The following is a 111,389-nucleotide window of genomic DNA, read 5'->3' on the forward strand; positions in this document are numbered from 1 at the left end:
GGCTTCCGCCTCGGCATCTCCACCGACCACAAGTCGCGGTGGTACGCCGACAAGCTGTACAAGGCCTACGTCGGCGAGGACGTCGCGATCCGCAAGCTGCTCTCCAAGGGCATGGACCGCGCCGGCATCGCCAAGGTCGAGATCGAGCGGACCCGTGACCGGGTGCGCGTCGACATCCACACCGCCCGCCCCGGCATCGTCATCGGTCGCCGCGGCGCCGAGGCCGACCGCATCCGCGGCGAGCTCGAGAAGCTCACCGGCAAGCAGGTGCAGCTGAACATCCTCGAGGTCAAGAACCCCGAGGTCGAGGCCCAGCTCGTCGCGCAGGGCGTCGCCGAGCAGCTCGCCGGTCGCGTGCAGTTCCGTCGTGCGATGCGCAAGGCGATGCAGACCGCGATGCGCTCGGGTGCCCAGGGCATCCGCGTGCAGTGCTCGGGCCGCCTGAACGGCGCCGAGATGTCGCGCACCGAGTTCTACCGCGAGGGTCGCGTCCCGCTGCACACGCTGCGCGCCGACATCGACTACGGCTTCTACGAGGCCCGGACGACCTTCGGTCGCATCGGTGTGAAGGTCTGGATCTACAAGGGCGAGGTCGCCGGCTCCCGTGCCGAGCGCCAGGCGCAGGCCGCTGCCCGCGCCGGTGTCCCCGGTCGCGGCGGAGCCCGCGGCGGTGCCGCCGGTCGTGGCGGCGAGCGCCCCACGCGCAGCACGCGCGCCGACCGTCCGGCCCGTTCGGACCGCACCGACGCGCCCGCCCCCGCCACCGAGCCGGCTCCCGCCACCGCGGGTGCCCCGGCCGCCGAGACCCCTGCAACGGAGGCCTGAGCCATGTTGATGCCTCGTCGTGTCAAGCACCGCAAGCAGCACCACCCCAAGCGGACCGGTGCGGCCAAGGGCGGGACCAAGCTCGCGTTCGGTGACTTCGGCATCCAGGCCGTCGAGGGTCACTACGTGACCAACCGCCAGATCGAGTCGGCGCGTATCTCGATGACCCGCCACATCAAGCGCGGCGGGAAGGTGTGGATCAACATCTACCCCGACCGCCCGCTGACCAAGAAGCCCGCCGAGACCCGCATGGGTTCGGGCAAGGGCTCGCCGGAGTGGTGGATCGCCAACGTCAAGCCCGGCCGGGTCATGTTCGAGCTGTCCGGCGTCCCCGAGGACGTCGCCCGCGAGGCCATGCGCCGTGCCATGCACAAGCTGCCCATGAAGTGCCGTTTCATCACGCGAGAGGCTGGTGAGTTCTGATGGCTCAGCAGACCCAGGCCCACGAGCTCGACGAGCTCAACGCCGTCGACCTCGAGGCCAAGCTGCGCGAGGCCAAGGAGGAGCTGTTCAACCTCCGCTTCCAGGCGGCCACCGGCCAGCTGGAGAGCCACGGCCGGCTGCGCACCGTCAAGAAGGACATCGCCCGTATCTACACCGTGGTGCGCGAGCGCGAGCTCGGCATCCGGACCGCCCCGGGCACGGACGAGGAAGAGGCCAGCGCATGAGCGACCAGACCACCGAGCAGGCCACGGCCCAGCGCAGCACCCGCAAGGTGCGCGTCGGTCTCGTCGTGTCCGACAAGATGGACAAGACCGTCGTCGTCGCCGTCGAGGACCGCGTCAAGCACGCGCTCTACGGCAAGGTGCTGCGGCAGACCTCGCGCCTGAAGGCGCACGACGAGACCAACGAGTGCCAGGTCGGTGACCGGGTCCAGATCATGGAGACCCGCCCGCTGTCGGCCACCAAGCGTTGGCGCGTCGTGTCCGTCGTCGAGCGCGCCAAGTAAGCATCCATCCGTTCGGCCAGGCTCGTAGCCCCGTGAGGGTGCCGAGAACCGGTCCGACAACCAGGAGAAATTGATGATCCAGCAGGAGTCGCGGCTCAAGGTCGCCGACAACACGGGTGCCAAGGAGATCCTCTGCATCCGCGTGCTCGGCGGCTCCGGGCGCCGCTACGCCGGAATCGGCGACACCATCGTCGCCACGGTCAAGGACGCCATCCCCGGTGGCAACGTGAAGAAGGGCGACGTCGTCAAGGCCGTCATCGTGCGCACCGTCAAGGAGCGCCGCCGGTCCGACGGGTCCTACATCCGATTCGACGAGAACGCCGCGGTGATCTTGAAGGCTGACGGCGAGCCGCGAGGCACCCGCATCTTCGGTCCCGTCGGCCGCGAGCTGCGCGAGAAGCGCTTCATGCGCATCGTCTCCCTCGCGCCGGAGGTGCTCTGAGCATGACGAAGAAGTTGAAGATCAAGAAGGGCGACACCGTCAAGGTGATCGCGGGCAAGGACAAGGGCGCCGAGGGCAAGGTCATCTCCGTCCTGCGTGAGCAGGACCGGGTGATCGTCGAGGGCGTCAACCGGATCAAGAAGCACACCAAGGTCGTCAACGCCGGCGGTCGCGCCGGCACCACCGGCGGGATCATCACCGCCGAGGCGCCCATCCACGTCTCGAACGTGATGCTCGTCGAGGGTGACGGCGTTACCCGCGTCGGCTACCGCCGCGACGAGGTCACCAAGCGCCGTCCCGACGGCTCCACCTACACCGGCCACCGCAGCGTGCGCATCTCGCGCAAGACGGGGGAGGAGATCTGATGTCCACGACCGAGACCGAGTCCGCACCGGAGATCTCCGCGAAGGTCCCGCCGCGTCTGCGTACCCGCTACCGCGAGGAGATCCTCCCCGCGCTGCAGACCGAGTTCGACATCAAGAACGTCATGCAGGTGCCCGGCCTGACCAAGATCGTGGTCAACATGGGTGTCGGCGAGGCCGCTCGCGACTCGAAGCTGATCGAGGGCGCCGTGCGCGACCTCACCGCGATCACCGGCCAGAAGCCGTCGGTCACCAAGGCCCGCAAGTCGATCGCGCAGTTCAAGCTGCGTGAGGGCATGCCGATCGGTACCCACGTGACGCTGCGTGGCGACCGGATGTGGGAGTTCCTGGACCGGCTGCTCTCGCTGGCCCTGCCCCGCATCCGCGACTTTCGCGGCCTCTCGCCGCGCCAGTTCGACGGCCGCGGCAACTACACCTTCGGTCTGACCGAGCAGGTCATGTTCCACGAGATCGACCAGGACAAGATCGACCGGTCCCGGGGCATGGACATCACCGTGGTGACCACCGCGACCAACGACGACCAGGGACGCTCGCTGCTCAAGCAGCTCGGCTTCCCCTTCGCCGAGCGCTGAGCTAGGAGACTGACATGGCAAAGACAGCACTGAGGGTCAAGGCGGCCCGCAAGCCCAAGTTCGCGGTCCGTGGCTACACCCGCTGCCAGCGCTGCGGCCGCCCCAAGGCCGTCTACCGCAAGTTCGGCCTGTGCCGGATCTGCCTGCGCGAGATGGCCCACCGCGGCGAGCTCCCCGGCGTCACCAAGTCCTCCTGGTGACCGGACACACCCAGACCTACCACCGCTGAAGGTCGGGACGGAGTCCTCTCCGCCCCGAAACCACACCGAGAAAGGGCCTCCCCGGCCATGACGATGACTGACCCGATCGCAGACATGCTCACGCGTCTGCGCAACGCCAACCAGGCTTTCCACGACGAGGTCGTGATGCCGTACAGCAAGCTCAAGCAGGGGGTCGCCGAGATCCTGCTGCAGGAGGGCTACATCGCCTCCTTCGACGTCGCGGACCCGGCCGAGGGCGAGGTCGGCAAGACGCTGACCGTCACCCTCAAGTACGGCCGCAACCGCGAGCGGGCGCTGTCCAACCTCCGCCGGATCAGCAAGCCGGGTCTGCGGGTGTACGCCAAGTCCACCGGCCTGCCCAAGGTCCTCGGCGGCCTGGGGGTGGCGATCATCTCCACCAGCCAGGGCCTGCTCACCGACCGCCAGGCGAACAAGAAGGGCGTGGGCGGAGAAGTCCTCGCCTACGTCTGGTAACCCGGACCCACGAGACGAAGGAGAACACACAGCTATGTCGCGCATCGGCAAGCTCCCCGTCACGGTCCCGTCCGGCGTGGATGTCAACATCGACGACCGCCTGGTGACGGTCAAGGGCCCCAAGGGCACCTTGTCGCACCGGGTGGCCGCCCCGATCACCGTCGAGCAGGGTGAGGGCGTCCTGGACGTCAAGCGCCCCGACGACGAGCGTGAGTCACGGTCGCTCCACGGCCTGACCCGCACCCTGGTCAACAACATGGTCGTCGGTGTCACCGACGGCTACGAGAAGAAGCTCGAGATCGTGGGCGTCGGCTACCGCGTCCTGCCCAAGGGCCCGACCCAGCTGGAGTTCCAGCTCGGGTACTCCCACTCGATCGTCTTCGACGCCCCCGAGGGCATCACCTTCACCGTCGACGGCCCGACCCGCCTCGGGGTCTCCGGCATCGACAAGCAGCTCGTCGGCGAGACCGCCGCGAAGATCCGCAAGCTGCGCAAGCCCGAGCCCTACAAGGGCAAGGGCGTCCGTTACGCCGGCGAGCAGATCCGCCGCAAGGTCGGAAAGGCTGGTAAGTGACATGGCCATCTCGCTGAAGCAGAGCAAGCACGGCGCGGCGCGGACCAAGTCCCGCCTGCGTCGCCAGGTGCGCGGTCGCAAGAAGATCTCCGGCACCTCGGAGCGCCCGCGCCTGGTCGTGACGCGCTCCTCCAAGCACATCACCGTCCAGGTCGTCGACGACCTCGTGGGCCGCACGCTGGTCTCGGCCTCCACCATGGAGACCGACCTGCGTGGCTTCGAGGGCGACAAGACCGCCAAGGCCAAGCGCGTCGGCGAGCTCGTCGCCGAGCGCGCGAAAACCGAGGGGGTCGAGACGGTCGTCTTCGACCGCGCCGGCAACAAGTACCACGGTCGAGTCGCGGCGCTGGCCGACGGCGCACGCGAGGGTGGGCTGTCGTTCTGATGGCCACCAACCAGGCAACCTGCACGTACGTAGGCAAGGAAGAGGAAATCTCATGAGCGGACCCCAGCGCGGACAGCGCGCCGGCGGTGATCGCGGCGGCCGAGGTCGCGACGGCGGTCGTGGCCAGGGCGCGGAGAAGAGCCAGTACATCGAGCGCGTCGTGGCGATCAACCGCGTCGCGAAGGTCGTCAAGGGTGGTCGTCGCTTCAGCTTCACCGCCCTGGTGATCGTCGGTGACGGCGACGGCATGGTCGGCGTCGGCTACGGCAAGGCCAAGGAGGTGCCCGCCGCGATCGCGAAGGGCGTCGAGGAGGCCAAGAAGAGCTTCTTCCGCGTCCCCCGCATCCAGGGCACCATCCCGCACCCCGTCCAGGGCGAGAAGGCCGCAGGCGTCGTCCTGCTGCGTCCCGCCGCTCCCGGTACCGGTGTGATCGCCGGTGGCCCGGTGCGTGCGGTGCTCGAGTGCGCCGGCATCCACGACGTGCTCAGCAAGTCGCTCGGCTCGTCGAACCAGATCAACATCGTGCACGCCACCGTCACGGCGCTGCGCATGCTGGAGATGCCCGAGACGGTCGCGGCCCGCCGCGGCATGCGCGTCGAGGACGTCGCCCCGGCGGCGCTGCTGCGCGCCGAGCACGAGGTGCCCGCGGGCGTCTCCGAGGAGGTGTCCTCCTGATGGGACAGCTGCGCGTTCGTCAGGACCGCTCGTCCATCGGCTGCCAGGCCAACCAGCGCAACACGTTGCGCTCGCTGGGCCTGAAGCGGATCGGTGACGTGGTCGTCAAGGAGGACCGTCCGGAGTTCCGGGGCATGGTGAGGACCGTGCGCCACCTCGTGACGGTCGAGGAGATCGAGGGAGGCGAGTGAGATGACGCTGAAGCTTCACCACCTGCGCCCCGCGCCCGGCGCGAAGAAGGCCAAGACCCGCGTCGGTCGAGGCGAGGCATCCAAGGGCAAGACCGCCGGACGAGGCACCAAGGGCACCAAGGCCCGCGGCCAGGTCCCGGTCGCGTTCGAGGGTGGGCAGATGCCCATCCACATGCGCCTGCCCAAGCTGAAGGGGTTCAAGAACCCGTTCAAGGTCGAGTTCCAGGTCGTGAACCTGGACCGCATCGGGCTGCTGTTCCCCGAGGGGGGCGACGTCACCGTCGACCAGCTCGTGGCGCGCGGCGCCGTGCGCAAGAACCAGCCCGTGAAGGTCCTCGGTGAGGGCTCGATCAGCATCCCGGTCTCCGTCTCCGCCCACGCCTTCTCGGCGTCGGCGAAGGAGAAGATCGCTGCTGCCGGCGGCTCGACCACCACGGTCTGAGACCACCACACGCACGTCACGCGACGGGCCCGTCCAGCAGACCTGGGCGGGCCCGTCGGCGTTCGCCGGTCCACGCTGTCGGCCGACCCCGGGCTGTTAGGCTCGCCGCGGGTCGCCGACGGTCGTGCCGGCCCCCTGTCTGCCTGGTAGAGAAGAGGACCTCGTGCTCAGCGCGTTCGTGAACGCCTTCAAGACACCGGACCTGCGGCGCAAGCTGCTGTTCGTCCTCATGATCGTGGTCGTCTTCCGCGCCGGTTCCCAGATCCCCGCCCCCGGCGTGGACGTGGCCAACGTGCAGGCCTGCCTCGGCGACCCGACGAACAGTCAGGGCGTCTACAACCTGATCAACCTGTTCTCCGGCGGAGCGCTGCTCCAGCTGACGATCTTCGCGCTCGGGATCATGCCGTACATCACCGCGAGCATCATCCTGCAGCTGCTGGTCGTGGTGATCCCGCGCCTGGAGGCCCTCAAGAAGGAGGGCCAGGCCGGCCAGACCAAGATCACCCAGTACACCCGTTACCTCACACTCGGCCTCGCCCTGCTGCAGGCCACCGGCATCGTGGCGCTGGCCCGCTCGGGCAACCTGATCAACTGCGACCGGCCGCTGCTGCACGACGACGGCACCCAGACCTTCCTGGTCATGGTGATCACGATGACCGCGGGCACCGCGGTGATCATGTGGTTCGGCGAGCTGATCACCGACCGCGGCGTCGGCAACGGCATGTCCATCCTGATCTTCTGCCAGGTCGTCGCGACCTTCCCCTCCGCGCTCTGGCAGGTCCGGATCAGCCAGGGCTGGTGGGTCTTCGCCCTCGTCATCGCCGTCGGGCTGCTGGTGGTCGCCGCCGTGATCTTCGTCGAGCAGGCCCAGCGCCGGATCCCGGTGCAGTACGCACGCCGGATGGTCGGGCGCAAGATGTTCGGCGGGTCCTCGACCTACATCCCGCTCAAGGTGAACCAGGCCGGCATCATCCCGGTCATCTTCGCCAGCTCGCTGCTCTACCTGCCGGCCATGGCCGTGCAGTTCAACCAGACCAGCGACGCCGCGTGGGTCAGCATCCTGTCCCGCTACTTCGAGACCGGCGCGCACCCGATCTACATGATCACCTTCTTCGCGCTCATCGTCTTCTTCACCTACTTCTACGTGTCGATCACCTTCAACCCCACCGAGGTTGCCGACAACATGAAGAAGTACGGCGGCTTCATCCCCGGGATCCGGGCGGGCAAGCCGACCGAGGACTACCTGTCCTACGTCCTGTCCCGCATCACGCTGCCGGGCGCGCTCTACCTCGGCTTCATCGCCCTGATCCCGCTGATCGCGCTCGTGCTCATCGGGGCCAACCAGAACTTCCCCTTCGGCGGCACCTCGATCCTGATCATGGTCGGCGTCGCCCTGGACACGGTGAAGCAGATCGAGAGCCAGCTGCAGCAGCGCAACTACGAAGGATTCCTGCGTTCATGAGGCTAGTTCTGATGGGTCCCCCGGGAGCGGGGAAGGGCACCCAGGCCGCGCGCCTGGCCGACCGGCTCGGCGTGCCCGCCGTGTCGACCGGCGACATCTTCCGCCGCAACGTGTCGGAGGGCACCGAGCTCGGCCGTGAGGCCCAGCGCTACATGGACGCCGGCGACTACGTCCCCGACGAGGTCACCAACTCCATGGTGCGGGCCCGCCTGGCCGAGGACGACGCGTCCCCGGGCTTCCTGCTCGACGGCTACCCGCGCACGGTGGCGCAGGTGACCGAGCTGGACGGCATGCTCACCGACCTGGGCCACGAGCTCGACGCCGTGGTGGTGCTCGCGGTGGACACCGAGGAGCTCGTCGCCCGCCTGGTCAAGCGCGCCGAGACCGAGGGCCGCAGCGACGACACCGAGGACGTCGTCCGCCGCCGCCAGGAGGTCTACGGCGAGCAGACCGCCCCGCTGATCGACGTCTACCGCGACCGCGGGCTGCTCGTCGAGGTCGACGGCATGGGTGACGTCGACGTGGTCACCAAGCGTCTCGGCGACGCGCTCGCCGACCTGCAGGGCTGAGCGCCGTGGGCCTCTTCGGTCGGGGCCTGGAGATCAAGACCCCGGACCAGGTCGACGTGATGCGTCGCGCCGGCCTGGTCGTGGGGGAGACCCTCGCACTGCTGCGTGAGCACGCCCGCCCGTCGATGACGACCGGCGAGCTCGACGCGATCGCCGAGGACGCGATCCGCTCGCGCGGTGCGACACCGTCGTTCCAGGGCTACCAGGGGTTCCCGGCCTCGATCTGCGTGTCGGTCAACGAGGAGGTGGTCCACGGCATCCCGGGCTCGCGGGTGCTCGCCGAGGGCGACCTCGTCTCCATCGACTGCGGCGCCATCGTCGACGGCTGGCACGGCGACGCGGCCACCAGCGTCGCCCTCGGCGCGGTGCCCGAGGACGTGGCCCGTCTGATGACGGTCACCGAGGAGGCGATGTGGCGCGGCATCGCCGCGGCCACCCCCCAGGGCCGTGTCTCCGACATCTCGCACGCCGTGGAGTCCCACGTGCGTGCGCAGGGGACGTACGGGATCGTCCCGGACTACACCGGGCACGGCATCGGCTCGGCCATGCACCTGCCGCCGGACGTCCCCAACCTGGGCCGTCCCGGGCGGGGCCCGCGCCTCGTGGAGGGCCTGGCGCTGGCCGTGGAGCCGATGGTGACCCTCGGCAGCGACGCGACCGACGTGCTCGACGACGACTGGACCGTGGTCACGGCCGACGGCTCGTGGGCCGCGCACTACGAGCACACCTTCGTGCTCACCGAGCGCGGTGCGTGGGTGCTGACCGCGCTCGACGGGGGAGAGGCCGCGCTGTCCGCGCTCGGCGTCGCCTTCGGCGGGCGCTAGCCTTGCCGGGGCCCGTCAGCGGACGCGGCCCTACCCGCGCCCTAGGCGCCATCTCGGAGGAGCAGTAGTGGACATCCATCCCTGGGTCTGGGTGGTGACGGTCGTCGTCACGTCGGCCGTCCTGCTCTTCGACGTGGTCGTGGTCGGTCGTCGGCCGCACGAGCCCAGCATGCGCGAGTGCGCCCGGGCGCTGGCGCTCTTCGTGGGCGCCGCGATCCTGTTCGGCATCGCCATCACCACGATCAGCGGCGTCGACTACGGCGCGCAGTTCTTCGCCGGCTGGTTGACCGAGTACTCGCTGTCGGTCGACAACCTGTTCGTCTTCATCATCATCATGGCCAAGCTGGACGTGCCGCGGCAGTACCAGCAGACCGCCCTGCTGGTCGGCATCGTGCTCGCGCTGCTGATGCGCGGCATCTTCATCGCGGTCGGCGCCGCGGCCATCAGCGCCTTCAGCTGGGTCTTCTACCTCTTCGGGATCTTCCTCATCTACACCGCCGTCAAGCTCGTGCTGAGCCACGACGACGAGGACGAGGCGTACCAGGAGCCCAAGATCGTCGCGTTCGCCTCCAAGCACCTCCCGCTGACGCGTGAGTGGAACGGCGTGAAGCTGACCAGCCGCGAGGGCGGCAAGCGGATGCTGACCCCGATGTTCGTGGTGATCCTGACCCTCGGGCTGACCGACCTGCTGTTCGCGCTCGACTCGATCCCCGCGATCTTCGGGCTGACCAACGAGCCGTTCATCGTCTTCACCGCCAACGTGTTCGCCCTGATGGGCCTGCGCCAGCTCTACTTCCTGATCGGCGACCTGCTCAAGCGGCTGGTCTACCTCTCGATCGGCCTGTCGGTGCTGCTCGCGTTCATCGGCGTCAAGCTGGTCCTCGAGGCGCTGCACACCAACGAGCTGCCGTTCATCAACGGCGGCGAGCACGTCGGGTGGGCCCCCGAGGTCCCGATCTGGGCCTCGCTGGTCGCGATCGTCGGCATCCTGACCGTCACCACGCTGGCCAGCCTGGCCAAGGACCGCAAGGACAAGCGGGCCGTCGAGCGGGTCTGAGCCGGCACCCGCCGCGCGGTCGCGGCGGCCGGGAATCCACCGGCCGCCGCGGTGGTTGTGCCTGACGATGACCTCCACCGCGCAGCCCACCCTGTCCGTGCTCGACCTCGTGCCGGTGCGCACCGACCAGTCCACCGGTGACGCGCTGTCGTCCTCGCGCGACCTGGCCCGGGTGGCCGACGCGGCCGGCTACCACCGCTACTGGGTGGCCGAGCACCACAACATGCCGTCGGTGGCCGCGACCAACCCGCCGCTGCTGATCGCGATGCTCGCCGCCGCCACCGAGCGGATCCGGGTCGGTTCGGGCGGCGTGATGCTGCCCAACCACGCCCCGCTCGTGGTGGCCGAGCAGTTCGCGCTCCTCGAGGCGGCGCACCCCGGCCGGATCGACCTCGGCATCGGTCGTGCCCCCGGCACCGACCCGGTGACGGCCTACGCCCTGCGCCACGGCGCCGGTGGCGTCACCGACGAGGCCGTCTCGCGCTTCCCGCAGTACGTCGACGACGTGCGGGCGATGATGGCGCCCGAGGGCGTCGGCGTCTCGGTCGGCGGGCGGTCCTCGAGCCTGCGCGCCACGCCGCAGGCGCGCACCGTCCCGCAGCTGTGGCTGCTGGGCTCCTCGGACTACTCCGCCCGGCTCGCGGCCGAGCGCGGGCTCCCGTACGTCTTCGCGCACCACTTCGCCGGCCAGGGGACCACCGAGGCGCTCGAGCTCTACCGCGAGGGCTTCCGTGCCGATCCCGACGCCTCGCCCGAGCACCAGGTGCCGCGCACCTTCCTGACCGTCAACGTGTGCGTGGCCCCCGACCAGGACGAGGCCGAGCTGCTCGCCCTGCCCCAGCTGCTGGCGATGCTGGCCCTGCGCACCGGGGGCACGCTGCGCCCGCAGCTGCTGGTCGAGGAGGCCGAGAAGGAGGTCGCCACGCTGCCGCCCGCGCACGCCGACCTGCTGGCCGGGATGCGGAAGCGCTGGGTCGTCGGCACGCCGGACCGGGTCCGCGACGGCCTGGCCGAGCTCGCCGTGGCCCACGGCGTCGACGAGGTGATGGTCCACCCGGTGACCGGCGAGCACGTCGGCACCGACCCCGCCACGTCACCGCGCCGCGAGGACACCCTCCGCCTCCTCGGCTGACCGGGCCGGCACGGTAGGTTGTGACCAGTCGGCCGGCCGCTCAGGTGGATTCGTGTTTCCCCGCGGTTTCGGCCTAGACTGGCGTGTCGGCCCAACGTGGGTCTGCGTCGTGGCGCCAAGCGGCTGCTCGCGATCGTCGTCGTCCAGCTCTTCGGGGCTGTCCGCCGTCGTGCGCGGGTCGTGGTGCCCGTCCGGCCCGACGAGGTCCACCGGTCCTGCTGGCGCCATCGCCAGAACCACAGGACCGGGTGGTTCCCGGGCGCGACGGTAGACGCGAACCGACGAGCAGATTGTGAGGACATGCCGAAGAAAGAAGGCGTGATCGAGATCGAGGGCACCGTCTCCGAGGCTCTGCCGAACGCCATGTTCCGCGTGGAGCTCAGCAACGGGCACAAGGTCCTCGCCCACATCAGCGGCAAGATGCGACAGCACTACATCCGGATCCTCCCCGAGGACCGTGTGGTGGTGGAGCTGTCCCCGTACGACCTCACCCGAGGTCGGATCGTCTACCGGTACAAGTAACCCGCCGCACACGAGAAAGGGCCGCCATGAAGGTCCAGCCCAGCGTCAAGCGCATCTGTGACAAGTGCCAGGTGGTCCGCCGCCACGGCCGAGTCATGGTCATCTGCGAGAACCCCCGCCACAAGCAGCGCCAGGGCTGACCCACCCGGGTCAGCACGACAGCACCACCACAACGTGACCGCTAGGTCGCCCGCCCCCCGGGGAGAGCGACCGACCACCTCCGGAGCAACGGCCGGAGCCCGGACACCCGCCCGGGACGCGCCACGACCGACACCGTCGCGAACAACCGAAGGGAACGCCACCTGATGGCACGCCTCGTCGGAGTCGACCTCCCGCGCGACAAGCGCATCGAGATCGCTCTCACCTACATCTACGGCATCGGCCGTACCTCCGCCCAGCAGCTCCTCGCCGTGACCGGCGTCAGCCCGGACACGCGCGTGCACGAGCTCGGGGACGACGAGCTGGTCCAGCTCCGCGACGCGATCGAGGCCAACTTCAAGACCGAGGGTGACCTCCGTCGCGAGGTCCAGGCCGACATCCGCCGCAAGATCGAGATCGGCAGCTACCAGGGCCGCCGCCACCGCCAGGGCCTGCCCGTGCGCGGCCAGCGGACCAAGACCAACGCGCGTACCCGCAAGGGCCCCAAGCGCACGGTCGCCGGCAAGAAGAAGGCCCGCTGACCCCCGGGTCGGCGACGCCGAGCTCGATCACCCAGACCAGCTAGTTCCAGGAGAGAAGGCACATGCCCCCCAAGGCACGCGCTGCGGGCGCCAAGAAGGTGCGCCGCAAGGAGAAGAAGAACGTCGCTCAGGGCGAGGCCCACATCAAGAGCACGTTCAACAACACGATCGTCACGATCACCGACCCCGCCGGGGCGGTCATCTCGTGGGCCTCGGCCGGCACCGTCGGCTTCAAGGGCTCGCGCAAGTCGACGCCGTACGCCGCGCAGATGGCTGCGGAGGCCGCCGGCCGCCGCGCCCAGGAGCACGGCATGAAGAAGATCGACGTCTTCGTCAAGGGTCCGGGTTCGGGTCGCGAGACCGCGATCCGCTCGCTGGGTGCCATCGGCCTCGAGGTCGGCACCATCCAGGACGTCACGCCCACGCCCCACAACGGTTGCCGCCCGCCCAAGCGCCGGCGCGTCTGACCCCGAGACCGACAGGAGACTGAGGAACCATGGCTCGTTACACCGGCCCCATGACCAGGAAGTCGCGCCGTCTCGGTGTCGACCTCGTCGGAGGCGACGCCGCCTTCGAGAAGCGCCCCTACCCGCCCGGCATGCACGGCCGCGCGCGGATCAAGGAGAGCGAGTACCGCACGCAGCTGCAGGAGAAGCAGAAGGCCCGCTTCACCTACGGCGTGATGGAGAAGCAGTTCGTCAACTACTACGACGAGGCGTCGCGCCGCCAGGGCAAGACCGGCGACAACCTGCTCCAGATGCTCGAGTGCCGCCTCGACAACGTGGTCTACCGCGCCGGGTTCGCCCGCACGCGTCGCCACGCGCGTCAGCTCGTGGTGCACGGTCACTTCCTCGTGAACGGCCACAAGGTCGACATCCCGTCGTACCAGGTGACCGAGCACGACATCGTCGACGTCCGCGAGAAGTCGCTGGAGACCACGCCGTTCATCGTGGCGCGTGAGACCCACGGCGAGCGCGTCGTCCCGGCGTGGCTCGAGGTCATCCCGACCCGCATGCGCGTCCTCGTGCACCAGCGCCCGGTCCGGGCCCAGATCGACATCCCGGTCCAGGAGCAGCTCATCGTGGAGTTCTACTCCAAGAAGTAAACGGTCGGGGGCTCCGCCCCCGACTGCCCCCTCGGGGTCCGGGTCCGCCGTGCGGGCCCGGGCCCCGGGACCGGTTCACGCCACCGTTGCCACCTTCTTGAACATCTGGGCCCTTCATATAGCGGTCGGACCCGGAAAGGACTGATTCAGTGCTCATCGCACAGCGCCCCACCCTGTCGGAAGAGACCGTCGACGAGTTCCGTTCGCGGTTCGTCATCGAGCCGCTCGAGCCCGGCTTCGGCTACACCCTCGGCAACAGCCTCCGTCGCACCCTGCTCTCCTCGATCCCCGGCGCCTCGATCACCAGCATCAAGATCGACAGCGTGCTGCACGAGTTCTCGACCATCGAGGGGGTCAAGGAGGACGTCACCGAGATGATCCTGAACCTCAAGGGCCTCGTGGTCTCCTCCGAGCACGACGAGCCGGTCACCATGTACCTGCGCAAGTCGGGCTCCGGCGACGTCACCGCCGCCGACATCGCGCCGCCGGCCGGCGTCGAGGTCCACAACCCCGACCTGAAGATCGCCACGCTGTCCGACAAGGGCAAGCTGGAGATGGAGCTGGTCGTCGAGCGCGGCCGCGGCTACGTCTCGGCGGTCCAGAACAAGGGCGGCGACAACGAGATCGGCCGGATGCCGGTCGACTCGATCTACAGCCCCGTCATGAAGGTGACCTACAAGGTCGAGGCCACCCGAGTCGAGCAGCGCACCGACTTCGACAAGCTGGTCATCGACGTCGAGACCAAGCCCTCGATCCTGCCCCGCGACGCCATCGCGTCGGCCGGCAAGACGCTGGTGGAGCTCTTCGGCCTGGCCCGTGAGCTCAACGTCGAGGCCGAGGGCATCGACATCGGCCCGTCGCCGGTCGACGAGCAGCTCGCGGCCGACCTCGCCCTGCCGGTCGAGGACCTGCAGCTGACGGTCCGGTCCTACAACTGCCTCAAGCGCGAGGGCATCCACACCGTGGGTGAGCTCATCAGCCGCTCGGAGCAGGACCTGCTCGACATCCGCAACTTCGGTGCGAAGTCGATCGACGAGGTCAAGGCCAAGCTCGTCGAGATGGGCCTCTCGCTCAAGGACAGCGCGCCCGGTTTCGACCCGGCCACCGCGCTGGCGGCCTACGACGACGATGACGACGCCTTCGTCGAGGACGAGCAGTACTGATCACCCCGGGGGCGTCCGTCCCCGACCCGCACACCCCACTACCCGGGTACCTGACACGGCCCGGGAGGATCGAGAAGAACGATGCCCAAGCCCAAGAAGGGCGCCCGCTTCGGCGGCAGCCCGGCGCACCAGCGCCTGATCATGGCCAACCTGTCGACCGCGCTCTTCGAGCACGGCCGGATCACCACCACCGAGGCCAAGGCGCGCCACCTGCGCCCGATCGCGGAGAAGCTGATCACCAAGGCCAAGAAGGCGCACCTCGGCGAGAACCCGCTGCACCAGCGTCGTGAGGTCCTGCGGACCATCCACGACAAGGGTGTCGTGCACCTGCTCTTCACCGAGATCGCGCCGACCTTCGCCGAGCGTCCGGGTGGCTACACCCGGATCACCAAGATCGGCCCCCGCAAGGGCGACAACGCCCCCATGGCGGTCATCGAGCTGGTGACCGAGGCGTACAGCGCCACCCCGCGCGCGGCTACCTCGCGCCCGGCCGCCGCCGCCGCGCCCGCCGCGACGGAGTCCGAGGACACGACCGAGGCCCCGGCCGAGGACGCGCCCACGGCGATGACCGAGGAGACCACGCCCGACAGCACGGTCGCCGAGTCCGAGGAGCCGGCCGGCGACGGCCCGGCGGCTGAGGACTCCACCGCGGACTCCACCGAGGACGACGCTGCGGACAGCACCGAGGGCGACACCAAGGCCTGAGCCTGGTCGTCACCCGCCGAGGGCCCCGTCACCGAGAGGTGGCGGGGCCCTCGTCGTCCGTCACGAGGGCGTCGAGCACGGCCGCGGCGTCGACGCTCCGGGGCCGGCCCCCGGAGACCGCGAGCTGCCGGGTGAGGGCCTGGACGGCCGCGTTGACCGGGGTGGGGACGCCGTTCAGCCGCCCCAGCAGGACGATCTCGCCGGCGAGGTAGTCGATCTCGCTGGCCGTGCCGCGGGTCAGGCTCTGCCAGGTGGAGCCCCCGTCGCCGTCGCCGCCGACGTCGTCGCGGCGGCGGAGGTGGTCCCCCCGCCGCAGCCGGTCCTCCTCGGCGCTGACGCAGGGCAGGCCGAGCGCGTCGAAGAGTGTCTCGCCCTCCGCCTGCGCGCGACGTACGAGCTCCTCGGCGTCGTCACCGGGCACGACGGCCGCGTCGACACCGTTGCCGAGGTTCATCAGGAGCTTGCGCCGCTTCCACGCCACCACCTCGGCGCGCTCCTCGGACTCGAACCCGGCCCGGCGGAGATCGGCGGAGACCGCGGCGGTCACGCCGTCGGTGCCGTGCGGCACCCGACCGACGTCGAGCACCCCGGGGGCGGCCGCCGACTTCTCGACCACCAGCCCCGGCTCGAGGTGGGTGCAGGGGAGCATCACGCAGACGGCGTAGGTGCGGGGGAAGCGCCGCAGCACCTCGGGCTCGTTGGCCAGGCCGTTCTGCACGCACACGACGGGCGTCGCGGGCGGTGCGTGCGCGACCAGGTCCTCGAGCGCCGCAAGCGTCTGGTGGCTCTTCACGGCCAGCAGGACCACGGTGTCGTCGGTCCAGACGACGTCGGCGACCGCGCCGACGGCGGGCACGGCCACCGTACGGACGCCCCCGGCCGGTCCACCCGCAGCCCGTCCCGCTGGATCGCTTCCAAGTGCTCGCCCCGCGCCACCAGCGTGACGGCCCTCCCGGCGTCGTGAAGACGCGCGCCGACGACACCCCGACCGCCCCGGCCCCCAGCACCACGTACCTCACGCGCTCGAGGGTAGGCGGCCCTCCACCCGTCCGCGGGTCGTGGTCGAGGAGCGAGCGGCGAGGGCGGTGCTCGAGGAGCGAGCGCCGCGAGTGTCTCGAGACCTGGGCCGGTGGTCGACGTGTGCTCTGCACGCACCTGGTGCGTGCAGATCACCCATCGACGGGGCTGGGGTGGGCGTGCCGGTACCGCCGGTGGGCGTGCCCGGTCCGGCGGTACGGCTGCTGCTGGGGTGTCAGCGGTGGGTGGGTCAGAAGGGTGGGGTGTCGTTGCGGGGTGGAGGCTCGGCGGCGCCGTCCGGGTCGTCCGGTACCGGGGGCGGTGCCTGGTACGGGGTGGTGTCGGGTTGCTCGGGGAGCGGGTCGGGCGGTGGCCCGGGTGGGAGCACGTCGAGGGGGTGGGTCCCGGCGTGGGAACGCAGGTACCGCTGCCCGTCGGGGCTGGTCCACAGGTAGAGGCCGGGTCCGAGGACGTCGTAGTGCCATCCCATGTGGGTCTTCGCGCGGTGGTGCTGGCGGCAGGCGGGGGCGACGTTCCCTGTCTCGGTGAGCCCTTCGGGGTAGGGGATCACGTGGTCCATGTCGGAGTAGACCGCGGGGTTGGTGCACCAGGGGAACACGCACGTGGTGTCACGCAGCTGGGTCTGTTCGCGGAGCCGGTCGGAGCACTCGTAGGAGTCGCAATGGATGGACTCGGCCAGATCGATGACGGGCCGGATCGTGATCGAGGCGGCGGTGTGGGCCCACTGCCGGACCTGGGCGGTCGTGATCGGACCTGGGGCGGGGTGGCGGTTGTCCAGGCGGGAGAGCTGGGCCCCGCTGGTGGGGCTGGTGGTGCAGAACAGGGGGTTGAAGACGGCGCCGGGGATGTGGGCGTACAGCACCAGGTGCTTGCCGGTCGCCGGTGTCGCCCCCCCGGCGCTGGTCCCGGTGTCGGCGTTGTCGTCGGACAGGATCTGTTCGCCGAGGGCGAGGGAGCCGAGGGCTTGGGAGCGGCGGACGTCCAAGGAGTCGGTGGATCCGTCGGCGGCGAGGGTCTTCGCCCGGTCGCTGACGGCTGTTTCGAGGGCGATCGCGTCGGCGAGGTCGAGGCCGGCGTCGAGCTGCACGGTGCCATCGACGTGCTCACTCAGCCCGATGCGGCAGTACCTGCCGTCAGCGGCTGCGCGGCGTTTCTCCTCGGCCGCTTCGGGGTCCCACCGCATCAGGGCTTCGTCGGTGATCCGGGTCAGCTGGGCGTAGGAGAGGGAGTGGGCGAAGGGGGCGACGAGTCGGTCGACCTCGGCGGCGCCGTCCTCGCACAGGCTCATGGTCTTCTCCGCGACCTGGCGTGCCCGCCACACCGGACACGCCCCGGAGAGGACGCGTTCCCACAACCTGGGCAGCCGGTAGCGCAGCTCCAACGTCACAGCGACCTGGTTGGCACCGGACCGGGTGGAGACACCGAGGACGGCGGACAGCTCGATGACGGCGGACTCGCGGACCAGCGGGCACCCGACCCCGCCCAGGGCGAGGCCGTGGTCGCCGTACCCGGCGATCCACATCGCCTCATCATCGGTGAGTGCCTCGTTGATGACGCACCACTCCACGATCGACTGCAGGACCGCGACGTCGGCTGCGGCCTGCACGGCCTTGGCGTTCTTGACCACCGCGAGTGCCTCGACCCGGGTGGTCTCGCGTTGGGTGTCGAGTGCGTGGACCCATTCCCAGAACGAGGGGTCGGGTGACATCACGGCCTCCACCTGCACGTCAACGTCGAGCGTCGGGTCGGGCCCGGTGCTGTCGTCGTCGGCGGTGGTGGTCATGCATCTAGTATAGTCGAACACGCGTTCGAACGCTAGCTGGATCTGGGGGTTGTGGAGGGGGTCTCGAGACGGTCGCTGGCGCTCCCTCCTCGACCACCGGCCAGGGCGGCGCCTACGCCGGGGGAGGGGGCGGCGGGTGCCGCCCAGGCGCGTGCCGCCGAGGTCGGCCCGCTGTCCGGCGGCGAAGCCCTGGCCGGCGCCGCCGCCGGAGAGCTGGCGGGAGCGGGCGGTGCGAGCGTGCGGGTAGGCCTGGCCGGCGGCGTCCAGCACCTCGAGGGTGCGGTCCGCCAGGACGAGGGCGGTCGACCCGCCGGCGGCCCCGCGCTGCTCGGCGGAGGCCTGCGCCGCCTCCTCGGCCTGGAGGAGCCGGCGGGACACGGCGGCGGTGAACCCCGCCAACCAGCTGCGGCGGAAGGCGGCCGGGTGGTCCCACGACGGCACCGGGGTGGCCAGCATCCGGGTCGAGGCCTGCAGCAGCAGGCTGGTGAAGAGCACCTCGGCCCGCTCGAGGTCGCTGCGGTGCCCGAAGACGTGGAGGGTCCAGCCGGAGCCGTCCGCGTCCCGGCTGCGGAGCCGGACGACCTGGCAGCGCAACCGCATCGCCACCGTGCCGAGCAGGTCGGCCTTGTCGGCGGCGTAGGGCGCGTCCAGCGGGATGCGACGGTCCTCGACCGGGTCGGTGCCGGGGTCGGCGACGGCGAGCAGGGCGGCGTCGATGCCGTAGGACGCCACCAGCGCCGCGGCCTTCGCCGTGTACGTCTCGGCCTCGGCCTCGGTGGCCGCCGGGTCCTCGGCCTTCGCCAGCAGCTTGCGGACCTTCGCCAGCATCGCGGCGTGCGCCGCGCCCGTCCCGCTCATCGGTTCTCCTGACCTCGCCGGTGGTGCCCTCGATCCCGCGAGCGCCAGCATGCGGCATCGGGCCGACACCCCGCGGGCCCCCTCCACAGGCGACCCGGCGCGCACCGGCGTGCGGGCCTCACCAGGCGTCGTCGAGCAGGCGGCCGGCCTCGGACCGGCTCAGCCCGGCGCGGCGGGCCGCGGCGGCGTACCGCGCGGCCTCGGCGCCCACGTCGGCGACGGCCGAGCCGGACGGCGAGGCCACGAAGGTGCCGCGCCGGCCCTCGGTCACCACCACCCCGTCGGCCTCCAGCTCGCGGTAGACCCGCGCCACGGTGTTCACCGCGAGTCCCACGTCGGCGGCCAGCGCGCGCACCGTGGGCAGCTTCTCGCCGGCCTCCAGCCGTCCCGACGCGGCCCGGGACGCGATCGCGGCCCGGAGCTGCGCGAAGGGCGGCTCCGACGAGGTGGGGTCGATGCTCAGCGGTTCCACGACGACCAGCCTGGCACGTCCCGCGCGGCCCGCCCGAGGTGGTAGACCCTCCCCATGGCCACCGACCAGCCGGCAGACCAGTCGCCAGAGCAGCTCCCGGGAGACCCCGCCACGGACCCGCCCGTCCTCGTGGTGGGCGAGGCCCTCGTCGACGTCGTCCTCGACCCGGACGGGGGCCGCCGCGAGATGCCCGGCGGCAGCGCCGCGAACGTCGCGGTCGCCCTGGCCCGGCTGGGCCGACCGGTGCGGTTCGCCACGTCGTACGCCCGTGACCGCCTCGGCGGCCTCGTCGCCGACCACCTCGCCGCCTCCGGGGTCGAGCACGCCGGGGACCCCCGCGTGCTCGCGCGCACCTCCACCGCGGAGGCCACGCTGGCGCCGGACGGCTCCGCCTCCTACGTCTTCGACCTCGAGTGGCGCCTCGGACCGATGCCCGACCTCACCCCGCGCGCGGTCCACGTCTGCTCCATCGGCGCGGTGCTCGACCCCGGCTGCCGCGACGTCCTCGCGGCCCTGGAGCGGTTCGGGGACGCGGCGCTGGTGACCTACGACGTCAACGTGCGTCCGTCGATCACCGGGACCGGGCCGGAGGTCGTCGCGCGCGTCGAGCGGGTCGCCGCCCTGGCCGACGTCGTCAAGGCCAGCGACGAGGACCTCGAGGCGCTCTGGCCCGGGCTCGGCGAGGCCGGCACGGCGCAGCACCTGCTCGGGCTCGGCGCGAGCGGGGTCGTCGTGACCCGCGGCGCGTCCGGCGCCGCGTGGTACGACGGTCGCGGCGTCACCGAGGTCGGGGCGGTCCTGCTCGGCGTGGCCGACACCATCGGGGCCGGCGACACGTTCTCCGCGGGCATCCTGGACGCGCTGTGGGACGACCCCGACCGGGACCGCGCGGAGGTGCTCGCCCACGCCGCCCGGCTCGCCGCCGTCACGGTCTCGCGTCCCGGCGCCGACCCGCCGTGGCGCCACGAGGTGACCGGCTAGGGGCGGTCCGGGGTGTCGAGACGCTCGCTGGCGCTCGCTCCTGGACCTCCGGTCACCGGACCCGCCAGCCAGGCGTGGACCAGCGGCACCACCGAGGCGCCCTCGCCGGTCGCGGCGGCGACCCGCTTCATCGACCCCGCGCGGACGTCCCCGGCGGCGAAGACACCGGGCACCGTGGTCGCCAGCTCCGGCGGTGGCAGCCCGTCGACCCAGCGCTCGCGCGGGACCTCGCGCCCGGTCAGCACGAACCCGCGCTCGTCCCGGCCGACCTCCGGCGGCAGCCACTCGCAGTGCGGCTCGGCTCCCAGCAGCAGGAACAGCCCGCCGGCGGCCACGGTCTCGAGGGTGCCGTCGCGGACGTCCTCCAGGACCAGGTGCTGCAGCCGCGCCTCCCCGCCACCGTCCACGACCCGGGTGTGCGGCCGCACGGAGATCCGCGGGTTGTAGTCGATCTCGTTCACCAGGTAGGACGACATCGTCGAGGCCAGTCCGTCGCGGCGGACCAGCACCGTGACCGAGCGCGCGAACCGCGCCAGGTGCACCGCGGCCTGGCCCGCGGAGTTGCCGCCGCCGACGACGAAGACGTCCTGGTCGGTCATCTCCCGCGCGGCCGTCATCGCCGCGCCGTAGTTGACCCCGGCGCCGACCAGCGCCTCGAGCGGCTCGACGCGGAGCTTGCGGTAGGCCACCCCGCTGGCGACCAGCACCGCGCGGGCGCGGACCTCGCCCTGGTCGGTGCAGAGCACGTGCGGCTCGTCACCCTTCCCGACCCGCACCTGGTCGACCTGCCACCCGGTCAGGAAGCGGGTGCCGAAGCGCAGCGCCTGGTTGCGGGCGCGCTGGGCCAGCCGCATGCCCGACACGCCACGCGGGAAGCCGAGGTAGTTGCGGATCATCGACGAGGTGCCCGCCTGGCCCCCGACCGCCTCGGCCTCCAGCACCACCGTCGACAGCCCCTCGGAGGCGGCGTAGACCGCGGCGGCGAGCCCGGCCGGCCCGGCCCCCACCACCGCGAGGTCGACGACCTGCTCGAGGTCCTCGGCGCTCGCCCGGCCGTAGACCGCCAGCGCGACGTCGCGCACCGACCGCGGTGCCAGCGGCACCCCGGTCATCGGCACGACCCAGGGGTACGGCGCGTCGGCCGGCAGGCCCTCCCGGGCGAGGCGGGCGACGTCGCCGTCCGGGGCGTGCACCCGGTGCGGCAGCCCCATCCGGTCCAGGAAGTCCCGGATCTGCAGCGTCAGACCGTCGACCTGCGGCGTCACGATGCGCACCGACTCCACCTCGGGCGCGGCCACGGTGGAGCCCCAGTCGGAGAGCAGCTCGCTCACGGCGTGGTGGAACTCCTCGTCGCGCGGGCCCTGCGGCATCAGCAGGTAGGCGTCGTACTTGCCGGTGGCCATCCCGCCCCGCAGGCGCGGTGCGTCCTCCAGGAACCAGTCGACGTGGGCCGCGATCATCCGTCGCGCCGTGGGCACGACCGTGCGCCAGGCGTGGAACGCGGTGAGCACCGCGCTGTCCGGCAGCCGGGAGTCGCTGACGAACAGCGCCACCTGGCCGCCGGACGCGCGTACCCGCTCGGCGACGTCGAGCGCCTCGGCGCACGAGGTCGCGGTGAGCACCTCGTAGTCCTGCTCGTAGCGGGCCAGGCCGGCGCGCAGCTGGTCGAGGTGCTCGCCGGAGACGAGGACGAGGGACGGGGTGGCCACCCCACGACTCTAGGACCACTCCCTCCTAGGGTGGGGCCCGTGCGCCTCCGGATCGACCTCGCCTACGACGGCGGCGACTTCCACGGGTGGGCCGTCCAGCCGGGGCTGCGCACGGTCCAGGCCGAGCTGGCGGCGGCCCTCGCGACGGCGCTGCGGATCCCGCCCGACGACCCCGCGGAGCGGGTCGAGGTGGTGGTCGCGGGGCGTACCGACGCCGGCGTGCACGCGCGCGGCCAGGTCTGCCACGTCGACGTCGACGACGCCCGGATGGCCCGCTCGGCCGCGGACGGCCCCGCCCGGCTCGTGCGCCGGCTGAACGGGCTGCTGCCGCCCGACGTGCGGGTACGCACGGTGGCCGAGGCCGCCCCCGGGTTCGACGCCCGCTACTCCGCGCTGTGGCGGCGCTACGCCTACCGCGTCTCCGACCGGCCCACCACGTCCGACCCGCTGCGGCGAGGGTGGGTGCTGAGCTGGCCGCGCGAGCTCGACACCGAGCTCATGCACCAGACCGCGCAGACCCTGGTCGGCCGGCACGACTTCGCGTCGTTCTGCAAGCGGCGGGTCGGTGCGACGACCATCCGCACGCTGCTGGACCTCGACGTCACGCGTGACGCGGAGGGCCTGCTGGAGGTGGGGGTGCGCGCCGACGCGTTCTGCCACTCCATGGTCCGCTCGCTCGTCGGGTGCCTGATCGCGGTCGGGGAGGGCCGCCAGGTCGCGTCGTGGGCGACCGGCCAGCTGGCCACCCGCCGCCGGGACCCGGCGCTCACCGTCGCCCGGGCGCGCGGCCTGACGCTGGAGGAGGTCGCCTACCCCGCGGACGCCGACCTGGCGCAGCGGGCATCGGTCACCCGGGCCACCCGTCAGGAGCACGAGGCGACGGGGGAGAGGGTGGAGCCGTGAGCGAGGACCACTACTTCACCGCGGACCCGTCGGTGCCCTTCACCCGGGCGCCGGTGCGTGCCTCGGTCTGGGGCCACGACCTGGCGCTGACCTCCGGCTCCGGCGTCTTCGCCCGCGGCCGCGTCGACGTCGGCACCGCGGTGCTGCTGCGCGAGACCGAGCCGCCCGTCGGCGTGCGGCGCCTGCTCGACCTCGGCTGCGGGTACGGCGTGCTCGCCGTCGCCCTCGCGGTGGCCCTCCCGGAGGCACGGGTGAGGGCCGTCGACGTCAACGAGCGCGCCCTCGCCCTGACCCGGGAGAACGCGACCGCCCTGGGCGTCGGCGACCGGGTCGCCGCGTCGACACCGGAGGCGGCGCTGGCCGACGACGAGGCCTACGACGAGATCTGGTCCAACCCGCCGATCCGGATCGGCAAGGAGGCGCTGCACGCCCTGCTGCTGACCTGGCTGCCGCGGCTGGCTCCGGGAGGGCGCGCGGTGCTCGTGGTCGGCAAGAACCTGGGCGCCGACTCGCTGCAGCGCTGGCTCGGGGAGCAGGGCTGGCCGACGACGCGGCTGGCCAGCGCCAAGGGCTTCCGGGTGCTCGAGGTGCGGCGGGCCTAGGGGACCAGGGGCCGGGCGAGCAGGTCGTCGAGCACCGTCGGGTCGCCCTCGACGTGGAGCCGTTCGTCGTCGACGCCCAGGCGGCGCCACAGCACGAGGAGCAGCGCGTCGGCCGGACCGTGCAGCACCACGTCCGCCGCGACGGCGGCGTCCCGCGCTCCCTCGGTGCCGTCGCCGCGCAGGAGCCACCCGGGGCCGTCGTCGTCGGTCGGCTGCAGCCGGACCGCGGCCGCGAGCGGCGCGCAGCGTCCCCGCCGGACCTGGCGGGGGAAGAGCACCCCGGCCACCTCGTCGATGCCGTCCAGCGCCAGCACCGGGTCGTCCGAGACCGTCCACGGGGCGCCGGAGCGCTGGGCGGCGCGGACGTCCCAGGTGTGCAGGGTCGTCTCGTGCACCATCCGTCGCCACCAGAAGGCCGACGTGCGCGGCGGCGGGCCGAAGCCCCAGGCCGGACGGTCGGGCCCGGCCTCGTCGAGCGCGGCCAGGACGTCGTCGGCCTGGCGCGTGCTCCAGGCCAGCAGGGCCTGGCGCTCCCGGGCGTCGGTCGGGGCCGGGTCGGGCCCCGCTCCGGGCGCCGGGTCCGGCGGGCCGGCGGCGGGATCGGCCGTCCTGAGGGCGGCCGCGGCCCACCGGTGCACCTCGCCGAGGTGACCGGCCAGGTCGACGACCCGCCAGCCGGGGCAGCCGGCGACCGGGGCGCCGAGGTCGGCGGAGTCCAGCGCCGCGACGACGTCTCCGAGCACGGCGGGCAGCAGCCGCTCGAGCGAGGCCTGGGGCAGGGGGGCGCCGGTGGTCACGCTCACCCCGCCCCGACGATCAGCAGCGTGCCGCCGAACACGATGCCGGTCAGGACCAGCACGACCGAGGTGTAGCCGAGGATGTCGCGCACCCGCAGCCCGGCGACGGCCAGCAGCGGGACCGCCCAGAACGGCTGGATCATGTTGGTCCACTGGTCGCCGTAGGCGATGGCCATGATGACGACCGGCTGCGCGACGCCGAGCTGCTCCGCGGCACCCGCGAAGATCGGCGCCTGGAGCGCGAACTGGCCCCCGCCGGACGGGACGAACACGTTCAGCAGCCCGGCGGCCAGGAACGCGAACAGCCCCAGCGTGCCCGGGGTGGCGGCGCCGACGATGGCGTCGCTGATCATCTCGGCCAGCCCGCTGGCGCCCATCATGGCCGCGATCCCGGCGTAGAGCGGGTACTGCAGCAGGACCTCGACGACCGTGCGACCGCCGCGGGCGACCGTCGCGGCGAGCTGGCGGGCGTTGCCGACCAGCAGCAGGACCAGGCACAGGAACGACCAGTTGACGATGTCCAGGGTCAGCGCGAAGCCGTTCGCCTCGAAGTAGAACACCAGGTAGAGCCCCAGCAGCACGCCCATCGTCAGGGTGACCACCCGGGAGGTCTCCATCCGGTCCGCGGGCGAGTCCTTCTCCTGCGCCGCCGCGTCCGCCTGGTCGTCGGTGACCGCGAGGGCGGCCTCGGGGGCCTCGCGGACCTCGTCGTCCGGGCCCGGCGCCATCAGCGGCATCGCCACGGCGAGGACGACCAGGGTGACCACGATCGCGGCCAGGTTCCACGGCGCGAAGGTGGTCTCGGAGACCGGCACCACGTCCATGCCCAGCGTGGTGGCGTAGACGCCGGACTCGGTCGCGGCGTTCAGCGGCCCCGAGCCGGAGTAGCCCATGTGCCAGATCACGAAGCCGGCGTAGGCGGAGGCGACGAGCAGCGGGTAGTGCAGCGGGGTGCCGCGGTCGCGGAACCGGCGGGCCACCTCGACCGCGACGACGCCGCCGACGATCAGGCCGAGCCCGAAGCTGAGCAGCGAGGCCAGCCCGGCCACCACGGTGACGAACGCGTACGCCGCCCGGGGCGTGCGGGGCAGACCGGCGACGCGGGCCAGCAGCCGACGTACCGGCGGGAGGTTGGCCAGGGTGTAGCCGAGCAGCAGGACCAGCGCGACCTGGGTCATGAAGGCCAGCAGGCCGATCAGGCCGTCGCCCCACGCCAGGGTCAGCTCGCGCGGCCCGGTGTCGGTCAGCAGCAGCGCGAGCGCGGCCACCACCACGGTGAGTGCCACGGCGAAGACGAACGCGCCGGGGAGCCAGCGCTCCACGGCTCGGCTGGCGGGGGTCGCGATCTTCCTCAGCATCGGCACACCTCATCGGTCGGCGGGATCGGGCGGGGACGGCGACGGCCGGGGACCTGGTCGGGTCCCCGGCCGTCGCGGGGTGGTGCGGTGGAGCGTGCCACAGGTGGCGCACGGTGGGGGAGAGGGTCAGCCCTCCTCGGGGATGCCGCTCTCGGGCGGGGCGTCGTCGGCGGAGCCCGAGGACTCCTCCTCGATCGGGGCGTCCCCGATGTCGGTGACCAGCACCGGCGTCAGCTCCTCGGTCTCGTTGCCCTGGAGCTCGACGATCCGGACGCCGGAGATGCCCATGTGGCTGTCCGCGCTGAAGCGGAACGGGGCCAGCGGGGGACCGCCCAGGTCGGCGCCGATCTCCTCGACGGTCTCCACGAGGCCGTCGCGGGTCAGGTCGGGGCCGGTGGCCATCAGGGCCTGGACGAAGGCGTAGGCCTGGCTCATCCCGTAGATGCGGTAGTTGGTCAGCTCGCCCTCCTCGCCGCTGGCGTCCCAGACCTCCTGCCACAGCTGGACCCACGGGTCGTCGGGCTGGTCGGTGCCGGGGATGTACTCGGAGGTCATCACGCCGTCGAGCGCGCCGCCACCGTCGACCGCGCCCTCAGAGAACCGCTCGAGCAGGGAGCCCACGAGCGCCGGGTCCGACCCGACGTTGGAGTAGTACCAGTCGGCGTCGTAGCCCAGCTGCTGCGCGGTGAGCTGGCTCAGCGCGGTGTAGGAGGGCACGTTGAAGCCGAGGACCAGGTCGGCGCCGGAGGCCTGCAGCGCGGAGATCTGCGGGCCGACGTCGGTGTTGCCGGAGGTGTAGCGCACGGACTCGACGATCTGGTCGTCGATGTACTGGCGCACGCCCGCCTCGCCGTCGTCGCCGAAGTCGTCGTCCTGCAGGAAGAGGCCGACCTTGGCGTCGGGCATGTTCTCGGCGATGTACTGGCCGATGATCTTGCCCTCGATCTCGTAGTCGGGCTGCCACGAGAAGGTGTAGGGGTTCTCCTCCGGGTCCTCGCCCCAGGCCAGGGCGCCCGAGGAGACGAACATGTCGGGGACCTGCTCGGCGTTGAGGAAGTCGATCACCGCGGAGTGCGTGGGCGTGCCGAGGCCGCCGACCATCGCGAAGATCTCGTCCTCGAGCACCAGCTGGTCGGTGACCCGGCTGGTGTTGGAGGGGTTGTAGGCGTCGTCCTCGACGAGGTACTCGATCTGGCGGTCGTAGACGCCGCCGTTCTCGTTGACGTAGTCGAAGTAGGCCTTCGCCCCGGTCGGGATCTCGCTGTAGCCCGGTGCGGCGACCCCCGTGAGCGGGAAGTGCGCGCCGATCTTGATCGAGTCCTCGGTGACACCGGTCTCCGTGGCGCCGCCGCCGTCCTCGGAGGAGGACTCGCGGTCGGACCCGGCGCCGCAGGCGGCCAGGCCGAGGGTCAGGGCGGTGGCGGCCGCGGTGAGGCTGCCCAGGCGTACCGCCCGGGCCCCCGCCGTCGCCGTGGGTCGAGGCTGGTCATGGCTGATCTCCCTTCGTGGTGGTGACGAGGCGCTCCTGGTCGGAGGGACCGTCGGTGTCGTGCGGGTCGGAGGACCGGGTGCCGCTCGGCGGGGTGCCGCGGTCGGCGCGCGTGGCGGCGCGGGCGGCGCGCCAGCGCAGGAGGGAGCCGACCAGCCCCGCGGGGGCCAGCAGGATGACCAGGATCATCACCGTGCCGTAGACCAGCGGGGCCAGCTCGGCGGCGGCGATGCTGTCCAGGCCCTGGGCGATCCCGACGTCGGTGGCGATCCGGGCCGTGTAGACCAGGACGACCGCCCCGATGATCGCGCCGGACAGCGTGCCGAGCCCGCCGAGGACCACCGCGGTGAGCAGGGTCAGGGACAGCGTCAGCTCGAAGGCCGTGGGGGCCGCGAGACGGATCTGGATGGCCATCAGGCCGCCGGCGAGACCGGCGACGGCGGCGCTCACGGTGAAGGCCGAGACCCGGGCGCGGCCCAGGTTGATCCCCGAGAGCTCGGCGGCGACCTCGTCGTCGCGCACCGCGGCCCAGCGTCGCCCGACGCGGCCCTTGACCAGGTTGGCCAGCAGGAAGAAGACCAGCACCAGCAGGGTCCACCCGAGGATGGCGTAGTACTGGCTGTTGGAGGGCTCGGTCCCGGTGAGGAAGAACAGCGTGTCCAGGAACCAGGTCGGGGGCTCCGGGCTGGTCACGCGCAGTCCCTGCTCCCCGCCCAGGGTGGTGGAGAAGTAGCGCGCGATGCCGGGCACCGCGATGGCCAGGGTCAGCGTGGCGCCGGCGAGGTACGGGCCGTGCAGGCGGGCGGCCGCGGCCCCCACCACCACGCCGACGACCAGCGCGACCAGCAGCGCCGCCAGCAGGATGAACGGCAGGGGCAGGGCGGAGTCGGGCTCCTGCAGCAGCAGCGCGGTGGTGTAGGCGCCGATCGCCATGAAGGCGCCGTGGCCCAGCGAGATCTGGCCGTTGATGCCGGTCAGCAGGGTCAGTCCACCGGCGGCCAGCGCGATGTAGGCCAGCTCGGTGAGCTGGCGGTTGCGGAAGTCGTCGAGCGACATCAGCACGACGACGGCGACCAGCAGGCCGAGGACGGCGAGGGTGGCGTGACGGACCAGGGTGTGGCGCCAGGCGCGGGAGAGCATCTGCACGGTGTCCTCCTCAGACCCGTCGGGCCTGGGCCTGCGAGAACAGGCCGCCCGGTTTGAGAGTCAGGATCAGCATCAGGATGGCCAGCGCCGCGAGCGGCACCAGCTGGGAGCCGACGTACCCCGACACCAGGGCCAGGGACAGGCCCAGGAGCAGGCCCCCGACGACGGCGCCGACCGGGCTGTCGAGCCCGCCCAGGACGGCCGCGACGAAGCCGTAGACGACCACCGGGTCCATGTAGCCGGGGTGGACCAGGCCGCCGCCGGCGATGAGCAGTCCCGAGAGCGAGCCGACCACCGCGGCCAGGGCCCAGCCCAGGGTCAGCATCGAGCCGACCCGCACGCCGAGCAGCTTGGCGACCTCCTGGTTGAAGGCCGAGGCACGCATCTTCAGGCCCAGGTCGGTGAAGCGGAACAGCAGCAGCAGCAGGACCATCGTGACCGCGACCGCGGCGATGGTGAACAGGTTGGCCGGGCCGATGCCGATGGTGGTGCCGCCGACCTCGATCCCGCGGATGCTGAACGGGGCCGGGAACGAGCGGAACTGGCTGGAGAAGATGATCGCGGCCGCGGCGTGCAGGACCACGAACAGGCCCAGGGTCAGGATCACCGGGTTGATGTGGGAGGTCTGGTCGACCCGGCGCACCAGCAGGAACTCCACGGCGGCGCCGAGGACGAGCCCGGCGAGGAGGGCCACCGCGCCGGCCACCCAGTAGGAGTAGCCGGCGTCGATCAGGTCCAGCGCGAGCAGGGTGGTCACCATGGCCATCGGGGCCTGGGCGAAGTTCACGATCCGCGTGGAGCGCCAGATGAGCACGAGCGCCAGGGCGAAGGCGGCGTACACCGCACCGGTCGTCAGACCGCTCAGCAGGGTGTTGAGGAGCTGCATCGATCGGTCCTCCTAGAATCCGAGGTAGGCGTGTCGGAGCGTGTCGTCGGCCGCGAGGCTCGCGGCGTCCTGGTCGGCCACGACGGCGCCCAGGTTGAGCACGACGCCGTGGTCGGCGATCGACAGCGCGCTGCGGGCGTTCTGCTCGACGAGCAGCACCGCGAGCCCCTCGCGGGCCACCAGGTCGCGCAGCAGGGAGAAGATCTGCGCCACGACCCGCGGCGCCAGCCCGAGCGACGGCTCGTCGAGCAGCAGCATCCTCGGGCGGGCCATCAGGGCCCGGCCGACCACCAGCATCTGGCGCTCGCCGCCGGACAGCACGTGGGCGACCGCCGTACGGCGCTCCCCGAGCACGGGGAACAGGTCGAAGACGCGCTGCAGGTCGTCGCCGCGGACCTTGCCGCCCCGGCCGAGCCCACCCAGGCGGAGGTTCTCCTCCACGGTGAGCTCGGTGATCACGCCCCGGCCCTCGGGCACGTGGGACAGCCCCAGCCGGGGCATCTTCTCCGGCGCGGTGCCGACCAGGTCGGTGCCGGCGAAGGTGGCCGTCCCCGAGGTCGGGCGCAGCAGGCCGGAGATCGTGCGGAGCAGCGTGGTCTTGCCGGCGCCGTTGGCGCCGAGGACGGCGGTGATCGCGCCCTCCTTCGCGGTGAAGGACACCCCGCGCAGGGCCTTGACGGGCCCGTAGCTGGTGGACAGCTCGTGCAGCTCGAGCACGTCAGGCCTCCGTCGGGGTCGCGGGGTCGGGGGACTCGTCGAGGTCGGCGACGTCGTCGCCGAGGTACGCCGCGACCACCGCGGGGTCCTGCTGGACCTCCGCCGGGCTGCCGTCGGCGATGACCCGGCCGAAGTCGAGCACGGTGATCCGGTCGCAGACCTTCATCACCAGGTCCATGTGGTGCTCGACGAGCATCACGGCCATGTCGCCGGAGAGGCCGCCGATCAGGGTGGCGAGCTCGTCCATCTCCTCGCTGGACAGGCCGCTGGCGGGCTCGTCGAGGAGCAGGAGCGTCGGCTCGGCGACGAGCGCCCGGGCCAGGGCGACCCGCTTGCGCAGGGCGTACGGCAGGCTCGACGGGTAGCGGCGGGCGTGCTCGGCGATGCGGAGCCGCTCCAGGGCGACCATCGCCCGCTGCCGCAGCCGGTCCTCGTCGCGGGTGGCGCCGGGCAGGGCGAGCATCGTGCCCAGGAACCCCGAGCGGCTGTGCCGGTCCGCGCCGACCATGACGTTGTCGAGCACGCTCATCCGGTCGAAGAGCCCGAGGCCCTGCAGCGTGCGGGCCATGCCGTGCGAGGCCAGGCGGTGCGGCCGGAGGCGTGGGAGCACCTCGCCGCGTCGCACGACCTCGCCCTCGTCGGGGCGCAGGAAGCCGCAGGCCACGTTGAACAGGGTCGTCTTGCCCGCCCCGTTCGGGCCGATCACGCCGTGGACCGTGTGCTCGGCGACCTGCAGGCCGGCACCGCTCAGCGCCGTCACCCCGCCGAAGCGCACGGTGACGTCGCGCAGCTCGAGGGCGGACGTGGCGGTCGTCGGGTCGGGGCTCGCGTGGGCGACCTTCTCGGATGCCGGCATCCGCGTCCTCCGCTCGGTCGGGGGTGGGCAGGGGTGGTCGGGCCCGTCAGGGCGGTCTTGTGACGGGGACCACTCTGGTGAAGTGTCGGGCGCAGCGCATTGGGCGCAGCGCCTAGAATTGCCTGTCCGAGGCGGCGAAAGTGCCCCCGACTCTGGTCAGGGTTGTGCGCGGAGTGGGAACGTGCGTTCGTGCGCCCCGACCAGACCGCCCCGCCGCCCGACCCACGGGTGCGGGTGGAGAACGCCTGGGCGCTGCTGGCCGACCAGGCCGACGCGATCGCCGACGACATCACGCTGACGCTGTTCGAGCGCGACACCGAGATCTACGAGCGCTTCGGTCCCGAGCTGCGCGTCGACGTGCGGCAGAGCACCCGCGCGCACATCCGGCGCGGGCTGGGCGTGCTCAGCGGGGACCGGTCGCAGCTGGGCTCGGCCCGGGAGACCTGGCGCGAGACGGGCCGGCGGCGCGCACGCCAGGGCGTCCCCCTGGAGCTGGTCATCAACGCCTACATCACCGGCGCCCGCAAGCTGTGGGAGGCCCTGGTCGAGCGCTCGCGCACCGACCTGGTGGACGTGATCGACGCCGACATGCTGATCCGGGCCGGCAAGGCGGTGTGGACCAACCTGGACGTGCAGAACGGTGTCCTGATCGAGGCCTACCACCGCGAGTCCGCCCGGCTGCAGCGGCAGGACCTCCACCGCCAGCAGGCCGTGATCGACGGGCTGCTCGAGGGGCGCGGCGCCGATCCCGACTTCGCCCGGGAGGCCCACCAGGCCCTCGGGGTCGGCCCGGACGACCCCGTCGCCTGCGTCGTGGTGCTCTCCGACGACTCGCCCGCCGACGCGCTCGCGCCGGCCGAGGACCGCCTCGACCGGGCCGGCGTGCACGCCTTCTGGCACCTGCGTGGCGGGGTCTACCTCGGGCTGCTCGCCGGACCCTTGCCGACCGAGGAGGACCTGGTCGAGATCTTCGCCGCCGCCGGCGCGGGACGGGTCGGGCTGGGGCGGTGCGCCGGGGGTGTCGCCGGGTTCGCGACCGCCTTCCAGCTCGCGACCCGGGCGGCCGAGACCCTGCCGCGCCAGGCCCGCGGCGTGGTCCCGGTCAGCGGGGCCCTGCCCGAGGTCCTGCTGGCCGGCAGCCCGCAGATGGTGCCGCTTCTGCTCGCCGAGGCGCTCGGCCCGCTGCTGGCCCAGCCCGACCCGCAGGGCAGGACCCTGCTCGACACCCTCGCCGCGCTGCTGCGCCACGACGGCTCCCCGACGCACGCCGCCGAGGAGCTCTACTGCCACCGCAACACCGTGATCTACCGGTTGCGCCAGATCGAGGACCTCACCGGCCGCACCCTCGCCGACCCCCGCGACAAGCTGCTGCTGACGCTGGCGATGATCGCCCGCGGCGCGGGGGAGTAGCGGGGCCGGTGCCGGCGCAGGTCAGACGAACGCGCTGATGCCCGTCTCGGCCCGCCCGATCAGCAGCTTCTGGATCTGGCTGGTGCCTTCGTAGAGCGTCATGACGCGCGCGTCGCGCAGGTACTTCGACGGGGGGTACTCGTCGACGTAGCCGGCGCCGCCGTGCACCTGGATGGCCAGGTTGGCGGCCCGGACGGCGGCCTCGGAGGCGTACAGCTTGGCCTTGGAGGCGGCCACACCGAAGGGCTCGCCGCGGTCGATCAGGTCGGCGCAGCGCCAGACCAGCAGGCGCGCGGCGTCGGCGTCCAGCGAGATGTCGGCGATCATGTCCTGCACCATCTGGAAGCCGGCGATCTTGCGGCCGAACTGGGTGCGGGTGGTGGCGTACTCGACCGCGGACTCCAGGCAGCCCTGCACGATCCCGACGCAGCCGGAGGCGACGGCGAGACGGCCCTTGTCCAGGGTGCTCATCGCGATCTTGAAGCCCTGGCCCTCCTCGCCGAGCATCGCCGAGTGCGGCACGCGCACGTCGGCGAGGAACAGCTCGGCGGTGGCCTGGCCGCGCAGGCCGAGCTTGCCCTTGATCTCGCGGGCCTCGAAGCCCGGGGTGTCGGTCGGGACCAGGAAGGCGGTGACCCCCTTCGGTCCGTCGCCGCCGGTGCGCGCGAAGACCAGCGCGACGTCGGCCCAGGTGCCGTTGGTGATGTAGAGCTTCTGGCCGTTGATGACCCAGTCGTCGCCGTCCCGCTTCGCCCGCGAGGTCAGGTTGCCGGCGTCCGAGCCGGTGTCGGGCTCGGTGAGGCCGAAGCAGCCGAGCTTCGAGGCGGTCGCCAGCTGCGGCAGCCACTCCTGCTTCTGCTCCTCGGTGCCGTGGAAGAGGATCGACTTGCCGACCAGGCCGGAGGAGACCGAGACGATGCCGCGCAGGGCGGAGTCGGCGCGGCCGAGCTCCTCCATCCCGATCGCGTACGTCACGTAGTCGCCGCCGAGGCCGCCGTACTCCTCGGGGATGGTCAGGCCGAAGAAGCCGATCTCGGCCATCTTGGGCACGATGTCGAGGTCGACCGCCTCGCGGCGGTCCCACTCGATGCGGTGCGGGACGGCTTCCTTGTCGAGGAACTCGCGGGCGAGGTCTCGGAAGCTCTGCTGCTCGTCGCTGAGGCTCAGGTCCATGAGGGGGATCCTCCCTGGTCGGGGTGGGGTGGCGGTAGGTCCACGAGGGTTGCCAGGTCGTCGCGGTGGGCGGCGGGGGAGCCGAGCACGAGCGCCCCGGCCCGGGCCCGCTTGAGGTGCAGGTGGCAGGGGTGCTCCCAGGTCATCCCGAGGCCGCCGTGGAGCTGCACGGCCTCCTCGGTCGCGTGCACCGCGACCTCGGAGCACCAGGACTGCGCGACGGCGGTGGCCACCGCCAGGTCCGGGTCGTCGGCGGCGAGGGCCGCGGCGGCGTACCGCGCGGTGGCGGTGGCCTGCTCGACCTCGGCGTAGAGGTCGGCCAGGCGGTGCTTGAGCGCCTGGTAGCCGCCCACCACGCGCCCGAACTGCCGGCGCTGCTGGAGGTAGGCCACCGTGGTGGTCAGCGCCCAGGTCGCGGTGCCGGCCAGGGCGGAGGCGCCGAGCGCGGCGCCCGCGGCCAGCCCGGCGGACACGGCCGCGCGCGCGTCGCCGGGCAGCTCGGTGGCCGGTGCACGGTCGAGCCGTACGTCGGCCAGCGGGGCGGTCATGTCGAGCGAGACGACCGGGGCCACGTCGACGCCGGGGTCGCCCGGTCGGACCGCGACCAGCGCAGCCCCGTCCGCCCCGTCCGCCCCGTCCGCCCCGTCGGGCCCGGCGACCGGCACCAGCAGCACCCCGGCCGGCACGCCGCCGGCGACTCCGGTCACGGAGCGGACGGACCCGCTGACGGTGCCGTCGTCGTGGCGCACGAGGGGGACCACGTCGTCGGCGCGGTGGAGGGTGGCGGGGACGAGGAGCGCCGCGGTCCCGCCCGCGGCCAGGTCGCCGAGCAGCCCGCCCGCGCCCAGGGCGGTCAGGGTGGTGGCGGCGACCACGGCCGAGGAGAGGTAGGGCACGGGGGCGGCGTGCCGGGCCAGCACGTCGAGCACCGCGGCGGCCTCCCGGGCTCCGGCCCCGGCGCCGCCGTGCTCCTCGGGGACGAGCAGCGCGGGCAGGCCGAGGTCGACCAGGGCGGTCCACAGCTCCCCGGCCAGCGACTCGTCGCCGTCGTAGGCGGCCGCGACCCGCGCGGGGGTGCAGCGCGCCGCGAGCGCCCGGTCCAGGCTGGCGCGGAGGTCCTCCTCGACGTCGTCGGGCAGCAGGACGAGGTCGGCGCCGGCGCCCGTGGTGGCGCTCATCGGGGCAGGTCCTTCCACGCGACGTCCTTGTCGACCCGGTGCTCCGACGGCAGGCCGAGGACCCGCTCGGCGATGATGTTGCGCAGCACCTCCGAGGTGCCTCCCTCGATCGAGTTGCCCTTGGCCCGCAGGTAGCGGTAGCCGGTGTCGCGTCCGGTCATGTCGACCTGGTCGGGCCGGCGCAGGGTCCAGTCGTCGTAGCGCAGCCCGTCGTCGCCACGCAGCTCGACCTCCAGCGAGGACAGCTGCTGGGCCAGCCGGGCGAAGCCCAGCTTCATCGCCGAGCCCTCCGGCCCGGGCGCGCCCGCAGCCAGCTTCTGGGCCAGCCGCATGCCGGTCGTGCGCAGCGCCTCGGACTCGACCCAGAGGCGCAGCAGCCGCTGGTGGGCGTCGGCGGTGCGGTGCCCGGACGGGGCGGTGCGCCAGGCGTCGGCGACGACGCCGAGCATGCCGGCCTCGCGCGCAGCGCCGCTGCCGATGGCCACGCGCTCGCTCATCAGCGTCGCGTTGGCGACCTGCCACCCGGCCCCGACGTCGCCGAGCCGGTCGGCGTCGTCGACGACGGCGTCGGTCAGGAACACCTCGTTGAACTCCGCCTCGCCGGTGAGCTGGCGCAGCGGTCGGACCTCGACACCGGGCTGGCGCATGTCGAGGGCGAAGTAGGTCAGCCCGCGGTGCTTGGGGGCGTCCGGGTCGGTACGGGCCAGCAGCAGCGCCCGGTCGGCCAGGTGGGCCGAGGAGGTCCACACCTTCTGCCCGGTCACCCGCCAGCGGTCGCCATCAGGGATGGCCCGGGTGGCCACCGCAGCCAGGTCGGAGCCGGCGCCGGGCTCGGAGAACAGCTGGCACCAGATCTCCCGACCGGTCCACAGCGGACGCAGGAGACGCTCCTGCTGCGCGGGGGTGCCGAACGCCAGGATCGTCGGCGCGGCCATGCCGAGGCCGATCCCGTTGCGGCGGGGGTCGTTGTCGGGCGCCCCGGCCGCGCCGAGGCGGTCGTCGACGACCGGCTGCAGCGCCCGCGGCAGGCCGAGCCCGCCGTGCCCCTCGGGCACGTGCACCCACGCCAGCCCGGCGTCGTAGCGGGCGTCGAGGAAGGCCTGCCGCTCGGTGGTCGCGGGGTCGTGCGCGGCCAGGAGGGCGTCGACCCGCGCCTCGAGGTCGGCCCGGTGGCCCGCGGCGGGACCGGCGGTGGTCACGACAGCTTCGCCACCTGGCGCGCGATCTCGGCCTTGGCCAGCGAGTTTCGGTGCACCTCGTCGGGCCCGTCGGCGAAGCGGAGCGTGCGGATCCCGGCCATCTGCTCGGCGAGCGGGAAGTCCTGGGAGAGCCCGCCGGCGCCGTGCGCCTGGATGGCCTTGTCCAGGATCCACTCCACGGTGGCGGGGGTCGCGATCTTGATGGCCTGGATCTCGGAGTGCGCCCCGCGGTTGCCGACGGTGTCCATCAGCCACGCGGTCTTGAGCACCAGCAGGCGCAGCTGCTCCAGGCGGACGCGCGACTCGGCGATCCACTCGCGGATCACGCCCTGCTGGGACAGGGTCCGCCCGAAGGCGACCCGGCTGTCGACGCGCTGGCACATCAGGGTGATCGCCCGCTCGGCGACGCCGATCGAGCGCATGCAGTGGTGGATCCGGCCGGGGCCGAGGCGGGCCTGCGCGATCGCGAAGCCCTCGCCCTCGCCGCCGATCAGGTTCGACACCGGGACCCGGACGTCCTCGAAGCGCAGCTCGGCGTGCCCGCCGTGCTCGTGGTCGTCGTAGCCGAGGACGTGCATCGGGCGGACCACGGTCAGCCCCGGGGTGTCGCGGGGGACCAGGACCTGGCTCTGCTGGCGGTGCCGCTCGGCCCCGGGGTCGGTCTTGCCCATCACGATCATGATCTCGGCGTCCGGGTTCATCGCCCCGGTGATCCACCACTTGCGGCCGTTGATGACGTACTCGTCGCCGTCGCGCACGATCGAGGTCGAGATGTTGGTGGCGTCCGAGGACGCCACGTCCGGCTCGGTCATCGCGAACGACGACCGGATCTCGCCGTCGAGCAGCGGGCGCAGCCAGCGCTCCTGCTGCTCGGGGGTGCCGAACATCGCCAGCACCTCCATGTTGCCGGTGTCCGGCGCCGCGCAGTTCAGCGCGGCGGGCGCGAGGAGGCCGTGGTGGCCGGTGATCTCGGCCAGCGGGGCGTACTGCAGGTTCGTCAGGCCGGCGCCGAGGTCGCCGTGCTCCTGGGGCAGGAACAGGTTCCACAGACCCCGCGAGCGGGCCTCGGCGCGCAGCTCGGCGAGGACCGGGGCGCGGGACCACGCCCAGCGCTCCTCGCCGGTGCCGAGCTGCTCGTGGAAGACCGGCTCGGCGGGGACCACGTGGTTGTCCACGAAGTCCCAGAGCCGCTCCTGCAGGTCCTGGGTGGTGGCGTCGAGCTCGAAGTCCATGGGGCTCCCTCGTCGGAGTGGGGTGAGGTGGGTGCGGGCGGGTCAGGCCAGCGAGCGGGTGGCGTCGAGGCCGGCCGCGAGCAGGGTCGGGACGGCCTCGCCGACCCCGTCGAAGCCGGCGCCGACCGTCTGGCCCTGCTGGTGGCGGAAGTGGATCCCCTCGAGGATCGCGGCGAGCTTGAAGTAGGCCAGGCCGAGGTGGAAGTCGAGGGTGTCCAGCGCGAGGCCGCCGCCGGCGGCGTACCGCTCCAGGATCGCGTCCGGCCCGGGGTAGCCCGGCGCGCGGGAGGCGTCGGCCACCGCGGCGCCGCCGGTGATGGAGGAGAGCCGGTCGTAGACCAGCAGCAGGGCGACGTCGGTCAGGGGGTCGCCGAGGGTGGCCATCTCCCAGTCGACGACGGCCAGCACCTCCTGGCCCACGCGGTCGGGGTCGGCCAGCAGGTTGTCGAGGCGGTAGTCGCCGTGCACGATCCCGGCGCGGACGGCCTCGGCGTCGCCGGCGGGGACGTTCTCGCGCAGCCGCGTCACGAGGGTGTCGGCGTCGGGCAGCTCGCGGCTCGAGGAGCCCTCGAGCTGACGCGCCCAGCGGCGCACCTGGCGCTCGAGGAACCCCTGCGGGCGGCCGAGCTCCTCGAGGCCGACGGCAGCCGGGTCGACCTGGTGCAGCGCGGCGAGCACGTCGACCATCGCGCCGGCCAGGCGCCCGGTGGCCTCGGGGCCGATCTGCGCCAGCTGGTCCGCCGTGCGGTACGGGGTGCCCCGCACCAGCTCCATGACGTAGAACTCCGCGCCGAGCACGTCGGTGTCGCGGCACATCGCGTAGGTCTGCGGGACCGGGACGGCGGTGCCGGCCAGGGCGCTCATCACGGTGTGCTCGCGCCCCATGTCGTGCGCGGTGGCCTGGACGTGGCCGAGCGGCGGGCGGCGCACGACGCGGGTGGTCGTGCCGTCGGTGACCTCGTAGGTCAGGTTGGACTTGCCGCCGGCCAGGAAGCGTCCGCGCAGGTCGGGGTCGAGGTCGCCGGGGCGCTCGCCGTCGTACCAGCGGTGGAAGGCCGCGAGGTCGAGCCCGCGGAGGTCGGTGGTGAGCTGGTCGGTCGTGTCGTCGGTCATCGTTCTCCCAGGGCGCGGGCCTGCAGGCGGCGCATGCCCGCCAGCCAGCGGTCGGTGTCGGTGGCGCGGGCGAGGTAGTAGTCGGCCACCTGCGGGTGGGGCAGGACCAGGAAGCGGTCGTCGGCCAGGGAGTCGACCCAGGCCTGCGCGACGTCGTCGGGCTGGAGCGCGGCGTCGCGCGACAGCAGGGCCTGCAGCGGCCCGGACTCCTCGAGCATCCGGGTGGCCACGCCCTGCGGGCAGATCGCCTGGACGGCCACGCCGCGGTCGCCGTAGGTGATCGAGAGCCACTCGGCGAAGGCGACGGCCGCGTGCTTGGTCACCGAGTAGGGCGCGCTGCCGATCATCGAGAGCAGCCCGGCGGCGGAGGCGGTGACCACCAGCCGACCGCCGGCCCCGTCGCCGGTGCCCTCGACCCAGCGGGGCACCAGGGCACGGGCGGTGCGGACGTGGGCCATCACGTTGACGTCGTGGACCTGCGCCCAGACCTCCTCGCTGGTGTCCAGGCTGGTCCCGGAGCCGGCGGCGGCACCGAGCGCGCCGTCGATGCCGGCGTTGGCGAACCAGACGTCGACCCGGCCGAGCTCGGCCGTGGCCGCCTCGACCAGCGCGTCGACGCCGTCGGCGGAGGCGCAGTCGCCGGGCAGCGCGGTGGCGCCCAGCGCCTCGGCGGTCTCGCGGCAGGCGTCGGCGTCGAGGTCGTTGACCACGACACGGGCGCCCTCGCGCACGGCCCGGGCGGCCAGGGCGCGCCCGATCCCGCGGCCGGCGCCGGTGACGACGACGCCGCGGCCCTCCAGGACCTCGGGTGCGGTGGCCATCAGACGCCGCCGGTCTGGCTGACGCCGCCGTCGAGGGTCAGGCACTGGCCGGTCACCCAGGAGGCCTCCTCGGAGAGCAGGAACGCCACGGCGCTGGCCACGTCGGTGGTCTCGCCGAGCCGCTTCAGCGGGTACGCCGCCGAGACCTGCTCCTCGCGGCCCTCGTAGAGCGCCTCGGCGAACCGGGTCTTCACGACCGCGGGCGCGACCGCGTTGACCCGGATGCCCGGCCCGAGCTCGACGGCGAGGTCGCGGGTCAGGTGGATGAGCAGCGCCTTCGTCGCGCCGTACCAGGAGATGCCCGGGGCCGGCTTGACGCCGGCCAGGGACGCGACGTTGACCACGGCCCCGCCGTGCTCGCCCATCCACGCCCGGTGGCACTCCTGGACCCAGGCCAGCGCGGCGACGCCGTTGACGTCGACGGTCTTGCGGGCGGCGTCGAGGTCGAGGTCCATCAGCGGGCCGTAGGTCGGGTTGATGCCGGTGTTGTTGACCAGCAGGTCGACGCTGCCGAACGCCTCGAGGGTCGCGGCCACGGCCTCGCGGCGGTGGTCGGCGTCGCCGGCGTTGCCGGCCACGGCGATCGCGCGTCCCGCGCCGTGCTCGGCGGTGATCTCCGCGACCGCGACGTCCAGCGCCTCGGGCTTGCGGGCGGTCAGCGTCACGCGGGAGCCCTCGGCGACCAGGCGCTGCGCGATGGCCAGCCCGATCCCGCGGCTGGCCCCGGTCACGATCGCTGCGGTGCCGTCCAGGCCCTGCATGGGCGCCTCCAGGTGGTGGTGGGTCGTTGCCGAATGACTAAGCGCTTGCTTACTCTGGATCGCGTGACCGCGTCCCGTCAACCCGCCCCGGTGACCTCGTCGCGCGCCGCGGACGCGCGGGCGCGGCTGCTCGACGCCGCCGTGACGGCGTTCGCCGAGCGCGGCTTCCACGGCACCACCACGCGCGACATCGCCGCGGCCGCCGGCATGTCGCCGGCGGCGCTCTACGTGCACCACCGCTCCAAGGAGGAGCTGCTGTACGAGATCTCGCGCGCCGGCCACCAGCGCACCCTGGACCTGGTGACCCGGGCCGCCGAGGGCACCGACGACCACCGCGAGCGGCTCGGCCGCGTGGCCGCCGACTTCGTGCGCCACCACGCCCGCGCCCACACGACCGCGCGCATCCTCAACTACGAGCTGGAGGCGCTCGGGCCCGAGCACCGCGCCGAGGTCGAGGGCCTGCGCCGGGCGATCAGCGCCCGGGTCGTCGCGGTGATCGAGGACGGGGCGCGGGCGGGCGTCTTCGCGCCCGGCGACCCGCGGATGACCGCCGCCGCCCTGCTCTCGCTGGGCATCGACCTGGCCCGGTGGTTCGACGACGCCCGCGGCTGGGACCCCGACGCGCTCGCCGCCCACTACCGCGAGCTCGCGCTGCGGATGGTCGGGTCGGCCCCGGGCTGAGCGTCCGTGCGCCGACGCTCACCGGGGGAGGGTGTTCCCGGACCTGGGATGCTGTGGTGTGGCCGCCTTCCCGCTCAACCCCGTCGACTCGATCTGGTGGCGCACCGACCGCCCCGAGAACCTCATGGTGATCGAGTGCCTGGTCCGGCTCGAGGGCGACCTCGACCGTGAGCGCCTGGCCCGGGTCCTGCAGGAGCGGGTGGTGGACCGGTTCCCGGTGTTCCGCCGCCGCCCGGCCCGCTCGCGCGTCCCCGGGGGCCTGCCGCGCTGGACCGCGATCGACGACTTCCGCCTCGACGACCACCTCGTCGAGGTCCGGCTGCCCGCGGGCGCCGGCGACGAGGAGGTGCAGGAGCACGTCGGCCGCCACCTCGGGCAGCCGCTCGACCCGGGCCGCTCGCCGTGGGAGGTGCAGGTCCTCGAGGGGCACCCGGACGGCACGATCCTCTACGCCCGCCTGCACCACGTGCTGGCCGACGGGATCGCGCTGACCCGCGTCCTGCTCTCGCTGACCGACGCCGGCCCCGACGCCCCCGTGGACCCCGGCGCCGCCGCGACCGCGGTGGCCGCCGCCCCCCGCCCCCGGCAGTCCGCGCCCGGGCGGTCGGCGAGGGCCCGCGCCGTCGCCTCGGCCACCGTCCGCACCCCGGCCGTGCTGGCCAAGCTGCTGCTGAGCCGCACCCCGCCGACCCGGCTCACCGGGCAGGTCACCCCGGGCAAGGCCGTGGTGTGGTGCGCGCCGGTGCCGCTGGACCGGGTCAAGGACCTCGCGCGGAGCACCGGCGCGACCGTCAACGACGTGCTGGCCGCGGCGCTCGCCGGGGCCCTGCACGACTACCAGGCCCAGCACCACGGGGTGCCCAGGGACGTCACCACGATGATCCCGGTCAACCTCCGCCCGCTGGACAAGCCGCTGCCCCGACGCCTGGGCAACCGGTTCGCCCTGGTGCTGCTGCGGCTGCCGTCGGCGACCCCGGAGGCCGGCGTGCGGCTGCAGGAGGTGCAGCGGCGGATGGGGGCGATCAAGAAGTCGCCGGAGCCGGTGCTGACCTTCGCCCTGCTCCACCTGATCGGGCTCCTGGGCGAGACCGTGGGACGGGGGCTGGTCCGGTTCTTCGCGGCCAAGGCCGTCGGCGTGACCACCAACGTGCCCGGCCCTCCGGAGCACCGCTACCTCGCGGGCACCCGGATCGGCGGGCTGCTGGGGTGGGTCCCGGGGTCGGGCGAGCAGGCCGTGGGCACCTGCATCTTCACGTACGCAGGATCCGTCCACGTCGGCTTCAAGACCGACACCGCGGTCGTGCCCGACCCGCGGCGGCTGCTCGGCTGCTTCGAGGCCGAGCTGGCGGCGATGCTCGCGCCGGCCGCCTCGACGGCGCCCAGCGACGCGACGGCCGCCGTCCTCGTCTGACCCGGCGCGCGGCTGTAACGCTGTGTTACTTCCACTGGTGCGGCGTCGTGACGCCGCACCAGATCGAGTAACACAGCGTTACAGGGGGCGGTCAGCGCAGGGGGTCGACGCCCTCGTGGTCACCGATCCGGCTCACGAGCCCGCCCAGGTGGTGCGTGCCGTCGCCGAGCAGGTGGTCCAGCGCGGTGAGCCGGGCGACGTGGTTGCCCACGGCGTACTCGGCGGTGACGCCGATCCCGCCGTGCAGCTGGATGGCCTCCTGGCCGACGTGGCGCGCGGCCCGCGAGACCTGCAGGGCGGTACGCCGGGCGGCGTCGGAGGCCGCCTCCGCGTCCCCGCTCATCAGCACCATCGTCGCCCACTGCACCATCGAGCTGGCCAGCTCGAGCGAGACGTACATGTCCGCGGCGCGGAAGGTGAGCGCCTGGAAGGTGTTCAGCGTGACGCCGAACTGCTTGCGGCTCTTGAGGTAGTCGGTGGTGAGCCGCAGCGCGGTCTCCATCGAGCCCAGCGCCTCGTTGGCGGCGGTGATGCGGCCGACGTCGAGGATGGTGGCCACCGTGGCCTCGCGGTCGGCGACCTCGCCCAGCGGCGTGGCGGCGGTGCCGGAGAAGGTGACCTTGGCCGCGCGGCCGCCGTCGTAGGTGCGGTAGGAGTCCCGCCGCAGGTCGGCGGCGTCGCCGTCGACCAGGAACAGGCCGGTGCCGCCGTCGGGCAGCGCCGCGGTCACCACGAGGGTGTCCGCGCGGGCACCCTGCACGACCGGCTCCTTGACGCCCTCGAGCGTCCAGGTCCCGCCCTGCTCGGCGGCCGTGACCGCCGAGGCGGTCGAGACCCAGCCGCGGCCGGGCTCGTCGTGGGCCAGGGCCAGCACGCGCTCGCCCTCGGCGACCGCGCCGAGGATCTCCTCGCGCTGCTCGGCCGACCCGGCCGCGGAGACCAGGCCCCCGGCCAGGACCACGCAGGTCAGGAACGGCTCGGGCGCGATCACGCGACCCATCTCCTGGGCCACGATGCCGATCTCGACCGGGCCGGCGCCGACGCCGCCGTCGGCCTCGGCGAAGGGCAGCCCGAGGATGCCCATCTCGGCCATCCGGGCCCACTGCTTCTCGTCGAAGCCCGGCTCGTCGTTGACGGTCTGGCGGCGGTGCTCGTGGTCGGAGTAGGTCTTGCCGACCAGGCCGCGCACCGCGTCGCGCAGGGCGACCTGCTCGTCGTCGTAGGTGAAGTCCATGTCTGTCCCGTCCCCCTCAGAGCCCGAGGATCGTCTTGCTGATGATCTGACGCTGGACCTCGTTGGAGCCGCCGTAGATGGAGGCCTTGCGCAGGTTCAGGTAGGTCGGCGTCGCCCGGCGGGCGAAGCCGGGCAGCGCGGACCCGTCGTCCGCGCCGGAGGCCAGGGAGGCCGGGCCGGCGAGGTCGACCGCGAGCTCGCTGACGGCCTGCTGCAGCTCGGTGCCCTTGAGCTTCAGCACCGAGCTGGCCGGGTGCGGCTCACCGCCCTCGGAGTGGGCGACCACGCGCAGCGCGGTCAGCTCCAGGGCGAGCAGCTCGTTCTCCAGCTCCGCGACCCGGGCCGCGAGCAGCGGGTCGGCGGCGACGCGCTCGGCGTACCGGTCCTTGGCCAGGGCCAGGTTGCGCTTCGTCGCGGCCACCGGGGCCACGCCGACGCGCTCGTTGCCGAGCAGGAACTTCGCGATCGTCCAGCCGCCGTCGACCTCGCCGACGAGGTTGGCGCCGGGGACGCGGACGTCGGAGAACCAGACCTCGTTGACCTCGTGGCCGCCGTCGATCAGCTCGATCGGGCGGACCTCGAGGCCCGGCGAGGTCATGTCGATGAGCAGCATCGAGATGCCGGCCTGCTTCTTCACGTCCGGGTTGGTGCGCACGAGGGTGAAGATCCAGTCGCCGTACTGGCCGAGCGTGGTCCAGGTCTTCTGGCCGTTGACGATCCAGTCGTCGCCGTCCCGGACCGCGGTGGTGCGCAGGCTGGCCAGGTCGGAGCCGGCGTCGGGCTCGGAGAAGCCCTGGCTCCACCAGACGTCGAGGTTGGCGGTGGGCGCCATGAAGCGCTCCTTGAGCTCCTCGCTGCCGAACTGCGCGAGCACCGGGCCGATCATCGAGGTGTTGAACGCCAGCGGCGCCGGCACGAACGCGCGCTGCATCTCCTCGTTCCACAGGTGGCGGCGCAGGTCGGACCAGCCGCGGCCGCCGTACTGCTCGGGCCAGTGGGGCACGGCGAGGCCGGCGGCGTTGAGCGCCTGCTGGCTCGCGACGATCTGCTCCTTGGAGAGCTCCTGCCCGTCCTTGACCGCGTCGCGGATCTCCTCGGGCACCTTGGTGGTGAAGAAGTCGCGCATCTCCTCGCGGAACGCGCGGTCCTCCTCGGACAGCTCGAGCTGCATCGCTCGCCTCCTGATGGCGTCGGTGTGCGGCCGCTGCGGCCGCGGGTCGGGCGGCACCGCCCGACGTACGAGTCCATCATGACGCGCGGACCTACGCGTCGGTAACCCCGCCCAGTCCTCCTCGGGCGCAGCGCCCTCCCGGCCGGGTCAGAGCACCCCGCTGACGGCGTCGTAGACCTGGGTCGCGGCCAGCCAGGCGAAGACGACGGTGCACACCACCAGCGCGACGTTGGAGGGCGGCTTGTTGCGCCACTCGCGCGGCACCCGGTCGGTGTTCAGCAGCCACAGCAGCGTCACCGACAGGAACGGCATGAAGAACGCCCCCAGCACGCCGTAGGCCAGGATCAGGTAGACCGGCTCGCCGAGGAACAGCATCGGCACCGGCGGCAGCGTCAGCCACAGGACGTACGCGGTGTACCAGCGCCCGCCGAGGCGGTAGCGCGGCTCGTCGGGGTCGCCGCCCGAGACGTGGCCGACGAAGTCGGCGAACATCAGGCTGACGCCGTTCCAGACCCCGACCAGCGACGACATCGCCGCGGCCCAGAAGCCGACCAGGAACACCGTGCCGGCCGCGCTGCCGTACCGGTCGGCCAGCACGTCGGACAGGTCGAGCAGGCCCTGGTCGCCGGAGCTGACCGCGATCCCGGCGGAGTAGAGCAGCTCGGCGCCGACGATCAGGGTGGAGACCACGAAGACGCCGGTGATCGCGTACGCCATGGCGTTGTCGATGCGCATGACCCGCATGTGGCGCGGGCTGTCCCAGCCCTTCTCGCGCAGCCAGTAGCCGTAGGCGGCCAGGGTGATGGTGCCGCCCACGCCCCCGGCCACCCCCAGGACGTAGACCAGGCCGCCGTCGGGCACCACCGGCACGAGCCCGCCGGCCATGTCGGGCAGGTTCGGCACCGTCAGCGCGGCGGCGCCGACCATCGAGACGAACATCAGCAGCACCAGGACGCTGCAGACCTTCTCGAAGACCGAGTAGCGCCCGAGCAGGACCAGGCCGGCGCCGAGCAGGCCCGACACCACGCCCCACCAGGCCACCGAGAGCCCGCCGAGCAGGGAGTAGAGCGCCAGGCCGGTGCCGGCCATCGCCGCGGCGCCGTAGACGAAGCCCCACACCACGATGTAGGGCCCGAAGTACCAGTGGGTCCAGCGGCCCAGGCTGGACCACCCCTCGTAGATGGTGCTGCGGGTGGCCAGCGACCAGCGGCCGGCGCCCTCGACGAGCACCACCTTGAGCACGCAGCCGAGGACCGCGGTCCAGAGCAGGGCGTAGCCGTACCGGCTGCCGGCCAGCAGCGTGGCCACGAGGTCGGCGCCGCCGACCCCGGTCGCGGCGACGACCAGCCCGGGCCCGACGAGGTGCCAGCGCGGCGCGGCGCGGTCGTCGGCGGTGGTGGAGCCGGAGGAGCCGGACGAGGTGGGGTCGGACGGTGAGGACGGCACGGGGCCTCCCGAGGGCCTGGGGCGTGTCTGTCGGTCGTAGCCGCGCACCCTACCGAAGGCCGCGCGCGGCGCCGGGGCGGAAACCGGCCTGCGCCGGAGGTCGGTGGCAGGGGAGGATGGGGTCGTGGGACATGTCGAGGTCAGTGGAGTGCGCTACGAGCTGCCCGACGGGAGGGTGCTGCTCGACGACGTCTCGTTCCGGGTCGGCGACGGGGCGAAGGTGGCCCTGGTCGGCGCCAACGGGGCCGGGAAGACGACGCTGCTGCGGATCGTCACCGGCGAGCTCGAGGCGCACGGCGGGGCCGTGACCCGGACCGGCGGTCTCGGCGTGATGCGGCAGATGGTGGCGGCCGGGCTGGGTCGTCCGGGCACGCCCGACGGGGAGCCGACCGTGGCCGACCTGCTGCTGTCGGTGGCCCCGCCGCGGGTGCGCGTGGCCGCGGCGGCCGTCGACGCCTGCGAGCTGGCCCTGATGGAGACCGACGACGAGCCCACGCAGCTGCGCTACGCCGCGGCGCTGGGCGACTACGCCGACGCCGGTGGCTACGACGTGGAGGTCACCTGGGACGTCTGCACCGTGCGCGCCCTGGGGGTGCCCTACGACCGGGTGCGCCACCGCGAGCTGCGGACGCTGTCGGGCGGCGAGCAGAAGCGGCTGGTGCTGGAGTACCTCCTGGCCGGGCCCGACGAGGTCCTGCTGCTCGACGAGCCCGACAACTTCCTCGACGTGCCCGGCAAGACCTGGCTCGAGGGGCGCATCCGCGACTCGGCCAAGACGATCCTGTTCGTCAGCCACGACCGGGAGCTGCTGGCCAACACCGCCACCCGGGTGGTCACCGTCGAGCTGGGGGCCGCGGGCAACACCGTGTGGACCCACCCCGGTGGCTTCGGGTCGTACCACGACGCGCGGCGCGACCGGTTCGCCCGCTTCGAGGAGCTGCGCCGGCGCTGGGACGAGGAGCACGCCAAGCTGGTCGCGCTGGTCCTGCGCTACCGGGTGAAGTCGGAGTTCAACGACGGCCTGGCCGCGCAGTACAAGGCCGCGCAGACCCGGCTGCGCAAGTTCGAGGAGGCCGGCCCGCCGACCGAGCAGCCGCGCGAGCAGCAGGTCACCATGCGGCTGACCGGCGGGCGTACGGGCAAGCGGGCGGTCGTCTGCGAGCAGCTCGGGCTGACCGGGCTGATGAAGCCCTTCGACCTCGAGGTCTGGTACGGCGAGCGGGTCGCCGTGCTGGGCTCGAACGGCTCCGGCAAGTCCCACTTCCTGCGGCTGCTCGCGGCCGGGGGGAGCGACCCCGACGTGGAGCACCGCCCGGTCGAGGAGAAGCCGGTCGAGCCGGTCCCGCACACCGGTCGCGCGCGGCTCGGCGCGCGGGTGCGCCCCGGCTGGTTCGTGCAGACCCACGAGCACCCCGAGCTGCGGGGGCGGACGCTGCTGGAGGTGCTGCACCGCGGCGAGCGCGGGCCCGACGGCGGCGGACGGGCCGGGATGGGTCGCGAGCAGGCCGCCCGCGTGCTCGACCGCTACGAGCTCGCCCACGCGGGGGAGCAGCGCTTCGAGCAGCTCTCGGGCGGCCAGCAGGCCCGGTTCCAGATCCTGCTGCTCGAGCTGTCCGGCGCGACGCTCCTGCTGCTCGACGAGCCGACCGACAACCTCGACGTCCAGTCGGCCGAGGCGCTGGAGACCGGCCTGCGGGCCTTCGAGGGCACGGTGCTGGCCGTCACCCACGACCGCTGGTTCGCCCGCGGCTTCGACCGGTTCCTGGTCTACGGCTCGGACGGCGAGGTGTACGAGCCCGACGGTCCGGTGTGGGACGAGGCGCGGGTGGTCCGGGCGCGCTGACCCGCCCGCGCCCGGCCCGCGGAGGAGCCTGGGATCAGCCCGCGGACGTCTCGCCGTCGGAGCCGAGGGTCAGCATGGTGGTCTCCTCGTCGCCGCCGCGGACGTAGGTCACCTCGACCTCGTCGCCGGGGCGGTAGCTGCGCACGGTGGTGATCAGCGAGTCAGGGTCGGAGATCCGGATGTCGTCGATGCCGATGACGACGTCCTGCGCCTCGAGGCCGGCCTCCTGGGCCGCCGAGCCGTCCGTGACGTCGGCGACCTGGGCGCCCGCGGCGACGGGGGCACCACCGTCGGTCGTGGACTGCACCGGCTGCACCGAGATCCCGAGGAGCGCGTGCGTGGGCTCCTCACCGGCGACGATCTGGTCGACGATCGGCCGCACGTCGTCGATCGGGATGGCGAAGCCGAGGCCGATCGAGCCGGAGGACTCCCCGGTCACCGAGCTGCCGCTGGTGCGGATCGAGGAGTTGATGCCGACCACGCGGCCCTGCGAGTCGACCAGCGGGCCACCGGAGTTGCCGGGGTTGATCGCGGCGTCGGTCTGCACCGCCGGGTAGGCGGTGACGTTGCCCTGGTCGTCCCGCCCGACGTCGACCGGTCGACCCAGGGCGCTGACGATGCCCGAGGTGACGGTGGCGTCCAGGCCGTACGGCGAGCCGATCGCCACCACGTCCTCCCCGACGTTCAGGTCGGCCGAGCTCCCGATCGTCGCCGGGGTCAGCCCGGAGACGCCCTCGGCCTGCACGACCGCGATGTCGGTGATCGGGTCGGTCCCGACGATCTCGGCCGGGGCCGTGCTGCCGTCGCTGAAGGAGATCGTGATCGACCCGCCGCCCTCGGCGACCTCGGCCACGTGGTTGTTGGTCAGGATCCGGCCGTCCGAGGAGATGATGACGCCCGAGCCGGAGCCCGCGCCCTCCTGGCCGGCGACGTCGAGCTTGACCACCGAGGGCAGCACGGCCTCGGCCACCTGCTCGACGTCGGTCTGGGTGCCGTCGTCCTCCCCGGTGTCGACGACCGGGGAGGTCGTCACCGCGCCGCTGCCACCGCCGTTGCTCAGGGTGCCGTCCTCGTCGAACCAGGCCGAGTACGCCGCCGCGCCGCCGAGGCCCGCGCCGCCGCCGACCACGAGCGCGGCGGTGAGGACGCCGGCCGCGAACCGCTTGCGCCCGCGGGAGCGGGGCGCCGGGGCCGGCGCGCCGAACGGTGAGCCGTAGGGGTCCCCGTACGGCGGCTGGCCGCCGGTGCCGGCCGGGGGCGTCGCACCGAGCTCGGTGGTCGGCTCGTGGTCGCCGGCCCAGGACGGGCTGTTCGAGGGGCCGCTCGACAGGTGGTCGGTGGAGGGGCGGTCGGGGGTGGGGGTCTGGTCGGACATGGCTCCACTCTCGGGCGTCGGCCTGTGAGCAGGCTGAGACACGCCTGACCGTCCGCCAAGAGTCGGCCCCGGTGCTGCTCGTACGGGTCCCGCGTCACCCTCCCGCCGGTCCGCCGGTGTGCCAGAGTTCCGCCGTGACCACCGCCCGCACCGTCCCGGTGACCACCGAGATGGGCGGCGACGAGCTCGACGCCGAGGACGCCTGGCACCTCGCCCGGCGCCACGGCGCGCGCCGGATCCTGGTCGACTCCTTCGTCCGGTTCCGCTACGGCGACGGCTTCACCAACAGCCGGGCCCTGGCCCTGCAGGCGTGCCTGGCCGTCGTGCCGTTCCTGCTGGCCGTGACCGGCCTGGCCGCGGACATCGACGACGAGAAGCCCGCCCGGGTGGTCGCGCTGACCGTCGCGGCCGTCTCGCCCGGTCAGGGGGAAGGGGACGCGCTGGCCCAGGCCACCACCACGCCGGAGTCCTCCGGCGAGGTCGCCCTGGTCCTGGGACTGCTGGTCGCGCTGGCGTCGATGACGACCGCGATGGCGCAGGTCGAGCGCGGCACGAACCGGATCTACGGCATCCGCCGCGACCGACCCGCGGTGGCGAAGTACGGCCGCGCCGCCGTCCTCACCGCGCTGCTCGCCGTGCCGACCGGCGTCGGCTTCCTGCTCCTCGTCGCCGGCGGCGCCTTCGCCCAGGCGATGACGGAGGTCTACGGCTGGGGCGACGGCCTGCGGCTGGGGTGGAACGTGCTGCGCTGGCCGGCGGGCCTCGCACTGCTGGTGCTGACCATCGCGGTGCTCCTCGACCACAGCCCGCGGCGCCGTCAGCCGGCCCTGTCGTGGCTGGCCCTGGGCGCCGGGGTGTCGGTGGTGCTGTGCATGGCGGCGACGGCCGCCCTCGGGATCTACGTCCAGGTCAGCGGCTCGTTCGGGAGCACGTACGGGCCCCTGGCCGGCATCGTGGCGCTGCTGCTGTGGAGCCTGATGGCCTCCGTCGCGTTCTTCTACGGCGCCGCCGTCTGCGCCCAGCTCGAGGCGATGCGGACCCGGGTCGCCGACCCCGCCGAGGACGACCCGGGCCGCCCCCACCGCCAGGTCGTCTGAGCCGCCCCGGCCGTCCCCGGCCGCCGGAATCGTCACCTCGACTGTCCGCGAGGGTCATCTCGGCTGTCCGCGAGCGTCATCTCGGCTTGTGGGGTCGTGTGCGCCCGGTCACAATCGACCATGGACGCACCCCACCCGACCTTCACCGACGACCGGCTCGCCCACTGGGCCGCCACCACCCCCGACGCCGAGGCGATGACGTACCTCGGGCGCACCTGGACCTGGGCGGAGTGGGACGACCGGGTGCGCCGCGCCGCCGGCGCCCTGCGCGCGCTCGGGGTCGGGCGGGGCGACGTGGTGGCCTTCCTGGACAAGAACCACCCGGCCGGCGTCGAGCTGTCGTTGGCGGCCGGGTCGCTGGGGGCGGCGACCGCGATCGTGAACTGGCGCCTGGCCGGTGACGAGGTCGACTACACCCTCAACGACTGCCGGGCCAGGGTGCTCGTCGTCGGCTCCGAGCTGCTGCCGGTGGTCGACACCGTCCGCGACCGGCTGCTCCACGTCGAGCACGTGGTCGAGGTGACGCCCGACGGCGCCGACGGCGACGCCTGGGAGGAGCTGCTCGCCGCCGCCGATCCGGTCGGCCGCGGCCCGGAGGTGGAGCCGGGCGACGTGTGCCTGGTGATGTACTCCTCGGGCACGACGGGACGACCCAAGGGGGTCATGCTGACCCACGCCAACATGGTGGCGCACACGCTGGCCGCGCACGACGGCTGGGAGTTCCGGCCGGGCCAGAAGTCGATGGTGGCGATGCCGCTGTTCCACGTCGGCGGCTCCTCGTACGTCCTGTTCGGCATCCACGACGGCATCCCCAGCGTGATGACCCGCGAGCCCGACGCCGCCTCGCTCGGCGGGGCGATCCTGGCCGGGGCGACCGCGACCTTCCTGGTGCCGGCCGTGCTGGCCCAGGTGCTGCAGTCCGGGCCCGAGGCCGTCGCGCTGTTCGGCCGGCTGACGACCTACACCTACGGGGCGGCGCCGATGCCGCTCCCGCTGCTGCGCGAGGCGATGACGGTGTGGCCGGACACCGACTTCATCCAGGTCTACGGCCTCACCGAGGTCGCGGGAGTGGCCACCCACCTGATGCCGGAGGCCCACCGCGAGGCGATGGCCTCGGAGCGGTACGACCTGCTCGTCTCCGCGGGTCGGCCGCTGCCGGGGGTGGAGGTGCGGGTCGTCTCGCCCGACACGCTCACCGACGTCGGGGTCGGGGAGTCCGGCGAGCTCTGGCTGCGCACGCCGCAGCTGATGAAGGGCTTCCTGGGTCGTCCGGAGGAGACCGCCGCCGCGATCACCGAGGACGGCTGGTTCCGCACCGGCGACCTCGGCAGGGTCGACGCCGAGGGCTACGTCTTCGTCGAGGACCGCCTCAAGGACATGATCATCACCGGCGGCGAGAACGTCTACAGCCCCGAGGTCGAGCGGGTGCTCGCCGAGCACCCCGCCGTCGCGGAGGTCGCCGTGATCGGCGTTCCGCACGACCGCTGGGGCGAGACGGTCAAGGCCGTGGTGTCGCTGCGGCCCGGCGCGAGCGCGACCCCCGAGGAGCTCATCGCGTACTGCCGGGTCTCGCTGGCGACCTTCAAGTCGCCCACCTCGGTCGACGTGGTCGAGGCGCTCCCGCGCAACCCGACCGGCAAGATCCTCAAGCGCGACCTGCGCAAGCCGTACTGGGAGAGCCGGGACCGCGCCGTGGTCTGAGACGCCACCGGGGAGGTCGGGCACCCCGGTGGGGGGCCGGGGCGCTGGCAGGCTGGGTCCATGAGCGACTCCACCAGCACCGCCTCGGTCACCGCCCCCACCGCCCCGATCGTCGTCGTCACCGGCGCGAACGGCCTGGTCGGGAGGCGGACCTGCGCCGCGCTCCTCGAGCGGGGCGCGACCGTGCGTGCCGTGGTCCGCCGCGCGGGGACGGCGCCCGAGGGCACCGAGGAGCACGTCGGCGACTTCGGTGACGCCGACCTCGCCGACGAGGTGGTGCTGGGCGCAGACGTCGTGGTCACCACGGTGCACCCGATGGGCAGCGACCTCGACACGCAGCGCCGGGTCGCCGTCGAGGGCACGGCGGTGCTGGCCCGCGCGGCCGCGGACGCCGGCGTCGCGCGCCTGGTCCACGTCTCGACCGCGGCGGTCTACGACCGTGCGCCCGGCCGGGGTGACGTCGACGAGTCCTCGACCCTGGTGGGGGAGGACGGCGGCGACTACCCGGTCACCAAGCGCGAGACCGACGAGGCGCTGGAGGCGGTGACCGGCCTGACCCGCGTCCTGCTCCGGCCGCCGGCGATCCTCGGCGACGGTGAGAGCTCGGTGTGGAACACGCTGCGCCCCGCCGCGGTCCGCGACGACGAGGCCGCCCGACGGGTCGACCCCCGCAAGAGCTTCGCCTGGGTCCACGTCGACGACCTGGCCGCGCTGGCCGCCGACGTGGCCACGTCGCGGGTGCCGGAGTCCGACGACGTGACCCGGGGTCCGGTGGCGGGGGAGTGCACGGTCGTGAACGTGGCCGCCGGCCCGGCCACCTGGCGCGACTACCTCGGGGCCGTCACCTCGGCGCTGGGTGTCGAGCCGGAGTGGGTCGAGGAGGACGAGTGGACCGGTCGGGTGCTCGCCGACCGCGCCCACGGCTGGGGCTGGACCCCGCAGGTCACCCTCGACGCGGCGCTCGCCGAGGTCCGCTCCGGCCTCAGCAGGGCCTGAGCACCACAGCAGCGGATCACTGCCACCTGGTGGCAGTGATCCGCTGCTGTCCGGGTCAGTCCGGGTCAGCGCCGAGCAGGCCGCGTGCGCGGAGGTCCTCGCGCAGCCGGGCCGCGCCGGTGAAGACCACGCCGTCGAGCCCGGCCTCGACCCCGGCCGCCACGTTGTCGGCGCGGTCGTCGACGAAGACGAGCCGGTCGAGCGGCGTCCCCACCCGCTCGCGCAGGACGGCGTAGATCCGAGGGTCGGGCTTCGCGACCCCCTCGGTCCCGGAGACCACGACGTCCTCGAGCAGCGAGAGCACCTCGAAGCGGGCGGGTGCGTGCGGCCACAGCTCGTGGCTCCAGTTGGTCAGCCCCCACAGCCGTACGCCACCGCGGTGCAGCTCGCGGACCACGTCACCGGTCCCGGGCACCTCGCCGCGGAGCGAGGCGCCGAAGTGCTCGCGGTAGGCCCGTACGTGCGGCAGCCAGCGGGGGTGGTCGCGGGCCACGTCGGCCAGCACGTCGTCCCAGTCGCGACCGGCGTCGGCCTGGTGGTTGACGGCCCTGAAGTCGATCTCGGTGCTGGCCAGGAACGCCGCCGCCTCCCGCGCGCCGACACCGGCGGCGACGGCGTGGAAGGGGTCCCAGTCGACGACGACGTTGCCGAGGTCGAGCACGACGCCCGAGGGCGCCGGGGTCACAGGAACAGGCGCGGGTCGAAGTCGTCGATCGGGATGACGCGCATCCGCGGCAGCCGGGTGGTGAAGGCGGCCACGTCGTCCTCGAGGTCGAAGACCTCCAGGCCCCGCGGGACCAGCGAGGAGAACTGGTGGTTGCGGAACTCGGTGAAGCCGATCAGGCCGACCCGACGGGCGGAGCCGTCGAGCAGGGCCCCGACGTGCTCGAAGAAGTCGCCGTCGTTGCTGACCAGGACGACGTCGGCCTCGCGGTGCGCGATCTCCTCGAGGGTGCGCAGGATCGCGATGTCGACGACCTTCTGCCCGGGCGCGCCCTGCAGCGGGATCGGCCGGTAGTGCAGCGCGGTCAGCGCCTGGACGAAGGACATCGGCAGCTCGCCGTTGACGGCGAGGTAGAACAGCCCGTTCGGCTCGCACTCCCACTCGGTGGCGACGAAGTCGAGCAGGCGCTCCCAGCGCGGACGTTCGCCCGGCTGGGGGCGCCTGCCCAGGATCGAGTTGCCGAGGGTGGCGTCGATGTTCTCCCCGTCGACGAGGACGTACGTCGGGGAGGTCATCCTCAGGCCCAGCGCTCCGAGGCCGGCACGAAGTCGAGCGTCCGCGCACCGGTGTAGATCTGCTTCGGGCGGGCGATCTTCTGCTCCTTGTCCTGCACCAGCTCGAGCCACTGCGCGAGCCAGCCGGGCGTGCGCCCGATCGCGAACAGCACCGTGAACATCTCGGGCGGGAACTGGAAGGCCTCGTAGATGAGCCCGGAGTAGAAGTCGACGTTCGGGTAGAGCTTGCGCTTGACGAAGTACTCGTCCTCGAGGGCGATCTTCTCCAGCTCGAGGGCGATCTCGAGCAGCGGGTTGACCCCGGTGACCTCGAAGACGTCGTCGGCGGCCTTCTTGATGATCCGGGCGCGGGGGTCGTAGTTCTTGTAGACCCGGTGCCCGAAGCCCATCAGCTTCTCGTTGCCGTTCTTCACGCCCTCGATGAAGGAGGGGATGTTCTCCTTCGAGCCGATCCGGCGCAGCATCCGCAGCACGGCCTCGTTCGCGCCGCCGTGCAGCGGGCCGTAGAGCGCGCCGACGCCGGAGGCGACCGCGGAGTACGGGTCGACCTGCGTCGAGCCGACGCTGCGCACCGCGTTGGTGGAGGCGTTCTGCTCGTGGTCGGCGTGCAGGATGAACAGCACGTCGAGCGCCCGGACCAGGCGGGGGTCGGGCTCGAAGGTCTTCTCGCTCATCTTGAACAGCATCGAGAGGAAGTTCGCGGTGTAGGACAGCTCGTTGTCGGGGTAGACGAAGGGCTTGCCCTGCGCGTGACGGAAGGACCAGGCGCCCAGCGTGGGCATCTTCGCGATCATCCGCACGATCTGCATGTGGCGGTTCTCTGCGTCGTGGATGTCGCGGGCGTCGGGGTAGAAGGTCGACAGCGCGCCCACGGAGGCCATCAGCATGCCCATCGGGTGGGCGTCGTAGCGGAACCCCTCCATGAACGTCTTGATGTTCTCGTGGACGAACGTGTGGTAAGTGATCTCGTGCTCCCAGGCGTCGAACTCCGCCTTGGTGGGCAGCGCGCCGTGGTTGAGCAGGTAGGCCACCTCGAGGAAGTTCGAGCCCTCGGCGAGCTGCTCGATCGGGTAGCCCCGGTACTCCAGGATCCCCTTGTCCCCGTCGATGAAGGTCACCGACGAGCGGCAGGAGGCGGTGTTGACGAAGCCGGGGTCGTAGACGGCGAGGCCGGGCTGGTCCTCGCCGGCCTTGATCTTCCCGAGGTCGGCGGCCTTGATGGTGCCGTCGGCGATCGGGACGTCGTACTCCTGCCCGGTGCGGTTGTCGCGTACGGTGAGAGAGTCAGTCACGCCCCACAACCTAGTCGGCGCGCCTCCAGCGGCGCCAACGGGTGGTTTGCGGGGCGAGACGGGCCGGGGCCCCGGACTCCCGGGGCGCGGGCCGTTTTGACCTGTGCGCAGGCCCCGCCGTAACATCGACGGTCGCGGCCAGCCGCGCAACGACTGCAGGTGCGCCACCGCACCGATCCGGCCCCGGGCGGGCGTGATGCCCGCCGGACGCCCCGCTCCACCGACACCGACGAGAAGGCCTATCACCGTGCGTACGTACAGCCCGAAGCCCGCTGACATCCAGCGTGAGTGGCACGTCATCGACGCCGAGGACGTGGTCCTCGGTCGTCTCGCCGTCGAGACCGCCACCCTGCTGCGCGGCAAGCACAAGCCGATGTACGCCCCGCACATGGACGTCGGCGACTTCGTCGTCGTCATCAACGCGGAGAAGGTCTCGGTCAGCGGCGACAAGGCCACCAAGAAGATGGTCTACCGCCACTCCGGCTACCCGGGCGGCCTGTCCGCGACGCCGATCGGCGAGCTGCTCGCCAAGGACGCCCGCAAGGCCATCGAGAACGCCGTCTGGGGCATGCTGCCCAAGAACAAGCTCGGCCGCGCGATGCTCGGCAAGCTGAAGGTCTACTCGGGTCCGACCCACCCGCACGAGGCGCAGCAGGCGAAGCCCTTCGAGATCCGCCAGGTCACCCAGTGACCCTGCTCTCCTGAGCAGCAGCACCACCCACACGTACGCACCAAGATGAGCACCAGTGAGGAATGACGTGGCTGACACCACCGAGGTCGAGGAGACCTACCAGGCCGACGAGCAGGGCGTCGCCTACAGCTCCGAGACCGTGCCCAGCGCCGAGTCCGAGGACCGCCCGGCCACCATCGCCCCCGCCGCGGCCACCGGTCGCCGCAAGGAGGCCGTGGCGCGCGTGCGCATCGTCCCGGGCACCGGCCAGTGGCGCGTCAACGGCCGCAGCCTGGACTCGTACTTCCCGAACAAGCTGCACCAGCAGGTCGTCAACGAGCCGTTCGCGGCGACGCACCTCGAGGGTCGCTTCGACGTCGTCGCGCGCATCCACGGCGGCGGCATCACCGGCCAGGCCGGCGCGCTGCGCCTCGGCGTGGCCCGTGCGCTGAACGACGTCGACCTCGACGCCAACCGCGCCACGCTGAAGGCGGCCGGCCTGCTGACCCGCGACTCGCGCGCCATCGAGCGCAAGAAGGCCGGTCTGAAGAAGGCCCGCAAGGCGCCCCAGTTCAGCAAGCGCTGATCCGCGCCGGGGAGCCAGTCATGGGCCGACTCTTCGGCACCGACGGCGTCCGCGGCCTGGCCAACGGCACGCTGACCGCCGAGCTCGCCATGGAGCTCGGCGTCGCGGCCGCGCGCGTCCTCGTCGAGGACGGGTCGTACGCCGGGCCGCGCCCGCTGGCCGTCGTGGGCCGCGACACCCGCGTCTCGGGGCAGTTCCTCGAGCACGCCGTCGTCGCCGGCCTGGCCTCGGCCGGCATGGACGTGCTGCGGCTGCGCGTCCTGCCCACCCCCGGCGTGGCCCACCTGACCGGCACCCTCGGTGCCGACCTGGGCGTGGTCATCAGCGCCTCGCACAACCCGATGCCCGACAACGGCATCAAGCTGCTCGCCCGCGGCGGTCGCAAGCTCGACGACGCCGTGGAGCGCGAGATCGAGGCGCACCTCGGGCGACCGTGGGACCGCCCGACCGGCGCCGACGTCGGCCGCGTCACCCCGTACGGCCCGACCGTCGAGGACTACGCCGCCCACCTGGTCCGCACCGTGGAGCGCCCGCTGGCCGGCCTCAGGGTCGTCCTCGACTGCGCCCACGGCGCCGCCTCCGAGGTCGGCCCGCGCGCGCTGACCGACTCCGGGGCCACGGTGATCGCGATCGGCGACCAGCCGGACGGCACGAACATCAACGACGGCTACGGCTCCACCTACCTCGACCGGCTCTCGGCCGCGGTGCTCGAGCACGGTGCCGACGCCGGCTTCGCCGTCGACGGCGACGCGGACCGCTGCCTGGCCGTCGACCACACCGGCGCGGTCGTCGACGGGGACCAGATCATGGCGGTGCTGGCCCTCGGGATGCACGAGCAGGGCCTGCTCGTGCGCGACACGGTCGTGGCCACCGTGATGAGCAACCTCGGCTTCGTCCAGGCCCTCGAGCGGGCCGGTGTCACCGTCCTGCGGACCGCGGTCGGCGACCGGTACGTGCTCGAGGCGATGAACGCCGGCGGCTACAACCTCGGCGGCGAGCAGTCCGGGCACGTGATCCTCCGCGACCACGCCACCACCGGCGACGGCCTGCTGACCGCGCTGCAGGTGCTGGCCCGGATGGCCGCCACCGGACGTCCGCTGGCCGACCTGGCCGGCGTGATGACCCGCCTCCCGCAGGTGCTGCTCAACGTCGGGGGGTCGACCGGGCCCGTACCGACGACGAGGGGGTCCTGGCCGCCGTGGCGGCCGAGGAGGCCGGCCTGGCCGGCGAGGGCCGTGTGCTGCTGCGGCCCTCGGGCACCGAGCCCATCGTGCGGGTGATGGTCGAGGCGCCCGAGCAGGACCGGGCGAACGCCGTGGCGGAGCGCCTGGCGACGGTCGTGCGGGAGCGCCTGGCCCTGTAGCGGAATGGACCGCGCCCCGGACGGTGTTGGGCCAGTCATGACCAACACCCCGGAGAAGATCGTCTACACCGCCCGCGCCACCGTCACCGGTGGCCGCGCCGGCCACGCCCGCAGCGAGGACGGCGTGCTGGACCTGTCGCTGACCGCGCCCAAGGAGACCGGCGGGCCCGGCACCGGCACCAACCCCGAGCAGCTGTTCGCCGTCGGCTACGGCGCCTGCTTCCAGGGCGCCCTGGGCATGGTCGCCAAGAAGGAGGGGGTCGACGCCTCCGCCTCGACCGTGGAGATCGCCGTCGGCTTCGGCCCCGAGGGCGACTCGTTCGCCATCACCGCCGACATCACCGCCACCATCCCCGGTGTCGACGACGAGACCGCCCAGCGCCTCGTCGAGACCGCCCACCAGGTCTGCCCGTACTCCAAGGCCACCCGCGGCAACGTGCCCGTCACGGTGACCGGCAAGGGCGCCTGAGCCGGCGCTCCACCCCACGCCCGCAGGGGCCGCGACCGACCGGTCGCGGCCCCTGTGCGCGTCTCGACGGGACCTTGGTCTCGGTCGGCGTCGGCCGCTCGTCACGAGTCCCTGGTCACTTCGTCCGGAAACGCCTCCGGCGGCGCTCGCGGTCCCTACTCTCGAACCGTGAGGTCCCCCCGTCTCGCACCCCTGGTGCTGCTCGTCTCCGTCCTTCTCCTCCCCGGTCTGACGGCGCTGCCGTCGAGCGCCGCCCCGTCCGCGGCCACCGCCGCCTCGAGTGCCGCCCTCGCGGACCAGACCGGCAAGGTGCGCGGGGAGATCCTCGGCCCCGGTGGCAGCCAGCCGGACGTGAGGCTCACCTGGTTCACCGAGGACTACGAGTTCCTCGGCTCGCGTCGCACGCCCGGGGGCGCCTACTCCCTCACGCTGCCGGTGGGGTCCTACCGCCTGCAGTTCACCGACGTGCGGCCGACCTACGACGTCAAGCGGTTCCAGCCCACGGACGTCGCCGTCGAGGTGACGGTCGCCCAGACGACCACGAAGACGGTGCGGATGACGCCGGGGGCCGCCATCGGCGGCACGGTCCGGGCGGGTGCGAAGGTCGCGAAGGGCGCCCGCGTGGTCGTGGCCCTCGCCGACGAGCGGACGTTCTCCACGACCGCCGACAAGCGGGGCCGCTACGCGCTGGGCGGGATCCCCAGCGGCAAGGGCTACTCGGTGTTCACCTACGACCGCGCGAGGACGTGGGTGGCCAAGAGCACCTACCTCAGGAAGCTCGTGGCCGGGACGTACACCGCCGTCTCGCCGACGCTCCGCACCGCCGGCGGCACGCTGCTGGTCGACCTCTACACCGGGGACGGCGCCTACGACGGCGACCCCGTCTCCGTGACGGCCGTGAGCCGGACGACCGGCCAGTTCTGGGTCGCCCGCACCCGCAACGGCAGCGTCACCTTCCAGGGCCTGTTCCCGGGTCGCTACCGCCTGGTCGTGCCCGGCCTCGACGACTACCTGCCGGCCGAGGTGAACCCGGCCGTGCGGGTGCGCTCGAAGCGGACGGCCTTCACGGACGCGACCCTGGCCGTCCGCGGGGCCAGCGTCACGGGGCGCGTGGTCGACGCGAACCGGCGCGCAGCGACCCTCGGCCGTGCCTCGGTGCGGTTGCTGGACGCGGACGGCGACGTCCTGGACACCACGACCGCCGCGACCGACGGCACCTTCCTGCTCGACGGTCAGCTCACCACGCAGTCCGGCCTGACGGTCGTCGTGGGACCCGACCCGAACAACCCCTACCTCGGCCAGGGCACCAGCTACTGCCGGTACGCCGAGGCCACCACCCCGCCGTTCGGTGTGACGACCGGCGACCAGACCGTGCTGGGCGACGTCGCCCTGCCGCACCTGCCCGACGCCCAGCAGGACGGCGAGCAGTGCCACACCCCCGCACCGACCCCCCGGGAGACCCCGTGACCGACCAGCTGCCCGGCCCCGCCCCGACGCCGCCGGTGTCGGCGGACCTCGCGCCGTACGTGAACCTGCCCGACCCGGGCCTGGCGGCGTACGCCGAGACCTACCTCGACGAGCTGGCGGCGATCCCCGAGCAGCGGGCGACCGTGGGCTGCGTGATCCCGGCCTACAACGAGGGGGAGACGATCGCCGGCGTCCTGGACTCCCTGCTGCTGCAGACCCGGATCCCGGACGTCATCCACGTCATCGTCAACAACACCACCGACGAGACCGTCGAGGTCGCCAGCCACTACGCCGGGCCGCACACGCGGACGACGCCGACCGGTGAGCAGAGCACCACGATCTACGTGCACGACATCGGCGAGAACCCCGACAAGAAGGTGGGGGCGCTCAACTACGGCTACGGCCTGGTCGGTCACATGGACTACCTGCTCGGCGTCGACGGCGACACCAACCCCGAGCCCGACGCGCTGGAGGCGATGGTCGCCGAGATCAGCAGCGACGACCGGATCGGCGGCATCTCGGCGATCTACACCATCGACGACAGCGCGCTCGAGGGGCCGATGGCGAAGTTCCTGGTCGCCGGCCAGCGCTCCCAGTTCTCCGCCTTCAACATGCAGAACCTCCTCCGGGGCCGCAACATGGCGGTGCTCGGCGGCCAGTTCTCGATCTTCTCGACCCGCGCGCTCAAGGACGTCCTGCGCGAGAGCCACCAGCGCACGCCGTGGGTCAAGGACAGCGAGGTGGAGGACTCGCTGCTCTCGCTGCAGATCAAGAGCGCCGGCTACCTCACCAAGATCAGCGCGACGGCGCGTGCGCACGTCGGCGGGATGACCACCCTGCGCGGCCTGGACGGCCAGCAGGTGAAGTGGAACTTCGGCGCCATCGACCTGATGTGGCCCGGCCAGCGCGGCGACACCCGTGGCCAGCCGCTGCACCCCAACCTCCGGCTGCGCTGGTTCGAGCACATCTCGATGGTCGTCAACATCATCACGCGGCTGGGCTTCCTGCTGCTCCTGCTGGGCTCGCTGTCGATCAGCGCGTTCGTGTTCCAGGCGTGGTGGGTCATCCCGCCCCTGGCCGCGATCGCGCTGAACTACCGGGTGGCCAGCTCGATGGCCTTCGCCAACCGGAGGGACTACCTCTTCGCCCTGCTCCTCGCTCCGGCCGAGGTCTACATGTGGCTGCGGATCGCGCACTTCGTGCGCTCCTGGACCAAGTTCTTCAGCCGCCAGCAGACCGACAACTGGGCAGCGCAGGCGAAGGCAGAACGCGGCAAGGGCTACGCCTGGCTCTACCCGTTCGTGGTGCTCGGGGTCTTCCTGGTCACCGTCGGCGCCATCTGGCTGCAGCTCTCGGTCGACCTCCGCTCGAGCCTGCTGGCCGTCGGGTGGCCGATCCTCGGGGTCGTGACCATCCTCCAGACGGCATGGATGTCGCTGAAGATCATGCGCCGACGACGGGGGTTCAAGGCATGAGCACCACCACCCGCTCCACCACGGGATCCACCACAGGGCACCGGGGCGTACGCCGCCTGGCCGGGCTCGCGTGCACCCTGCTGCTGACCGCCTCGCTCACCGGCTGCAGCTCACTGCCGTTCGGCGGGTCGGAGGACGCCCCGGCCGAGGCGCAGCCGGAGCCCGCGGCCGCCGCGGAGCCGATCGACTCGCAGTTCACCAGCGACGGCACCTTCCAGTCCCACCTCAGCGTGCCGGGCGTGCCCGGCGTGGACTTCGTCTACACGATGTACCCGACGAAGGCGACGCCGCGCACCAACGAGTGGTACCCGGGCGGGCGGAAGTACTTCACCTTCACCTTCACCGCCTACGACCTCGCCCAGGGCCTGCGCGACCCGTTCGCCACCAAGCGCAAGGTCTACCTCGAGACCATCGACGTCACCTCGCGCACGATCACCGAGGACGGCCCGGGCAAGCAGGAGCCGTACGAGGTCAGCGGCGTCGGTGCCGACATCACCTTCGACCCCGAGCCGCTCACCACGCCGAACGGCATGCTGGTCAGCTCGCCCAAGGGCGCCTTCGAGCTGCGCAACCAGTCCATCGGGCCGGTCGCAAAGGGGACGACCGGCGTCGAGCTGACCTTCCGGGCGGTGGTCAACGTGCAGACGACCGCCGGCGGCGGACAGTTCGTCCAGCGGACCGTCACCCAGAAGGTGCCGGTCGGCATCTTCGCCTCCGACGAGCCGACCAAGGCCACGAAGATCCCGGTCAACGCCAACTAGCCGGCGCCGTCCGGCCGGCACCCGCCGGTCGGACGGCCGGCGGCCTCTGGCGGCGTCTGACGCCGGCGGCGTCGGAGGGACGGCGAGGTCAGCTGGCCAGGCGGAAGCCGACGCCCCGGACGGTCTCGATGTAGCGCGGCGAGGACTCGTCGTCGCCGATCTTGCTGCGCAGGCTGGCCACGTACCCCTCGACCGCCTTCTTGTCGGCCTCGTTGACGAAGTGGGAGGTCACGAACTCCTGACCCCGCACGGCCAGGACCAGGTCGGCCTTGCTGCGGACCCGCCGCCCGGTGCGCATCAGCGAGAGCAGGACCTGCGTCTCGGGCTGGGTCAGCGTGAGACCTCGCCCCGCGACCGAGGCGGCCCCGGTGCGGGAGTCGATCGTCAGCTCGCCGAGCTGGAAGACGTCGCCCTGCACCAGCACCGGGTTGGCCTCCGGGGCCGACGTGGCCACCGGCGCGGCCACGCGACGGCCCGGGGCCGTCCCCGGGGCGCTCGGGGGGACGGGTGCCGGCGGGGCCATCCGGCGCCCGGGGACCGTGACGGACGGGGGCGCGGGGCGGGGTGCCGGGGAGGGTGCGGGAGCCGGCGCGACGGCCAGCGCCGGCGCGCTGCCGACGAGGCTCTCCTCGAACTCCCGGCGGGCGGTGGCGACCCACGACTCCTCCTCGACGGGGGTCGGTGCGGCGACGGCGTTGGCGGCGGCGAACGCCGTCCGGCGCAGCATGGCGTCGGCGCGGGCCCGCAGCTCCCGGGGCCGGAAGGGCTTCACCAGGTAGTCGTCGGCGCCGGCCTCGAGACCGCGGACGACGTCGATCTCCGAGTCCAACGAGGTGATCATGATCAGGTAGGTCTGGCTGAACTCGCGCAGCCGCTTGGCCACCGCGAAGCCGTCCATGCCCGGCATGTTCACGTCGAGGGTGGTGAGCAGCGGGGCGTGCTCGCCCACCGCCGCGATCGCCGTGGGGCCGTCCTCGGCGTGCACCACCCGGAACCCGCACTGGGTGAGGACGAGCTCGATGAGCGCGCGCGTGTCGGCGTGGTCCTCGGCGATGACCGCGGTGGGGAGCTCTCTCACGGGCACGAACCTATCCGTTGAGGCGGCGTGGGGAGGCAGAATCAGACCTTGCGGAGGCGGACGTACCTCACGGAGTGGTCACGGTCCTTGCGCAGCACCAGGGTGGCCCGCGACCGCGTCGGCAGGATGTTGTCGACCAGGTTCGGGCCGTTGATCGTGTCCCAGATCCGCTCCGCCTCCCGGACGGCCTCGCCGTGGGAGAACGCGGCGTACTTGGCGAAGTAGGAACCGGGGTCGCGGAACGCGGTCTCGCGCAGCCGCAGGAAGCGGGAGACGTACCAGTCGCGGATCTTGTCGCGCCCGGCGTCGACGTAGATCGAGAAGTCGAAGAAGTCGCTCAGCGTCAGTCCGGCGCTGCCGTCCTCGCGGACCCGGGCCGGCTGCAGGACGTTGAGGCCCTCGATGATCACGATGTCGGGACGCTTGACCACGACCCGCTCGTCGGGGACGACGTCGTAGACGAGGTGGGAGTACGTCGGGGCCACGACCTCGTCCCGGCCGGACTTGATGTCGACGACGAAGCGCAGCAGCGCGCGGCGGTCGTACGACTCCGGGAACCCCTTGCGCTGGAGGAGACCGCGACGCTCGAGCTCGGCGTTGGGGTAGAGGAAGCCGTCGGTCGTGACCAGCGCCACGTTCGGGTGCTCGGGCCAGTGCGCGAGCATCTGCTGCAGCACGCGGGCGGTGGTCGACTTGCCGACCGCGACGGAACCGGCCAGCCCGATCACGAACGGGGTGCGCGGCGGGGTCCGCTGGTGCAGGAACGCCTCGGTGTCGTGGTGCAGCTTGCCCGAGGACTCGACGTACAGGCTCAGCAGCCGGGACAGCGGCAGGTAGACGTCCTGCACCTCACGGAGGTCGAGGTTGTCGCCCAGACCGCGTAGCCGGGCGATCTCCTCGTCGGTGAGCGGGGCCTGCATCTGGGGCGTCAGCGCGGCCCAGGTGTCGCGGTCGAGCTCGAGGTAGGGCGACGACTCGCGGCCGGCGTGCTCCTCGACCGGGGGGCTCCCGCCAGCGGACATGCGGGGAAGTCTTGCAGCCGCGCTGCTGCGTGGGTCGTCGGGGCCGGGCCCGGGGCTCGGTAGAGTCGTGCCCCATGTGCGGGATCGTGGGCTACGTCGGGCCGAAGTCAGCCCAGGAGGTCGTCGTCGAGGGACTGCGCCGCCTGGAGTACCGGGGATACGACTCCGCGGGGGTGGCGCTCGTCGTGGACGGTGCGCTGGTCGTCGACAAGAAGGCCGGGAAGCTGGCCAACCTGGAGAAGGCGATCGCGGAGACGCCGCTGCCGGCGGCGACCACCGGCATCGGGCACACCCGGTGGGCCACGCACGGCCCGCCGACCGACGCCAACGCGCACCCGCACCTCGGCGACGCCCGCCGGGTCGCGCTCGTGCACAACGGGATCATCGAGAACTTCGACGCGCTGCGCACCCAGCTCGAGGCCGACGGCCACCAGCTGGTCTCCGACACCGACACCGAGGTCGTGGCCCACCTGGTCGAGCTGCAGGTGCGCTCCGGGGTCGACCTGACCGAGGGCATGCAGCGGGTCTGCCAGGTGCTCGAGGGTGCCTTCACCCTCGTGGCCGTGGACTCCCAGGACCCCGAGCGGGTCGTCGCCGCACGCCGCAACTCCCCGCTGGTCGTCGGCCTGGGCGACGGCGAGAACTTCCTCGGCTCCGACGTCGCGGCCTTCATCGAGCACACCCGCGAGGCGCTCGAGCTCGGTCAGGACACGGTGGTCACGATCACCGCCGCCGGCGTCGAGGTCACCGACTTCCACGGCGTGCCCCAGGAGGGGGTGCGCTACCACGTCGACTGGGACCTCTCGGCCGCCGAGAAGGACGGCCACGACTGGTTCATGCGCAAGGAGATCTTCGAGCAGCCGCGGGCCGTCGCGGACTCCCTGCTCGGTCGCCGCACGCGTACCGGAGCCCTGCAGCTGGACGAGATGCGGCTCTCGGACCAGGAGATCCGCGACATCGACAAGATCATCATCATCGCCGCCGGCACGTCGTTCTACGCCGGCATGGTCGCCAAGTACGCCATCGAGCACTGGTGCCGGGTGCCGGTCGAGGTCGAGCTGTCGAGCGAGTTCCGCTACCGCGACCCGATCCTGGACTTCTCGACGCTGGTCGTGGCGATCAGCCAGTCCGGCGAGACCGCGGACACCCTCCAGGCGATCCGGCACGCGCGCACCCAGCGCTCGAAGGTGCTGGCCATCTGCAACACCAACGGCTCGACGATCCCGCGCGAGTCCGACGCGGTGATCTACACCCACGCCGGCCCGGAGATCGGCGTCGCCTCGACCAAGGGCTTCCTGACCCAGCTGGTCGCGACCTACCTGCTCGCGCTCTACATCGCGCAGGTCAAGGGCACCCGCTACGGCGACGAGATCGCCGAGGTGATGCACCAGCTCGAGGCGATCCCGGCACAGATCGAGGAGCTCCTGGGCCGCTGCGAGGAGGTGTACGAGCTCGCCCGCGCCCACGTGACGGCCACCTCGGTGCTCTTCCTGGGCCGCCACGCCGGCTACCCGGTGGCGCTCGAGGGGGCGCTGAAGCTCAAGGAGATCGCCTACCTGCACGCCGAGGGCTTCGCGGCCGGCGAGCTCAAGCACGGTCCGATCGCGCTGATCACCGACGGGCTGCCGGTGCTGTGCGTCGTGCCGCCCCAGGGCCGCGACCAGCTGCACGCCAAGATGCTGTCGGGCATCCAGGAGGTCCGGGCCCGCGGCGCGCGGACGATCTGCCTGGCCGAGGAGGGCGACGAGGCGATCCCGCGCTACGCCGACCACCTGATCCGGCTGCCCAAGGTGCCGGTGCTGCTCCAGCCGCTGGTGGCCACGGTGCCGCTGCAGCTCTTCGCCTGCGAGCTGGCCACCGGGCTCGGCCACGACGTCGACCAGCCCCGCAACCTGGCGAAGTCGGTCACCGTCGAGTGAGCGTGCTCGGCGTCGGCATCGACGTCTGCGACATCGCGCGGTTCGGGCTCTCGCTCGACCGCACCCCGGGCCTGCGCGAACGACTGTTCACCCCCGCCGAGGCCGGCCGCTCGCTGGCCTCCCTGGCCGCGCGGTTCGCTGCCAAGGAGGCGCTGGCCAAGTCCCTGGGCGCCCCCGGCGGCCTGGCGTGGCACGACGCCGAGGTCGTCTCGGAGGAGACCGGCCGCCCCCGGCTGGAGATGCGGGGCTCGGTGCTCGCCCGGGCGGCCGAGCTCGGCGCCACCTCGGTCCACGTCTCGCTGTCCCACGACGCCGGCATCGCCTCGGCCGTGGTGGTGCTGGAGGGCTGAGGCGGGCGCTGAGCGGGAGTCGTGGGGGTCGTGTGCCTGACCACGGTCCTCACGCCGTCGTCAGGCACACGACTCGTCCGGGTCGAGACGCAGAAGGATCCGCAGGTCCCGGGCCAGCTGGTCGGGCTCGTGGCGCAGCTCGAGCGCGGTGCACCCGACCACGGTGCGACCCGGACCGGACAACCGCCGGTGTCGCTGCTTGTCGTTGCTCCACGACCGGACCTCGGCGTGGAACGCGCCGTCCACCTCGAGCACGACGACGTGACCGTCGGGCAGGTCCCACTCGGCATCGGTCCATCGGGCCCGCCCCGCCGCGTCGTGGCGTGGTCGCTGCCGGTCGGGGAGTGGCAAGCGGTGGACGCGGCACAGGTCTACCAGGTCGAGCTCGGCGCGGGAGTGCGACCCGTGGGCGACGTCCTCCAGCACGGAGCGGAAGGACGCGGCGCGTCGCAGTGGGCGGAGGCGGGGGATCCAGGACTGCAGCCGCTCCGCGGTGGTCAACCGCTGCTGGACCACGGCTGCCAGCACCCCGTGCGCCGAGCGCAGGTCCGCGTCGTAGGCGGCCCACAGCAGCACCGCCGGCTCGAGCCGGGCCAGGGGGAGACCGCCACCAGGACGCAGCAGCAGGTCGAGGGGCCGGCGGGTCCGGAAGAAGCGGACGCCCGGGACCAGTTCGAAGCTCAGCTCGTCGTCGACCCAGACAGTGAGGGTGTCGCGTTCCCACCCGGAGAGACCGAGGGCCGCTGCGGCGGACAGGCTCCCGAGCATGCTGCGCCGACCGGCGTGCAGGACCGCCAGCCACCGTCGCTGCGGCAGGCTGAGCGGGCCGGTGGTCGTGCTGACGACGCGGGGCGTACGCGCCACCCAACGTCCGCCGCGGACCTCGGCGTCGACGTGGTCCCAGTCGATCCCGTGCGCCGTCAGCTGCCTGCGGGCGACCATCCCGGCCTGGCTGTCGATGAGGGCCCGTACGGCGCGGTGCTGCTCGCCGCGGGGCCGGGGCTCGGGGTGCACGGGTCCACTGTCGGCGGGAGCGCCGCGCGGGGCCGTCGCTGGCGGGCGCCCTGGGGATGACCGTGCGGGGTCGTGTGCGTGTGGACGGTCTCGGGACCGTGCTGGGGCACACGACCCCCGCCGGGGACGAGGCTCCAGGCCGACTCGCACAGTCGTGTGCCTGACGGCGACCTGGCGACCGTCCTCAGGCACACGACTCGTCCGGGTCGGCGGGCGGCGGCGCCCCGCTAGCGTGGCGGGATGAGGAGCGCGCACACGGTGGAGCAGGTCAGGGCGGCCGAGGGGGCGCTGATGGCGCAGCTGCCCGAGGGGGCGCTGATGCAGCGGGCCGCGGCCGGGCTGGCGCACGCGGTGCTGGCCCTGCTGGCCGGGCCGGCGGGGGACCAGCCGGCGTACGGGCGTCGTGTGCTGCTGCTCGTCGGCGGCGGCGACAACGGCGGTGACGCCCTGTGGGCGGGCGCGCGGCTGGCGGCGCGCGGGTGCGCGGTCGAGGCCGTGCTGCTCTCCGACCACGCCCGCGCCGACGGCCTGGCCGCGCTGCGCGCCGCGGGCGGGCGGGTGGTCCCCGCGGGCACCGCCCACCGCCCCGACGTCGTCCTGGACGGGATCGTCGGGATCGGCGGGCGACCCGGGCTGCGGCCGGACGCGGTCGCCGAGCTCGGGCGGTACGCCGGGGTGCCGGTCGTCGCGGTCGACACCCCGTCCGGCGTCGACGTCGACACCGGCGAGGTCGACGGTGCCCACGTGACGGCCACGCTGACCGTCACCTTCGGCACGCACAAGCCCTGCCACCTCCTCGACCCCGCCGCCCTGGCGTGCGGCCCGGTGCACCTGGTCGGCCTCGGCCTCGACCTGCCGGCGCCGGCGGTCGAGGCGCTGCAGCCCGACGACGTGGCCGCGCTGCTGCCGGTGCCGGGTCCGCTGGACCACAAGTACTCCCGCGGCGTGGTCGGCGTCCGCGCCGGCTCGGCCACCTACCCCGGGGCCGGCCTGCTCAGCGTCCTGGGCGCCGCGGTGGGGCTGGTCGGCATGGTCCGCTACGTCGGCGACGACCTGGTGGGCGACCGCGTCCGCGAGGCGCACCCCGAGGTCGTCGGGGCCGGCCGGGTGCAGGCGTGGCTGGTCGGCAGCGGGAGCGGCGACGGGGCCGCCGGCACCCTGGACGAGGCGCTGGCCGACGACGTGCCGCTGGTGGTCGACGCCGACGCGCTGGTGCACCTGACCGCCCCGGCCCCCGGCCACGCGGTGCTGACGCCGCACGCCGGTGAGCTGGCCCGGATGCTCGACGTCGCCCGCGAGGACGTCGAGGCGCGCCCGCTCCACCACGTCCGGGCGGCGGTGGACCGCTACCGCTGCACCGTCCTGCTCAAGGGCCGGCACACCCTGGTCGCCGCCCCCGGCCACCCGGTCCGGGTCACCACCACCGGGACCCCCTGGCTGGCCACGGCCGGCGCCGGCGACGTCCTCGGCGGGCTCGTCGGGGCCCTGCTCGCCGCGGGCCTGGAGCCGTACGACGCGGCGTCGGTGGGCAGCTGGCTGCACGGGGCCGCGGCCACCACCGCGGCCGACGGTGGCCCCCTCACCGCGAGCGCCGTCGCGGGCGCGCTGCCCGGGGTCGTCCGGGACCTGCTGCGCGCCGCCCCGCGGGGCGGGAGCCCCGCACCCTGACGACGGTGGAAGGATGGTCGGTCATGAGCAGGCCCCCCACCGATCGGCCCGCACCCCGCGCGGAGATCGTGGTCGACCTCGCCGCGGTGCGGCACAACGTCCGCGTGCTGCGGGAGACCGCCGGCGTGCCGCTGATCGCGGTGGTCAAGGCCGACGGCTACGGTCACGGGATGGCGCCCGTCGCCCGCGCGGCCCGCGCCGCCGGCGCCGAGTGGCTCGCGACCGCCACGCCCGACGAGGCGCTGGGTCTCCGCGCCGCCGGCGACACCGGCCCGCTGCTGTGCTGGCTCAGCGCCCCCGGGGAGGACCTCGCGCCGGCCCTGGCCGCCGGGATCGACGTCAGCGCCTACTCGGTCGACGCCCTCGACGAGCTCGCGGACGCCGTGCGCCGCGCCGGCCCGGACGCCCCGCCGGCCCTGGTCCACCTCAAGGTCGACACCGGCCTGTCGCGCGGTGGCGCGGCCGAGGCCGACTGGCAGCCGTTCCTGGCCCGTGCCCGCGCCGGCGAGCAGGACGGCGCCTGGCGGGTCGTCGGCCTGTGGTCCCACCTGGCCTGCGCCGACGAGCCCGACCACCCCGCCAATGACGCCCAGCAGGACGCCTTCGAGCGTGCGCTGGCCCTGGCCGCGGACATCGGGCTGCGTCCCGAGCTGCGCCACCTCGCCAACTCCGCGGCCACCCTGACCCGGCCGGGTGCGCGCTACGACGCGGTCCGCTGCGGCCTGGCCGTCTACGGCCTCGACCCCGCCCCGGGCGTGCCCCACGGCACCGACCTGCGCCCGGCGATGACGGTGCGCGCCCGGATCGCGCTGCTCAAGCGGGTCGGGCCCGGCGACGGCGTGTCCTACGGCCACACCTGGGTCGCCCCCGCCCCGACCACGCTGGCGCTGGTCCCGGCCGGGTACGCCGAGGGCGTCCCGCGCCACGCCGCGACCGGTCCCACGGGGCCGGCGGCCGAGGTCGCGGTCGGCGGGCGGCGCCGTCCGATCCGTGGACGCGTCTGCATGGACCAGGTGATGGTCGACCTCGGCGACGACGACGTCAGCGCAGGCGACGAGGTCGTCCTGTTCGGCCCGCCCGGCGAGGGCCGCCCGACCGCCCAGGAGTGGGCCGAGGCGTGCGGCACCATCAGCTACGAGATCGTCACCCGCGTCGGCGGCCGGATGCCGCGCCGCCACACCGACAGCGACACCGACCCCCAGGAGGCCCGGGCATGAGCCGCGGACGTGTGATCGGCGCCGTCGCCGGAGGGCTCGGCCTGGCCGCGGCCGGCACCGCCTTCGGCGTGGTCCACCAGGCCCGCTCGATCGGCCGACGCCGACCCAGCGCCGAGGACGAGGAGCACCGCGACGACGAGCAGGCGGCGTACGGCCCGGACGGCACGCCGACCTTCGGCCGGCTCCGCTCGCGTCCCGTCACCGTGGTCGCCGACGACGGGGTGCCGCTGCACGTCGAGGTCGACGAGGTCACCGCGCGCGGGGGAGCCGGCACGACCCCGAGCCCGACCGTGGTGCTGGTCCACGGCTACTGCCTCCAGCTCGACTGCTGGCACTTCCAGCGCGCGGCCTACCGCGGCCGGCTGCGCACCGTGCTCTACGACCAGCGCAGCCACGGCCGCTCCGGCCGGTCGTCGCGGGAGCACGCCACCATCGGCCAGCTCGGCCGGGACCTGCAGCGGGTGCTGGACGAGGTCGTGCCCGACGGTCCCGTGGTCCTGGTCGGCCACTCGATGGGCGGGATGAGCGTGATCTCCCTGCTGGTCACGCACCCCGAGCTGCTCGAGGGGCGCGTGGTGGGGGTGGCCCTGGTGGCGACCACCGCCGGCGGGATCGACCCCGGCCGCATCCTGCTGCCGCTGCTGCCGGCGCGGTTGTCCGGCGAGCTGACCGGCACCGCGGTCAGCACCCTGCGCCTGGGCCACCGCGCGGTCGACTCGGTGCGCCGGCTCGGCAAGATCGTGGCCCGCGTCGGCACCGACGTGCTCGCCTTCGGCGACCCGATGCCGGCCTCGTACGTCGACTTCGTCGACCGGATGCTGGCCGCGACGCCGTTCGAGGTGGTCAGCGACTTCTTCCCCAGCTTCCGCGACTTCGACGAGTTCGGCGCGGTGGGCGTGCTGGCCCGGGTGCCGACGGTCGTGGTCTGCGGCACCGCGGACCGGCTCACCTCGATCGGCCACAGCCGCAAGCTGCACCAGCGGATCCCCGGCTCGCGCCTGGTCGAGCTCGAGGGCGCCGGGCACCTCGTCCTGCTGGAGCGCCACGCGGAGGTCACCGCGGCCATCGACGACCTGCTCGAGCGCGCCGGGGAACGGCTCGCCTCGTGAGCGGGGACCCCGACAGTGGCGCCGCCCCGGGCGTGGTGACCACCGAGACGGTCGGTCCGGAGTGGGCTTCGGTCGTGCTCGGGGTCGTCCGGGCGGCGTTCGCCGACCGGCCCGTGCTCGACCCGCCGGCCGACGCGCTGGTCGAGACCCTCGACACCATCGAGGCCCGGCTCCGGGCGCACGGCGGCATCGTGGCCCGCCTCGACGACGAACCGGTGGGGGCGCTGATCCTGGACCCCGACCACGAGGGCATCGTCTGGCTGCGCCGGTTCGGGGTGGTGCCCGGCGTCCAGGGGCGCGGCGTCGCCGGGGCGCTGATCACCGCCGCCGCCGACGCCGCCGCGGGCCGGCGGGGTCTCGGCGTCTTCGCGCGCGAGGAGCTGCCCCAGACCGTCGGCTTCTGGGCCCGTCAGGGGTTCGCGGAGATCGACCGGCACCCGCCGTACGTCGAGATGGTCCGCTCGTTGCCGCAGGCCTACGACGCGGCCACCGCGGAGGAGATGCGCACCATCGGCCGGGTGCTGGCCGAGCGCCTCGAACCGGGCGACCTCGTCGTGCTCTCCGGCGGCCTCGGCGCCGGCAAGACCACCTTCACCCAGGGCCTGGGGGAGGGTCTCGGGGTCCGCGGCGCCGTCACCTCGCCGACCTTCGTGATCTCGCGGGTGCACCCATCGACCGCCGGCGGACCGCCACTGGTGCACGTCGACGCCTACCGCCTCGACGGCCTCGACGAGCTCGACGACCTGGACCTCGACACCGCGGTCGAGGACGCCGTCACCGTCGTCGAGTGGGGCAGCGGCGTGGTCGAGCAGCTCGCGGAGTCCCGCCTCGAGGTCCGCATCGAGCGCTCCGACACCGCCCCCGGCGCCACCTCGGCCGACCGGCCGGACCCGGGGGAGGGGATCGCCGCCGCGGGCACCGGGGACGACGGGGACGACCAGGACGACGAGGACGAGCCCCTGGACCCCCGCGTGGTCCGGATCCAGGGGTACGGGCCGCGCTGGACGTTCCTGGCGCGGCTGCCGCTCCAGCCGCCGGCCCCCGACCAGCCGGGCACCGCCCGGTAGCGCTCGATAGCCTGCGCTGGTGCTCCTCGCCCTCGACACCGCCACCGGCCTGGTCACCGTCGCCCTGCACGACGGGGCCGACGTCGTCGTCGAGCTCTCCTCGGCCGAGCGGCTGCGCCACGGCGAGCAGCTCGCGCCGCTGGTCGCCGAGGCGCTGACCCGCGCCGGCATCGAGCGCCTCGACCTGACGGCCGTGGCCGTGGGGGTCGGACCAGGCCCGTTCACCGGGCTCCGGGTCGGCCTGGTCACCGCCCGCACCCTGGCCTGGGCGCTCGAGCTGCCCGTCTACGGCGTGTGCACGCTCGACGTGCTGGCCGTCGAGGCGGTGGCCACCGGCGCCGTGCAGGGCGCCTTCGTGGTCGCCACCGACGCCCGTCGCAAGGAGGTCTACCTGGCCTCCTACGACGCCGACGGGACCCGGCTGGCCGGCCCGGTCGTCGACCGCCCCGCCGCGGTCGCGACCGGCGCGCCGGTGGTCGGGGAGGGCTCGCGGCTCTACCCCGAGCACCTCCCGCACGCGGTCGGCCCCGAGCGTCCCTCCGCCGGCTGGCTGGCCGTCGCGGTCGCCGAGGAGCGTGCCGAGCTGCTCGACCCGGAGCCGCTCTACCTGCGGCGACCCGACGCGGTGGCCCCGGGCCCGCGCAAGCCGGCCTCGTGACGGCCTGGTGACGGCCGCGTGACGGCCGGGGGGTCGACGGCTGCCGGCGGGACCCGCGTACGCCGGGCGACGACGCGCGACGCGAGCGTCGTCGCCGCGCTCGAGGAGGACGGGCTGGGCGACGACGCCTGGTCCTACGGGCTCCTCTCGGAGGTGGTCGGCGGCACCCTGCCGACCGTGCACGCCCTGGTCGCCGAGGTCGACGGGGAGGTGGTGGGCTACGTCGCCGGCAGCCTGGTCGTCGACGTGGCCGAGCTGCAGCGGCTGGTGGTGGCCGCGCCCGCACGCCGCCACGGTGTGGCCCGGGCGCTGCTCGACGCCTTGCTCGCGCTGGCCCGCGACACCGGCGCCGAGCGGCTGCTGCTCGAGGTCCGCGTCGACAACGAGGGCGCCCGTGCGTTCTACGCCGCGGCCGGCTTCGCCGAGGTCGGCACCCGGCCGCGCTACTACCGCGACGGCGAGTCGGCGCTGGTGCTCGAACGGTCCGTCCCGGCCCGCTGAGCGACCGGCGGGACGGCGGAGGCGGCGGTGAGGCCGGAGGCGAACGTGTGCCGGGTGGTGTAGCCGAGGTCGCGGTAGATCCGCAGCGCCGGTGCGTTGTCCAGGTAGACCCCGAGGCTGACCACGGGCGCCATCGCCAGGCCGGCACGGGTCAGCGCGACCGACAGGGCGCGGCCGAGCCCGCGGCCGGCGTGGTCGGGGTGCACCGTCACCGCCCGCAGGTGCCCGCTGCCGTCCGGCTGGCGCACCAGCGCGCCGACGGCCCGGAGCTCCCCGTCCTCGCGCAGACCCAGCCAGCGCGCGACGCCGGGCGTGGTGCCGGGGCGGGCGAAGGAACCGGGGTTGCCGGCGTCCAGCACCGCCCGCACCTCCGCGGCCACGCCGTCCGACTCCCCGTCCGGCTCATGCCCCGGCACGGGCCCGTCCAGCGGGCCCAGGTCGACCAGCCGGGGGTCCACCGGCGCGGTGGGGACGACGTCGGTGAGCATCCAGTGCCACCGGTTCGTCGAGACCTGCGCCCAGCCCGGAGGCAACGACGTCTCGGCCCCGTCGCTCACGCTGACCCGGTCGACGCCCCCGGCGGCCTCCGCGGCCGGGGCGAGCATCGTCGCCAGGAGGTCGGCCGGTCCGACGCCGTGCCCGACGCGCATCCGGCCGCGGTCGTGCCAGACGATCTCGGCCACCCACAGCGCCGCGCGCTCCACGCCGGAGACGCCCGCGCGCTCGGCGACCCACGCCCGGCGCACGGTCGACGGGTCGAGCTGGTGGCGGACGAACGGCTCGGCCACGACGTCGGTCGGCGCGGTCAGCCCCGCCACGTCGACCTCGCGCACGGTGCCCAGTCTGCTCGGTGCCGGGCCTGGCACGATGGGCGGGTGCCCGACCGCCCCGCCCCCGACGGCCCCCTCGTTCTCGGCATCGAGACCTCCTGCGACGAGACCGGGGTGGGGATCGTGCGCGGGCACACCCTGCTCGCCGACACCGTCGCCAGCAGCGTCGAGGAGCACGCCCGCTTCGGCGGGGTCGTCCCGGAGGTGGCCAGCCGCGCGCACCTGGAGGCGATGGTGCCGACGCTCGAGCGCGCCTGCGAGACCGCCGGCATCCGACCGGGCGACGTCGACGCCGTCGCGGTCACCAGCGGTCCCGGGCTGGCCGGGGCCCTGCTGGTCGGTGTCGCCTCCGCGAAGGCGCTGGCACTGGCCCTCGGCAAGCCGCTCTACGGCGTCAACCACCTCTCCGCCCACGTCGCGGTCGACCAGCTCGAGCACGGGGCGCTGCCCGAGCCGTGCCTGGCCCTGCTCGTCAGCGGCGGGCACTCCAGCCTGCTGCGGGTCAGCGACGTCACCGGGGGCGGGCCCGCCGGCGGCGGGGTCGACCCGATGGGCGCGACCATCGACGACGCCGCGGGCGAGGCCTTCGACAAGGTTGCCCGCGTGCTCGGCCTGCCGTTCCCCGGCGGGCCCCACATCGATCGTGCCGCCCGCGACGGCGGCACCGTCACCATCGACTTCCCCCGGGGGCTGACCGGGCGCCGCGACCTCGAGCGGCACCGCTTCGACTTCTCCTTCTCGGGCCTCAAGACCGCGGTCGCCCGGTGGGTCGAGGCCCGCGAGCGCACCGGCGAGCCGGTCCCGGTGGCCGACGTCGCCGCGTCCTTCCAGGAGGCGGTCTGCGACGTGCTGGTGCGCAAGGCCCTCGACGCGGCGGCCACCCACGGCATCGAGGACCTGCTGATCGGGGGCGGCGTGGCCGCCAACTCCCGGCTCCGGGCGATGGCCCTCGAGCGGGCCGCCGCCGCGGGCGTACGCGTGCGCGTGCCGCGCCCCGGGCTCTGCACCGACAACGGGGCGATGGTCGCCGCGCTCGGCGCCGAGATGGTGGCCCGCGGGCGGACCCCCTCCGCGCTGGACCTGCCGGCCGACTCGAGCCAGCCGGTCACCACCGTCCTGGTCTGACCGGGTCCTGCGCGGGCCGTAGGCTGCGCGGGCGACGTCCCGGACCGCCGGGGGGCCAGATGCGAGGAGAGCAGAGCATGCACGAGGTGCAGGGCGTCATCGCCCGTGGCAAGGGCCAGCCCGTCGAGCTGACCACGATCCACGTCCCCGACCCCGGCCCGGGCGAGGCCCTGGTCAAGGTCCAGGCCTGCGGGGTCTGCCACACCGACCTGCACTACCGCGAGGGCGGCATCAACGACGACTTCCCCTTCCTGCTCGGCCACGAGGCCGCGGGCGTGGTCGAGGCCGTCGGCGACGACGTCACCGACGTCGCCCCGGGCGACTTCGTCGTCCTCAACTGGCGCGCGGTCTGCGGCGAGTGCCGCGCCTGCAAGCGCGGCGAGCCGCAGTACTGCTTCGCCACCCACAACGCCACGCAGAAGATGACGCTGCCCGACGGCACCGAGCTGTCCCCGGCGCTGGGCATCGGCGCCTTCGCCGAGAAGACCCTCGTCGCCGCCGGCCAGTGCACCAAGGTCGACGAGTCCGCCCGCCCCGCGGCCGTGGGCCTGCTCGGCTGCGGCGTGATGGCCGGGATCGGTGCCGCCATCAACACCGGCGCGGTCACCCGCGGCAAGTCCGTGGCCGTGATCGGCTGCGGCGGCGTCGGCGTGGCCGCGATCGCCGGGTCCGCCCTGGCCGGCGCCAGCCCGGTCATCGCGGTCGACATCGACCCGAAGAAGCTCGAGACCGCGACCCGGATGGGCGCGACCCACACCGTCGACTCCTCGAAGGTCGACCCGGTCGAGGAGATCAAGCGGATCTGCGCCGAGACCTACGAGGGTGCCGAGGGCGCCGACGTGGTGGTCGAGGCCGTGGGCCGCCCCGAGACGTGGAAGCAGGCGTTCTACGCCCGCGACCTCGCCGGCACCGTCGTCCTGGTCGGCGTCCCCACGCCCGACATGACCGTGCCCGAGATCCCGCTGATCGACGTCTTCGGCCGCGGCGGCGCGCTCAAGTCGAGCTGGTACGGCGACTGCCTGCCCAGCCGCGACTTCCCGATGCTGGTCGACCTCTACCAGCAGGGCCGGCTCGACCTCGACGCGTTCGTCACCGAGGAGATCGGCATCGGCGACGTCGAGGCCGCGTTCGACAAGATGCACGGCGGCGACGTCCTGCGCTCGGTCGTGATCCTCTGATGGCCGGCACCGTCCGCGTCGACCACGCCGTGTCCAGCGGCACCTTCAGCCTCGACGGGGAGACCCACCAGGTCGACAACAACCTGTGGGTCGTCGGCGACGACACCGAGTGCGTCGTGATCGACGCCCCGCACTCCGTCGACGACGTGATGGCCCTGGTCGGCGACCGTGCGGTCAAGGCGATCGTGCTCACCCACGCCCACGACGACCACTGCCGGGTCGCCCCCGCGCTGCGGGAGCGGGTCGCCGCACCGATCATGCTGCACCCCGACGAGCGGCCCCTGTGGGAGCTGACGCACGGTGGTCCGGACGACGCCGACGGCTACCTCTGGGACCTCGACCTGGCCGACGGCGCCGTCGTCGAGGTCGCCGGCACCCGCCTCGAGGTGCTGCACACGCCGGGCCACTCGCCCGGTGCGGTCTGCCTCCACGCTCCCGACCTCGGCTGCGTCTTCAGCGGTGACACGCTCTTCCAGGGTGGTCCGGGCGCGACCGGACGCTCCTACAGTGACGCGGACGTCATCGTGGAGTCGATCCGGACCCGTCTGCTCGCCCTCCCCGACGACACCGTGGTCCACACCGGCCACGGCCCCGACACGTCGATCGGGGCGGAGCGAGCAGGAGTCAGTCATGGGGACAGCACCACCTGAGGCCAGCCGGACGAGCCTCCACGCGCAGTACTGGGACGCGCTCGTCGCCGCCGACCGCTTCGCCGCCCTGCGCGCCGTCAAGGCGCTGAAGGACGGCGGCTGCTCCACCGCCGAGCTGCTCGACGACCTCGTCGTGCCGGCCCAGCAGCGGATCGGCGACCTGTGGGTCAGCGGCGAGTGGGGCGTGGCGCAGGAGCACGCCGCCACCGCCGTGAACGAGGGCCTCGTGCACTGGCTCTGCTCCTTCAGCGCGCCCCCCTCGGAGGAGGCGCCGCTGGTCGTCGTCGCGTGCGTCGCCGGGGAGCGGCACGCGATGCCGGCCCTGGTCGTCGCGGAGGGCCTGGCCCTCGAGGGACTGCGGGTGCACTACCTCGGTGCCGACCCCGACCCGGCCGACCTGCTGGCGCAGGTCGAGCTGCTGCGGCCGCGGGCGGTCCTGCTCAGCGCCACCCTCAGCGCGTCCCTGGCCTCGACCAAGGCGCTCTTCGCCGGCGTCCGCGCGCTCGGCGTGCCGGTGGTCGTCGGGGGCCGGGCCTTCGGCGGTGACGCCCGCCGCGCCGAGACGCTCGGAGCGACGGCGTACGCCCCGGACGTCGCGACCGCGGTCCGTCTCGTACGGGAGCTCCCGCCGGTGGACCCGGGTCCGGCTGCGGCCGTCGGGCACCCCGGCGAGGTCGAGGGCGGCCGGATCGCGGAGCGCCAGCACGAGATCGTGCCGACGGTGCTCGGCCTGCTCACGGCCGACGCCGGTCCGACGCCGGGCGTGTCCCGCGCCGAGCTGGTCGACCACGTCCGGCACGTGCTCGGCAGTCTCGCCGCGGCGCTGGTCAGCGAGGACGAGTCGATCCTGGTCGAGACCCGTGACTGGCTCGCGCACCTGCTCACGTCCCGTGGTGCGGGCCCGGACCTCGTCGCCCGGCTGTGGGCCGCCGTCGGCGCCGCCCTGGGGGAGCAGACGACGGCGCGGCGGGCGCTGGACCGCACCGCACCGGGCCGCCTCGACGTGGAGGTCCCCGCCTAGTCCTGCCTGCGGGGACCGCAGGGCTCGACGAGCAGCGCCGTGCCACGCCCCGCGACCCGGGTCATCACGATCGTCGCCGCGACGGACCCGGTCAGCTTCAGCCGCCTGCGCAGGTCCTCGGGCACGACGTCCACCCCGCGCTTCTTGACGGTCAGCGCGCCGACGTCGCGCTCGCGCAGCGCCGCACGCAGCTGCTTCTCGCGGTAGGGCAGCTCCTCGAGCACGCGGTAGCCCCGGGCGAACGGGGTGCGCACGTCCTCGTCGGAGGTGACGTAGGCCAGGTGGGGGTCGACCCGCCCACCGGCGACGGTCGCGGCGACCGCGGTGACCAGCCCGGCCCGGATGACGGCGCCGTCCGGCTCGTAGAGGTAGCCGCCGACGCCACGCACCTCGTCGGAGGCGGGGTCCTCGTCGGTCAGCGTGGCCAGGCCGGCGCCGGCGACGACGGTGGCGCGCCACCGCACCGTCGCCAGGTGCCCGCCCCACAGGGCGACCTCCTTGACCTCGCCGTCCTCGCTGACCCACTCGGCCTCGACGCCGTCGGGGACCAGGCCGTGCGGCAACCCCGGGGCGGCCTTCACGCACGCGTCGCGTCCCAGCAGGCCCTCGACGAAGTCCCACGAGGGCGTCCAGTCCTCGACCCGGAAGCTGCGCCCGCGCCCGCTGCGGCGCGCGGGGTCGGCGAAGGCGACGTCGAAGGGGGAGAGGTCGAGCCCGGTGGCGTCGGCCACGGCCACCGCGCCGGGCAGCCCGAGCGCGGCCAGGTTGGCCTCCGCCACCGCCACCCGCACCGGGTCCAGGTCGACGCCGACGCAGGTCAGGCCGGCCCGGGCCGCGGCGACGAGGTCGCCACCCACCCCGCAGCCGAGGTCGACCAGGGTGCGGGCGCCGGTCGCGGCCATCCGGGCGGCGCGGTGGGTCGCCACACGCGTCCGTGTGGCCTGCTCGAGCCCGTCGCGGGTGAACCACATGACCGCGGCGTCGTCGCCGAGCTTGGCCCGCGCGTGACGGCGGAGGTCGACCTGGGTCAGGGCGGCCGCGACCCGGTCGGCGTCCGCCCCGGGCAGGGCGCGCAGGTCCGTACGCCCGTCGGCGGCGGCCGCCAGCAGGGCGCCGCCCTCGTCGCCGGTCAGCCACCGGAAGGTCTCGAGGTCCACGCCGCCATCCTGGCAGGCACCGACCGCCGGGTGCTCCTGGCACTCGGTCGGGGCGAGTGCTAGTTTTGCCCTGGCACTCTCGAGGTGAGGGTGCCAGTGCAGGCGATGGGCCCGACCCCCGCGACGGCGAGCCCCGACCCTGCCCCAGCGTGCACCACCCCCGCCCGGACAACCCGTCCGGGCACCCCCGTCCGTGCAACACAGTGGAGAAAGTGGAGGTCGACATCGTGTCGGTCAACATCAAGCCCCTCGAGGACCGCATCGTGGTCAAGCCGCTCGACGCCGAGCAGACCACCGCCTCCGGCCTCGTCATCCCCGACACCGCCAAGGAGAAGCCCCAGGAGGGCGAGGTCCTGGCGCTCGGCCCCGGCCGCGTCGACGACAACGGCAACCGCGTCCCGATCGACGTCGCCGTGGGCGACAAGGTCGTCTACAGCAAGTACGGCGGCACCGAGGTCAAGTACGCCGGCGAGGAGTACCTCATCCTCTCCGCGCGCGACGTCCTCGCGGTCGTCAGCTGAACACCCCCCGGGTCGTGCCCCCGGCTGCTGCGCTGACGCGCCGCGGCCGGTAGGGCACGACCCGGACGTGTCTCCCGCACATCCCGAGCACCATCGCAAGGAGAGCAATGCCCAAGATCCTGGAGTTCGACGAGAACGCACGGCGCGCTCTCGAGCGGGGCGTCGACGCCCTGGCCAACGCGGTCAAGGTGACCCTCGGTCCCAAGGGCCGCTACGTCGTCCTCGACAAGAAGTGGGGTGCCCCCACGATCACCAACGACGGCGTGACCGTCGCGCGTGAGATCGAGCTGGACGACCCGTTCGAGAACCTCGGCGCCCAGCTGACGAAGGAGGTCGCCACCAAGACCAACGACGTCGCCGGTGACGGCACCACCACGGCCACGGTGCTGGCGCAGGCCATGGTCCACCAGGGCCTGCGCGCGGTCGCGGCCGGCGCCAACCCGATGAGCCTCAAGCGCGGGATGGACAAGGCCACCGAGGCCGTCGGCCAGGCCCTGCGCGACGCGGCCCGCGAGGTCGAGACCCGTGAGGACATGTCCTCGGTCGCGACGATCTCGAGCCGCGACGCCCACATCGGCGACTTGCTCGCCGAGGCCTTCGACAAGGTCGGCAAGGACGGCGTGATCACCGTCGAGGAGTCCAACACCATGGGCACCGAGCTGGAGTTCACCGAGGGGATGCAGTTCGACAAGGGCTACATCTCGCAGTACTTCGTCACCGACCAGGAGCGCATGGAGGCCGTCCTCGACGACCCGTACCTGCTCCTGCACCAGGGCAAGATCAGCTCGGTCTCCGACCTGCTCCCGCTCCTGGAGAAGGTCATCGCCGCCGGCAAGCCGCTCTTCATCCTCTCCGAGGACGTCGACGGCGAGGCGCTGTCCACCCTGGTCGTCAACAAGATCCGGGGCACCTTCAACGCGGTCGCCGTCAAGGCCCCCGCGTTCGGTGACCGCCGCAAGGCGATGATGCAGGACATCGCGACGCTGACCGGCGCGCAGGTCGTCTCGCCCGAGGTCGGGCTCAAGCTCGACCAGGTCGGCCTCGAGGTGCTCGGCCAGGCCCGTCGCGTGGTCGTCACCAAGGACGACACCACGATCGTCGACGGTGCCGGCGACACGGCCGAGGTCGAGGGCCGCGTCAACCAGATCAAGGCGGAGATCGAGAACACCGACTCCGACTGGGACCGCGAGAAGCTGCAGGAGCGCCTGGCCAAGCTGGCCGGCGGGGTCTGCGTGATCAAGGTCGGCGCCGCCACCGAGGTGGAGCTCAAGGAGAAGAAGCACCGCATCGAGGACGCCGTCTCCGCGACGCGCGCCGCGATCGAGGAGGGCATCGTCCCCGGCGGCGGCTCCGCGCTCATCCACGCCGTCTCCGTCCTCGACGGTGACCTCGGCCTGACCGGCGACGAGGCCGCCGGCGTGCGCGTCGTGCGTCGCTCGGCCGACGAGCCGCTGCGCTGGATCGCCGAGAACGGTGGCGAGAACGGCTACGTCATCACCACCAAGGTGCGCGAGCTCGGTGTCGGCAACGGCTACAACGCCGCCACCGGCGAGTACGGCGACCTGGTCGCCCAGGGCGTCCTGGACCCGGTCAAGGTCACCCGCTCGGCGCTGGTCAACGCCACCTCGATCGCCGGCATGCTGCTGACGACCGAGACGCTGATCGTTGAGAAGCCCGAGGACGAGGACGACGCCCCCGCGGGCGGCGGCCACGGCCACGGGCACGGCCACTGAGCCAGCACGACCGCACAGCACGACTGATCCACCCGACGGCCCGCCGTCACCTGCGCGAGCAGGTGGCGGCGGGCCGCCGCCGTTCCCGGGGTGTTGTCTCCAGGTCGGCTTCCACAGGCACTCGCTCCGCGTTGACACCGCACGCATGCCAGGAGGGGTCGGGAACCTGCGAGCGGTGACAACGCGGGGGAAACCCCTGTGGAGGAGGGGCCGTCCCGGGTTCGTGTCATGAGAAGCAGGTCCAGCGGCCCTCCTGACCTGCTTCTCATGACACGAACGCCGGGGTGCGGGTGGCCTCAGACGACGAGCGTGCCCTCGACGGCGGTGCGGGCGGCGTACGCCTCGGCGATCTCGGTGCCGACCGGGCCGCGGGCGCCGGTGCCGATGCGGCGCCCGTCGACCGAGACGACCGGGGTGACGCCGCCCATCGTGCCGGTCACGAAGACCTCGTCGGCGTTGACCAGGTCGACCAGGGAGTAGTCGCCGACCCGGGCCTCCCGGCCGGCGGCCGCGCAGATCTCGAGCACGGTCTCGCGGGTGATGCCCTCGGGGCAGGCGCGGGTGGTGCTGGTGTGCACGACGCCGTCGGTGACGTGGAAGACGTGGGTCGCGTTGGTCTCGGCCACGAACCCTGCGTCGTCCAGCATCAGCGCGTCGTCGGCGCCGGCGACGTTGGCCTCGATCTTGGCCATGATCGAGGTCAGCAGGTTGTTGTGGTGGATCTTGGGATCCAGGGAGTCGGCGCGGTGGCGGCGCACCGAGCTGGTGACCAGGGTGATGCCGGTGTCGTCGTAGACCGGTGACTTGAACTCGGCCAGGACGATCAGGGTCGGGCCCGCGGTGTTCAGCCGCGGGTCCATCCCGCTGGTCAGCTTCACGCCGCGGGTCAGCGTGAGACGCACGTGCACGTCGTCGGTCATCGCGTTGGCCGCCAGGACCGCGCGCAGCCGCTCCTCGAGGACCTCGGCGGCGGGGATCTCGGTGAAGGCCAGGGCGTGGGCGGAGCGGCGCAGCCGGGCGAGGTGCTCGGTGAGCTTGAAGATCCGTCCGCGGTGCAGCCGCAGTCCCTCCCACACCGCGTCCCCGCCCTGGACGACCGAGTCGAACGGGCTGATCCCGGCCCGGTCGCGGTGCACCAGGGTGTCGTCGATGCCGACCATGAGGTCGCGGTTGCGCTCGTCGTACTGCTGCAGCATCTGTGTTCCTCAGGGGGTCGTGGGGGCGTCGGGGGTCAGGCGGTACGGCGCCAGCGCGTCGTAGTAGGGCCCCGGCAGCGCTCGAGGAGCGGGCGCAGCCGCTCCGGCAGGGGGTCGGTGCCGCCGGGGGAGTCGGTGGCGAAGCCGGTCGAGGCCTCGACACCGGCGTACCAGTGCGGGGCCCAGACGCCGTCGGAGTCGCGTGGGCCGGCCGGCCAGGCGAGCATCGCCTCGTCGAAGGCGAGCCCGAGAGCCGCGCACAGCAGCCCGAGCGTGCCGCGGGGATCGCGCAGGACGTCGGCGGCGTCGACGACGGGACCGCCGTGGGCCTCGAACAGCGCGACCTGCTGGGGGAGCCCGAGGTCCTCGAGCGTCGGCTCGTCGCGGACCTTGGCGTACGACGTCAGCACCCGCTCGGGGTCGCGGACCAGGAAGGCGTGCCGCAGACCGTCCAGCGGGCCGCCCGGCCCGGCGGGGACGAAGCCCGGGAGCAGGTGGTGGGTCATGTGCTTCTGGTACTGCACCGGCGTCGCCAGCGGCCCGCCGACGAGGTCGGCCAGGACCACGGCCGGGTCGGTGGGCTGGGAGGCGACCACTTCCTCGCGGCCGGGGTGGTCGAGCCCGGTGACGGCGAGGTACGCGGCGTACAGCGGCTCGTCCACGACCGTGCAGTCGGCGCGGTTCTCGAAGCTGCGCATCATCGCGGTCGACAGGTTGCGCGGCCCGGACCACATCGCGATCCGGACGGCGTCGGCGTTCCCGGGACGGCTCACGCGGCCATCCTGCCTGCCGCGGACGCCGGCCGACGGCGCGACCCGTGCGTGTCCTAGCGTGCAGCCCGTGGACGAGGTCGTGGTGGTGCACACCGATGGCGCGTGCGTGCCCAACCCCGGGCCCGGGGGCTGGGGCGCGCTGCTGCAGACCGGCCGGCACGAGCTCGAGCTCTGTGGCGGCGAGGCCGGCACGACCACCAACAACCGGATGGAGCTGATGGCGCCGATCGCGGCGCTGGAGACGCTGACCCGCCGGGTGACGGTGCACCTGCACACCGACAGCACCTACGTCCGCAACGGGATCACGACGTGGCTGGCCGGCTGGGAGCGCAACGGCTGGCTCACCTCGGCCAAGGAGCCGGTGAAGAACCGCGACCTCTGGCAGCGGCTGCGCGCGGCCGAGCTGCAGCACGACGTCACCTGGTTCTGGGTCAAGGGCCACGCCGGCAACGCGGGCAACGAGCGCGCCGACCGGCTCGCCGCGAGGGGCCTCACCGAGGCCGTGGCCTCGGACAGGGCCGCGCGGGCGACGGATGTGTCGTCCGCGTAACACGACCGATCCTTCCCGGCAACGTCGCGCTGACAGCATCGCTCCCATGCTGTGGCGCGTACGGACCAACCTCCCCGACCGGCCCGGGACCCTGGCCGCGCTCGCCCGCACCTGCGGCGAGGCCGAGGTCGACATCCGGCGGATCCAGGTCTTCCCCGGGCCGAACGTGGGACCGGTGACCGACGAGCTCGTGCTCGACGCGCCGGACGGGCTCGACGAGGCCGCGATCACCGCGCTGGTGGTGGGGGCGGGCGGTGACCGCGTGCTGGCACTGCCGTGCAGCGAGGCCGCGCTCGACGACCAGCCCACGCGCTACGTCGAGGCCGCGCGCGCCGTGATCGCGCAGCCGGCCTCCTTCCCGGACGTGGTGGCGCGTCTGTTCGACGCCGGTGCCGACGTCGACGAGGGCGCCGCCGACGTGATGGAGCTGCGCGTGGGCGAGGTCCGGGTGCAGGTGCGCCGACCGGCCCCGTTCACCCCGACCGAGCGTGAGCGCGGGCTGGCGATGGCCGCCCTGGTCAGCGACGTCCTGGGGCGCGAGCGCAGCACCGGGGCGAGCCGGCGGATCGGCGCCGGGGCGACCGTCGCCTACGTCGCGCTGGAGACCGCCGTGCAGGCCCGGGCCGACGAGGTCGTGGTCGGTGAGGCCCGCCTGCTGCCGGTCTCCCTGGACGCGCCCGGGACCCGCGAGGTCGACCTCGAGGTCGACGTGTCCTGGCAGCGGCGCGGCATCGGCACCCGGCTCCTCGGCGACGTGGCGCGGCTGGCCCGCCGGATCGGCGCCGAGGAGCTGCTGGTGCGCACCCGCGCCGACAACCAGGCCGTGATGCCGATGGTGCTCTCGGCGGGCATGCGGGGACGGATCCGGATGGCCGGCGACGAGCTGACCGTCCGCATCCCGCTGCGTGACGTACGTCCCCTCGCCGGCTGACCTCGGGCGGCGAGGGAGTCCCTCCCAGGCGTCTACGATGGACGGGTGGAGCTCCCGGAGAAGTTCGAGGCCCTCGGGCTGACCTACGACGACGTCCTGCTGCTGCCCGGTCACTCCGACCTGGCCCCCTCGGAGATCGACACGACCTCGCGGCTGACCCGCGAGATCTCGCTCCGGGTGCCGCTGGTGAGCGCGGCGATGGACACCGTCACCGAGTCGCGGATGGCGATCGCGATGGCCCGCGAGGGCGGTCTCGGGGTGCTGCACCGCAACCTGTCGATTGTGGACCAGGCCTACCAGGTCGACCTCGTCAAGCGGACCCAGACCGGGATCATCTCGAACCCCGTCGTGATCGGCCCCGACGAGACGCTGGAGGAGCTCGACCGGATCTGTGGGGAGTACCGCGTCTCCGGGATGCCCGTGGTCGACCCCGAGCGGCGCCTGCTCGGCATCATCACCAACCGCGACCTGCGCTTCACCCCGGTCGCGGAGTGGGCCACCACCAAGGTCGACGAGGTGATGACCCCGATGCCGCTGATCACCGGCCCGGTCGGGATCAGCCGCGACGAGGCGACCCTGCTGCTGCGCAAGCACAAGCGCGAGCGGCTGCCCCTGGTCGACGACCAGGGCCGGCTGGCCGGCCTGATCACCGTCAAGGACTTCGTGAAGTCCGAGCAGTTCCCGATGGCCTCCAACGACGCGCACGGCCGGCTGATGGTGGGTGCCGCGATCGGCTACTTCGGCGACGCCTGGCTGCGGGCCACGACCCTGGTCGAGGCCGGGGTCGACGTGCTGGTCGCCGACACCGCGCACGGCAACGTACGCCTGCTGCTCGACATGGTGGCCCGGCTCAAGAGCGACCCCGCCACCCGCCACGTCCAGGTGATCGGGGGCAACGTCGCCACCCGCGAGGGGGCGCAGGCGTTCGTCGACGCCGGGGCCGACGCGGTCAAGGTCGGGGTCGGCCCGGGCTCGATCTGCACCACCCGCGTGGTCACCGGGGTGGGCGTGCCCCAGGTCACCGCGGTGCACGACGCCTCGCTGGCCTGCAAGCCGGCCGGCGTGCCGGTGATCGCCGACGGCGGGATGAAGTACTCCGGCGAGATCGCCAAGGCCCTGGTCGCCGGGGCCGACGCGGTCATGGTCGGCTCCCTGCTCGCCGGCTGCGACGAGTCGCCGGGCGACCTGATCTTCGTCAACGGCAAGCAGTACAAGACCTACCGCGGGATGGGCTCGCTCGGTGCGATGTCGAGCCGCAACAAGAAGTCGTACTCCAAGGACCGCTACTTCCAGGCCGAGGTGGCCAGCGACGACCAGATCGTGCCCGAGGGCATCGAGGGTCAGGTCGCCTACCGGGGCCCGTTGTCGGCGGTGGCCCACCAGCTGATCGGCGGGCTGAACCAGTCGATGTTCTACGTCGGCGCCCGCACCGTGCCCGAGCTCCAGGACAAGGGCCGCTTCGTCCGGATCACGCAGGCCTCCCTGCAGGAGAGCCACCCGCACGGCGTGCAGATGACGGTGGAGGCGCCGAACTACACCGGTCGCTGAGCCTCGGGGCGTGCCACTAGGGTGGAGCGTGTGACCGAGATCGAGATCGGGCGCGCCAAGCGGGCCCGCCGCGCCTACTCCTTCGACGACATCGCGATCGTGCCCTCCCGGCGCACCCGCGACCCGGAGGAGGTCAGCGTCGACTGGCAGATCGACGCCTACCGCTTCGACATCCCCGTGCTGGCGGCGCCGATGGACTCCGTGATGTCGCCGGCGACCGCGATCGCGCTGGGTCGCCTCGGCGGCCTCGGCGTGCTCAACCTCGAGGGTCTCTGGACCCGCTACGAGGACCCCGAGCCGCTGCTCGAGGAGGTCGCCCAGCTGCGCGGCACCGAGGCGACCCGCCGGATGCAGGCGATCTACGCCGAGCCGGTGCAGCCCGAGCTGATCACCGAGCGGCTGCGCGAGGTGCGTGCCGCCGGGGTCACCGTGGCCGGGTCGCTGTCGCCCCAGCGCACCCAGGAGCTGTCCAAGGTCGTGGTCGACGCCGGCGTCGACATGTTCGTCATCCGTGGCACCACGGTCAGCGCCGAGCACGTCTCCAGCCAGGCGGAGCCGCTGAACCTCAAGGAGTTCATCTACGAGCTCGACGTGCCCGTCGTCGTCGGCGGGTGCGCCACCCACCAGGCGGCGCTGCACCTGATGCGCACCGGCGCCGCGGGCGTGCTCGTCGGCTTCGGCGGGGGCGCCGCGCACACCACGCGTACGGTCCTCGGGCTCGCCGTCCCGATGGCCTCCGCGGTCGCCGACGTGGCCGGCGCCCGTCGTGACTACCTCGACGAGTCCGGCGGCCGCTACGTGCACGTGATCGCCGACGGGTCGATCGGGATGTCCGGCGACGTCGCCAAGGCGATCGCCTGCGGCGCCGACGCCGTGATGGTCGGTTCGCCGCTGGCCCGGGCCACCGACGCACCGGGTCGCGGGTTCCACTGGGGCGCCGAGGCGCACCACGACGAGCTGCCCCGTGGCCAGCGGGTGGAGTTCGAGCAGGTCGGCACGCTGGAGGAGATCCTGTTCGGTCCCTCCCGGGTCGCCGACGGCACGATGAACCTGGTCGGCGCGCTGCGCCGGTCGATGGCCACCACCGGCTACACCGAGCTCAAGGAGTTCCAGCGCGTGGAGGTCGTCGCCACGTGAGCGGCGACGCCGGAGCGCCGCGGGTGGTCGTGCTCGACGTCAACGAGACGTTGTCCGACCTCACCCCGCTGCGCGCCCGGTTCGCCGAGGTCGGTGCCGACGAGGAGCTCGCCGCCACCTGGTTCGCCGCGGTGCTGCGCGAGGGCATGGCCCTGGCCGCCGTCGGCCAGCAGGCCGGCTTCGCCGAGATCGGCGCCCACGTGCTCGACGTGCTGCTGCCCGCGGACCTCACCCTGCAGCGCGGGGCCGCGGTCGACCACGTCCTGGCCGCGTTCTCCGCGCTGTCGGTGCACCCCGACGTGCCCGACGGCCTCCGGGCGCTGCGCGAGCAGGGCCTGCGGGTGGTGACGCTCAGCAACGGGGCGGCGTCGGTCGCGCAGGGGCTGCTGGAGCGCGCCGGGGTCGCCGACCTCGTCGAAGCCACGCTGTCGGTGGCCGACGCCGGCGTCTGGAAGCCGGCCGCGGCGGCGTACGCCCACGCGGTGGCCTGGTCGGGGGAGCCGGCCGGTGCCCACCTGCTCGTGGCGGTCCACCCCTGGGACGTGCACGGCGCGCAGCAGGCCGGCTGGTCGGGTGCCTGGGTGGACCGGTCCGGCACGACGCCGTACCCCGGCTACCTCGACGACCCGGTGCTCCGGGTGCACGACCTGACCGACCTCGCCGCCCGCCTGGCCGGCTGATGGAGCACGAGGGCGCGGGGACGCCGGGGACCTCCCGCACCGTCTCGGCGTGGCTGGGTGGCCTCGACGGCGGCACCTGGTGGGCCCGCGACGACCGCGAGCCGCACCTCGCAGCCAGCACGATGAAGCTGCCGGTCGCCGTCGCGGCCCTGCGCGCCCATGCGGCGGGCACCCTCGACCTCGACCGGGCGGTGGCGGTCCACGACGACTTCGCCTCCGTGGTGGCGGGGGAGCGGTTCACGATGGACGCCGACTACGACCAGGACCCCCGGACCTGGGCGGAGCGCGGGGGCACCGTGCCGCTGCGCGACCTGGTGCACCGGATGCTGGCCCACTCGGGCAACCTGGCCACGAACCTGGTGCTCGAGCAGGTCGGCGCCGCCGCGGTCGCCGCGGTGCTCGAGGAGGCCGGGTGCTCCGAGCGCACCGTGGTCGCGCGGGGCATCGAGGACGGGCCCGGACGCCGGGCCGGCCTCGAGAACGTCGTCACCGCCCGCGACCTCGGCCTGGTCCTCGTGGGTGCGGCCGACCACCGGCTGCTCGACCCCGTCTCGGCCCACGCCCTCGAGCGCGACCTGCTCGCCCAGGTCTTCCGGGACGGGATCCCGGCGGGCCTGCCGGCCGGTGTCACGGTCGCGAACAAGACCGGGTGGATCGGCGGGGTGAACCACGACGTCGCCCTGGTCCGCCCCGACGCCCACCCGCCCTTCGTGCTGGTGGTGCTGACCCGCCACGGCGCCTCGGAGCGCGAGGGCGAGCAGCTCGTGGCCGACGTGGCCTCGCGGGCCTGGGCCGCGCTCACCGAGCGGGCGGGCCGTCCGCTGCACCACGGCGACCCCGCTCCCTCGTGAGCGGCGTCTCGTGACCGGCGCCCGTGTCGTGGAGGTGCGCGCCGTGGCCGTCTCGGCGCCGCTGCACACCCCGTTCGTGACCGCGGTGCGTCGCACCACCACCGTCGACACGGTCGTGGTGACGGTGACCGACGACGACGGCGTGACCGGGTGGGGCGAGGCGCCGCAGGCGTGGCGGATCACCGGCGACTCCCTGGCCGGCACCACCGCCTGCGTGGAGGGCCCGGTCCGCGACGCCCTCGTCGGTGGCCCGGCGGACCCGAGGGAGGCCTGGCCACGGCTGGCCGGATGCGCGGTCGGCAACGCCGGCGCGAAGATGGCGGTCGACACCGCGCTGCACGACCTCGCGGCGCGGCGGGCCGGTGTGCCCCTGGCCGTCCACCTCGCGGCCCACCTCGGCGTCGCCGGGACCCCCGCGCCCGACCTGCGGGTGCCGACCGACGTGACGCTGGCCGCGGGGGAGCCGGCGGCGCTGGCCGCCGCCGCCCGGGACCGGGTGGCCGACGGCTTCGCCGTGCTCAAGATCAAGGTCGGCACGAGCGCCGCCACCGACGTGGCCCGGGTCCGGGCCGTCCGCGCGGCCGTCGGGCACGGGGTCGAGCTCCGCCTCGACGCCAACCAGGGCTGGGACGCCCGCAGCGCGGTCCGCGTCGTGCGCGAGCTGGAGGACGACGGGCTCGGCGTGACCCTGGTCGAGCAGCCCGTGCCCGCCCGGGACCACCTCGGGCTGGCCCACGTGCGCGCCCACGTCGACACCCCGGTGATGGCCGACGAGTCGCTGGTCGACCTCGAGGACCTGGTCTCGCTGGTCCGTCTCGGTGCCTGCGACGCCGTGAACGTCAAGCTGGCCAAGTGCGGCGGGCTGACCCCGGCGGCCGAGCTGCTGGAGGTGGCCGCCCGGCACGGGCTCGGCACGATGGTCGGCTCGATGATGGAGTCGCACCTCGGCGTCGGGGCCGCCGGGTCGCTGGTCGCGGCCGTCGGCACCACCTGGGGCGCCGACCTCGACGCGGGCTGGTGGGCGGCCGCGTCGCCGTACGTCGGTGGGCCCGCCTACCAGGGGCCGGTGCTGGTGCTTCCCGACGCCCCCGGTCTGGGTGTGACGGGCCTGGCCCTGCCAGGATCCTGAGCATGCCGCTGGTCGCCCGCACCCTCTGCCCGGTCCGCCGCACCCCCGACGCCGAGGGGGAGCAGGTGACCCAGCTGCTGCCCGACGAGCCGGTCGACGTCCTGGAGACCCTGGACGACTGGGCCCGGGTGGTCGCGCCCTGGCAGCCGTCGTCCCTCGACCCGGCCGGTTACCCCGGGTGGGTGCACACGGCCCACCTCGGTGAGGCCGACGAGGTCGACGCGCCCCCGGGGCCCGCGGAGGGCGGTAGCCCGGCGCGGGCCGACGGCGCCGCGCTGGTGGCGACCGCCTCGACCTACCTCGACACGCCCTACCTCTGGGGCGGGCTGAGCGCCGACGGCATCGACTGCTCCGGCCTGGTCCACCGGGTGGCCCGGACCGCCGGGCTGCGGGTGCCCCGGGACGCCTTCGACCAGGGCGACGCCCTCGAGCCGGTCGACCTCGACGCGGTGGAGGTCGGCGACCTCTACCTGTTCGCCCGCCCGGAGCGGCGGGTGCACCACGTCGGGTTCGTCGCCGCCCCGGCCCCGGCCCGCCGGATCCTGCACGCCCCCGACAGCGGGCCCGTGCGACGGGTCGTCGAGGAGGACCTCTCCCCGGAGCGCCTGGCCACGCTGGTCGGTGCGGTCCGGCTCCCGCCGAGATGACGCTCGCGGACAGCCGAGATGACGCTCGCGGCGCCTCGAGACGACGGTCGCGGACAGCTCGTCGCGGACCGGTTGACAAAAGAAGTCGACGTGTCCAGGACCACGGTGTTACCGAAGGGTAGATAAGGACCCCGGGCTCGGCATACTCTCGGTACATGAACGGTCAGAACCCCGCCGCGACTCCTGGTGACCCCGCCGTCGACGGCCCGCACGACCCGGAGCACGACCCGACCGCGTCCTACGCGCTCGAGCCCGACTACACCGAGGCGCTGACGCGCCGCGTGCTGGCCACGAGCGGGCGTACGGCGGCGGTCCACTCGCCGCTGGACGGCGCACCGCTGGCGCACGTCCCGCAGTCCGGCGACGAGGACGTCGCCGAGGCGTTCCGGCGCGCGAAGGTGGCTCAGGAGCAGTGGGCGCGTACCCCGCTCGAGCAGCGGTCCGAGGCGATGATGCGCCTGCACGACCTCATCCTGGACCGCCAGGACGAGATCATGGACCTGATCGTCCGTGAGTCCGGCAAGGCCCGCAAGCACGCGTTCGACGAGCCGCTGCACGTGGCGCTGACCGCCCGGTACTACGCCCGCACCGCCCGCCGGCACCTGCGCCCGCGCCGCGCCAGCGGCGTCGTTCCCGTGCTGACCCGGGTCGAGGTCAACCAGGTGCCCAAGGGCGTCGTCGGGATCATCTCGCCCTGGAACTACCCGTTCACGATGGCGCTCTGCGACGGGCTCCCCGCGCTGATGGCCGGCAACGCGGTGGTCTCGAAGCCGGACGCCCAGACCATGCTGAGCGCGCTCCTCGGGCTCGAGCTGCTCGAGCAGGCCGGCTTCCCCCGGGACCTGTGGCAGGTCGTCGCCGGCAAGGGGTCCGAGGTCGGCACCGCGATCATCGACCGCGCCGACTACGTCTGCTTCACCGGCTCGACGGCCACCGGCCGTACGGTCGCCCGGCGCTGCGCGGAGCGGCTGATCGGCTGCTCGCTGGAGCTCGGCGGGAAGAACCCGATGCTGGTCCTGCGCGACGCCGACCTCGAGAAGGCCGCCGAGGGAGCGGTGCGCGCGTCCTTCTCCAACGCCGGCCAGCTGTGCGTGGCGATGGAGCGGATGTTCGTCTCCGACCAGGTCTACGACCGGTTCGTGGAGCGCTTCGTGGCCCGCACCCAGGCGATGACGCTGGGCGCCTCGATGGACTGGGGCAACGACATGGGCTCGCTGATCTCGGCCGACCAGCTCGCGACCGTGGTCGCGCACGTCGACGACGCCGTGGCCAAGGGCGCCACCGTCCTGACCGGCGGGCGGCACCGCCCCGACCTCGGGCCGTACATGTTCGAGCCGACCATCCTCGAGGGCGTCACGCCCGAGATGACCTGCTTCGGCGACGAGACCTTCGGCCCGGTGATCGCCCTCTACCGCTTCCACGACGAGGCCGACGCGGTGGCCCGTGCCAACGCCGGCGGCTACGGCCTGAACGCCGCGATCTACAGCCAGGACGGCGCCCGCGCCCGGCAGCTGGCCTCGGAGATCCGGTGCGGGACCGTCAACGTCAACGAGGCGTTCGCGGCCACCTTCGCCTCGATCGACGCCCCGATGGGCGGCATGCGCCAGTCCGGCATGGGCCGTCGCCAGGGCGCCGAGGGCGTGCACCGCTTCACCGAGACCCAGGCGGTCGCCAGCCAGCGGCTGCTCCGCTTCGCGCCCCAGTTCGGCATGTCCGACCAGGCGTACGCCGGCGCGATGACGGCGAACCTGCGCCTGCTCAAGAAGCTGGGGCGGGCCTGAGATGACCGGGAGGACCGCCATGGGGGCCGGGACGCGTGAGTCGTTCGACTACGACGTGCTGGTGGTCGGCTCCGGCTTCGGGGGCTCGGTCACCGCGCTCCGGCTGACCGAGAAGGGCTACCGCGTCGGCGTGCTCGAGGCCGGCCCGCGCTTCGAGGACGACGACTTCGCCGAGACGTCGTGGGACGTCAAGAAGTACCTCTTCCGTCCCGAGGTCGGCTGCTACGGCATCCAGCGCATCGACGCGCTGGCCGACTGCATGATCGTCTCCGGCGCCGGGGTCGGCGGCGGGTCCCTGGTCTACGCCAACACGCTCTACGAGCCGCTCCAGCCGTTCTTCGAGGACCCGCAGTGGTCCCACATCACCGACTGGCGCGCCGAGCTCGCCCCGTTCTACGACCAGGCCAAGCGGATGCTCGGCGTGGTCGACAACCCGCTGCGCACCCCGGCCGACGACGTGATGGAGAAGGTCGCCAGCGAGATGGGCGTGGCCGAGACCTTCCACCCCACCCCGGTCGGGGTGTTCTTCGCCGGGCCCGACGAGGAGCAGGGCCAGGAGGTGGCGGACCCGTACTTCGGTGGCGCCGGGCCTGCGCGCAACAGCTGCATCGGCTGCGGGTCGTGCATGAGCGGCTGCCGCCACAACGCCAAGAACACCCTGGTCAAGAACTACCTCTACCTCGCCGAGCAGAACGGCGCGAAGGTGATGCCGTTGACGACCGTCACCCGGGTCGCCCCGCGCGACGGTGGCGGGTACGACGTCGACGTCCGCTACACCAAGGCGAAGCTGCCCAGCCGGGGCGCCCGCCGCACCCTCACCGCCGGGCAGGTCGTCTTCTCCGCCTCCGCGCTCGGCACGCAGCGGCTGCTGCACCGGATGCGCGACGAGGGCCACCTCCCGCGGATCTCCTCGCGGCTCGGCCAGCTCTCGCGCACCAACTCGGAGTCGATCCTGGGCGCGATCGCGCCGGACACCGAGATCGACTACAGCCAGGGCATCGCGATCACCTCCAGCTTCCACCCCGACGCCGACACCCACGTCGAGCCGTGCCGCTACGGCCCGGGCAGCAACTTCATGTCGCTGATGCAGACCGTGCTCACCGACGGCGACGGGCCGCTGCCCCGGTGGCGGACCTGGCTGAACGAGGTCTGGCACCAGCGCTCGAGCCTGCGCGACCTCTACGACCTGCAGCACTGGTCGGAGCGGACCGTCATCGCCCTGGTGATGCAGAGCCTGGACAACTCGATCACGACCTACACCAAGCGGGTCCCGGGCACCCGCAGGCGGTACATGACCTCCAAGCAGGGCCACGGCGTGCCGAACCCGACCTGGATCCCGGTCGGCAACACCGCGGTGCGCCTGATGGCCAAGGTGATGGGCGGTGTCGCCGGCGGCTCGATCGGCGAGCCGTTCAACCGCCCGCTGACCGCGCACTTCATCGGCGGCTGCACGATCGGGGACTCGTCCGAGACCGGCGTGATCGACCCGTACCAGCGGATGTACGGCCACCCCGGCCTGCACGTGGTCGACGGCTCGGCGGTGACCGCGAACCTCGGGGTCAACCCGTCGCTGACGATCACCGCCCAGGCCGAGCGCGCCGTGTCGCTGTGGCCCAACAAGGGCGAGGCCGACCCGCGGCCGGCGCTGGGCGAGGAGTACGTCCGGCTCGACCCGGTCGCGCCCCGGTCGCCGGTCGTGCCGCACGACGCGCCGGGGGCGCTGCGGCTTCCGATCGTCGGGGTCTCCTGACGGAGGGGGAGCCGTGGACGACCGCACCGCCGCGTTCGAGCGGGAGCGGCCGCGGCTGAGCGCGATCGCCGCGCGGGTGCTCGGAGACCGGGCCGGCGCCGAGGACGTCGTGCAGCAGGCGTGGCTGCGCCTGGACGCCACGGACGTCGTCGTCGAGAACCTGCCGGCGTGGCTCACGACGGTGACCACCCGGCTGTGCCTGGACCGGCTCCGGGCCCGCACGCCCGAGCCCCGGGAGGACCTGGCGGCGCCGGGGACGGCGCCCGACCCCGCCGACGAGGCGGTGCTCGCCGACACCGTGGGTGCCGCGCTGCAGGTGGTGCTCGACCGGCTGTCCCCCGGTGAGCGGGTCGCGTTCGTGCTGCACGACAGCTTCGGTGTCGACTTCCCGGCGATCGCCACCGTCCTGGACACCACGCCGGCCGCGGCGCGCAAGCTGGCGTCCCGCGCCCGGGCCAAGGTCCGCGGGTCCGAGCCCGGCGCGCGGCCGGCCGACTGGGAGGTCGTGGACGCGTTCATGGCGGCCGCCCGGGAGGGCGACCTCGCGGGGCTCGTACGACTGCTCGCGCCGGACGCGGAGGTGGCCGCCGACAGCGCCGCGGTGCTGGCCGGGACCCCGGAGCGGATCAGCGGTCGGCAGGAGGTGGCGGCGTTCTTCGACGGCAGCGCCGCCTCGGCGCTGCCGGTCCAGCACGGGGACCGGCCCGGCGCCGCGTGGTTCCACCGTGGGGAGGCACGGGTGCTCTTCGACTTCACCGTCACCGACGGCGTGGTGCAGCAGATCACCTTCCGTGCCGACCCGGGTGCCCTGGCGCGACTGGTGCGCCGCGACGGCGAGCACCAGCGCGGCTGAGCCCGTCACGAATCCCGGCCGTCGGACGTCAAGGACGTGTCAGCACCACTCACGAGCGAGGACCCGACCATGAAGACCATGACCTGCCGCCAGCTGGGCGGCCCCTGCGACCTGGCCCACCACGGGGAGACCGCCGACGACGTCATCAACGCCCAGGACGCGCACCTGAAGGAGGCGGAGCGCGCCGGCGACGCCACGCACCAGGAGGCGCGGGACGCCATGAAGGGTCGGTGGCGGCGTCCCAGGAAGTCCCTCGACTGGTACCGCGGCACCAAGGAGGCCTTCGCGGCGCTGCCGGACGACTGACGCGCGTCGCCACGCGGGCCGGACGGCCGGTTGGTCAGCCCAGGGCGGCCAGCAGGTCGGCCTTCGGCTTGTTCGACATCCCGGTCAGGCCGCGCTCGCGCGCCTCGGCGCGCAGCCGGGCGACGGTCCAGGACGCGTCGGGCGTGGGCCGCGCCGCGGACGCGGCGGTGGGCTCCTCAGCGGCCGCCGCCGTCTCCGGGGTCTGCGCGGTCTCCGGCTCGGCCGGCGGAGCGGACGCAGGAGCGGCGGACCGCTTCGCGAGCTTCTTCTCCAGCTTGGCGTTCTTCTTCCTCGCCGCCGCGGCCTCGGCGCGGGCCTCCCTGGCCTGCTCCTTGAGCGCGGCGGACTTCGCCTGGGCGCGCTCGAGCCTGCCCTCCAGCGACGCGACGGTGGCCTTGAGCTGCTTGACCTCCTTGCCCGGCTTCACGGTCTTGCCCGGCTTCACGGCCTTGTCGGACCTGGCGGACTTCGCGGACTTCTTCTTCGTGGCCACGGGGGCCTCCTCTGCTGGGTGGAGCCCCATCATGCCCGTGCGCGGAGACCCCGGACGCCGCGTGACCCCGGCGGGTGTGCCTCGTTGAGGAGGTCGTACCCGGGCGTCACACCGCTCCCTCCGGCTCCACCGGCCCCGGGTACGCCCCCGGTCCCTCGTGGCACCGGGATGCGCAGGGCCCGGCCGTACCTCCCTCCCCGGCCGGGCCCGCCTGCGTCTCCGGCCGATACGATGTCGGCTCCGTCGGACCCCGTCGGACCGCACTGACCCGCACGTCGAGAGGGCCCGGATGACGCACGCGACCGACCACGACCTGGTGCTGGTGGTGGACTACGGGGCGCAGTACGCGCAGCTGATCGCCCGCCGCGTGCGCGAGGCGAAGGTCTACTCCGAGATCGTGCCCCACACGATGCCGGTGGAGGAGATGCTGGCCCGCAACCCGAAGGCGGTCATCCTCTCCGGCGGACCGTCCTCGGTCTACGAGCCCGGCGCGCCGCAGCTCGACGGTGCGCTGGTCGACGGCCGGGTCCCGGTCTTCGGCATCTGCTACGGCTTCATGGCGATGGCCGCCGCGCTCGGCGGGACCGTCTCGCGCACCGGCCAGCGCGAGTACGGGCGTACGCAGGTCTCGGTGCTCGAGGCCGGCACCCTGCTCCAGGGCGTGCCCGAGCAGCTCGTGTCCTGGATGTCGCACGGAGACGAGGTGACGATCGCCCCCGAGGGCTTCACCGTCAACGCCCGCTCGCCCCGCGCCACGGTCGCCGCCTTCGAGGACGTCGAGCGCAAGATCGCCGGCGTGCAGTGGCACCCCGAGGTGATGCACTCCGAGCACGGCCAGGCCGTCCTCGAGCACTTCCTGCACGACATCGCCGGCTGCCGCCCGACCTGGACGATGGTCAACATCGTCGAGGAGCAGGTCGAGGCGATCCGGGAGCAGATCGGCGACCGGGGCAAGGCCATCTGCGGGCTCTCCGGCGGCGTCGACTCGGCCGTCGCGGCCGCGCTGGTGCAGCGCGCCATCGGCGACCGGCTGACCTGCGTCTACGTCGACCACGGCCTGATGCGGCAGGGCGAGACCGAGCAGATCGAGCGCGACTTCGTCGCCGCCACCGGCGCCGACCTGGTCGTCGTCGACGCCGAGGAGCGCTTCCTCGGCGCGCTGGCCGGGGTCAGCGACCCCGAGGAGAAGCGCAAGATCATCGGCCGCGAGTTCATCCGCGTCTTCGAGGCCGCCGAGGTCGACGTCCTCGGCGACGCCGTGACCGGCGAGGACGCCGACACCGTGGCCTTCCTGGTCCAGGGCACGCTCTACCCCGACGTCGTGGAGTCCGGCGGGGGAGCGGGCACCTCGACGATCAAGAGCCACCACAACGTCGGCGGCCTGCCCGACGACCTGCGCTTCGAGCTCGTCGAGCCGCTGCGCACGCTGTTCAAGGACGAGGTGCGCCTGGTCGGCGAGCAGCTCGGCCTGCCGGCCGACCTGGTCTGGCGCCACCCGTTCCCCGGCCCCGGGCTCGGCATCCGGATCGTCGGCGAGGTCACCAAGGAGCGCCTGGACATCCTGCGCGCGGCCGACGCCATCGCCCGCGAGGAGCTCACCGCCGCCGGCCTCGACCGCGACATCTGGCAGTTCCCGGTCGTCCTGCTGGGCGACGTCCGCTCGGTCGGCGTCCAGGGCGACGGGCGGACGTACGGCCACCCGATCGTGCTGCGGCCGGTCACCAGCGAGGACGCGATGACCGCCGACTGGGCGCGACTGCCCTACGAGGTGCTGGAGAAGATCTCGACGCGGATCACCAACGAGGTCGACGAGGTCAACCGGGTGGCGCTGGACATCACCAGCAAGCCGCCGGGGACGATCGAGTGGGAGTGACCCCGGTGCCTTGACTCAGGGCGCAACAGTGCGCCGCGAGCGTCATCTCGGGGTGCCGCGAGCGTCATCTCGGGGCGCCGCGAGCGTCATCTCGGCAGCGCGCGGCTCAGTCCGCGTGCGCGGCGGCGGTGGCCTCGAGGGCCCTGCCGAACGCCGGGATCTCCTCGGCGAGCCGGGAGAGGTCCTCGTTCGTGAAGTGCACGACCTCGAGCTCCGAGGTGGAGACCACCGCCGCGGTGCGCAGCTTCTTCTGCAGCACGCCGATCTCCCCGATCAGGTCGCCGGCGCCGACGGTGGCCACGACCGCCCCCTTGCGCCGCACCTCGGCGGTCCCGGTGAGCAGGACGTAGGCCTTGTCGGCCGGCGTGGTCTCCGCCATCAGCGACCACTGCGCGGGCAGGTGCACCAGGCGGCCGGCGTCGGCCACCTTCGCGAGCTCGCGCTTGGAGAGGTCGGCGAACCGCGGCACTCGGGTCAGTCGGGCGGTCAGGTCGTCGCTCTTGGCCATGGCCGGATCCTAGGAGACTCCGAGGGCCGGCGGGACTAGATCTGCTCGCCGTCCTCGGGGACGACGTGGACCGCCGCCTCCTCGGCGCCGGCGCCGGCCCCGTCGATCCCGGCGTCGTCCCCGACCATGGCCTGGTCGAGGTCCGCGCCGCCACCCTGGTCGGGGTCGACCAGACGGCCGGCGCGCTCGTCGCCGACCTCGCCGTCGTCGATGTCGTTGACGTCCTCGGAGGCGGCCGCGTCGTACGGGTCGGCCTCGGGCACCTCCTGGTCGAGGCGCTCCTCGAAGGACTCGCCCTCGAGCACCTCGGCGGTGGTCGTGCCGTGCTTCATGTTGCCCGACAGCTTCTCCGGCGGGGAGTAGCCGCGGTCCAGCTCGTCCTCGACGTCGTTCTCCGCCCCGGCGAGGGCGTCCTCGCGCGAGAGCTGGTCGCCGGCGTAGATGTCTCCGTCTTGGCTCATGCTCGCCACGGTACGCACCGCGCGCCGCTCCGGGAGGGTGAGGGTCCCGCGACCCCTTGACTTAAGTACGAGAGTCGTACTTAATGGGGCTTGTGACGCTCGTCATGGGGATCGACTCCTCCACCCAGTCCACCAAGGCCGTGCTCGTCGACGCCGCCGACGGTCGTGTCGTCGACGCGCGCTCCGCCCCGCACCCCGTCGGCACCGAGGTCGACCCGCGCGCCTGGCTGGCCGCCGTCGACCGCGCCACCGACGGCCTGCTCGAGCTGGCCGACGCCGTCGCGGTGGGGGGCCAGCAGCACGGCATGGTCGCCCTCGACGAGGACGGGCAGCCGGTCCGCGACGCGCTGCTCTGGAACGACACGCGCTCCGCCGGGACCGCCGCCGACCTGGTCGCCGAGATGGGCGGTCCGCAGGCCTGCGCGGACGCCGTCGGCAGCGTCCTGGTCGCCTCCTTCACGGCCTCCAAGCTGCGGTGGCTGCGCGACCACGAGCCCGCGGCCGCGGCCCGGGTACGCCGGGTGCTGCTGCCCCACGACTACGTCTCGCTGCACCTGGCCGCCGCCGGCACCGAGCCCTTCACCGACCGTGGCGACGCCTCCGGCACCGGGTACCTCGACACCGCCGCCGGCACCTGGCGCCCCGACCTCGCCGCGGCCGCCCTGGGCCACGAGGTCGACCTGCCCCGTCTCGTGGCGCCCGGGACGGCCGCGGGCACCACGCGCACGGGCGCCCTGCTCGCCGGGGGCACCGGGGACAACATGGCCGCCGCCCTCGGGATGGGTCTCGAGGTCGGCGACGTCCTGGTCTCCCTCGGCACCTCCGGCGTCGCCTCCTGCATCAGCGCGACGCCCGTGGCCGACGGCAGCGGCGTGGTCACGGGCTTCGCCGACGCGGCCGGCGGCTTCCTGCCGATGGTGACCACGATGAACGCCGCCCGGATCCTCGACCTGCAGGCCGCCTGGCTCGGCGTCGACCACGACGAGCTCGGCCGCCTCGCCCTCTCCTCCACCCCCGGCGCGGGCGGGGTGAGGATCTCGCCCTACTACGGCGGCGAGCGCTCGCCGAACCGGCCCGCCGCGACCGGCACCTGGAGCGGCCTGCGCGACACCACCACCCGCGCCGACCTCGCCCGCGCCGCCGTCGAGGCGCTCCTGTGCTCCCTGGCCGAGGCCGTCGAGCGGCTGGTCGCCGAGACCGGCCGGCAGCCCGCCCGCGTGCTGATGGTCGGCGGCGCCACCCGTAACCCGGCGGTCCAGGCCCTGGCCCCGGCGCTGCTCGGCCACGACGTCTCCCTCCCGCCGGCGGGGGAGTACGTCGCCCTCGGCGCCGCCCGCCAGGCCGCGTGGGCCCTGGCCGGCACGGACGGCCCGCCGTCGTGGGCGGCCGGCCCGACCACCGTGCTCACCGCCGACGCCGCCGCGCGCGACGCGGCCCCGGCGGTGCGGGCGGCGTACGCCGACCTGCGCGAGCGCACCGCCCCCTGGTCCTGACCGGCCACCCCGCACCCACCCGCACCCAGCACCAGCACCGACCCCCGCACCGACCGAGAGGCAGACCCATGAGCATCCCCACCCCGACCCCCGAGGACCACTTCTCCTTCGGTCTGTGGACCATCGGCTGGCAGGGCCGCGACCCCTTCGGCGAGGCCACCCGCCCCGCGATGGACCCGGTCCACGCGCTGGAGAAGCTGGCCGAGCTGGGCGCGTACGGCGTGAACTTCCACGACGACGACCTGATCCCCTTCGGCGCCGACGACGCCACCCGCGACGGCATCCTGGACCGGTTCCGCCAGGGCCTGGCCGACACCGGTCTCGTGGTCACCACCGCCACCACCAACCTCTTCACGCACCCGGTCTTCAAGGACGGTGGCTTCACCTCCAACGACCGCGCCGTGCGCCGCTTCGCGCTGCGCAAGGTGATGCGCAACATCGACCTCGCCGCCGAGCTCGGCGCGAAGATCTACGTCTGCTGGGGCGGTCGCGAGGGTGCCGAGTACGGCGCGTCCAAGGACGTCGGCGTGGCCCTGGACCGCTACAAGGAGGGCTTCGACCTCCTGGGCGACTACGTCACCGAGCAGGGCTACGACATGCGCTTCGCGATCGAGCCCAAGCCCAACGAGCCGCGCGGCGACATCCTGCTGCCGACGGTGGGGCACGCCCTGGCCTTCATCGAGGAGCTCGAGCGGCCCGACCTGGTCGGGGTCAACCCCGAGATCGGGCACGAGGAGATGGCCGGGGTCAACGCGGCCGCCGGGTACGCGCAGGCGCTGTGGTCCGGCAAGCTCTTCCACATCGACCTCAACGGCCAGAATGGCCCCAAGTTCGACCAGGACCTGCGCTTCGGCGCCGGCAACGTCCGCGGCGCCTTCTGGGTCGTCGACACCCTGCTCGCCGGCGGGTACGACGGGCCGGTCCACTTCGACTTCAAGCCGGCCCGTACCGAGGGCGAGGACGGCGTCTGGGCCTCGGCCGCCGGCTGCATGACCAACTACCTGGTGCTGCGCGAGAAGGTCCAGGCGTTCCGTGCCGACCCGGAGGTGCAGGAGGCGCTCGAGGCCGCCCGCGTGCCGGAGCTCGCCGTGCCGACCCTGGCCGAGGGTGAGACCTGGGCGCAGCTGCGCGAGGAGGCCGACCCCGACGTCGAGACCTTGGCCGCCCGCGGGATGGGCTTCGAGCGCCTCGACCAGCTGGCCCTCGAGCACCTCTACGGCGTGCGCGGCTGACGGTCGGACGACGAGCAGGGGCACGGGAGTGGTGACGGGCGGCGCCGGCACGACCGAGGGCCTGCGCCGCGCCAACACCTCCGTGCTCCTGCGCTCGTTGCGCGACCACGGCCCGGCGAGCCGGGCGGCGCTGGCCTCGCGCACCGGCCTGTCCAAGGCCACGGTCGGGGTGATCGTGGCCGGGCTCGAGGCGGCCGAGGTGGTCGCCCCGGCGACCGCGGAGGTCCCCCCGGCGCGCGGGCGTCCCAGCAGGCCGGTGGCCCTGACCGGGCACGACCACCTCGGTGTCGGGTTCGAGCTCAACGTCGACTACGTCGCCGCCTCGGTCGTCGACCTGTCCGGCCACGAGCGGCTGGCCACCACCCGGCCCGTCGAGCGCGGTCGGGGGCTGGCCGACCTGGGCCGGCTCGCGCACGACGTCGCGGACACGCTGGGCCGCCCCGGCGCCGGCTCGGGAGGCGCGGGGGTCGTCGGGGCCACGGTCGCCCTGCCGGGCCTGGTGCGCGGCGACGAGCGCACCGTGGCCTGGACCCCGAACCTGGACCTGCCCGAGGACGAGCCGGCCCGGACGGTCGCCCGCGCGCTCGGCGGCATCCTCGGTGAGGGCGGCACCGTCCGCGTCGGCAACGACGCCGACTGCGCCGCCCGGGCCGAGGCCCGCCACGGGGCCGCGCAGCAGGTCGGGCACGCGCTCTACCTCACCGGCACCGTCGGCATCGGTGCCGGCATCCTCGAGGACGGGCGCCCCCTGCGCGGGGGAGCGGGCTTCGCCGGCGAGGTCGGCCACCTGCCCCTCGCCGGCGCCGACGCGCGGTGCGGCTGTGGGCGTACCGGCTGCTGGGAGGCGGCGGTCGGGCTGCACGCGATGCTGGCGGCGGTCGGCATGACCGAGCTCGAGACGCCGCTGGCCTCCGCGGAGGCCGTCGCCGCGCGCGCCCGCACCGACGCCGGCGTGCGCCGCGGGCTCACGCTGGTGGGCCACGAGCTGGGCGTGGGTCTCTCGGTCCTGGTCAACGTGCTCGACCCCGAGGTGGTCGTCCTCGGCGGCTACTTCGCGGTGCTCGGCGACGACGTGCTCGACCCGGCGCGCGCCGCCCTCGACGCCCTGCTGGCCTCGCCGGTCCAGGTGCGCCCGGAGCTGAGGCCCGGGCGGCTGGGGATCGCCGCCGCCGCCCTGGGTGCGGCGGAGCGGTCGCTGGAGCCGGTCTTCAACGGCGAGGTCGCGCTGCTGCCCTGAGCCGGCCGGTGTCACATCCTCCCGAGGCGCGAGCGCGTCAGGGGCGGTCGGCCGGGCGCGGGCTCGAGGCCGTACTCGATGCGCAGCCGTCGGACCTGGGAGAGCGCGGCCAGGCGCAACGGCGAGCCGGGGTCCAGGAGCGCCGCCTGCCGCTCCCAGAGGGCCAGGTCGTCGGCGGCCCAGCCGGACCGGGTCGCCGCGGTCAGCAGCTCGACGTCCTGGGAGGCCAGCAGGGCCGCCACGAGGTCACGTTCGAGCGCGTCACGTCGGCGGGCCACGCCCGGGGACGTCGACTCCGGGAGGAGCGGGCCCCGGTAGGACCGCACCGCCTCGGCGAGCCGACCCGCGCGCAGCGACCCGGCGACCTCGAGCCAGTCGGCCCGGACCTCGGGGACCAACCGGTACGGCCGCGACTCGAGCACCCCCGGGCCGAGGAGCGCCCGCAGGCGGGTGACCTGGGCGCGGGTGGTCGAGGGGCGCACCTCCTCCTCGTGGACCTCGGTCGCGAGGCGCTCGGCGGTGACCCCCTCCGGGGCGTCGGCCAGCACGGCCATCACGTCGCCGTGCCGTGGGCTCAGGCGGACGGTGCGCCCCGCCAGCACGACCTCGCAGTCGGGCCGGCCCAGGCCGCGCAGGACCAGCACGGGCCGGGTGGTCCGGGGAGCGCGGGTGGTGCGGGTGGCCCGGCGGGTCGGGCCGACCCGCTCCTGGCTCGCCAGTCGGCGCTGGAGGGAGAGACGACCGAGCTCGGACTCCGCCAGGCGGGCCACCGACCGCACGAGGGCGAGGGTCTGGGGCAGGTCGACCGCGTCGCCGCCGGTCACGTCGACGACGCCGAGGATGCGTCCGGTCTCCGGGTGGTGGATGGGGGCCGCGGCGCACGACCAGGGCTTGTAGGCGACGTTGAAGTGCTCGCGGGAGCTGATCTGCACCGGCGCGTCGAGGCGGAGCGCCGTGCCGGGGGCGTTGGTGCCGATCAGCTCCTCGCCCCAGGAGGTGCCCTCCACGAAGTTGATCCCCTCGGCCCGGCGCAGCACGTCGGGGCGTCCGCAGACCCACAGCAGCTGGCCGTGGTCGTCCCCGACGGCCATCACGCAGTCCGAGGCCTCGGCGGCGCGCCCGAGCACGTCGTGCAGGAGGGGGAAGACGGCCGAGAGGGGGTGGCTCGCGCGGTAGGCCAGCAGGTCCCGGTGCTCCAGCCGCAGCGGCGCCTCCGCGTGGTCGGCGTCGATGCCGGCGGCGGCCGACCTCTTCCAGGACTGGGCGACGAGCGTGCGCACGAGGGCTCCCTCCGGACGTCGCGGGACGTCGGTCTCGACGCAGCATAGATGCAACGTGTCCCATGTCACAGTGCTCGAGACGCACCGCCGGTCGGTGCGTCAGCCCGACAGGCGCAGGTCCCGGTGATCGCCGGGCCCGCCGCGAGAGGAGCCCGATGTCCCTCCCAGAGCTGGACCGCACCGACTACCCGTTGAGCGTGAACCGACCCGACCTGCTCACCACGCCGACGGGTGCGTCGTTCGACTCGCTCACGCTGGACCGCGTGGTCGCCGGCGACGTGAGCGCCGAGGACCTGCGGATCACCCCGGACACGTTGCGGCTCCAGGCCAGCATCGCCGACGGGGTCGGTCGCCGGCAGCTGGCGGCGAACTTCCGTCGCGCCGCGGAGCTGACCGCGATCCCCGACGAGCGGCTGCTGGCGATGTACAACGCGCTGCGCCCGAACTCCTCGAGCAAGGCCGAGCTCCTGGCCCTCGCCGACGACCTCGAGACCACCTACTCCGCCCACCACGCCGCGGGCCTGGTCCGCGAGGCAGCCGACGTCTACGAGCGTCGCGACATCCTCGCCGACGAGGACCAGTGAGGAACGCGCCATGACCACCACCGCCACGCCCGCCACGCCCGGGGGCGTCACCCCCGGAGGTCCCTGCGCACCGAGGCCCTCGAGGCCCGCCCGGTCAACCTGGACGGCTTCGTCGAGGAATGGCCCGAGAAGGGCATGGTGGCGATGGACAGCGCCTTCGACCCCGCGCCCAGCATCCGCGTCGAGGACGGTGTCGTCGTGGAGATGGACGGGACCGAGCGCGCCGACTTCGACTTCATCGACCAGTTCATCGCCGACCACGCGATCGACACCGACGTGGCCGTGGACGCGATGGCCCTCGACACCGTCGAGATCGCCCGCATGATCGTCGACCCCGGCGTCACCCGGACCACGGTGCGCGACGTGGTCGCCGGGCTGACCCCCGCCAAGCTGCTCGGGGTGGCGAACCACCTCAACATCGTCGAGATCATGATGGGGATGCAGAAGATGCGGGCCCGGCGGACCCCCGCGAACCAGGCCCACTGCACCAGCGCCCGGGACAACCCGCTGCAGGTGGCCTGCGAGGCCGCCGAGGCGGCGCTGCGCGGCTTCTCGGAGATCGAGACCACCCTCGGCGTCGTGCGCTACGCCCCGCTGGTCGCGATGGCGCAGACCATCGGCGCGCAGGTGGCCGAGGAGGTGCCGCTGACCCAGTGCGCCCTCGAGGAGGCCACCGAGCTCGAGCTCGGCATGCGCGGCATCACCAACTACGCCGAGACGATCTCGGTGTACGGCACCGAGCCGGTGTTCGTCGACGGCGACGACACCCCGTGGTCCAAGGCGTTCCTGGCCTCGGCCTACGCCTCCCGGGGCATCAAGATGCGCTTCACCTCGGGCACCGGCTCCGAGGTCCAGATGGGCAACGCGCAGGGCAAGTCGATGCTGTACCTGGAGATCCGCTGCATCCTGATCGCGAAGGGCGCCGGCTCCCAGGGCCTGCAGAACGGGTCGATCTCCTGCATCGGGGTGCCCGGGGCGGTGCCGTCCGGCATCCGCGCGGTGGCGGCGGAGAACCTGATCGCCTCCGCGCTCGACCTGGAGTGCGCCTCCGGCAACGACCAGTCCTTCTCCCACTCGCCGATGCGGCGGGTGGCCCGGCTGCTGCCGCAGATGCTGCCCGGCACGGACTTCGTGTGCTCGGGCTACTCGGCGGTGCCCAACTACGACAACATGTTCGCCGGCTCCAACCTCGACACCGACGACTTCGACGACTTCAACACCATCCAGCGCGACCTGATGGTCGACGGGGGGCTGCAGCACGTGGGCGAGAGCGAGATCCTCGCAGCGCGCCAGCGCGCGGCGGAGGCGCTCCAGGCGGTCTTCGAGCACCTCGAGCTGCCGCGGATCCGCGACGAGGAGATCGTCGCCGCGGTGTACGCCAACGGCAGCAACGACTGCCTGCCGCGCGACGTGCTGGAGGACCTCAAGGGAGCGCAGAGCGTGATGGACCGGGGGATCACCGGCCTGGACCTGGTCACGGCCCTCGACGCCACCGGCTTCCGGGACATGGCGCAGAACCTGCTGACGGTGCTGCGCCAACGGGTGTCGGGCGACCTCCTGCAGACCTCCGCGATCCTGAAGGGGATGGTGCCGCTCTCCGCGGTCAACGACGACAACGACTACGCCGGACCGGGCACGGGCTACCGGCCGAGCGGGGAGCGGTGGGAGCAGATGAAGCGCCTCCGGCACGTGACCAGTGCCGAGAACCCCGAGACCGAGGTCGGCTGAGAGCCGGCAGGAGGAGACGACGATGAGCACCACAGCAGGAGAACGCACCCTCCGCCTCGTGGAGGTCGGCCCGGCGACCCGGGGTGAGCGGCGCGACGAGGTGGTCGTGGCGCTCGCGCCGGGCTTCGCCGACACCTTCAGCCAGACCATCGTCGGCGTGCCGCACGCAGAGCTGCTGCGGCAGCTGCTCGCCGGCATCGAGGAGCAGGGCGTCGCGGCCCGCCTGGTCCGGTTCCGGCACACCTCGGACCTCGCGGCGATGGCGCACGCCGGCGCCCGGCTGTCGGGCTCGGGCATCTCGGTCGGCGTGCTGTCCCGCGGGACCACGATGATCCACCAGCGCGACCTCGCCCGCCTGTCCAGCCTGGAGCTGTTCCCGCAGTCGCCGCTGATGACGCTGGAGACCTTCCGCAACGTCGGCCGCAACGCGGCGCGGTACGCCAAGGGCGAGTCCCCCGAGCCCGTGCCCACCCTCAACGACCAGATGGCCAGGCCCCGGTGGCAGGCCAAGGCGGCGCTGCTGCACCTGAAGGAGACCGAGCTCATCGTCAAGGGCGCCAAGCCCGTCGAGGTGACCCCCGACGTCGCGACGGCCCCGTGAGCGCAGGCGTCCACGACGCCGGCCGCGACCAGGACGTCGGGGACCCCGGCGACGCCGGTGACGCCGGCGCACCCCGCCGGTCCGCCGGGCTCGTGGTCGGGGTCGACATCGGCAACTCCACCACCGAGGCCAGCGCCGCGCGCGTCACCGGCCGCGGGGGAGCCGAGCACCGGGGGGCCTCGCTGAGCCGCACCAGCGGGGTGAAGGGCACGGTCGACAACGTGGCGGGGGTGGTCACCGCCGTCGAGGCGGCGCTGCGTCGGGCCGGGCACGAGGTGGCCGACGTCGGGACCGTCCTGCTCAACGAGGCGACCCCGGTCATCAGCGGGCTGGCGATGGAGACCATCACCGAGACGATCATCACCGAGTCGACGATGATCGGCCACGACCCGCGGACGCCGGGTGGTGCGGGCCTCGGCGTGGGGGTGACGACCGCGCTGGCCGACCTCGGGGAGTCCGAACCGGGTTCGTCGGTGGTGGTCGTCGTGCCGGCCACGAGCGACTTCGAGGACACGGCCGCGGCCCTGGAGGCGGCCGGGCAGCGCGGCGTCCACGTCGCGGCGGCGGTGCTCGGCAACGACGACGCCGTGCTGGTGGTCAACCGGTTGAGCAGCCCGGTCCCCGTCGTCGACGAGGTCTCCCGGATCGAGGCGGTGCCGATCGGGATGCTGGCCGCCGTCGAGGTCGCCGCCCCCGGGCGCACCGTGCGCACCCTGTCCAACGCCTACGGCCTGGCCGGCGTCTTCGGCCTCGACGCCGAGCAGACCCGGACGGTCGCGCCGGTGGCGCGAGCCCTCACCGGCAACCGGTCGGCGGTCGTCGTGCGGACCCCGGCCGGCGACGTGAGCGACCGGGTGGTGGCCGCCGGCGAGCTGCGGCTGGTCGGGGCCGAGCGCACCCTGTCCGTGGACGTCAGCCGGGGGGCGGAGGAGGTGATGGACGCCCTGGCCCGGGTCGCCCCGCTGGTGGACGCCACGGGGCAGGCCGGCACGAACGTCGGGGGGATGATGGCCTCGGTGCGCCAGACCATGGCCGACCTCGCCGGTCTCGAGCTCGACGAGGTGCGGGTCGGGGACCTGCTGGCCGTGGACACGGTCGTCCCCCAGGAGGTCAGCGGGGGGCTGGCCGGCGAGATCGTCCTGGAGAACGCCGTCGCGCTGGCGGCCATGGTGCGCACGCGCCACAGCGGGATGCAGCGGGTGGCCGAGGCCGTCCGCGTGGCGCTGGAGCACCGGGGGGCGTCCGGGGTGCAGGTCCAGGTGGGGGGCGTCGAGGCCGAGATGGCGGTGCGAGGAGCGCTGACCACCCCGGGCACCGACACGCCCCTGGTCGTGCTCGACCTCGGGGGCGGCTCCACCGACGCCGCGGTGCTGGAGCGCGGCGGCGAGGTGCGTGCCACCCACGTCGCGGGGGCCGGTGACCTGGTCACCCGGCTGATCGACGCCGAGCTCGGCCTGGGCGACCTCGAGGTCGCCGAGCAGGTCAAGCGGAACCCGCTCGGCAAGGTCGAGAGCTTCTTCCACCTGCGGCTCGAGGACGGCACCGCCCAGTTCTTCCGCGAGCCGCTGCCGGCAACGGTCTTCGCCCGCGTGGTCACCCTCGGCGAGCACGGGCTCGCGCCGGTGCCGACCCGGCACCCGCTGGAGCGGGTGCGGGCGGTGCGGCGCGCGGCCAAGGAACGGGTGTTCGTGGTCAACGCGCTGCGGACGCTCGCCCGGGTCGCACCCCGCGGTGACCTGCGCAGCATCGGCTTCGTCGTCCTGCTCGGTGGCTCCGCGCTGGACTTCGAGATCCCCGAGCTGGTCGCCGACGCGCTGGCGCCGCACGGGATCGTCTGCGGCACGGGCGACGTCCGCGGCAGCGAGGGACCGCGCAACGCGGTCGCGACCGGGCTGGTCGCGGCGTTCCTCGAGCGTGACGGGACCGGGCGTGCGTGACTCGGGGCGCCCCGAGCCACCCACGGTGGTGGTGCTGCTCGCGCCCGGTGGTGCCCACGACGCCCACGCGCTGCGCCAGGTGCTGGCCGGCCTCGAGGAGGAGGGCGTCCCGGCCGCCGTGGAGACGGCGGCCGCGCACGACTGCGTCGCGCTCGCCGAGCGGGCGGCGGAGCGCTCGTCGCTCGAGGTCGGCGTCGGGATCGCCGCCGACGGCGTCTGCCTTACCCACCGGGCGCTGCACGGGCGACCGCCGCTCGAGCACCTGCTCGACCCGGTGGTCGCGTCCCGGGCCCGGTGCCTGGGCCACGACGCGGCGCGCCTCGTGACCGGCATCGCGCTGAAGCTGCCCGCCGGCTGACGGCGCCACCCGTCTGCTCCCCACCACCGACCGTCCACCACGCACCACCCACCAGGAGGCCCCCATGTCCCACCACCTCACCCTCGCCGAGGCCGACACCGTGCTCGCCGCCGCGCGCGCCCACGCCGAGGAGATCGGCCAGCCGATGAACATCGCCGTCGTCGACGACGGGGCCCACCTCGTCGCCTTCGCGCGGATGGACGGCGCGATCAAGGCCAGCATCGACATCTCGACGCGCAAGGCCCGCACCTCGGTGATGATGAACCTGCCCACCGGGGCGCTGGCCCAGGTCACCCAGCCGGGCGCCGAGCTCTACGGCCTCGAGTGGACCAGCGGTGGCCTGGTCTCCTTCGGCGGCGGGGTGCTGCTGGTGCGTGACGGCGTCACCGTCGGCGCCGTGGGGGTCAGCGCGGGCTCGGTCGCGCAGGACGTGGCGGTCGCCGAGGCCGGCGCGGCCGCGCTCTGAGCGTGCCCTGACGGCCGCCGGGTCGTCGTCCTGCCTCGCTACCCGGCGAGCCGGGACGACGCCTCGGCCAGCGACGCCTGCAGGCCGGCCACCGGGTCGGCCAGCAGCGGCTCCAGGGCCATCTCGGCTGCACCGAGCAGGATGGAGTCGGCGCCGAGACCCGGCTGGGAGAGCACGAGCGACTCCAGCGGCGCGGGCAGCGTGCGGGCGTGGACGCCGGCGGCGATGTCACCCGGGACGAGCCGGTGCAGCGCGCGGAAGTAGCCGCCGAGCACGACGACCTGGGGGTTGAAGGCGTTGACGATGCCCGAGAGCCCCTCGCCGAGCTGGTGCCCGATCCGGTGCAGCGCCGGCGGCGGGGTGGCGTACCCGTCGAGGACGTCGCCCAGCGAGCCGACCGCGTCCACGGGGCACCCGATCGCCTCGGCGATGGCGTGCGCGCCGACCTCGGTCTCGAAGCAGCCGCGGCTCCCGCAGTGGCAGTCGCGACCCTCGGGGTCGAAGACCATGTGGCCGACCTCGCCGGCGTAGCCGCCCGACCCCTCCAGCCGCTGACCGCCCGCGACCACACCGGCACCGACGCCGACGTTGCCGGAGACGAAGATGAGGTCGTCGATGCCGACGCCCACGCCGCGCCCGTGCTCGGCCAGCGCGCCGAGGTCGGCGTCGTTGGCCAGCGAGACGGGGACGTCCACGCCGAGCGCGGCGAGGATGATCGAGCCGGGGGAGACGTCGACCCAGCCCAGGTTGGGGGCCAGACGCACCAGGCCGTCGCTGCGGCGCACCAGTCCCGGCACGCTCATCCCGATGCCCGCGAGCGGGGCACCGGCCGGGGCGCCGCGGACCACCCGGCGCACGAGCGCGGCGATCCCGGCGCCCACCTGCCACGCCTCGGCGTCCGGGTCCACGGGGCCGCGGACCCGCTCGTGGACGACGCCCCCGAGACCGACCCGGGCCACGACGACCTGGTCGACGCCGAGGTCGACCGCCACGACGTACGGCCCGGCCTCGGCGAGGGCGACCCGGGGCGAGGGGCGACCGGCGCCCCGCGCCCCGCCCGGGCCGGCCGGGGCGGA

At 73.6% G+C, this 111,389-nt stretch carries 116 protein-coding genes and 1 pseudogene (2 of these 117 cut by a window edge); 79 read left to right on the forward strand and 38 right to left on the reverse strand.

The genetic code is table 11. From position 1 onward, the window contains the following. The 26 genes from rpsC to rplQ form a co-directional block, all read left to right on the forward strand. Positions 1-825, forward strand: the 3' portion of a protein-coding gene (rpsC, locus tag ENKNEFLB_RS05180) for a 30S ribosomal protein S3 (RefSeq protein ID WP_214058218.1). Its footprint begins 24 nt before the window's first position; 825 of the gene's 849 nt are visible here — the last part of the coding sequence; the start codon falls outside the window, past its left edge; the stop codon is at positions 823-825. 3 nt (positions 826-828) lie between these two features. Further along, complete coding sequence (rplP, locus tag ENKNEFLB_RS05185) at positions 829-1,248, forward strand: 50S ribosomal protein L16 (protein WP_214058219.1); 420 nt, start codon at positions 829-831, stop codon at positions 1,246-1,248. Continuing rightward, positions 1,248-1,493 carry a 50S ribosomal protein L29 gene (gene rpmC, locus ENKNEFLB_RS05190; protein ID WP_160005395.1) on the forward strand — a complete coding sequence of 82 codons (246 nt, stop codon included), beginning with the start codon at positions 1,248-1,250 and terminating at the stop codon, positions 1,491-1,493. Before rplP ends, rpmC begins: the two co-directional genes overlap by 1 nt. Continuing rightward, complete coding sequence (rpsQ, locus tag ENKNEFLB_RS05195; protein ID WP_160005397.1) at positions 1,490-1,774, forward strand: 30S ribosomal protein S17; 285 nt, start codon at positions 1,490-1,492, stop codon at positions 1,772-1,774. Before rpmC ends, rpsQ begins: the two co-directional genes overlap by 4 nt. Before the next feature lie 73 nt (positions 1,775-1,847). Then, on the forward strand, positions 1,848-2,216 hold the full coding sequence (gene rplN, locus ENKNEFLB_RS05200; RefSeq protein ID WP_214058220.1) for a 50S ribosomal protein L14: 369 nt from the start codon (positions 1,848-1,850) through the stop codon (positions 2,214-2,216). A 2-nt stretch (positions 2,217-2,218) separates the two neighbouring features. Beyond that, positions 2,219-2,581, forward strand: coding sequence for a 50S ribosomal protein L24 (rplX, locus tag ENKNEFLB_RS05205; protein WP_214058221.1), 363 nt, complete (start codon positions 2,219-2,221; stop codon positions 2,579-2,581). Then, on the forward strand, positions 2,581-3,171 hold the full coding sequence (gene rplE / locus ENKNEFLB_RS05210) for a 50S ribosomal protein L5 (RefSeq protein WP_214058222.1): 591 nt from the start codon (positions 2,581-2,583) through the stop codon (positions 3,169-3,171). Before rplX ends, rplE begins: the two co-directional genes overlap by 1 nt. Before the next feature lie 14 nt (positions 3,172-3,185). Next, positions 3,186-3,371, forward strand: a complete 186-nt coding sequence (locus ENKNEFLB_RS05215; RefSeq protein ID WP_028636399.1) for a type Z 30S ribosomal protein S14 — start codon at positions 3,186-3,188, stop codon at positions 3,369-3,371. Positions 3,372-3,458: 87 nt separating this feature from the next. Next, positions 3,459-3,866 (forward strand): 30S ribosomal protein S8, encoded by a 408-nt coding sequence (rpsH, locus tag ENKNEFLB_RS05220; protein WP_160005403.1) that lies wholly within the window; start codon positions 3,459-3,461, stop codon positions 3,864-3,866. Between the two features lie 34 nt (positions 3,867-3,900). After that, positions 3,901-4,440, forward strand: coding sequence for a 50S ribosomal protein L6 (gene rplF / locus ENKNEFLB_RS05225; RefSeq protein WP_214058223.1), 540 nt, complete (start codon positions 3,901-3,903; stop codon positions 4,438-4,440). Position 4,441: 1 nt separating this feature from the next. Then, positions 4,442-4,825, forward strand: a complete 384-nt coding sequence (gene rplR / locus ENKNEFLB_RS05230) for a 50S ribosomal protein L18 (RefSeq protein WP_214058224.1) — start codon at positions 4,442-4,444, stop codon at positions 4,823-4,825. A gap of 52 nt (positions 4,826-4,877) precedes the next feature. Further along, positions 4,878-5,501 (forward strand): 30S ribosomal protein S5, encoded by a 624-nt coding sequence (gene rpsE / locus ENKNEFLB_RS05235; protein WP_160005409.1) that lies wholly within the window; start codon positions 4,878-4,880, stop codon positions 5,499-5,501. Continuing rightward, a complete protein-coding gene (gene rpmD / locus ENKNEFLB_RS05240) occupies positions 5,501-5,692 on the forward strand; it encodes a 50S ribosomal protein L30 (protein ID WP_160005411.1) in 192 nt (63 codons plus the stop codon). Before rpsE ends, rpmD begins: the two co-directional genes overlap by 1 nt. 1 nt (position 5,693) lies before the next feature. Continuing rightward, the gene (gene rplO, locus ENKNEFLB_RS05245) at positions 5,694-6,134 is read left to right on the forward strand and encodes a 50S ribosomal protein L15 (RefSeq protein WP_214058225.1); all 441 of its coding nucleotides are present in this window, start codon (positions 5,694-5,696) and stop codon (positions 6,132-6,134) included. A 163-nt stretch (positions 6,135-6,297) separates the two neighbouring features. After that, complete coding sequence (gene secY / locus ENKNEFLB_RS05250) at positions 6,298-7,596, forward strand: preprotein translocase subunit SecY (RefSeq protein ID WP_214058226.1); 1,299 nt, start codon at positions 6,298-6,300, stop codon at positions 7,594-7,596. Continuing rightward, the gene (locus tag ENKNEFLB_RS05255; protein WP_214058227.1) at positions 7,593-8,165 is read left to right on the forward strand and encodes an adenylate kinase; all 573 of its coding nucleotides are present in this window, start codon (positions 7,593-7,595) and stop codon (positions 8,163-8,165) included. The genes secY and ENKNEFLB_RS05255 overlap by 4 nt, the downstream gene beginning before the upstream one ends. 5 nt (positions 8,166-8,170) lie before the next feature. After that, entirely contained in the window at positions 8,171-8,989 is an 819-nt protein-coding gene (gene map / locus ENKNEFLB_RS05260) for a type I methionyl aminopeptidase (RefSeq protein ID WP_214058228.1), read from the forward strand. A 67-nt stretch (positions 8,990-9,056) separates the two neighbouring features. Continuing rightward, entirely contained in the window at positions 9,057-10,046 is a 990-nt protein-coding gene (locus ENKNEFLB_RS05265; protein WP_214058229.1) for a TerC/Alx family metal homeostasis membrane protein, read from the forward strand. Between the two features lie 67 nt (positions 10,047-10,113). Beyond that, positions 10,114-11,178, forward strand: coding sequence for an LLM class flavin-dependent oxidoreductase (locus ENKNEFLB_RS05270; protein ID WP_214058230.1), 1,065 nt, complete (start codon positions 10,114-10,116; stop codon positions 11,176-11,178). A 300-nt stretch (positions 11,179-11,478) separates the two neighbouring features. Beyond that, positions 11,479-11,700 (forward strand): translation initiation factor IF-1, encoded by a 222-nt coding sequence (infA, locus tag ENKNEFLB_RS05275; protein ID WP_160005425.1) that lies wholly within the window; start codon positions 11,479-11,481, stop codon positions 11,698-11,700. A gap of 26 nt (positions 11,701-11,726) precedes the next feature. Beyond that, the gene (rpmJ, locus tag ENKNEFLB_RS05280; protein ID WP_214058231.1) at positions 11,727-11,840 is read left to right on the forward strand and encodes a 50S ribosomal protein L36; all 114 of its coding nucleotides are present in this window, start codon (positions 11,727-11,729) and stop codon (positions 11,838-11,840) included. Between the two features lie 165 nt (positions 11,841-12,005). Further along, on the forward strand, positions 12,006-12,380 hold the full coding sequence (gene rpsM / locus ENKNEFLB_RS05285) for a 30S ribosomal protein S13 (protein ID WP_160005429.1): 375 nt from the start codon (positions 12,006-12,008) through the stop codon (positions 12,378-12,380). A 62-nt stretch (positions 12,381-12,442) separates the two neighbouring features. Continuing rightward, the gene (gene rpsK / locus ENKNEFLB_RS05290) at positions 12,443-12,847 is read left to right on the forward strand and encodes a 30S ribosomal protein S11 (RefSeq protein ID WP_214058232.1); all 405 of its coding nucleotides are present in this window, start codon (positions 12,443-12,445) and stop codon (positions 12,845-12,847) included. A 29-nt stretch (positions 12,848-12,876) separates the two neighbouring features. Then, positions 12,877-13,485 (forward strand): 30S ribosomal protein S4, encoded by a 609-nt coding sequence (gene rpsD / locus ENKNEFLB_RS05295; RefSeq protein WP_160005433.1) that lies wholly within the window; start codon positions 12,877-12,879, stop codon positions 13,483-13,485. A 149-nt stretch (positions 13,486-13,634) separates the two neighbouring features. Continuing rightward, a complete protein-coding gene (locus ENKNEFLB_RS05300) occupies positions 13,635-14,648 on the forward strand; it encodes a DNA-directed RNA polymerase subunit alpha (protein ID WP_214058233.1) in 1,014 nt (337 codons plus the stop codon). An 81-nt stretch (positions 14,649-14,729) separates the two neighbouring features. After that, entirely contained in the window at positions 14,730-15,353 is a 624-nt protein-coding gene (gene rplQ / locus ENKNEFLB_RS05305; RefSeq protein WP_214058234.1) for a 50S ribosomal protein L17, read from the forward strand. Positions 15,354-15,381: 28 nt separating this feature from the next. On the opposite strand, the gene ENKNEFLB_RS05310 is transcribed toward rplQ, so the two are convergent. The 4 genes from ENKNEFLB_RS05310 to ENKNEFLB_RS05325 form a co-directional block, all read right to left on the reverse strand. Further along, on the reverse strand, positions 15,382-16,209 hold the full coding sequence (locus tag ENKNEFLB_RS05310) for a ketopantoate reductase family protein (protein ID WP_214058235.1): 828 nt from the start codon (positions 16,207-16,209) through the stop codon (positions 15,382-15,384). Further along, the gene (locus tag ENKNEFLB_RS23105; RefSeq protein WP_214058236.1) at positions 16,143-16,526 is read right to left on the reverse strand and encodes a 2-dehydropantoate 2-reductase N-terminal domain-containing protein; all 384 of its coding nucleotides are present in this window, start codon (positions 16,524-16,526) and stop codon (positions 16,143-16,145) included. The genes ENKNEFLB_RS05310 and ENKNEFLB_RS23105 overlap by 67 nt, the downstream gene beginning before the upstream one ends. Before the next feature lie 94 nt (positions 16,527-16,620). Beyond that, entirely contained in the window at positions 16,621-19,032 is a 2,412-nt protein-coding gene (locus tag ENKNEFLB_RS05320) for a DUF2786 domain-containing protein (RefSeq protein ID WP_214058237.1), read from the reverse strand. 118 nt (positions 19,033-19,150) lie between these two features. Further along, entirely contained in the window at positions 19,151-19,504 is a 354-nt protein-coding gene (locus tag ENKNEFLB_RS05325) for a GntR family transcriptional regulator (protein WP_214058238.1), read from the reverse strand. Positions 19,505-19,558: 54 nt separating this feature from the next. On the opposite strand from ENKNEFLB_RS05325, the gene ENKNEFLB_RS05330 reads away from it, so the two are divergent. Then, on the forward strand, positions 19,559-20,485 hold the full coding sequence (locus ENKNEFLB_RS05330; protein WP_214058239.1) for a carbohydrate kinase family protein: 927 nt from the start codon (positions 19,559-19,561) through the stop codon (positions 20,483-20,485). Here ENKNEFLB_RS05330 and ENKNEFLB_RS05335 read toward each other — a convergent pair. Continuing rightward, complete coding sequence (locus ENKNEFLB_RS05335; RefSeq protein ID WP_214058240.1) at positions 20,482-22,194, reverse strand: NAD(P)/FAD-dependent oxidoreductase; 1,713 nt, start codon at positions 22,192-22,194, stop codon at positions 20,482-20,484. The two genes, ENKNEFLB_RS05330 and ENKNEFLB_RS05335, sit on opposite strands and share 4 nt — an antisense overlap. A gap of 39 nt (positions 22,195-22,233) precedes the next feature. Here ENKNEFLB_RS05335 and truA point away from each other — a divergent pair, with 39 nt between their 5' ends. Together truA and ENKNEFLB_RS05345 are read left to right on the forward strand one after the other, a co-directional pair. Further along, positions 22,234-23,097, forward strand: a complete 864-nt coding sequence (gene truA, locus ENKNEFLB_RS05340; protein WP_214058241.1) for a tRNA pseudouridine(38-40) synthase TruA — start codon at positions 22,234-22,236, stop codon at positions 23,095-23,097. Continuing rightward, the gene (locus ENKNEFLB_RS05345) at positions 23,094-23,699 is read left to right on the forward strand and encodes a class I SAM-dependent methyltransferase (RefSeq protein ID WP_214058242.1); all 606 of its coding nucleotides are present in this window, start codon (positions 23,094-23,096) and stop codon (positions 23,697-23,699) included. The genes truA and ENKNEFLB_RS05345 overlap by 4 nt, the downstream gene beginning before the upstream one ends. Here ENKNEFLB_RS05345 and ENKNEFLB_RS05350 read toward each other — a convergent pair. The 7 genes from ENKNEFLB_RS05350 to ENKNEFLB_RS05380 all read right to left on the reverse strand — a co-directional run bounded on the left by ENKNEFLB_RS05350 (position 23,696) and on the right by ENKNEFLB_RS05380 (position 30,948). Beyond that, entirely contained in the window at positions 23,696-24,502 is an 807-nt protein-coding gene (locus ENKNEFLB_RS05350; RefSeq protein ID WP_214058243.1) for a maleylpyruvate isomerase family mycothiol-dependent enzyme, read from the reverse strand. The genes ENKNEFLB_RS05345 and ENKNEFLB_RS05350 overlap by 4 nt on opposite strands. Further along, positions 24,499-25,854, reverse strand: a complete 1,356-nt coding sequence (locus ENKNEFLB_RS05355; RefSeq protein WP_214058244.1) for a short-chain fatty acid transporter — start codon at positions 25,852-25,854, stop codon at positions 24,499-24,501. Before ENKNEFLB_RS05355 ends, ENKNEFLB_RS05350 begins: the two co-directional genes overlap by 4 nt. Before the next feature lie 126 nt (positions 25,855-25,980). Beyond that, entirely contained in the window at positions 25,981-27,351 is a 1,371-nt protein-coding gene (locus tag ENKNEFLB_RS05360) for an ABC transporter substrate-binding protein (RefSeq protein ID WP_338040964.1), read from the reverse strand. After that, positions 27,341-28,483 carry a branched-chain amino acid ABC transporter permease gene (locus tag ENKNEFLB_RS05365; RefSeq protein ID WP_214059332.1) on the reverse strand — a complete coding sequence of 381 codons (1,143 nt, stop codon included), beginning with the start codon at positions 28,481-28,483 and terminating at the stop codon, positions 27,341-27,343. The genes ENKNEFLB_RS05360 and ENKNEFLB_RS05365 overlap by 11 nt, the downstream gene beginning before the upstream one ends. A 16-nt stretch (positions 28,484-28,499) precedes the next feature. Beyond that, positions 28,500-29,375 (reverse strand): branched-chain amino acid ABC transporter permease, encoded by an 876-nt coding sequence (locus ENKNEFLB_RS05370; RefSeq protein ID WP_214058245.1) that lies wholly within the window; start codon positions 29,373-29,375, stop codon positions 28,500-28,502. Between the two features lie 12 nt (positions 29,376-29,387). After that, a complete protein-coding gene (locus ENKNEFLB_RS05375; protein WP_214058246.1) occupies positions 29,388-30,092 on the reverse strand; it encodes an ABC transporter ATP-binding protein in 705 nt (234 codons plus the stop codon). Position 30,093: 1 nt separating this feature from the next. Next, positions 30,094-30,948, reverse strand: coding sequence for an ABC transporter ATP-binding protein (locus tag ENKNEFLB_RS05380; RefSeq protein ID WP_214058247.1), 855 nt, complete (start codon positions 30,946-30,948; stop codon positions 30,094-30,096). 189 nt (positions 30,949-31,137) lie between these two features. Between ENKNEFLB_RS05380 and ENKNEFLB_RS05385 the strand changes: the two genes are divergently transcribed. Beyond that, on the forward strand, positions 31,138-32,358 hold the full coding sequence (locus tag ENKNEFLB_RS05385; protein WP_214058248.1) for a PucR family transcriptional regulator: 1,221 nt from the start codon (positions 31,138-31,140) through the stop codon (positions 32,356-32,358). Between the two features lie 21 nt (positions 32,359-32,379). Here ENKNEFLB_RS05385 and ENKNEFLB_RS05390 read toward each other — a convergent pair whose 3' ends face one another. From ENKNEFLB_RS05390 to ENKNEFLB_RS05420, 7 genes are read right to left on the reverse strand one after another with little or no spacing between them, the layout of a single operon-like run. Next, positions 32,380-33,531 carry an acyl-CoA dehydrogenase family protein gene (locus ENKNEFLB_RS05390; protein ID WP_214058249.1) on the reverse strand — a complete coding sequence of 384 codons (1,152 nt, stop codon included), beginning with the start codon at positions 33,529-33,531 and terminating at the stop codon, positions 32,380-32,382. Further along, complete coding sequence (locus tag ENKNEFLB_RS05395; protein WP_214058250.1) at positions 33,522-34,709, reverse strand: acyl-CoA dehydrogenase family protein; 1,188 nt, start codon at positions 34,707-34,709, stop codon at positions 33,522-33,524. Before ENKNEFLB_RS05395 ends, ENKNEFLB_RS05390 begins: the two co-directional genes overlap by 10 nt. Then, a complete protein-coding gene (locus ENKNEFLB_RS05400) occupies positions 34,706-35,908 on the reverse strand; it encodes an acyl-CoA dehydrogenase family protein (RefSeq protein WP_214058251.1) in 1,203 nt (400 codons plus the stop codon). Before ENKNEFLB_RS05400 ends, ENKNEFLB_RS05395 begins: the two co-directional genes overlap by 4 nt. Next, positions 35,905-37,140, reverse strand: coding sequence for an acyl-CoA dehydrogenase family protein (locus tag ENKNEFLB_RS05405; RefSeq protein WP_214058252.1), 1,236 nt, complete (start codon positions 37,138-37,140; stop codon positions 35,905-35,907). The genes ENKNEFLB_RS05400 and ENKNEFLB_RS05405 overlap by 4 nt, the downstream gene beginning before the upstream one ends. A gap of 42 nt (positions 37,141-37,182) precedes the next feature. Then, positions 37,183-38,253, reverse strand: a complete 1,071-nt coding sequence (locus tag ENKNEFLB_RS05410; protein ID WP_214058253.1) for a phosphotransferase family protein — start codon at positions 38,251-38,253, stop codon at positions 37,183-37,185. Beyond that, positions 38,250-39,074 (reverse strand): SDR family NAD(P)-dependent oxidoreductase, encoded by an 825-nt coding sequence (locus ENKNEFLB_RS05415; protein ID WP_214058254.1) that lies wholly within the window; start codon positions 39,072-39,074, stop codon positions 38,250-38,252. The genes ENKNEFLB_RS05410 and ENKNEFLB_RS05415 overlap by 4 nt, the downstream gene beginning before the upstream one ends. Beyond that, a complete protein-coding gene (locus tag ENKNEFLB_RS05420) occupies positions 39,074-39,835 on the reverse strand; it encodes an SDR family oxidoreductase (RefSeq protein WP_214058255.1) in 762 nt (253 codons plus the stop codon). Before ENKNEFLB_RS05420 ends, ENKNEFLB_RS05415 begins: the two co-directional genes overlap by 1 nt. Positions 39,836-39,898: 63 nt before the next feature. On the opposite strand from ENKNEFLB_RS05420, the gene ENKNEFLB_RS05425 reads away from it, so the two are divergent. Next, positions 39,899-40,516 carry a TetR/AcrR family transcriptional regulator gene (locus tag ENKNEFLB_RS05425; protein ID WP_246535852.1) on the forward strand — a complete coding sequence of 206 codons (618 nt, stop codon included), beginning with the start codon at positions 39,899-39,901 and terminating at the stop codon, positions 40,514-40,516. A gap of 58 nt (positions 40,517-40,574) precedes the next feature. Then, positions 40,575-41,927, forward strand: coding sequence for a WS/DGAT domain-containing protein (locus tag ENKNEFLB_RS22850; protein WP_214058257.1), 1,353 nt, complete (start codon positions 40,575-40,577; stop codon positions 41,925-41,927). Between the two features lie 91 nt (positions 41,928-42,018). Here the strand turns inward: ENKNEFLB_RS22850 and ENKNEFLB_RS05435 are convergent, their stop codons facing one another. From ENKNEFLB_RS05435 to ENKNEFLB_RS05445, 3 genes are all read right to left on the reverse strand, one after another. Next, positions 42,019-43,161 (reverse strand): acyl-CoA dehydrogenase family protein, encoded by a 1,143-nt coding sequence (locus ENKNEFLB_RS05435; protein WP_214058258.1) that lies wholly within the window; start codon positions 43,159-43,161, stop codon positions 42,019-42,021. Between the two features lie 16 nt (positions 43,162-43,177). After that, the gene (locus ENKNEFLB_RS05440; protein ID WP_214058259.1) at positions 43,178-44,332 is read right to left on the reverse strand and encodes an acyl-CoA dehydrogenase family protein; all 1,155 of its coding nucleotides are present in this window, start codon (positions 44,330-44,332) and stop codon (positions 43,178-43,180) included. A gap of 147 nt (positions 44,333-44,479) precedes the next feature. Continuing rightward, positions 44,480-45,778 (reverse strand): Nramp family divalent metal transporter, encoded by a 1,299-nt coding sequence (locus ENKNEFLB_RS05445; protein ID WP_214058260.1) that lies wholly within the window; start codon positions 45,776-45,778, stop codon positions 44,480-44,482. A gap of 124 nt (positions 45,779-45,902) precedes the next feature. Between ENKNEFLB_RS05445 and ENKNEFLB_RS05450 the strand changes: the two genes are divergently transcribed. Next, positions 45,903-47,621: an ABC-F family ATP-binding cassette domain-containing protein gene (locus tag ENKNEFLB_RS05450; protein ID WP_214058261.1), complete on the forward strand. Its 1,719-nt coding sequence runs from the start codon at positions 45,903-45,905 to the stop codon at positions 47,619-47,621. Between the two features lie 34 nt (positions 47,622-47,655). Here ENKNEFLB_RS05450 and ENKNEFLB_RS05455 read toward each other — a convergent pair whose 3' ends face one another. Beyond that, entirely contained in the window at positions 47,656-48,996 is a 1,341-nt protein-coding gene (locus tag ENKNEFLB_RS05455; RefSeq protein ID WP_214058262.1) for a S1C family serine protease, read from the reverse strand. A 134-nt stretch (positions 48,997-49,130) separates the two neighbouring features. Between ENKNEFLB_RS05455 and ENKNEFLB_RS05460 the strand changes: the two genes are divergently transcribed. From ENKNEFLB_RS05460 to ENKNEFLB_RS05470, 3 genes are all read left to right on the forward strand, one after another. Beyond that, complete coding sequence (locus tag ENKNEFLB_RS05460; RefSeq protein ID WP_214058263.1) at positions 49,131-50,093, forward strand: YihY/virulence factor BrkB family protein; 963 nt, start codon at positions 49,131-49,133, stop codon at positions 50,091-50,093. Positions 50,094-50,213: 120 nt separating this feature from the next. Continuing rightward, positions 50,214-51,794 (forward strand): long-chain-fatty-acid--CoA ligase, encoded by a 1,581-nt coding sequence (locus ENKNEFLB_RS05465; protein ID WP_214058264.1) that lies wholly within the window; start codon positions 50,214-50,216, stop codon positions 51,792-51,794. Positions 51,795-51,854: 60 nt separating this feature from the next. Beyond that, on the forward strand, positions 51,855-52,790 hold the full coding sequence (locus tag ENKNEFLB_RS05470; RefSeq protein WP_214058265.1) for an NAD-dependent epimerase/dehydratase family protein: 936 nt from the start codon (positions 51,855-51,857) through the stop codon (positions 52,788-52,790). Between the two features lie 55 nt (positions 52,791-52,845). Here the strand turns inward: ENKNEFLB_RS05470 and ENKNEFLB_RS05475 are convergent, their stop codons facing one another. Genes ENKNEFLB_RS05475 through ENKNEFLB_RS05485 form a run of 3 tightly spaced genes read right to left on the reverse strand, consistent with a single transcriptional unit; the run spans position 52,846 to position 55,321 of the window. Further along, entirely contained in the window at positions 52,846-53,475 is a 630-nt protein-coding gene (locus tag ENKNEFLB_RS05475; RefSeq protein ID WP_214058266.1) for an HAD-IA family hydrolase, read from the reverse strand. Next, positions 53,472-54,029, reverse strand: coding sequence for an NYN domain-containing protein (locus tag ENKNEFLB_RS05480; RefSeq protein ID WP_214058267.1), 558 nt, complete (start codon positions 54,027-54,029; stop codon positions 53,472-53,474). The genes ENKNEFLB_RS05475 and ENKNEFLB_RS05480 overlap by 4 nt, the downstream gene beginning before the upstream one ends. 2 nt (positions 54,030-54,031) lie before the next feature. Next, entirely contained in the window at positions 54,032-55,321 is a 1,290-nt protein-coding gene (locus ENKNEFLB_RS05485; protein ID WP_214058268.1) for a citrate synthase, read from the reverse strand. A 247-nt stretch (positions 55,322-55,568) separates the two neighbouring features. On the opposite strand from ENKNEFLB_RS05485, the gene rplM reads away from it, so the two are divergent. The 7 genes and pseudogenes from rplM (at position 55,569) to ENKNEFLB_RS05520 (ending at position 62,112) form a co-directional block, all read left to right on the forward strand. Continuing rightward, the gene (rplM, locus tag ENKNEFLB_RS05490; RefSeq protein ID WP_214058269.1) at positions 55,569-56,012 is read left to right on the forward strand and encodes a 50S ribosomal protein L13; all 444 of its coding nucleotides are present in this window, start codon (positions 55,569-55,571) and stop codon (positions 56,010-56,012) included. A 67-nt stretch (positions 56,013-56,079) separates the two neighbouring features. Beyond that, the gene (rpsI, locus tag ENKNEFLB_RS05495) at positions 56,080-56,577 is read left to right on the forward strand and encodes a 30S ribosomal protein S9 (protein WP_214058270.1); all 498 of its coding nucleotides are present in this window, start codon (positions 56,080-56,082) and stop codon (positions 56,575-56,577) included. A gap of 20 nt (positions 56,578-56,597) precedes the next feature. Beyond that, positions 56,598-57,940: pseudogene (gene glmM, locus ENKNEFLB_RS05500) on the forward strand (phosphoglucosamine mutase). Positions 57,941-57,977: 37 nt separating this feature from the next. Continuing rightward, the gene (locus ENKNEFLB_RS05505) at positions 57,978-58,409 is read left to right on the forward strand and encodes an organic hydroperoxide resistance protein (RefSeq protein WP_214058271.1); all 432 of its coding nucleotides are present in this window, start codon (positions 57,978-57,980) and stop codon (positions 58,407-58,409) included. Positions 58,410-58,577: 168 nt separating this feature from the next. After that, positions 58,578-59,876, forward strand: a complete 1,299-nt coding sequence (locus ENKNEFLB_RS05510) for a collagen binding domain-containing protein (RefSeq protein WP_214058272.1) — start codon at positions 58,578-58,580, stop codon at positions 59,874-59,876. Further along, complete coding sequence (locus ENKNEFLB_RS05515; protein ID WP_214058273.1) at positions 59,873-61,351, forward strand: glycosyltransferase family 2 protein; 1,479 nt, start codon at positions 59,873-59,875, stop codon at positions 61,349-61,351. Before ENKNEFLB_RS05510 ends, ENKNEFLB_RS05515 begins: the two co-directional genes overlap by 4 nt. Then, a complete protein-coding gene (locus tag ENKNEFLB_RS05520) occupies positions 61,348-62,112 on the forward strand; it encodes a hypothetical protein (RefSeq protein ID WP_214058274.1) in 765 nt (254 codons plus the stop codon). The genes ENKNEFLB_RS05515 and ENKNEFLB_RS05520 overlap by 4 nt, the downstream gene beginning before the upstream one ends. An 88-nt stretch (positions 62,113-62,200) precedes the next feature. Here the strand turns inward: ENKNEFLB_RS05520 and ENKNEFLB_RS05525 are convergent, their stop codons facing one another. Together ENKNEFLB_RS05525 and coaA are read right to left on the reverse strand one after the other, a co-directional pair. Further along, positions 62,201-63,190: a response regulator transcription factor gene (locus ENKNEFLB_RS05525; RefSeq protein ID WP_214058275.1), complete on the reverse strand. Its 990-nt coding sequence runs from the start codon at positions 63,188-63,190 to the stop codon at positions 62,201-62,203. Between the two features lie 41 nt (positions 63,191-63,231). After that, positions 63,232-64,212, reverse strand: coding sequence for a type I pantothenate kinase (gene coaA, locus ENKNEFLB_RS05530; RefSeq protein ID WP_214058276.1), 981 nt, complete (start codon positions 64,210-64,212; stop codon positions 63,232-63,234). Positions 64,213-64,286: 74 nt separating this feature from the next. On the opposite strand from coaA, the gene glmS reads away from it, so the two are divergent. After that, positions 64,287-66,131 carry a glutamine--fructose-6-phosphate transaminase (isomerizing) gene (gene glmS, locus ENKNEFLB_RS05535; RefSeq protein WP_214058277.1) on the forward strand — a complete coding sequence of 615 codons (1,845 nt, stop codon included), beginning with the start codon at positions 64,287-64,289 and terminating at the stop codon, positions 66,129-66,131. Beyond that, positions 66,128-66,481: a holo-ACP synthase gene (locus ENKNEFLB_RS05540; RefSeq protein WP_214058278.1), complete on the forward strand. Its 354-nt coding sequence runs from the start codon at positions 66,128-66,130 to the stop codon at positions 66,479-66,481. The genes glmS and ENKNEFLB_RS05540 overlap by 4 nt, the downstream gene beginning before the upstream one ends. A gap of 60 nt (positions 66,482-66,541) precedes the next feature. Here the strand turns inward: ENKNEFLB_RS05540 and ENKNEFLB_RS05545 are convergent, their stop codons facing one another. Next, entirely contained in the window at positions 66,542-67,495 is a 954-nt protein-coding gene (locus tag ENKNEFLB_RS05545) for a hypothetical protein (protein WP_214058279.1), read from the reverse strand. Positions 67,496-67,735: 240 nt separating this feature from the next. Between ENKNEFLB_RS05545 and ENKNEFLB_RS05550 the strand changes: the two genes are divergently transcribed. The 6 genes from ENKNEFLB_RS05550 to ENKNEFLB_RS05575 are packed head-to-tail and all read left to right on the forward strand — an operon-like array spanning position 67,736 to position 73,715. Further along, complete coding sequence (locus tag ENKNEFLB_RS05550; RefSeq protein WP_214058280.1) at positions 67,736-69,163, forward strand: NAD(P)H-hydrate dehydratase; 1,428 nt, start codon at positions 67,736-67,738, stop codon at positions 69,161-69,163. Positions 69,164-69,186: 23 nt separating this feature from the next. Next, complete coding sequence (gene alr / locus ENKNEFLB_RS05555; protein ID WP_214058281.1) at positions 69,187-70,380, forward strand: alanine racemase; 1,194 nt, start codon at positions 69,187-69,189, stop codon at positions 70,378-70,380. Further along, the gene (locus ENKNEFLB_RS05560) at positions 70,377-71,489 is read left to right on the forward strand and encodes an alpha/beta fold hydrolase (RefSeq protein ID WP_214058282.1); all 1,113 of its coding nucleotides are present in this window, start codon (positions 70,377-70,379) and stop codon (positions 71,487-71,489) included. Before alr ends, ENKNEFLB_RS05560 begins: the two co-directional genes overlap by 4 nt. Continuing rightward, the gene (tsaE, locus tag ENKNEFLB_RS05565) at positions 71,486-72,556 is read left to right on the forward strand and encodes a tRNA (adenosine(37)-N6)-threonylcarbamoyltransferase complex ATPase subunit type 1 TsaE (RefSeq protein WP_246535853.1); all 1,071 of its coding nucleotides are present in this window, start codon (positions 71,486-71,488) and stop codon (positions 72,554-72,556) included. The genes ENKNEFLB_RS05560 and tsaE overlap by 4 nt, the downstream gene beginning before the upstream one ends. Before the next feature lie 19 nt (positions 72,557-72,575). Continuing rightward, on the forward strand, positions 72,576-73,214 hold the full coding sequence (gene tsaB, locus ENKNEFLB_RS05570) for a tRNA (adenosine(37)-N6)-threonylcarbamoyltransferase complex dimerization subunit type 1 TsaB (protein WP_214058283.1): 639 nt from the start codon (positions 72,576-72,578) through the stop codon (positions 73,212-73,214). Positions 73,215-73,232: 18 nt separating this feature from the next. After that, entirely contained in the window at positions 73,233-73,715 is a 483-nt protein-coding gene (locus ENKNEFLB_RS05575; protein ID WP_214058284.1) for a GNAT family N-acetyltransferase, read from the forward strand. Here ENKNEFLB_RS05575 and ENKNEFLB_RS05580 read toward each other — a convergent pair. After that, complete coding sequence (locus tag ENKNEFLB_RS05580) at positions 73,661-74,548, reverse strand: GNAT family N-acetyltransferase (RefSeq protein ID WP_214058285.1); 888 nt, start codon at positions 74,546-74,548, stop codon at positions 73,661-73,663. The two genes, ENKNEFLB_RS05575 and ENKNEFLB_RS05580, sit on opposite strands and share 55 nt — an antisense overlap. A 42-nt stretch (positions 74,549-74,590) precedes the next feature. Here ENKNEFLB_RS05580 and tsaD point away from each other — a divergent pair, with 42 nt between their 5' ends. From tsaD to ENKNEFLB_RS05600, 4 genes are all read left to right on the forward strand, one after another. Beyond that, entirely contained in the window at positions 74,591-75,670 is a 1,080-nt protein-coding gene (gene tsaD, locus ENKNEFLB_RS05585) for a tRNA (adenosine(37)-N6)-threonylcarbamoyltransferase complex transferase subunit TsaD (protein ID WP_214058286.1), read from the forward strand. Positions 75,671-75,747: 77 nt separating this feature from the next. Beyond that, complete coding sequence (locus ENKNEFLB_RS05590) at positions 75,748-76,848, forward strand: S-(hydroxymethyl)mycothiol dehydrogenase (protein ID WP_214058287.1); 1,101 nt, start codon at positions 75,748-75,750, stop codon at positions 76,846-76,848. Beyond that, entirely contained in the window at positions 76,848-77,498 is a 651-nt protein-coding gene (locus ENKNEFLB_RS05595; RefSeq protein ID WP_214058288.1) for an MBL fold metallo-hydrolase, read from the forward strand. Before ENKNEFLB_RS05590 ends, ENKNEFLB_RS05595 begins: the two co-directional genes overlap by 1 nt. Next, on the forward strand, positions 77,479-78,519 hold the full coding sequence (locus ENKNEFLB_RS05600) for a cobalamin B12-binding domain-containing protein (protein WP_214058289.1): 1,041 nt from the start codon (positions 77,479-77,481) through the stop codon (positions 78,517-78,519). Before ENKNEFLB_RS05595 ends, ENKNEFLB_RS05600 begins: the two co-directional genes overlap by 20 nt. Here the strand turns inward: ENKNEFLB_RS05600 and ENKNEFLB_RS05605 are convergent. Then, positions 78,516-79,676 carry a class I SAM-dependent methyltransferase gene (locus ENKNEFLB_RS05605; RefSeq protein WP_214058290.1) on the reverse strand — a complete coding sequence of 387 codons (1,161 nt, stop codon included), beginning with the start codon at positions 79,674-79,676 and terminating at the stop codon, positions 78,516-78,518. The genes ENKNEFLB_RS05600 and ENKNEFLB_RS05605 overlap by 4 nt on opposite strands. 227 nt (positions 79,677-79,903) lie before the next feature. On the opposite strand from ENKNEFLB_RS05605, the gene groES reads away from it, so the two are divergent. Both groES and groL read left to right on the forward strand, forming a co-directional pair. Continuing rightward, a complete protein-coding gene (gene groES / locus ENKNEFLB_RS05610; protein WP_160010819.1) occupies positions 79,904-80,197 on the forward strand; it encodes a co-chaperone GroES in 294 nt (97 codons plus the stop codon). A 107-nt stretch (positions 80,198-80,304) separates the two neighbouring features. Continuing rightward, the gene (gene groL, locus ENKNEFLB_RS05615; RefSeq protein WP_214058291.1) at positions 80,305-81,930 is read left to right on the forward strand and encodes a chaperonin GroEL; all 1,626 of its coding nucleotides are present in this window, start codon (positions 80,305-80,307) and stop codon (positions 81,928-81,930) included. A gap of 296 nt (positions 81,931-82,226) precedes the next feature. Here groL and ENKNEFLB_RS05620 read toward each other — a convergent pair whose 3' ends face one another. Both ENKNEFLB_RS05620 and ENKNEFLB_RS05625 read right to left on the reverse strand, forming a co-directional pair. Next, a complete protein-coding gene (locus ENKNEFLB_RS05620; protein ID WP_214058292.1) occupies positions 82,227-83,126 on the reverse strand; it encodes an aminotransferase class IV in 900 nt (299 codons plus the stop codon). Between the two features lie 35 nt (positions 83,127-83,161). Then, positions 83,162-83,899, reverse strand: coding sequence for a sulfotransferase-like domain-containing protein (locus ENKNEFLB_RS05625; RefSeq protein ID WP_214058293.1), 738 nt, complete (start codon positions 83,897-83,899; stop codon positions 83,162-83,164). Positions 83,900-83,966: 67 nt separating this feature from the next. Here ENKNEFLB_RS05625 and rnhA point away from each other — a divergent pair, with 67 nt between their 5' ends. The 12 genes from rnhA (at position 83,967) to ENKNEFLB_RS05685 (ending at position 96,062) form a co-directional block, all read left to right on the forward strand. Continuing rightward, positions 83,967-84,449: a ribonuclease HI gene (rnhA, locus tag ENKNEFLB_RS05630; RefSeq protein ID WP_214058294.1), complete on the forward strand. Its 483-nt coding sequence runs from the start codon at positions 83,967-83,969 to the stop codon at positions 84,447-84,449. A gap of 46 nt (positions 84,450-84,495) precedes the next feature. Continuing rightward, a complete protein-coding gene (locus ENKNEFLB_RS05635; RefSeq protein ID WP_214058295.1) occupies positions 84,496-85,380 on the forward strand; it encodes a GNAT family N-acetyltransferase in 885 nt (294 codons plus the stop codon). A gap of 45 nt (positions 85,381-85,425) precedes the next feature. Continuing rightward, positions 85,426-86,928 carry an IMP dehydrogenase gene (gene guaB / locus ENKNEFLB_RS05640; RefSeq protein WP_214058296.1) on the forward strand — a complete coding sequence of 501 codons (1,503 nt, stop codon included), beginning with the start codon at positions 85,426-85,428 and terminating at the stop codon, positions 86,926-86,928. Between the two features lie 30 nt (positions 86,929-86,958). Continuing rightward, positions 86,959-88,065 carry a GuaB3 family IMP dehydrogenase-related protein gene (locus ENKNEFLB_RS05645; protein WP_214058297.1) on the forward strand — a complete coding sequence of 369 codons (1,107 nt, stop codon included), beginning with the start codon at positions 86,959-86,961 and terminating at the stop codon, positions 88,063-88,065. Then, positions 88,062-88,745, forward strand: coding sequence for a haloacid dehalogenase type II (locus ENKNEFLB_RS05650; RefSeq protein ID WP_214058298.1), 684 nt, complete (start codon positions 88,062-88,064; stop codon positions 88,743-88,745). Before ENKNEFLB_RS05645 ends, ENKNEFLB_RS05650 begins: the two co-directional genes overlap by 4 nt. Then, positions 88,745-89,596 carry a serine hydrolase gene (locus tag ENKNEFLB_RS05655; protein ID WP_214058299.1) on the forward strand — a complete coding sequence of 284 codons (852 nt, stop codon included), beginning with the start codon at positions 88,745-88,747 and terminating at the stop codon, positions 89,594-89,596. Before ENKNEFLB_RS05650 ends, ENKNEFLB_RS05655 begins: the two co-directional genes overlap by 1 nt. Before the next feature lie 10 nt (positions 89,597-89,606). Further along, positions 89,607-90,725, forward strand: coding sequence for an enolase C-terminal domain-like protein (locus tag ENKNEFLB_RS05660; RefSeq protein WP_214058300.1), 1,119 nt, complete (start codon positions 89,607-89,609; stop codon positions 90,723-90,725). Positions 90,726-90,727: 2 nt separating this feature from the next. Continuing rightward, positions 90,728-91,372 carry a C40 family peptidase gene (locus ENKNEFLB_RS05665; protein WP_214058301.1) on the forward strand — a complete coding sequence of 215 codons (645 nt, stop codon included), beginning with the start codon at positions 90,728-90,730 and terminating at the stop codon, positions 91,370-91,372. A 155-nt stretch (positions 91,373-91,527) separates the two neighbouring features. Next, positions 91,528-93,153: a succinic semialdehyde dehydrogenase gene (locus tag ENKNEFLB_RS05670; protein WP_214058302.1), complete on the forward strand. Its 1,626-nt coding sequence runs from the start codon at positions 91,528-91,530 to the stop codon at positions 93,151-93,153. Between the two features lie 19 nt (positions 93,154-93,172). After that, on the forward strand, positions 93,173-94,903 hold the full coding sequence (locus ENKNEFLB_RS05675) for a GMC oxidoreductase (protein WP_214058303.1): 1,731 nt from the start codon (positions 93,173-93,175) through the stop codon (positions 94,901-94,903). Between the two features lie 13 nt (positions 94,904-94,916). Next, the gene (locus ENKNEFLB_RS05680) at positions 94,917-95,756 is read left to right on the forward strand and encodes a sigma-70 family RNA polymerase sigma factor (protein ID WP_214058304.1); all 840 of its coding nucleotides are present in this window, start codon (positions 94,917-94,919) and stop codon (positions 95,754-95,756) included. A 69-nt stretch (positions 95,757-95,825) separates the two neighbouring features. Further along, positions 95,826-96,062, forward strand: coding sequence for a hypothetical protein (locus ENKNEFLB_RS05685; RefSeq protein WP_214058305.1), 237 nt, complete (start codon positions 95,826-95,828; stop codon positions 96,060-96,062). A gap of 34 nt (positions 96,063-96,096) precedes the next feature. On the opposite strand, the gene ENKNEFLB_RS05690 is transcribed toward ENKNEFLB_RS05685, so the two are convergent. After that, the gene (locus tag ENKNEFLB_RS05690) at positions 96,097-96,555 is read right to left on the reverse strand and encodes a hypothetical protein (RefSeq protein ID WP_214058306.1); all 459 of its coding nucleotides are present in this window, start codon (positions 96,553-96,555) and stop codon (positions 96,097-96,099) included. Between the two features lie 289 nt (positions 96,556-96,844). On the opposite strand from ENKNEFLB_RS05690, the gene guaA reads away from it, so the two are divergent. Then, positions 96,845-98,428 carry a glutamine-hydrolyzing GMP synthase gene (gene guaA, locus ENKNEFLB_RS05695; RefSeq protein ID WP_214058307.1) on the forward strand — a complete coding sequence of 528 codons (1,584 nt, stop codon included), beginning with the start codon at positions 96,845-96,847 and terminating at the stop codon, positions 98,426-98,428. A 106-nt stretch (positions 98,429-98,534) separates the two neighbouring features. On the opposite strand, the gene ENKNEFLB_RS05700 is transcribed toward guaA, so the two are convergent. Next, entirely contained in the window at positions 98,535-98,936 is a 402-nt protein-coding gene (locus ENKNEFLB_RS05700) for a cyclic nucleotide-binding domain-containing protein (protein WP_214058308.1), read from the reverse strand. Positions 98,937-98,971: 35 nt separating this feature from the next. Continuing rightward, entirely contained in the window at positions 98,972-99,397 is a 426-nt protein-coding gene (locus tag ENKNEFLB_RS05705) for a DUF5709 domain-containing protein (protein WP_214058309.1), read from the reverse strand. 92 nt (positions 99,398-99,489) lie between these two features. On the opposite strand from ENKNEFLB_RS05705, the gene ENKNEFLB_RS05710 reads away from it, so the two are divergent. From ENKNEFLB_RS05710 to ENKNEFLB_RS05720, 3 genes are all read left to right on the forward strand, one after another. Next, positions 99,490-100,890: an FGGY family carbohydrate kinase gene (locus ENKNEFLB_RS05710; protein ID WP_214058310.1), complete on the forward strand. Its 1,401-nt coding sequence runs from the start codon at positions 99,490-99,492 to the stop codon at positions 100,888-100,890. Positions 100,891-100,958: 68 nt separating this feature from the next. Continuing rightward, the gene (xylA, locus tag ENKNEFLB_RS05715; RefSeq protein ID WP_214058311.1) at positions 100,959-102,122 is read left to right on the forward strand and encodes a xylose isomerase; all 1,164 of its coding nucleotides are present in this window, start codon (positions 100,959-100,961) and stop codon (positions 102,120-102,122) included. 28 nt (positions 102,123-102,150) lie between these two features. Further along, entirely contained in the window at positions 102,151-103,359 is a 1,209-nt protein-coding gene (locus ENKNEFLB_RS05720) for an ROK family transcriptional regulator (protein WP_214058312.1), read from the forward strand. A gap of 11 nt (positions 103,360-103,370) precedes the next feature. Here ENKNEFLB_RS05720 and ENKNEFLB_RS05725 read toward each other — a convergent pair whose 3' ends face one another. Next, on the reverse strand, positions 103,371-104,639 hold the full coding sequence (locus ENKNEFLB_RS05725; protein ID WP_246535854.1) for a GAF domain-containing protein: 1,269 nt from the start codon (positions 104,637-104,639) through the stop codon (positions 103,371-103,373). 155 nt (positions 104,640-104,794) lie between these two features. On the opposite strand from ENKNEFLB_RS05725, the gene ENKNEFLB_RS05730 reads away from it, so the two are divergent. From ENKNEFLB_RS05730 to ENKNEFLB_RS05755, 6 genes are all read left to right on the forward strand, one after another. Beyond that, positions 104,795-105,223 (forward strand): diol dehydratase small subunit, encoded by a 429-nt coding sequence (locus ENKNEFLB_RS05730; RefSeq protein WP_214058314.1) that lies wholly within the window; start codon positions 104,795-104,797, stop codon positions 105,221-105,223. A gap of 63 nt (positions 105,224-105,286) precedes the next feature. Further along, positions 105,287-106,951 (forward strand): propanediol/glycerol family dehydratase large subunit, encoded by a 1,665-nt coding sequence (locus ENKNEFLB_RS05735; RefSeq protein WP_214059334.1) that lies wholly within the window; start codon positions 105,287-105,289, stop codon positions 106,949-106,951. Further along, entirely contained in the window at positions 106,920-107,552 is a 633-nt protein-coding gene (locus tag ENKNEFLB_RS05740) for a propanediol/glycerol family dehydratase medium subunit (protein WP_275955945.1), read from the forward strand. Before ENKNEFLB_RS05735 ends, ENKNEFLB_RS05740 begins: the two co-directional genes overlap by 32 nt. After that, entirely contained in the window at positions 107,549-109,489 is a 1,941-nt protein-coding gene (locus ENKNEFLB_RS05745) for a diol dehydratase reactivase subunit alpha (protein ID WP_246535855.1), read from the forward strand. Before ENKNEFLB_RS05740 ends, ENKNEFLB_RS05745 begins: the two co-directional genes overlap by 4 nt. After that, complete coding sequence (locus ENKNEFLB_RS05750) at positions 109,482-109,847, forward strand: glycerol dehydratase reactivase beta/small subunit family protein (protein ID WP_214058316.1); 366 nt, start codon at positions 109,482-109,484, stop codon at positions 109,845-109,847. The genes ENKNEFLB_RS05745 and ENKNEFLB_RS05750 overlap by 8 nt, the downstream gene beginning before the upstream one ends. Before the next feature lie 64 nt (positions 109,848-109,911). Continuing rightward, the gene (locus ENKNEFLB_RS05755) at positions 109,912-110,313 is read left to right on the forward strand and encodes a GlcG/HbpS family heme-binding protein (RefSeq protein ID WP_214058317.1); all 402 of its coding nucleotides are present in this window, start codon (positions 109,912-109,914) and stop codon (positions 110,311-110,313) included. Between the two features lie 38 nt (positions 110,314-110,351). Here the strand turns inward: ENKNEFLB_RS05755 and ENKNEFLB_RS05760 are convergent, their stop codons facing one another. After that, positions 110,352-111,389: the 3' portion of an ROK family protein gene (locus tag ENKNEFLB_RS05760; RefSeq protein ID WP_214058318.1), read on the reverse strand. It continues 201 nt past the right edge of the window; the window shows 1,038 of its 1,239 coding nt (coding positions 202-1,239); the start codon falls outside the window, past its right edge — the gene reads right to left on this strand; the stop codon is at positions 110,352-110,354.

Origin of the sequence: Nocardioides aquaticus (assembly GCF_018459925.1) — a bacterium.
Classification (GTDB): Bacteria; Actinomycetota; Actinomycetes; order Propionibacteriales; family Nocardioidaceae; genus Nocardioides; species Nocardioides aquaticus.

Excerpts from the sequence above, each read along its gene's own strand:
- infA (WP_160005425.1), top strand. The coding sequence starts at position 11,479 with ATGCCGAAGAAAGAAGGCGTGATCGAGATCGAGGGCACCGTCTCCGAG.
- rplE (WP_214058222.1), top strand. The coding sequence starts at position 2,581 with ATGTCCACGACCGAGACCGAGTCCGCACCGGAGATCTCCGCGAAGGTC.
- rplO (WP_214058225.1), top strand. The coding sequence starts at position 5,694 with ATGACGCTGAAGCTTCACCACCTGCGCCCCGCGCCCGGCGCGAAGAAG.
- ENKNEFLB_RS05705 (WP_214058309.1), bottom strand. The coding sequence starts at position 99,397 with ATGAGCCAAGACGGAGACATCTACGCCGGCGACCAGCTCTCGCGCGAG.
- rpsE (WP_160005409.1), top strand. The coding sequence starts at position 4,878 with ATGAGCGGACCCCAGCGCGGACAGCGCGCCGGCGGTGATCGCGGCGGC.
- ENKNEFLB_RS05435 (WP_214058258.1), bottom strand. The coding sequence starts at position 43,161 with ATGGACTTCACCTACGACGACGAGCAGGTCGCCCTGCGCGACGCGGTG.
- ENKNEFLB_RS05270 (WP_214058230.1), top strand. The coding sequence starts at position 10,114 with ATGACCTCCACCGCGCAGCCCACCCTGTCCGTGCTCGACCTCGTGCCG.
- ENKNEFLB_RS05470 (WP_214058265.1), top strand. The coding sequence starts at position 51,855 with ATGAGCGACTCCACCAGCACCGCCTCGGTCACCGCCCCCACCGCCCCG.
- rpsM (WP_160005429.1), top strand. The coding sequence starts at position 12,006 with ATGGCACGCCTCGTCGGAGTCGACCTCCCGCGCGACAAGCGCATCGAG.
- rplX (WP_214058221.1), top strand. The coding sequence starts at position 2,219 with ATGACGAAGAAGTTGAAGATCAAGAAGGGCGACACCGTCAAGGTGATC.
- ENKNEFLB_RS05395 (WP_214058250.1), bottom strand. The coding sequence starts at position 34,709 with ATGAGCGCCACCACGGGCGCCGGCGCCGACCTCGTCCTGCTGCCCGAC.
- ENKNEFLB_RS05550 (WP_214058280.1), top strand. The coding sequence starts at position 67,736 with ATGAGGAGCGCGCACACGGTGGAGCAGGTCAGGGCGGCCGAGGGGGCG.
- coaA (WP_214058276.1), bottom strand. The coding sequence starts at position 64,212 with ATGTCCGCTGGCGGGAGCCCCCCGGTCGAGGAGCACGCCGGCCGCGAG.
- ENKNEFLB_RS05440 (WP_214058259.1), bottom strand. The coding sequence starts at position 44,332 with ATGCAGCTCGAGCTGTCCGAGGAGGACCGCGCGTTCCGCGAGGAGATG.
- ENKNEFLB_RS05410 (WP_214058253.1), bottom strand. The coding sequence starts at position 38,253 with ATGACCGACGACACGACCGACCAGCTCACCACCGACCTCCGCGGGCTC.
- rplP (WP_214058219.1), top strand. The coding sequence starts at position 829 with ATGTTGATGCCTCGTCGTGTCAAGCACCGCAAGCAGCACCACCCCAAG.
- ENKNEFLB_RS05590 (WP_214058287.1), top strand. The coding sequence starts at position 75,748 with ATGCACGAGGTGCAGGGCGTCATCGCCCGTGGCAAGGGCCAGCCCGTC.
- ENKNEFLB_RS05655 (WP_214058299.1), top strand. The coding sequence starts at position 88,745 with ATGGAGCACGAGGGCGCGGGGACGCCGGGGACCTCCCGCACCGTCTCG.
- ENKNEFLB_RS05320 (WP_214058237.1), bottom strand. The coding sequence starts at position 19,032 with ATGAGCGGGACGGGCGCGGCGCACGCCGCGATGCTGGCGAAGGTCCGC.
- guaA (WP_214058307.1), top strand. The coding sequence starts at position 96,845 with ATGACGCACGCGACCGACCACGACCTGGTGCTGGTGGTGGACTACGGG.
- ENKNEFLB_RS05390 (WP_214058249.1), bottom strand. The coding sequence starts at position 33,531 with ATGGACCTGAGCCTCAGCGACGAGCAGCAGAGCTTCCGAGACCTCGCC.
- ENKNEFLB_RS05370 (WP_214058245.1), bottom strand. The coding sequence starts at position 29,375 with ATGCAGCTCCTCAACACCCTGCTGAGCGGTCTGACGACCGGTGCGGTG.
- ENKNEFLB_RS05465 (WP_214058264.1), top strand. The coding sequence starts at position 50,214 with ATGGACGCACCCCACCCGACCTTCACCGACGACCGGCTCGCCCACTGG.
- ENKNEFLB_RS05685 (WP_214058305.1), top strand. The coding sequence starts at position 95,826 with ATGAAGACCATGACCTGCCGCCAGCTGGGCGGCCCCTGCGACCTGGCC.
- ENKNEFLB_RS05420 (WP_214058255.1), bottom strand. The coding sequence starts at position 39,835 with ATGCAGGGCCTGGACGGCACCGCAGCGATCGTGACCGGGGCCAGCCGC.
- ENKNEFLB_RS05215 (WP_028636399.1), top strand. The coding sequence starts at position 3,186 with ATGGCAAAGACAGCACTGAGGGTCAAGGCGGCCCGCAAGCCCAAGTTC.
- rplF (WP_214058223.1), top strand. The coding sequence starts at position 3,901 with ATGTCGCGCATCGGCAAGCTCCCCGTCACGGTCCCGTCCGGCGTGGAT.
- ENKNEFLB_RS05700 (WP_214058308.1), bottom strand. The coding sequence starts at position 98,936 with ATGGCCAAGAGCGACGACCTGACCGCCCGACTGACCCGAGTGCCGCGG.
- rpmD (WP_160005411.1), top strand. The coding sequence starts at position 5,501 with ATGGGACAGCTGCGCGTTCGTCAGGACCGCTCGTCCATCGGCTGCCAG.
- ENKNEFLB_RS05600 (WP_214058289.1), top strand. The coding sequence starts at position 77,479 with ATGGGGACAGCACCACCTGAGGCCAGCCGGACGAGCCTCCACGCGCAG.
- glmS (WP_214058277.1), top strand. The coding sequence starts at position 64,287 with ATGTGCGGGATCGTGGGCTACGTCGGGCCGAAGTCAGCCCAGGAGGTC.
- ENKNEFLB_RS05520 (WP_214058274.1), top strand. The coding sequence starts at position 61,348 with ATGAGCACCACCACCCGCTCCACCACGGGATCCACCACAGGGCACCGG.
- ENKNEFLB_RS05560 (WP_214058282.1), top strand. The coding sequence starts at position 70,377 with ATGAGCCGCGGACGTGTGATCGGCGCCGTCGCCGGAGGGCTCGGCCTG.
- rpmC (WP_160005395.1), top strand. The coding sequence starts at position 1,248 with ATGGCTCAGCAGACCCAGGCCCACGAGCTCGACGAGCTCAACGCCGTC.
- rpmJ (WP_214058231.1), top strand. The coding sequence starts at position 11,727 with ATGAAGGTCCAGCCCAGCGTCAAGCGCATCTGTGACAAGTGCCAGGTG.
- rpsQ (WP_160005397.1), top strand. The coding sequence starts at position 1,490 with ATGAGCGACCAGACCACCGAGCAGGCCACGGCCCAGCGCAGCACCCGC.
- rplR (WP_214058224.1), top strand. The coding sequence starts at position 4,442 with ATGGCCATCTCGCTGAAGCAGAGCAAGCACGGCGCGGCGCGGACCAAG.
- ENKNEFLB_RS05620 (WP_214058292.1), bottom strand. The coding sequence starts at position 83,126 with ATGCTGCAGCAGTACGACGAGCGCAACCGCGACCTCATGGTCGGCATC.
- ENKNEFLB_RS05365 (WP_214059332.1), bottom strand. The coding sequence starts at position 28,483 with ATGCTCTCCCGCGCCTGGCGCCACACCCTGGTCCGTCACGCCACCCTC.
- ENKNEFLB_RS05635 (WP_214058295.1), top strand. The coding sequence starts at position 84,496 with ATGCTGTGGCGCGTACGGACCAACCTCCCCGACCGGCCCGGGACCCTG.
- rpsH (WP_160005403.1), top strand. The coding sequence starts at position 3,459 with ATGACGATGACTGACCCGATCGCAGACATGCTCACGCGTCTGCGCAAC.
- ENKNEFLB_RS05255 (WP_214058227.1), top strand. The coding sequence starts at position 7,593 with ATGAGGCTAGTTCTGATGGGTCCCCCGGGAGCGGGGAAGGGCACCCAG.
- rpsK (WP_214058232.1), top strand. The coding sequence starts at position 12,443 with ATGCCCCCCAAGGCACGCGCTGCGGGCGCCAAGAAGGTGCGCCGCAAG.
- groL (WP_214058291.1), top strand. The coding sequence starts at position 80,305 with ATGCCCAAGATCCTGGAGTTCGACGAGAACGCACGGCGCGCTCTCGAG.
- ENKNEFLB_RS05415 (WP_214058254.1), bottom strand. The coding sequence starts at position 39,074 with ATGGCCACCGCACCCGAGGTCCTGGAGGGCCGCGGCGTCGTCGTCACC.
- rplQ (WP_214058234.1), top strand. The coding sequence starts at position 14,730 with ATGCCCAAGCCCAAGAAGGGCGCCCGCTTCGGCGGCAGCCCGGCGCAC.
- ENKNEFLB_RS05665 (WP_214058301.1), top strand. The coding sequence starts at position 90,728 with ATGCCGCTGGTCGCCCGCACCCTCTGCCCGGTCCGCCGCACCCCCGAC.
- ENKNEFLB_RS05595 (WP_214058288.1), top strand. The coding sequence starts at position 76,848 with ATGGCCGGCACCGTCCGCGTCGACCACGCCGTGTCCAGCGGCACCTTC.
- ENKNEFLB_RS05455 (WP_214058262.1), bottom strand. The coding sequence starts at position 48,996 with ATGTCCGACCAGACCCCCACCCCCGACCGCCCCTCCACCGACCACCTG.
- ENKNEFLB_RS05730 (WP_214058314.1), top strand. The coding sequence starts at position 104,795 with ATGTCCCTCCCAGAGCTGGACCGCACCGACTACCCGTTGAGCGTGAAC.
- ENKNEFLB_RS05330 (WP_214058239.1), top strand. The coding sequence starts at position 19,559 with ATGGCCACCGACCAGCCGGCAGACCAGTCGCCAGAGCAGCTCCCGGGA.
- alr (WP_214058281.1), top strand. The coding sequence starts at position 69,187 with ATGAGCAGGCCCCCCACCGATCGGCCCGCACCCCGCGCGGAGATCGTG.
- rpsD (WP_160005433.1), top strand. The coding sequence starts at position 12,877 with ATGGCTCGTTACACCGGCCCCATGACCAGGAAGTCGCGCCGTCTCGGT.
- xylA (WP_214058311.1), top strand. The coding sequence starts at position 100,959 with ATGAGCATCCCCACCCCGACCCCCGAGGACCACTTCTCCTTCGGTCTG.
- rplN (WP_214058220.1), top strand. The coding sequence starts at position 1,848 with ATGATCCAGCAGGAGTCGCGGCTCAAGGTCGCCGACAACACGGGTGCC.
- ENKNEFLB_RS05670 (WP_214058302.1), top strand. The coding sequence starts at position 91,528 with ATGAACGGTCAGAACCCCGCCGCGACTCCTGGTGACCCCGCCGTCGAC.
- ENKNEFLB_RS05505 (WP_214058271.1), top strand. The coding sequence starts at position 57,978 with ATGACCAACACCCCGGAGAAGATCGTCTACACCGCCCGCGCCACCGTC.
- ENKNEFLB_RS05405 (WP_214058252.1), bottom strand. The coding sequence starts at position 37,140 with ATGGACTTCGAGCTCGACGCCACCACCCAGGACCTGCAGGAGCGGCTC.
- ENKNEFLB_RS05675 (WP_214058303.1), top strand. The coding sequence starts at position 93,173 with ATGGGGGCCGGGACGCGTGAGTCGTTCGACTACGACGTGCTGGTGGTC.
- ENKNEFLB_RS05355 (WP_214058244.1), bottom strand. The coding sequence starts at position 25,854 with ATGCTGAGGAAGATCGCGACCCCCGCCAGCCGAGCCGTGGAGCGCTGG.
- ENKNEFLB_RS05480 (WP_214058267.1), bottom strand. The coding sequence starts at position 54,029 with ATGACCTCCCCGACGTACGTCCTCGTCGACGGGGAGAACATCGACGCC.
- ENKNEFLB_RS05380 (WP_214058247.1), bottom strand. The coding sequence starts at position 30,948 with ATGCCGGCATCCGAGAAGGTCGCCCACGCGAGCCCCGACCCGACGACC.
- ENKNEFLB_RS05755 (WP_214058317.1), top strand. The coding sequence starts at position 109,912 with ATGTCCCACCACCTCACCCTCGCCGAGGCCGACACCGTGCTCGCCGCC.